Source organism: Ruegeria sp. YTSA105, assembly GCF_059610225.1.
The window spans coordinates 55,669-168,450 of record NZ_JBXWNE010000007.1 but is presented as its reverse complement, the minus strand read 5'-3'; the positions used below and the strand labels follow the sequence as shown (position 1 = coordinate 168,450).

Genomic DNA, 112,782 nt, shown 5'->3' with positions numbered 1-112,782 from the left:
ATACGAACAAGTTCGATCAGCGGCGCGCTTGCGTTGACAGGCAGCATCAACACGATCAGACGCACGGGTGAATAGGGGAAATCGACCACATTGGCGACGCCCAACCCGATCACATAAAAACCTGAGGTTAATTCTGTCGGCGAATAGGCGTTTTTGCAGATCAGCGTCAGGAAAGCGACCATCGAAACCAGCCCAACAAAGCGCAGGCGGTTCACCGGTGGTGCGTCGCGAAATTCAATAAAGCTTGGGAAGGCCGAATTATATTCGGCGAAGGTCAGGAAAAACGCGAGAATGGCGAGAAAGACGACAATCTCGGTCCCATTCGTTGATGATACGGGCAAGTACAACGCGGGTGTCAGCACCAAAAGTGCAACCAATATTCCCCGAATTGCCGCCCCTGTTGTGCGCGCAATCACTATCCGAACCCTTTCAAACTGGATTAGCCGATTCTTTGCCGACTTCATTCCAACTTGTGCCTGCCACGTTACCGTTGCAGCAGATGTCATCTCTCACCAATGTTTTGCCTTGGTGGGTGCCTGTACCCGCCGACATTGGCGATAAGCGACATTTCGCTCAAGCCAGGTGGCAGAAAACACTCAATTTTGGGCAAAATGATGGCGCAACTGGTGCGGGATTGCATCATTTTTGACGCAAATCCGACGTGTGTTTCAAGTCGAGACCTATATGTAGTGGTTTCGCCGTTCAGAACCCCAAGAAGGCGAATGGGGACGCCGTGGCGTCCCCATAAAGTTGAGTATCAACAGATTCGTTCCCAGAATCACACCCAGGGGCGTGCCTGGCCCGCATGATCCTCGAACTTCTCGATGTGATGGTCTTTTTCCATCGTCAGGCCAATATCGTCCAGACCGTTCAGCAGGCAGTGCTTACGATGAGAATCCACCTCGAATTCGATCACGACACCATCGGATGTGGTGATCTGCTGATCTTCCAGATGCACGGTCATGCGGGCGTTTTCGCCTCTATGCGCGTCTTCCATCAGAACCGCATGATGTTCTTCCTCGACCACGATGGGCAGGATGCCGTTCTTGAAGCAGTTGTTGAAGAAGATGTCGGCAAAGCTGGTCGAGATCACAACCTTGATGCCGAAATCCTTGATCGCCCAGGGCGCGTGTTCGCGCGATGAGCCGCAGCCGAAATTGTCGCCAGCCACCAGAATCTCGGTTTGCCGATAAGCGGGTTTGTTCAGAATGAACTCTTCATTCTCACCGCCGTGATCATGATAGCGCATCTCGTCAAACAGTACGACGCCAAGGCCGGATCGTTTGATCGTTTTCAGGTGCACTTTCGGAATGATCATATCGGTGTCGATATTGATCAATGGCATCGGGGCGGCCACCCCGTGGACTTTGTCAAACTTTTCCATGTCTACACTCCTGCGGGGGAGGGCCGCGCCTATGCCCCGCGTTTAAGCTTGTTTCGCTTCAGTTGTTTCGCCTTTGGGTGCGTCTTTGATGAAGAGCGCCATGAACACCAGGCCCAGACCGTTGAACACCATCTCGATCCCCAGCAGGATGCCGAGCAGTTGCAACAGCACGACAGGATCGGTTGCTGCGAACCGCCAGATGAGCATCGCCAGAACAATCGACATCACGCCCGAGATCAGTGTCGCCCAGAAATACTGCGTACCTTTCATCTGGAACGACAAAATGACCCGCGCAATACCGCCTGCCATGAACAGGATCAGGCAGACCGTCGCCAGCGTCACGGTGCCCTGCAGCGGGTGATCCAGGAAGGACCAGCCCAGAAACAGCATCACCGCACCCATAATAAGCGACAGGATTTTGTTGCCGGTGCCCTCGACGGTGAACCCACCGACCACCTGCAATGCCCCTGAAATCAGCAGCAGTACGCCGGTCACCACCGTTACGGCAATCGACGCCACTGCAGGCGCGCCCAGCACAAAAAGGCCGAACACTATGGACAGAAGCCCCATCAGGAGCCATTTGATCCAGTCACTCATGTCTTAAATCCCTCAAATATCCAGTTATGAGGGCAGCTTACATCAACTCGCGGACGTCTGTCAGCCGTCCTGTGATTGCCGCCGCGGCAGCCATTGCGGGGCTCAGCAGGTGGGTGCGCCCGCCGCGGCCCTGACGGCCTTCGAAGTTGCGGTTCGAGGTCGCGGCGCAGCGCTCGCCCGGTTGCAACTGGTCGGGGTTCATCGCGAGGCACATGGAACATCCCGCCAGACGCCATTCGAACCCGGCCTCTTTGAAGATCTCGGCCAGACCTTCTTCCTCGGCCTGCGCGCGGACAAGGCCTGAACCGGGCACAACCATCGCCCGCATCCCGTCCTTGATCTTTTTGCCCTTCAGAATCTCGGCAGCGGCGCGCAGGTCCTCGATGCGGCCGTTCGTGCAGGACCCGATAAAGACGGTGTCGATTTCGACGTCGCTGAGCTTCTGACCGGCTTCCAGACCCATATATTCGATGGACCGGCGGGCCGCATCGACTTTGCCACCTTCGAAATCCTCGGGGTGAGGCACGGATGCAGTGATCGGCAGCACGTCCTCGGGGCTGGTGCCCCAGGTGACGACCGGCGCGATGTCTTCGCCGCGCAGGGTGATGACCTTGTCGAAATGCGCGTCTTCATCGGTGAACAGCGTTTTCCACCAGTCCATCGCCGCTTCCCACTGGGCCCCTTTCGGCGCGTGTGGGCGGCCTTTGACATATTCGAACGTGGTCTCATCCGGGGCGATCAGGCCAGCGCGGGCGCCGCCTTCGATTGCCATGTTGCAGACGGTCATGCGGCCTTCCATCGACAGATTGCGGATCGCTTCGCCGCAATATTCGATGACATAGCCGGTGCCACCAGCGGTTCCGGTCTCACCAATCACAGCCAGAGTGATATCCTTGGCGGTCACACCCGGCTGCAATTTGCCGGTGATTTCCACCTTCATGTTTTTGGATTTCTTCTGGATCAGGGTCTGCGTGGCCAGAACGTGTTCAACCTCGGACGTGCCGATGCCATGGGCCAGCGCACCAAACGCTCCATGAGTCGCTGTGTGGCTGTCGCCGCAGACAACGGTCATGCCGGGCAGGGTCCAGCCCTGTTCGGGGCCAACGATGTGCACGATGCCCTGGCGAACGTCATTCACCGGGTAATAGTGAATGCCGAAATCCTTGGCGTTCTTGTCGAGTGCTTCGACCTGAATGCGCGACTCGGGGTTTTCAATGCCGTTCACGCGATCCGGCGTGGTGGGCACGTTGTGATCCGGTACCGCGATGGTCTTTTCCGGCGCGCGCACCTTGCGACCCGCCATGCGCAGGCCTTCGAATGCCTGCGGGCTGGTCACTTCGTGGACCAGATGGCGGTCGATATACAGCAGGCAGGTGCCATCATCGGCTTCGTGCGCGACATGGGCATCCCAGATCTTGTCATAGAGTGTTTTGGGGGACATCGGTCCTCTCCCGTATGTATTGAGATTTAGCTGGCGAGTGGCTGGACGCCGTTTATAGGCGGGCCAGAACCGTGCGGGCGGCCCCAAAGAACCGTTCACGCAGTCGCGTGCGGTCTTGCAACGTAGGTGCTGGGGTCAGATTGAGTCTCATGCGCATCAGATATATCGCGTCAGTCCGTCAATCAAGGCGCAATCCTGCGGCGGGCTTGCATCATGCGTCAACGCTGTCCAAGCTGGCAAGCAGGAGACGTGCATGAACCCAGACCTGATACCCAGTTCGCTGTCTGATCTGTATCAGACCATGATCGAGGCCTTTTCCCTGCAATTCGATAGACTGGTCGATCTGGTCATTACACCGGGCTGGCGTCAACATCAGCTGGTCATCATCCTGGGTCTCTGGGCGCTGGCCTATGTCTTGAAGCTGGTTACGCAGGGCCGATGGGAGGCCTGGGCCCGTGCCCGCTCTGGTTGGCCCAAATGGCGGTTGCGCACGCTGATCCAGCTGATGCAACGTCTGACGCTTGTCTATTTCGTCACGCTGTCCTGGATGCTGTATCTGGTGATGCAGCAGATCACCTGGCCATCGCGCAGCTATATCATCGGGGTGGTGGCAACTTTGGCTACCGCCTGGCTGGCGATTGCGCTAGTGGCCCGTCTGGTCCGAAACCGGACGCTGCGGCGAATTTTCAAATGGGCAATGTGGGCCTATGCGACGCTGATTGCGCTGAACTTGACCGATGACGTCGCCGGGTTTCTGGATGGGGTGGCGATCTCGATCGGGGATCTGCACCTCTCGGTGTTGGGTATCCTCAAGGCGCTTTTGCTGATTGGCGTGTTGTTGACGCTGGCCCGTCTTGGCACCGGTGCTGCTGAACGTGGCCTCAAACGCAATGACGATATCTCGCCGTCAATGCAGGTCTTGTTGGCCAAGGGATTACAGGTCGTCATCTATGGCGCCGTCTTCATGGCCGCCATTCGGACGCTGGGCTTTGACTTGACAGGTATTGCGCTGTTGTCGGGGGCCATTGGCGTCGGCATCGGCTTTGGTTTGCAGAAAGTGGTGTCGAATCTGATCTCGGGCATCATCATCCTGATGGATCGGTCGATCAAACCGGGCGATGTGATTTCGCTGGGCGACACGTTCGGCTGGATCAACGCGCTGGGCGCGCGCTATGTCTCGGTGGTCACGCGGGATGGGCGCGAATACCTGATCCCGAACGAGGATTTGATCACCAATCAGGTGGTGAACTGGTCGCATTCGGACCGGTTCGTGCGGCTGGATCTGACATTTGGCACAAGTTACACGGATGACCCCCATAATGTGCGGGCAACGGCCATCCATGCGGTTAAATCTGTCGAGCGAGTGCTCAGTGGCAGCGGACATGACGCGGTCTGCCATATCACCGGGTTCGGCGACAGCAGCGTGGATTACGTGCTGCGATTCTGGATCAGCGATCCAACCAAAGGGCTGACCAATATACGGGGCAATGTCTATCTGGCGCTGTGGGACGCATTCAAGGCTGAAGGCATCTCGATCCCATTCCCGCAGCGTGAGGTTCGCCTGCTGAACGACGACGCCGATGCGCAACAGCTTGCCACAGAGTAAGCAATCGTTGCGATCCTTTGGCCCCGTGTTCATTGAAATGTTGCAATCTCCTTGCTACCTTATTAGTACCCCGGCGCCGGGATATCATGGCGCGCAGCAAAGGAGGACTATGTCCTGTCTCTACACACTCAGGCGGGTTTGCCCGCCGAAGATGGGGCCAACATGATGGCCCACTCTCAGTCAATCAGCGATAAGCTGCTTGAACGCATCCTTTCCTCACTTTCCGATGACAAGGCCGAAGACGTCGTGCAGATCAACCTGCAGGGCAAATCGTCCGTCGCGGATCACATGGTCATTGCCTCGGGTCGGTCGACCCGTCAGGTCTCGGCCATGGCGGAAAAGCTGACGGATCGCATCAAGCAGGAATTCGGTTTCACCTCGAAGGTCGAAGGCAAGGATGCCGGCGACTGGGTGCTGATCGATACGGGCGACGTGGTCGTTCATATCTTCCGCCCCGAAGTGCGTGAATTCTATCAGCTGGAAAAGATGTGGCAGCCTGCGGGCGGCAGCGCCTCGGCCAACTGAGGCGCTATCCCGGCCTGCATTAACGGGCCGGCGGCGAGAGAGATATGCGGATCAGCATAGTTGCGGTCGGGCGATTGCGCGCCGGACCCGAGAAATCCCTGCTTGATGATTACCTGACCCGATTTGATCGGACCGGCCGCGCGCTGGGCCTTGGGCCTGCGCGGGTGATCGAGGTCGAAGACAAGAAAAACGCAGGGATGGGGGCCGAGGCCACATTGCTGCGCAAGGCGCTGCCCAAAGGCACCGTAATCTGCACGCTTGATGAACGGGGGCGGGTGATGTCCTCGCCCGATTTTGCCCAAAAGTTGGGCGGTTGGCGCGATGCGGGGCGGCAGGATCTGGCGCTGATCATTGGCGGTGCCGACGGAATAGCCCCTGATCTGCGCGCCGAAGCGGATTTCTCCATCTCTTTCGGGTCCATGGTCTGGCCCCACATGCTGGTCCGTGTGATGCTGGCCGAGCAACTTTATCGGGCCGCAACCATCCTGTCGGGCGGTCCCTATCACCGGGTCTGACATGGCGCAGCTATTGATCGTTTACCATTCACGCACCAGCGGCGCCCGGCAGATGGCCGAAGCTGCTGCCGAAGGTGCGCACGATGAGGCCGACACCGTTTTGAAGCCCGCAGAGCGGGCCGGACCCCAAGATCTGCTGGCCGCAGATGGCTATATCTTCTGCGCACCCGAAAACCTGGCGGCGATTTCGGGCGTGATGAAAGAGTTTTACGACCGCTGTTATTATCCGGTTCTTGGTCGCATCGAAGGTCGCCCCTATGCCCAGATGATCTGTGCCGGGTCAGACGGCGAAAACGCCGCGCGCCAGACGGCCCGGATCGCAACCGGTTGGCGGCTGAAAGAGGTCCAGCCCCCTCTGATCATATGCACCCACGCACAAACGCCCGAAGCAATCCTAGCCGAAAAGCGCATCCCCCAAGACGCGCTGCAGACATGCCGCGACTTGGGGCAGGCGATGGCCGCAGGGCTGGCGTTGGGCGTATTCTGAGGTCAGTTCAGCGGCACAACAATGGTTTCGTCTGCCCAGCCATCCACGCTGCAACGGGCCTGTATCTGGACCTGAGATGTACCATCAGGAATTGCCACCCCGCCCAGCGAGCGGGTAAAGGGCTGTTCCGTCTCATGCGGGTGATGCAACACACGCATCCCCAGCTCATTCCCGTCCATATCCAGCACACGCCAGCCATCGGCATAGTGATCCCATCCGGTGTCCGGATGCCGGATCGTCACGTCGAAACGCCAACTGCCACCGCTGGACGAGGCGTTGACCTGCTCGATCGTTGGCGGATCGGCTAGGGTGGGGCTGGCCAGAAAGGTGCAGAGAATCACATATCGCATGTTTCGACCCTAAACTCTTGGCGGTATAGAGCTTCGCTCTAATAGAATCAGCTCCCGGCCGAAGTCTATGGAATTGCCCACTGCAGCAAGGCTTATATTTGGAAGCATATTTTTAATGCAAGCTATGCAAGGTGAAACAGACAGTTATCGGAGCGTGTCTAGAGCACGAATTGAGCGTTCGATTCTCAAGCTACTGAGACCACTTGAACTTGCCAGTTTGTTTACCGTTCATGTCGTGAAAAGTACCCTTTCCACTGGGCTTGAACAAATAAACGACCCCGAATTCCTTGAAGACGACCTGCAGACCGTTCTTGGTCTTTGTCATCGGATTGTTTGCCGGCGAAGTATTAGTGTCTCGCAAGCACAAACCACTGTTGGATTTACAAGATACGATCTGCGGACTGTAAGGCCCTCCGTTCTTTGAGTGCCAGTCGGAAGTTACCGTAAGTCTGGACCCTGCCGCGATATCCTGAGCCAAGGCCGGTGACATCGAAGTCAACAAAGTTATTGCTATGCCTACGAACACTTTTTTCATGGAACTATCTTTCTTTAAAAAATTTGAAGCATCTTGGCAGATTTGAGTTAACTGTCAAATCTTGTCGGCAAGGATAATGCTACTCGGCTGCTCAGGACTCAGATCGGACAATCGTTGCGTGTTGACCAAAAGCTCGCTTCGACCCACATGAAAACCTGCTGGCAAAAAGTAAGAACCAAAAGCCGGGCGTCAACGCCACGGCGATGGCATGGGGTCACGACTGCGTGTTGCCAACCTGCGCCATCAAGATCGCGCGGGATTGCGAGGCGAATTCGCGTCGGTAAAGCAGGCCTGCAGTGATAACTGTGCCGACGATCAACGCGAGTGGCCCCAGAAACCATGCAAGCAAGGTCAGTGCGAAATAGGTTGAGCGCAGCCCGCGGTTAAAGCTGCGGGCGGCGGTGACACAGATCTCGGCCGATTGCGTGGCGCGGGGATAGGCGATGGGATCCTCGGGCTCATTCGGGACCGCGGCCATCAGTACCGCGCAATAGCCGAACAGACGATGCGCCCAGACATATTTCAGAAAGGCATTGGCCAGCAGCAGCACGACGGCGAGTATCTTGATCTCCCACACCAGGGCTGGAAAGCTGCCGATGGCCAGATCACTGGCGACACCGGCCAGACGCTCGGTATTGCCCAGCAGGGCCAGGCCCCCACCGATGGCAATCATCGTGGTCGAGGCAAAGAAGGTACTGCCTTGCCGCATCGTGGCCACGACCTGCGCGTCAAACATCCTTGGCTGGCGTGTGACCATCTCGCGCATCCAGTCGCGGCGATACTCATCCATCATCAAGGCCACTGACCGCTTCTTTGGCGACGGGTTTTCGATCATCCACCCAAGGCACAGCCAGGCCCCCATCATCAGCGTTATGGCGGCAAAATCCAAAGGGGCAAACAGAGCGGCGCGGTCAATCCAGGTCATGGCCGTGACAGTACTTCCGGAAGTCGGAACTTGCCATACTGACAAATTGGTAATATTATTTTACCAAACTAAGGAGCCTGCCATGGAAATGCCAAAGCCAAGCCCTGATGTCCTGCGTCGCAAAGATGCGGTGGTGGCGCGCCTGTCGGGGGTTCTGCCGGACGACGCGATCATTTATGACCCGGCCGAGACACGCGCCTATGAATGCGATGCTTTGACCGCCTATAGATGCCCGCCGATGCTGGCGGTTTTGCCTTCGACAACGCAGCAGGTCTCGGATATCTTGCGCATTTGCCATGACGAAGGCGTACCGGTGGTACCGCGCGGTGCAGGTACGTCGCTGGCCGGGGGCGCGCTGCCAACAGCTGATTGCGTCATACTGGGCGTGGCCCGGATGAACGACGTGCTGGAGGTTGATTATGACAACCGATTCATCAAGGTCCAGACTGGGCGCACCAACCTGAGCGTCACCGGCGCGGTCGAGGAAGAGGATTTCTTTTATGCCCCCGATCCGTCGTCGCAACTGGCTTGCGCGATTGCGGGCAATATCGCGATGAATTCCGGCGGGGCGCATTGCCTGAAATACGGGGTGACCACGAACAACCTGCTGGGTGTGACCCTGGTGATGATGGATGGCAGCGTAGTCGAAATCGGTGGCGCTCATCTGGACGCGCCGGGTCTTGACCTGCTGGGGGTGATCTGCGGGTCCGAAGGGCAACTGGGCGTTGTCACCGAAGCGACCCTGCGCATCCTGCGCAAGCCAGAAGGCGCACGGCCCGTCCTGATGGGGTTTGATGACAATGAAATCGCAGGCCAATGCGTTTCGGACATCATCAAGTCCGGTATCTTGCCTGTCGCGATTGAGTTCATGGATCGCCTGTGCATTCAGGCCTGCGAAAACTTTGCGCATGCCGGGTATCCGGAATGCGAAGCATTGTTGATTGTCGAGGTCGAAGGTTCGGAGGCCGAGATCGACAGCCAGCTGGCCAAGATTGTCGAGATTGCAAAACGCCACAATCCGGTCGAACTGCGCGAGAGCCAGTCGGCGGATGAAAGCGCCCGGATCTGGTTGGGCCGCAAATCGGCCTTTGGCGCCATGGGGCAGATGAACGACTATATGTGCCTGGATGGGACCATCCCGGTATCGGCGCTGCCCGCCGTATTGCGCCGGATTGGTGAGCTGAGCGATGAGTTCGGCCTGCCGGTTGGAAATGTATTCCATGCCGGCGACGGGAACATGCACCCTTTGATCCTGTTTGATGCCAACAAACCCGGCGACCTCGAAAAATGTGAGGCGTTCGGGGCGGAAATCCTGAAACTTTGTGTGGATGAGGGCGGTTGCCTGACCGGCGAGCACGGTGTGGGAATCGAAAAGCGCGATCTGATGCATCATCAATATGCCCCTGCCGATCTTGAGGCGCAGATGGCGGTTAAAGATGTGTTCGATCCAGGATGGTTGCTGAACCCGGCTAAAGTGTTCCCGCTGGACGCCTCCGAACCGCGTCGCAACCCGCAAATAGCCGAAAAATAGGCTCTAACAAAGAGATATATGATGAAACCCACGTCCGAAACTGAACTGGCCCAGATGGTTGCCGGACTTACAGGCGCCGTGTGTATCACAGGCGGCGGCACTCGTGGCATTGCGGGTTCCGGCCAAGTGATTGAAACCTGCGGGATGACAGGCATCACACTGTATGAACCCGGCGCCTTAACGCTGGTTGCGCAGGCCGGAACACCGCTAGCCGAGGTTGAGGCCGCATTGGACGCCGAGGGCCAGCAACTGGCCTTTGAGCCGATGGACCATCGCAGCCTGTTGGGCACCCAAGGCGAGCCGACCATCGGCGGTGTGGTTGCCGCCAACATCTCGGGGCCGCGCCGCATTCAGGCAGGCGCATGTCGCGATTTCTTACTGGGGGTGCGATATGTCGATGGCACCGGGCAGGTGATCAAAAATGGCGGGCGGGTGATGAAGAATGTCACTGGCTATGATCTGGTCAAGCTGATCTGTGGGTCCTGGGGAACGTTGGGCGTGCTGACCGAAGTGTCGCTGAAAGTCCTGCCCAAGCCGGAACACACAGCAACGCTGTCAGTGACCGTATCTAATGCAGAAGCAGCGATAAAAACGCTGTCCGCAGCGCTTAGATCTCCGTTCGAGGTCACTGGCGCAGCTTATGACCCGGAGTGCGAAAAAGCCTTTGTTAGGGTCGAAGGATTTGCGGACTCCGTCGCTTATAGAACCGAGAGGCTGACATCCGAACTGTCTGGGTTCGGCCAGATCGCAAATGTCGATGAACCGGCAACGCTGTGGACGGCGACCCGCGATGTTCACGCGTTCCGGGGCAAGGCTGGCGACGTGTGGCGTCTGTCTGTCACGCCCGGTGACGCCCCGATGATCGCGGCGCGGGCCGAGGCTGAACAGGTGTTCTACGACTGGGGCGGCGGTCTGATCTGGCTGCGCCTTCCTGCGGGAACCGATTTGCGGGCGCGACTTGGCACTTTTTCTGGTCATGCAACCCTTGTGCGCGGCGATGCGGAAACGGTCGAGCGGCTGGGCCGGTTCCAGCCTGAGAGTGTAGCTATACAGGCTCTAATAAAAGGCATTCGGGCGAAATTTGATCCCCGAGGGCTGTTTAACCCGGGGCTGATGGGGTAGGGCAATGCAGACAGATTTCACCGAAAAACAGCTGCAGGATCCGGCGATCCAACGCTCGAACCAGATCCTGCGCAGCTGTGTTCATTGCGGCTTTTGTACCGCCACTTGCCCGACTTATCAGGTGCTGGGGGATGAGCTCGACAGCCCGCGCGGACGGATCTACCTGATCAAGGACATGCTTGAGAATGAGCGTGTCCCGGATGAGAAAACCGTCAAACATATCGACCGCTGCCTGTCCTGTCTGGCCTGCATGACCACCTGTCCGTCGGGCGTTCACTATATGCATCTGGTCGATCACGCGCGCGAGTATATCGAGCAGAATTACAAACGCCCGCTGACCGATCGCCTTCTGCGTTGGGTTCTGGCGCAGATTCTGCCCTATCCGATGCGGTTTCGCTGGGCCCTGATCGGGGCCAAGCTGGGCCGTCCCTTCCGGTTTCTGATGCCGGATGCGCGGCTGCGGGCGATGCTGGAGATGGCACCAAAACATATCCCTCCGGTCAGCCGCAACGATGACCCGCAACGCTTTGCCCCTAAAGGAGCGCCGAAAAAGCGCGTGGCACTGATGACAGGCTGCGCCCAAAAGGCGCTGAACACGGATATCAACGACGCCACGATTCGCCTGCTGACCCGACTGGGCTGCGAAGTCGTTGTGGCCAAAGGCGCGGGATGCTGTGGTGCGCTGACCCATCACATGGGCAAGGTAGCTGACAGCCATAAAGCGGCGGCGGCCAATATACAGGCCTGGACCAGAGAGATCGATGGCCAGGGGCTGGATGCCATCGTCATCAACACCTCAGGTTGTGGTACGACCGTCAAGGATTACGGGCACATGTTCCGAAACGAGGCTTTGGCGGCAGATGCCGCGCGGGTTTCGGCGATTGCCATGGATATCAGCGAATTGCTGGTGCAGCTAGACCTGCCCGGAGGCCAGCACAAGGGCATGACCGTCGCCTATCATGCCGCTTGTTCTTTGCAGCATGGGCAAAAGATCAAAAACCATCCCAAAGACCTGTTGAAGAATGCGGGTTTCACCGTGTTAGAGCCTTCAGACAGCCATCTGTGCTGTGGCAGCGCCGGGACCTATAACCTGATGCAGCCCGAAATCTCGGGTTTGTTAAAGCAACGCAAGGTTCGGACGCTTGAGGCTAAGAACCCTGATGTTATCGCTGCAGGCAATATTGGTTGCATGATGCAGATCGGTTCGGCCACGCAGATACCTATTTTGCATACGGTCGAGCTGTTGGATTGGTCCACAGGCGGGCCGTTGCCGCGTGCGATGCAGCAGGGTCATGAGATGGGAACGGCCGTGCCGATCCTGCGTTAGCTGCCTGATGCAGGGCTGCATCAGATAGAACGGGAAACGTACCGGCCCTATTTTCGCCGTACCCGACAGCTATGAGTATGCGCTGGAAGCAACGCCGGAGAACCGCTTGAAAAACTGGATCAAGGCTTTTGCGCTGGCACTCATGCCGATGGCCGTACTGGCGCAGGATAGCGGGCTGAAAAGTCTGGACACCACCGATGCCGGGCGGGCCTGGATGGCTGTCGGGCGCTTGAATATTGACGGCGAAGCATTCTGCACTGCGACGCTGATTGCGCAGAACCAGGTGCTGACGGCAGCGCATTGTCTTTACGATAAGGCCACAGGCCAACGTATTGACCTGTCTAAGGTCGAATTTCTTGCCGCCTGGCGTCTGGGTCGGGCATCAGCCTATCGTGCGGCGCGCAGGGCGGTGATTCACCCCGATTACTTTTACGACGACGAAACTCCGACCAACCGGATCGGTAGCGATATAGCGCTGATCGAGCTATGGCAGCCAATCCGCAGTACCTCGGTCATTCCATTTGATACTGGCGATCGACCCGTTCGCGGACAGGAAGTTGGGGTTGTGTCCTATGCGAAGGACCGCGCCGAGGCGCCATCATTGCAAGAGGTCTGTTCGGTCGTGACCGGCGTTTCCGAGGTTCTTGTCCTGTCCTGTGATGTCGAGTTTGGATCCTCCGGCGCCCCGGTATTTGCGTTCGAGGGCGAAAGACCTCGGATCGTCTCGGTCGTGGCGGCCAAGGCGGAATTCAATGGCGAGCCTGTGGCCATAGGTACCGCAGTCGAGGTTTCGCTGCCTTTGCTGCGGAGTGAACTGACCGCCGGGCGCGGATTCAGCGGCTCGGAAACCGGCGATTCGGCAAGCCGTCATATTGGCGCCAGGTTCGTCCGGCCATGATGCGATTTTGGGCAAGCCTGTTTTTATGCCTGACTATGATGACAACGATGTCACAGGCGCAAAGTGCAAAACGCAAACTCACCGACCGCGATGACCTATATGGCTGGGAGGCCGTCGGCCGCCTGGATATCGGCGCCGAGGGGTTTTGTACGGGTACGTTGATCGCACAGGATCTGGTACTGACCGCGGCCCATTGCGCCTTGGACAAAAGAACCGGTCAACCCTATGGGCCAGGGCAGGTAACCTTTCGGGCAGGGCTAAGCGACGGTACTGCGTTGGCAGATCGCAAGGTGGTGCAGATCGCGGCACATCCGGATTACACACGTTTCGCTCAACTGTCGCCCGATGCCGTGCGCGTTGATGTCGCGTTGATGCGGCTGGATCAACCGATCCCCTATTCCGTGGCCGATCCCTTTGCGTTGCATAACGGGCGCGTGGCGGGGGATGAGGTCAGTCTTGCATCGTATGGTCGGGGCCGATCGAATGCGATTACGCGGGAACGGTCCTGCAAAATCCTGCAGCGCTATCAGGGCCTGATCACATTCAACTGCGACATTACCTTTGGGTCCTCGGGTTCGGCTCTGTTGGCGCGAAACGGTCCGCGCTGGCAAATACTTTCAGTAGTCTCTGCAGTTGGTACGGATGGTCGGCAGAAAGTGGGATTCGGTATGGAATTGCAGGAAATTGTGGCCGATCTGAAGGCGACCCTGCGCCGGGATGCCCCTAAACCAAAGGCGGCAATAAAGCGATTGCAGGTGGGATCAGGCAAGTCGGATACCGGTGCGAAATTCATCAGCTCCGGAGGGGGTTGAACTCGGCCAGAACGTTTCCCATGTCAAATGTATCGGGTCGCCGCAAACGGGGCCTGAGACAATCGAACGCCCGTCCGATCGGAGGGCATTACGTTCATCGCTCAAACATGAGGATACGACATATGCGTACATTTGACTTTGCACCGCTGCACCGCGCCACCGTAGGTTTTGACCAGATCGCTGACATGATGGATCGCGTTCTGACCAATGATGTGGCTCAACCCAGCTATCCGCCCTACAACATCGAAAAAACCGATGTCGACACCTATCGTATCTCGGTTGCTGTTGCCGGTTTTTCCGAGGCCGATCTTTCGGTCGAAGTGAAAGAGAATTCGTTGGTCGTCGCCGGTAAGAAAACTGCGGAAGACAAAGATCGCAGCTATCTGCACCGCGGCATCGCAACCCGCGCGTTCGAGCGCCGTTTTGCCCTTGCCGACCACGTTCGTGTTACCGGTGCCAGCCATGAGAACGGCATGCTGAATATCGATCTCAAGCGCGAGGTGCCCGAAGCCCTGAAAGCCCGCCGGATCGAGATTTCGTCCAGCAAGGCCATCGAAAAGGATGTGGTTGACGCCAAAGCCGTAAACTGAGGCAGTCAGTCACCACGCCGCGGTAATCGTTCCTCTCTGGATTACCGCACCATGCGCCCCGCGTTCCTCCAGACGCGGGGCGTTGCCTTTACGGCCATCTGTACAGCGAAGGTTTGGGCGGATCAGACCGACAGACAGATGTATTTCATCTCCAGATAGTCTTCCATGCCATGATGGCTGCCTTCGCGGCCCAAGCCGGATTGTTTGACGCCGCCGAACGGGCCCAACTCGGTTGAGATGATGCCGGTGTTCACACCAACGATCCCGTATTCCAGCGCTTCGGCCACTTTGTAAACGCGGCTGAGATCCTTGGCATAGAAATACGAGGCCAGACCAAAGATCGTGTCATTGGCCATGGCGATCACGTCGTCTTCATCCTCGAACTTGAACAGCGGTGCCAGCGGGCCAAAGGTTTCGTCCTGCGCCACCAGCATGTCCTGCGTCACACCGGTGACAATGGTCGGCTCAAAGAAGGTGCCGCCCAGATCGTGCGGCAGGCCACCGGTCAGGATTTGGCCGCCTTTGTCGGTTACATCCTTGATATGTTCCTGCACCTTTGCAACGGCGTCATCATTGATCAGCGGTCCGGTGGTGATGCCTTCGTTCAGGCCGTCGCCGACGTTCAGAGCCTCGACCGCAGCCTTCAACTTGGCAGCAAACGCGTCATAGACACCGGCCTGCACATAGATGCGGTTGGCACAGACACAGGTCTGGCCGTTATTGCGGAACTTGCACATCATCGCGCCTTCGACGGCGGCATCCAGATCGGCATCGTCAAACACGATGAACGGCGCATTGCCGCCCAGTTCCATCGAGCATTTCATCACCTGTTCCGCCGCCTGCCGCAGCAGGATGCGCCCCACCTCGGTCGAGCCGGTAAAGGTCAGCTTGCGCACGCCGGGGTTTTCGCAGAACTCCTTGCCGATTTCGCTGGCGCGCGACGAGGGCACCACGTTGAACACACCGGCGGGGATGCCTGCCTGCTGGGCCAATGCGCCCAGAACCAGCGCCGACAAGGGTGTCTCGGCGGCAGGCCGGGCGACAAAGGCGCATCCGGCTGCAAGCGCCGGTCCGGCCTTTCGCGTGATCATCGCATTGGGGAAGTTCCAGGGCGTGATCGAGGCCGCAACGCCGATGGGCTGCTTCAGCACCATGATGCGTTTGTCGCGCTGATGACCTGGAATAGTCTCGCCATAAACGCGCTTGGCCTCTTCGCCGAAAAACTCGATGAACGAGGCACCATAGCCGATCTCACCCACGGCTTCGGCCAGCGGCTTGCCCTGTTCGGCGGTCAGGATCTTGCCCAGATCCTCGGCGTTTTCCATCATCAGATCGTACCAGCGGCGCAGGATCACGGCGCGTTCCTTGCCGGTCAGCTTGGCCCATTCCTTTTGCGCGGCCTCGGCCTGTGCGATGGCACCTGCAACCTGCGCGCGGCTCAGGTCGGCGACCTCGGCGATCACGTCGCCCCGCGCAGGGTTGGTGACGGAAAACGTCCCATTGTCACCATCGACCCACTGGCCGCCGATATAGGCCTTGGTCACCAGCAGATCGGGGTTTTTCAGAATGGATTTCAGGTCGGTCGTAGTATCCAGCATGGGTCGGACTCCGGCAGAAAAGGGTTTGTGCGCACCCAAACAGGTGGCGTCGCATTTGTCTATGTCCACTCGGCGGGCAGGATCAATCCAGATTTGATCAAATTCGTCGTTGCAGAGTGCAGATATCTCGCCTGCGTGGCCTATCTTTTTCGATACGAAATTGTAAAAGTCTCGGTGATTTGAGGGCTCAAGGGGATGTAAATGAACATAACATTCCCTATCTTATTGGGTAAATAAAGAAAACAGGGGACAGCAGAGATGTCGAACCAGCAATTCGAAGCGTTGATTGAAGAAACACAGACGAAAGTGCGCGAAAGCCAGTCGCAGATCCAAGGGCTGACCTCGCGGATTGAGGCTGCGCGGGCCAAGATCGGTACGGCCGAGGCGGATATCGATATCGAGAACGCCACTTTGGAAGATGTGCACGCCCATACCGAAGTCATGAACGCCAATATCGCCGAGCTGATCATGGGTCTGGATGACGTCACCAGCGCGTTTTCCAAGGATTTTGACGAGATGCGTTCAAAATCCGGGTGGGAGACGTTTGTTGGTATCTTCTCGAAGGGCAAATCTGAATCGATGCGGCAGGAGCGGATGCGCACAGCCAGTATCGACGACAAGCTGCAGGACCTGATCGCCAAATCCGACGTGATCGTGAAACTGCTGGAAGGGCAGCTGTCGGTGCTGGAAGAGCAGCGCGTGAAGGTCGAAAACAACCTGACCGGCACGCTGGATGACCGTGAGGCCACCGTGGCCGAGTTGGAAGCGCTGCGGGCTGAGATTCAGGGCATGGACCCGACAATCATCACGCTGGAGAACAAGATCAGCGTCGAACAGGACGCCGCCGCGCGCACCCAGCTTGAGACCGAGCTGGCTGAGCTGAACAAGCAATACAACGCCAAGGTTCAGGAAGAGCAGGTCAAGCTGGCCAAAAGCCAAACGCTTGAGCGCTATATCGAAAAGGGCAAGACCTGGGTCGATTCCCTGCAGAACCAGGCGGCGACGCAGATGGTGCTGATCAACAAGCTGCAGACAGACACGCAACAGCGCGTGGTGCTGTATGACGCCCTGACCAAATCGCTGAAAACCGCGCAGCAGCAGGACGTGGCCCACCGCATCAACGAGATCGGCGTGCAGACCGACCAAGAGGCGCAAACCGCCATGGCCTCGATCGGCACCGCGACCAACCAGAAGATGGCCGACATGCTCGAGGCGCATGAGGACCACATGGTCTTTGCCCGCGACGTGCTGGAGAAAAAGGCCAAGGCAGATGAACGCTTTGCCCGCCGGTTTGCGTCGATTGTCGAGAAGCATGATAAGAATTTGTATGGGGGTTGATCTTGGAACTGCTGGAGTTTTTTACATTTCTGGTGGCTCCAGAGAACTGGTTTTGGTGGATCGTTCTCGGCAGTTTCTGGCTTGTGTTCTCAGTGATGTACGCCGTTCTAGGCGGACCGTTTGGATGGGTGGCCGTCGTTCTTGTGGTCGCCAGCCTTTCTCATTCGGCTCATCGTTTGTGGAACGGAACCGTTGACTGAACAAATTCAACAAAGACCCAAGGTCGTCGGCTTCAGAATACTCTGGTTCGGTATAGCGATGATTTTTTGGCCTATTTTGGCGGCGTTTTTGTCCGGGCTTTTGTTTGCACAGGGCAGCTTTGGAATGTTCATAGCTCGTGTATCCTACCATTTGGCGTTTTTGCTGGGCACTCCCAGTATGCTGGCGGGCGTCGTGGCTGTAATGTGGGCTCTCGTTCTATTAAGAAAACAGAAGCGTCAATCGCAGGCAAACGTGAATGAGTGACCTTAACCTCACCCAAGACCATGTCGGCCTGACCGATACCTTCGCCTCGCGTCGTTACTTTCGCAAATTCGAGGTAATCACCGTCCACCTTCTGCGCGTGGCCGCGACGATGGAGGCGGAGGGCGCGATCTCGAAACAAGAGGTGCGGATCGTGTCGCGCTATCTCTCGGGGCTGCTCTACACCTTCCGTGCGCTGTCCATGAAATACCTGCTGGTCGGGCGCGATACGGGGCGGTTCTTTGGCAGCCTCGCCATGGACAAGCGCGACAGCGGGTTTCCGGTGGCGGCCGAGCTGCTGACCATGGCCAACGATGCGCAGCAGGCGCAAGTGCATCTGGCGAATATGCCGTCCGAGGATGAGCTGAAAACCGACATGGTGCGCACCATTATCAGCGACCGGGAGATCCCGACCAAGCTGCAATTCGCGCTGTCCCAAAGGCTCTATTACGAGGAATTGCTGAAGGGTGAGCTTTTCTGGGCCCGTAACGATCCCGAATGTCACTGGATTGGCAATGAGGGCGAGCGGCGAAAATTCCTGATCCACTGGGCGGTGTACGACAGCCAGATCAACCTGCCGGTCATCTACCTGATGGAGTTGGAGGATTCGGGGCGCACGGCCCTGCCCAAAGATCAACGCCGCTGGCCCGAAGTGCAGGCGCATCTGATGGCGCAATCCTTGGGTGGGCTGAAACTGGTGACCATCGCCAAAGGCTTTGATCAGGATTTCGACGACCTGCATCCCAAACACCTGCGCCGCATTCATGTGGGGCCGATGTACTCCTCGGCCTTTACCGAGCAATCCGGCCCGCTGCGGCAGGTGCTGGAGGATGCGAAATCCCCTGCGGGTCAGGATTGGGCCTTGGCCTGGACCACTGAAGCGCTGCGAAGCGAGGATGTGATTCAAGAACGCTCAGGCTGGTTCGGGACCGTAGACCGCGAGGTTTTTGCGCTGGACCCATTCGGCGGGCAGGGGGCCGAGACGGGGGCGACGCAAACCGAGCGCTCGATCATTCTGCCACAACGCCCGTTCCAGGTACTGGCCGAGCGCAACCCGCCGGGTTTTGGTGACGTGCGCAAGTTCGTCGTCAGCAAGACCGGGCAGGTGTTGAGATATTGAAGACAGTAAAGGCTATTTTGAGATGAGTTTGACGTCAGACCAGATGGAATTGCGCGAAGACGATATTCGCAAGCACTACACTGCGGCCACCGCCTTGATGAACGGGTTCGAGCACGCGCCGCGGATTGCCAAAGCGGTTGAGGCCGCGGTTGAGAGGTCGCCGGGCGTCTCCACGGGTCGGCGGTTTCGGTCTACCACGCCGGGTCTGGTGACAAGGCGCACTGTGCGGGCCGACGGGGTGCATCTGGTGGAACGGATTGAGGCGTCTGATGATGGCGATACGCTGGTTTCACCCCCGCAGGCCACCACGCAACAGGCCATTCGCCGCGCCATCGCCATCGCTCTGGCCGTGTCTGAGGCCTATGCGGAACAGACCCCGCTGACCGATCTGAAACGCGCGAACCTGGCGGGGGATCTGCCCGCCGCGCGCAAGACCGAATTCTCGGAACTGCTGACGGCCGAGGCGCTGATCACCTCGCACAGTTTCGGCAATGCACTGGCCTATTTGATGTCCTCACATCTGGGCGAAACCACAGTTGATGTCGGGGAAATCGAAGAAGTTCTGACCGACAACGGCCAACTTGCCCTGCATGGCGCGCTGTGGGAGCTGGACCAGACCCTCGCCAAACATGCCCCCGACGATGCCCACCTGATTGCCGCCACCAGCGCCTATGCCGAGCAACTGATGGAAAAGGCCGCGCTGCGCGCGCAGTCAGCAGGCCATCTGGCCCCGTTCCAGAACGCCGCATGGCACATCGAGGCTGATGATCTGACGATCCGGGGGTTCGAACCGGCCTCCAAGGCCAAATCCACCACCCTGACCATGACGTTCAAGAAGCCGAATGAAGTGGTCGGCAACCATATCGCCAAGTATCAGGCGATGAAGCTGGCCAAGATGGTGATGGCCTATGACTTCGACCGCCGCCTGAACCCGTTTGCCGAGCTTGGTGGGTTCATCTTTACCTTCATGGGCGACGGCAAACCGGGCACCGGCAAGACCACCCTGATCCAGATGATGGCCGGGCTGATCAACGATTACTGCCAAAACGCGGGCTATCCGTTCCGCTATCAGAACCTGAGCACTGACAACATCGACAGCTACCAGGGTAAATCCGGCCAGAACGCCAAAGCCTTTATCAACACGATCATCGACCCTTCGGTCATCGGCTTCGGCACCATTGACGACATCGACCAGCTGGCGGGCAAACGCGGTGACCGGCAGTCGTCAGCCGGGCAGTTGGAAATCACCGCCGTGCTGATGGAGAGCTTTGCCGGCGCCAACACCGTCGTGCGCGGCAACTGCACCTTTGGCATGTTCTCGAACTACCCCGAGAATGTGGACGACGCCCTGCGTCAGCGGGCGGGCGCGCGGTTCCTGGTGGACGGGCCGCAAACGCGCGAGGATTACATCGACATCCTGTACCTGCTGATGGGCCGCAACCACGACATCCCGCTGGGCGAGCACGAAGCCTATGCCGCGCAAGAGATCAAGAAGGCCGTCGCTGCCAGTTTCGAAAGCCACTCCCGGCCGCATGAAGAGGCTCTCTTGCAGGTCTATGACCGGGTTTCAGGGCAGATCGGGCAGTTGGACACGATTGCCAAGATGGGCACCTACCTGAAGGCGATCCAACAGGCGGATGAACGGTTCACCGGCCGCGCGATCAAGAACATCACCGATGCGGTCAAGGTCCGCGCGATGGATTTCGAACTGCCCGACGAATGGATGGAGAACCCCGACCTGTTCCTGTTCCGCGACTACGTCACCAAGAAGGCCATGATCGAGGACCTGCGCCAGCCGATCACGGTGGAAATGGTGATGCAAGAGATCAATCGCTACGCCGACAGCGAGTTCCGCTATGCCGACAAGAGCGACGAGGTCGCCATCGACAACGCGGTGCGTGAGATGGGCCGGATGGAAGAGGCCAAGCGGCGGTTTCTGGAGGGGAAGTGACCTATCTGATCGCCATAGGTCTACCGCTACTGGTGAGTACTGCGGTTGCTATACTAATAGGTTTACGAGCCTATCGCACGGCTCGTGCGACCAAAGAGAATGGAAAGGAATGGCTTCTTCCATTGTTGGCCTATGGTGCGGCTTGCGCACCTCTAACAATTCTTGCCAGCTATGCTTTAACGGATGTTTTTGTCGACCGCTTTGCTGTGGACGCTGGCAACGCAAATCCCGCAGATGTTATGGTCTATTTTCAGCTACAGTTCTGGTTGATAGCAATACCCGTTGGATTCGCGATCATTTTTGCCTTCGCAAGAGGATTGCGCGCATGAGTTTTGAGTTAGAGAAAATCGTGGTTCTGGTTGAGCGTGATATCGCGGCGAAGCCGCGACGCGCCCGACCCGCTCCCGAGGGCGGGCGCGTTCCGCACCCACCCTCGGGCCGGGAGCATCGCTACCGTTGCGCGGGAAGGCAAACGTCATGATCCGCCTCATCGAAAAAGGCCTGATGTTCGGCAACCTCGTCCACATCTCCAGCCCGGCTCTGGTCGAGCGGTATAACCGCGCGTTGCAGCATCTGGCGGGCAGGACCACGGCGTTGACGGATTTCCATGTCGATATCTCGGGCTACTCGCCTGAGGTGGGGATTGAGCTGGAGGATGAGCTCTACCTCAACCCCAACGGGGTCAACCGGCAGTTCATCCTGCTGACGACCGAACAGAAACGTGCGCCTCTGCTGAACGTCAAATTCTCGACCTCGCGCGATATCCTGCGCGAATTCATCGAGATGAACGAGGCGCAGCTGTTCGCCCTGACCGCCACCGATGCGGTGGCCGGAGAGCTGGTGAACTCGGTCATCAAACTCAGCACCCCGCGCGATCTGTTCAACATCCAAAAGATTGAGATTGAGGCCGATACTGCTGGCGGCACACTGCGCAAGGCACAGCAACTGGCGGGCATGGTTGAGCAGTTCAAAACCGAAGAGGACGCCTGGTTCGACGATGTGTTGATCGCAAAGATGATCGAAACGGCCAAGGAAACCGGCGATATCACCCGCAACCCGGTCCACCTGCGCCACACTGCCTTTGAACAGCGTAATTTCTGGACCGCGCATTTCGGCGGGCTATATCTGTTTCCAGACATGGATCACCCGGCGGCGATCTGCATGGGCGAAAAGCCCGACGATCTGAACATCAAATACACGTTTGACCCGTCGCAGCGGAACCAGATCGCCAAGTTCCTGGACTATAACGACCTGGTCGAACCCATCGTCAAGGCGCGCGGCGTGGATGCTGCTGCGATCCTGCAGCAAAAGATGGATTTCCTGACCATTGACGCGGCCGCAGATGCCGGGGTCGATCTGACCGGTTTGAACCGCAGCGATATGCGGCGGCTGGCGCGCACCCACGCGGATCGGTTGCCCGAGGCCTATCATGGGCTGGCGCAGCTATTGCGCTGGGCGACGGATGGCGGGCGGTGGCCCCGGATCACCTCGGATCATTCGGCGTATTTCTATACGCTGCGGGCCGCCGATACGCCGAACCGTGATCTGGTGAACATGCTGCTGGCCGAATTGGCCCCACTGGACCCGCGCCAGATGTTCATCTGCCACAAAGAGCTGTTCTATAGCACCTACAAATCCTGGTCCGAGGCCAAGAAGGCCTATGTTGCTGATTTCCTCGCGCGTGAGTATCAGGTGGACAAGGCGGGTGCCCGCGCTGCCCTGTTCGGACATGAGCCGGATATGAGCGGTCGAGACAGGATCAGCGAAACTGTTATCGCCCGCGTTGGTCCCTGGGGCGCGTTAGGAAAGGATTGAAATGTTCGGAGCGATGCGCCTGTTTCTGATCCTGCTAGTCATCCAGACCGTGGCCTATTTTGCCCTGTCGCTGTATTCACGCAGTGTGCGTCGCCGCAGGCTAGAGCATTGGTGGGACGAAAAGGGCAAAACCGGAGACAAGGCAGCCTTTGTCGCACGGGGGCTGCACGTCTATGACAATTCGTTCCGGCGCAAATTGATCCTGGGTGTCTATGTTGTGCCTTGGGTAGCGATCGGGTCGCTGATCTACATTGTGAACTACATGTGAGAGGTAAAGCATGGCCTATTTTAAATGGGCATTCATTCTGATTTTCTGGGGAACGGTCGCCGTAGTCCTTCAGTATTCTCTGCCGCAACGGGATGTGGTTCGGATCGTCAACACCTATGAAGAACGGCAGGACCTGAACGACTGGACCCGGATCTTCTGGTCCGAGCCCGATGATCAGTCGGCCAGTCTGTCGAACCGGGATGTACAGTTCATTCAGGCCGTACGTGCCAATGGCAAACCGATTGTGTATCGCAACGAAGATACCAGCTGGGGTTGGCCGCCCTATTTCAAATTCGACACTGCAAATTTGTATACCGAAGCCAATGACGCGATCTCGGCCAAAAACGACCCGGACTGGGTTGCAGTGACGCATTATGGCTGGCGGAATGAGTTCATGTCGATCTTTCCCAACGCTGTCTTTATCAAACATGTCGACGGTCCGGATGCGCGTCTGATCCCTTGGTTCAACATCGTCTTCCTGACGGTCTTCTTTGCGATTGTCTGGGCAATCTGGGTGCGCTGGCGCAGGTTCCGCCAGGCGCGGATCGATCCGATGATCGAGAGTGTCGAGGATGGGTTGTATGCAACCGGCGACGCCATCGGTGAGCATCGCAACCGATTCCGCAAATGGTTGGACAGTTGGAAATCAAAGTGACGTGAATTCCCGGCGGGTCTTGGGGCTGTGCGCCTACCGCCGGGATAGCCCTTCATCGAACGATGAACTCGGCGTGTAATGCTCCGGCCGCTTTGATCGTTTTCAGGATGTCGATCATGTCGCGGGGTGAAACACCCAAAGCGTTAAGCCCTGCGACGACTTCGGACAAGGTCGTGGCCTCGGGAATTTCCGCCAGACCGGTGCCTTCCTCTTCTTCGATACCGGCTACGGTACGCGGAACCACGACGGTTTCGCCTCGGGCGAACGGGTTCGGCTGAACCGCGATAGGGGCCTCTTCGACCGTCAGTGTCAGGTTGCCCTGTGAGACTGCCACACGTGAGATACGCACTTCCTGACCCATGACAATCGTGCCCGAACGCTGATCGACTACTACTCGCGCCTTTGTTTCTGGCTCTACTAGGATATTTTCAATGCGCCCAAGCGCATGCGCGGTCGAGATCGCCTGTGTCGCTGCAATATTCAGTTCGACCGTCCCGGAATCGCGCATGATCGCTACGGCCCGGTTGAATTCGGTATTGATTGCCTGTTCGATCCGACCGGCGGTTGTAAAATCCGGTTCACGCAGGGCTAGGCGCATTTGGGTCAGATCGGAAAGCTCAAAGTCGATTTCACGTTCGACCCGAGCTCCGGATGGGATCACACCGGATGTCGGAACCCCTTGGGTGACCGAAGCCGCATCGCCTTCGGCAACGGCGCCACCTGCAAGAACTGACCCCTGTGCCACCGCATAGATCTGACCATCTGCCGCATTCAGCGGTGTCATAATAAGCGTCCCGCCCAGCAAGCTTTTGGAATCGCCGATGGCCGAAACGGTGACATCAATCTGGCCACCGACCCGCGAAAAGGGGGGTAGGCTGGCTGTCACAAGAACAGCGGCGACGTTCTTGGGGCGAAAATCCTCACCATTCACGTTCACACCAAGCCGTTCCAGAATATTGGACATGATCTCTTCGGTGAACGGAGAGTTCCTGAGCCCATCGCCGGTTCCATTCAATCCGACCACGAGACCATAACCAACCAGATCATTGCCGCGCACCCCGTCGAAATCGACAAGGTCCTTCAGCCGGATTGCCCCGGCAAAAGACAGGCTCGGAAGCAGGATCAGGAGAATAGCAAGTAATCTCATCTCAGGAAATTCACCAACGATAGGTTCGCGTTGCGAACGGTGACAGAATACAGGCTTTCCAATTGAAATTGGACAGTCTGCAGTTGCACTGCGGTTTGATACGGGTCCGCGGCGATCAGAGAGTTTCGGCTGTATTCCAGGCTTGTACGCGCCGCCGCATTGCGCGTGGCGGCTTGTTCAATTCTGGCTCCGGAGGCGCCAACATCCGCCCGCAAATTCACTGTGCCGTCCTGCGTATTGGCAAGCTCGACACCCAACTGGGTAAACAAGGATGTCCGCAGATCATTGGGAAGTCCCAGATTATCGTTCGAAACCAGAGCGGCGACGGCGATGTCCCGCAACGCGGCTTTGAGCGTCGGATCGGTCGCAGTGATCGGAATAGAGACACTTTCATTCTCCGAAATGCTCATCGGTGCCAGCGCTGTATCTGAGCCCTGATAGATAACCGCATCGAAACCCGCAGGATCATTGAACCAGTCTTCCGCCGCTTGTGTGATATCTGTGAGTGTTGTCAGCCCCGTCAACTCAGCCTCTAACGCGGTCAATAAGGCATCCGCAGACGCCAGAGGCGATACATCAGTATCCACGCCGGAAAACAGGCTTCGGCCACCAGCCCGGGTATTCAATGCTGACATGACCGTATCCAGCTCATTTCTGGCCTGAACAGAGGCGTGTTCATGCGTGACCGCCTGATTGGAGGTCCCATATGCCAGTAAGGATGACGTCAGGCGCCCCACCGCGTCGTTGACCGTTGTAAGGCTTAGCTGCATGGCGTCAGTGAACAGGCCAGCTTCGGCTGTGGCCACCTGAAAGGCATCCAGGCGCGACAGGTTGCGATCCATATCCAGAAGATAGGAATAATCCCCGTCCAGATGGCCGGAGACATCCTGCACCTTGCCTGAAGACATCTCATATGACAGGGTTTCGATCTGATTTTTGATATCAATCGCCCGCGATTTCAGGGTCAATCCGAGCGCTAGGTCGCCCATAGAGGTTACATTCATCATCACAGCCTCAACAATGTGTCCATAAGTTCATCGACGACCGAAACCAGTCTGGCATTTGCCGCATAGGCCTGTTCGATTTGCATTAGTCGCTGCAATTCCTGATCGGTATCGACGCCCTGTTCGGCCTCAATGGCCGTCATTTCCAGATTGGCGCTGTTTGCAAACACCCGCCGCCCATCGGCCACATGGGCGTCCGAGCCAACCCGTGACAACAGCGCCTCTGAGATGTCTGCGGCAGGCATGTTTCCGGCCCCGAAAACAGCGCCGGAAACAGGGCGTTCGTCGTTCAGAATTGAGCTGAAGGCGCGCAGCTGGCTGGCATCTCCGGCGCTGCCGGGTGTGGCCGCACCCAGCCCGGCGCGAAGTTTCCAGCTCTCTCCTCCGGCGTCCGGGTCGACGATTGCGTTCAAGCTGATGCGCGAGGCCAATCCCGTCACCGATGCCGGATCAAACCGGTTGCCGTCATCGGTGAACACGCCCGGATCCGTGGCCAGCGCGGTCGGATCCAGCCCCGGCGTTTCGAACCTTTCGATAAGATCGCGCGCAACAGCATCCAGATCGACCTGAGCCTCAACCGCGATTTCATCCCGAATCTGGAATTGGGCCATCAAGGCACCGCCGCGAATTTGGGCAAAATCGCCACTGGTGCGGACAGTGTTTCCGTTCATCTCAAGCCCGGACAACAACCCGTTTGCCAGGGTCATATGGGGCTTGGTGTCGCCGGTTGTCGAAAAGGAGAACTCGGCCGCAGTGTTTTCCAGCAATATCAAGCCGCCATCAGAATAAAGCGAGACCTGATCATTGTCCCTTTGAATCACATTTACAGGAACCAGTTCGTTGACCTGATCAATCAGGACCTGTCGTTGATCCAGTATCCCACCAATATCGGCGCCGGAATACTTAATGGCCGGGATCTTGGCATTCAGCTCTTCAATATCCTTGAGGGTCTGATTCAGGGTGTCGACCTGTTTGCCGATGGACCGGTCCGCGTCGGATCGCATCTGACGCAACCCTTCAGAGGCTGCGTTCAGACCGCGTGCCAGATCCTGAGCCGTGCGCGCTACCTGGTCCAGTCGTTCACTGGAATCCGGCAGGCTTGCCGCTGTTAGCAGGCTGCTGTCAAAATCAGCCAGCCGAACCGAAAGCGATGCGGGATCATCGGCGGACCCTACCAAAGATTCCAACCTTGTGTGAAAGTCTGAAATGGTGGTGTGGAAGGCCAGATCGGCATCCGTGGCCCGGCGGTTGGACGTGAGGACGGGATCCTGATGACGAATGACACCTACGGTACGCACGCCGTGACCGGAAATCGTGTTGGTTGCCAGTTCCAGTGACCTGCGCGCGTAGCCGGGCGTCAATGCGTTTGCGATATTTTCGGACACAACCGCCGCACCGCGACTGGCGGCGGTCAGGCCGCCCAACGCGTTGTTCAATGCTGTGGACATATTCATTCTGCAGGTCCCTTTCCTGAATCAAAACCCTGATCAGCGTTTGATATTGGTTGTTTCCTGAAGCATCTCATCCACCGTTTGGATAACCTTTGCGCTGGAAGAGTAAGCCCGCTGTGTCTGGATCATTGAGGTCAGCTCGGTCGCCACATCGGTAGTGGATTCTTCGCGCGCAAAAGAAACCAGGTCGCCGGTTGGCCCGTCCCCCGCATTCCACAGAAAGAACGTCCCGCTTTCCCGGGATGGTGCATAGGTCTGGCTGTCCAGCGCGGTCAGTCCATTTGGGTTCGGAACATCCGCCAATGGGATTTGGTACATGCGTCGGCTGACGCCGGTATCGTAGAACGCATAAACATACCCGTTTTCGTCAACCTGAACGCTGGTCATGGTGCCGACCGCCGAACCGTCGCGCGTGATCGAAACTGGTGCAAATGTATCGGACAGTTGCGTGATTCCGTCGGCATCCCCGATTTCCCCTATATTGATCTCCATTGGGCCGCCGGCCACGTTCACCACAACGCTGCCGGTTGCTGGGTCATATGCACCGCCGGTGACCGCAGTTACGCTGGCCAGCGTGCCACCCGCAGTTCGGCTATCGGTGAAGGTCAGGGTGTATTCACCGATAATGGTGCCGCCCGAGGCTGAATCGCGCATGATCATCGTCCATTCGTTACTGCTGCCAGTGGCCGGCACTGTAGGGACGAGTTCGATATCAACGCTTTCGGATTTTCCCAGATTGTCGAAATATTCAACGGACAAGGGTTGCATGTCGCCAGGGGAACCCGCATCCGTAGCGGTCGCGGGCAGGTTCATGCGCAGATTCATCTGCGTCGTGGGCGCGCCCGACAGTTGATTAACACTGAGCTGAATGGGTTCAAGCGCAGCTGGAGTGTCACGCGGAACCGCAGGGATGGTTCCATCCGCATTCGCACGCCAACCCAGCAGAACAAGCCCTGATTCGGTGACCAGATATCCTTCTTCATTGGTGCGGAACGACCCTGTCGTGGTCAGCAACATCTCATTCGAACCGGCCGCGATCTGAGAACTTGGTCGTACAGGCATCATGCCGCGCCCACGCACCGCAAGGTCGGTGGAGTTGTTGGTTGTCACCAGCGAACCGCGCTGGTCGATCAGGCGTTGGCTGGTGGTGCGAACGCCCCCAGCGGAATAGCTGCCGCCCTGGCCGGAGGTGACCATCGAATGGAAATCGGTTTCGACCCGTTTATACCCGAAGGTCGACGAATTCGCGATATTGTCCGAGATCGTCGCCAGCCGGTTTGCATTGGCCTTCAATGCGGCCACACCAGCGTTCAGCGAAGAGGAAATTGTCATTGGCACGCCCTTCTGTTGCGTCAAATCTTGATGCAACAGCTAACGCGCTGGGCCTTAACAGCGCGCTAACGGGTAAAATGCCGTCTATCCTTTTATTCTCAGGTGCCGCGCAGAAAGATAATCTCGATCCTGTTGTTGCGTACGGCCATCGGGTTTTCATCCGACAATTTTCGATCAGCATGACCGGTTACGCGGTCCAACCTGAGCGGCGCAACACCCTTGTCCTGCAGCATTTGGCGAACTTGCTGAGCGCGCGAGGTAGACAAATCCCAGGCCGGGTTTTTGGCCAGAACCACCGGCGAGGAACCGACATGCCCTCCGACCGCCATGTCATTTGTCACCAGATCAGAGGATCGGGCCACCAACAATGTCAGAGCACGCAGCATATTGGTTGGTTGGTTCGTCCCTGATTCGAACAGAGGTTGATCCTTGGTGGCAAAGAGTTCGATCACCAGACCCTCATCCGTCACGCGGGTGACGATATGTTTGAGGACCTTGTCGGACACCATGCTTTCGCCGGTTCGCCCCATAAGCTCTGATTCCAGTGAGGAAAAGTCTTCGACCGTTTCTGTTCCGCCGCCGTCCGAGCTGACGCCAACCGACCCACGCGCTTGTCGCGCGGGCGTCGGGCTGCGTTTGCTGGCGCCGGTCCCGTCCATGACCAGAGTTTCCTCAGAGAACATGTTATTGCCGCCAAAGGCCCCATCGCCGCCACCCGAAACCGGGTTTATGGGAATGGTCGGCGAGAAATAATCCGCAAGCCCTTTGCGTTGTTGTTCCGTTGTTGCATTCAGCAGCCACATCAACATGAAGAACGCCATCATGGCCGTGACAAAGTCGGCATATGCGACTTTCCACGCGCCACCATGGTGACCATCGCCACCTGACACACGTTTCTTCTTGATGATGATTGGCGCCACATTGGATTGCGCACCCATCTCCACCACCTTTTTATCACCCAGTTACAGGGGTAGCCGGGCAGGTCTTAAGGTGGGCTTAACACTTAAAACTGTCTTGAATTCCTCACTGCGGTAATGCTGCCCCGGCACGGCGCAGAATCAGTTGCAGGTGTTTGAAACTGTTGCTGATTCCGTCCGGCTCGGCCTTGCCGAAAAAACCATCAAGCTCATCATGAACCCGGACTGCCTGATCCAATAACAGGTCTGCCCCTTCGGCATAAAGCCCGGCTTTGATCATAACCTCGGATTGCTCGTAACTGCCAACCAGCTTGCGGGTTTCCGAGATCATCCGGTTTTCCGCAACCGAGGCAGCCGCGGGCAGGCTGCGTGAAACCGACCGGCTGAGGTCAATGGCCGGGAAACGGCCACGCTCGGCAATGTCGCGGCTCAGGATGATATGCCCGTCCAGGACACCGCGCAGAATGTCGGCAATCGGTTCATCCATGTCCGAGCCCGCGACTAGAACGCTGAATACCGCGGTGATATCACCCTGATCAGCGGTGCCCGGCCCGGTTCGTTCGCACAGACCTGCAATCAAGGGCGTGACCGAAGGTGGGAACCCGCGCAAAGAGGGGGCCTCACCCATCGCAACGGCGATTTCGCGGTGCGCCTCGGCAAAGCGGGTGACCGAATCGGCCAGAAACAGGACGTTCAGCCCCTGATCCCGCAGGAATTCCGCGACTGAAAGTGCCGACCATGCACAGCGCCTGCGGGCCAGTGCTGACTGATCCGAAGTTGCCGCCACAACCACGGATCGTGCCAACCCCTTGGCCCCAAGCGCATGTTCAACGAACTCATTAACCTCACGACCCCGCTCGCCGACCAGAGCGACCACAACCGCGTCTGCCTGCATCGACCGCGCCAGCGTGGCCAACAGGGTCGACTTGCCGACCCCAGACCCGGCGAACAGGCCGATACGCTGCCCCTGCACCACAGGTAACATGGTGTTCATAATGCTCAGCCCGGTTTCCATCCGTGCGCCCAGCGGTTTGCGGACAACGGCAGGTGGTGGATTTTGCAGGATGTCTCGTTCCTGAGTGCCCGACAGCAACGGCTTGCCGTCCAGCGGTTTGCCGAAGGGATCAATGACCCGGCCCAGCCAGTGCAGCCCGGGGGAAAATGCCGGTGTCTGATTTAGAATCACCCGATCACCCAAGCAAACCCCATCGGGTGCAGCGGCGGGTAACATGTGGATCAGATCCGATTCGACATGCAGAACTTCACCCGCCAGATCAGGGCCGCTGCGCCGCCGCAGGGTCAGGTTGTCGCCGATGCGGGCAACGTACTCCAACCCCTCTATTTCTATGACGCCGCGCCCAACACTGGCCACGCGGCCCATATGACGCATGGCGGACAGACGGTCGAATTCGCATTTCAGAAGCATCGGGTCGAGATCGGTCATCGTGGGTTCTCCAACGGGTTTCTGAAAACGGTTTCTAAAGGAATCGGGGTTAAGCCTTGATTGAAATTGATCGAGGGAGAAGCCCCGATGTTCTCTGACCTGAACGTCTTTAAGACAGCGTACGCAATGGCAGCCCATGCCGGGCAACGGCAGTCTGTCATTGCGCGAAACATGGCAAATGCGGATACGCCGGGTTATCAACCCCGCGATATCGAGACCTTTCAGATAGCTTTCGAAAATTCCGGGCGTGAGGTTGCGATGACCGCCACGCGGGCCGGGCATCTGAACGGCGCCGCCGCAGCCCAACCCTGGGCCGAGTTCGATGCCGCGCCCTCGGGCGATCCCAACGGAAATGGTGTTTCTCTTGAGGAAGAAATGCTCAAAGCGGTCGAGGTCAAGCGTCAACATGATCGCGCGCTGGCGATCTATAAATCCTCGATTGGCATGCTGCGCACCAGCCTTGGTCGCGGGTGAGGAGGGCTGAGAGATGAGCGATTTTTCCCATTCCCTTTCCGCCTCGGCCAGCGCCCTGCGCGCGCAGGCGGCCCGTTTGCGGCACGTCTCCGAAAACATCTCGAATGCGGATACGCCGGGATATCGGCGCAAAACCGTGCCGTTTGAAGCGGTCAGCAAAGACGGCGCGCAAATGGTCGAGACCGGGCGCGTTAAGCTTGATCGCCGCGACCTGGCCCGCATCTATGACCCGGGCCACGCTTTGGCCGATGAGACCGGCCATTATCGCGGGTCCAACGTTGATCTGATGATCGAAATCGCTGACGCGCGCGAAGCGCAGCGCAGCTATGAGGCCAATCTCAAGATGTTCGACCAGACACGACAAATGTCGTCGAGCCTTATGGAACTTCTCAGAAAATAAAGGACACCAGAATGGATATCCGATCCCTGACCGCCGCGCAGAATTATGCCGTAGCGCGGCCTGCAACCAAGCCTAACCCAGATCTTGCCGGAATGGCGCAGGGTCTGCGGTCAACCTTTCAGGACTTTGCCGCGACACTGAAACAGTCCGAGCAGATGTCCGGCGCGGCCATGACCGGCCAGGCCGACCCGCACGCGCTGGTTCAGGCGCTTGCGCAGACCGAACTGGCCGTGGAAACCGCCGTGATCGTGCGCAACAAAGTGGTCGAGGCCTATCAGGAAATCCTGCGGATGCCGGTCTGATCGATGCTCAGCGAAGGTCTCTATTATGACATCGTCCGTCAGGCGCTTTGGGTCGCGGTGATCACATCCGTCCCGATCCTGGCGGTGGCATTGGTCTCGGGTCTGGTTGTGGGTCTGTTCCAGGCGCTGACCTCGGTGCAGGAAATGACGCTGACCTTCGTGCCAAAGCTGATCGCCATCGTGATCGTTTTCTGGATTTCGATGGGGTTCATGACCCAGACGCTGGTGACGTTCTTCACCTCAACCCTCATCCCACTGATCGCCGGAGGCCGCTGATGGATACCTCATATACTACCTTATCCCGCCAATCGGGGCTGATGAATGAAATGCGGCTGGTGGCGAACAATATCGCCAACGCCAATACCACGGGGTACCGCCAGCAGGGCTTGGTGTTTTCCGAGTTCGTGAAAGCCTCGCCGGGCAATCCGTCCTTGTCCATGGCGCGGGCAGAGGCACGCAATACCTCGTTGCAACAAGGCGTTCTGACCGAAACCGGCGGGCAATTTGATTTCGCCATCGAAGGCGACGGGTTTTTCATGATCGAAACCCCCAGCGGCAACCGGCTGACACGGGCGGGTGCGTTTTCACCCAGTGCCGAGGGTGATCTGGTTACCATGGATGGGTACCGGGTTCTGGACAGCAACGGCGCCCCTGTTTTCATTCCGCCGGATGCCGCGTCGATTGATGTCGGCAGCGACGGCACGCTTAGTATCGAAGGGCAGGTTCTGGGACAGATCGGCGTCTACCGCGTTGCTGATCCCACGAGCCTGGTGCGCGAGGGCAGCACGCAATTTCGGTCAGATGCAGCGATTGAACCCGTGGAGGAGCCGGTCATTGTGCACCGATTCCTCGAAGGATCGAACGTGAACGCGATCGAACAGGTCACCCGGATGATCGAAATCCAGCGCGCCTATGAGTTGGGGCAGAGCTTTCTTGAAACCGAAGACGAACGTGTGCGTGGGGCGCTAAAGGCGCTGATGCGCTGATTTGATAACGGAGGAATTGATATGCGGGCACTGAAAATCGCAGCGACAGGCATGACCGCTCAGCAGATGCGGGTTGAGACGATCTCGAACAACCTGGCGAATATGAATACCACAGGCTACAACGCGCGCCGCGCTGAGTTTGCAGACCTGCACTATCAACAAATGGCGCGCGCGGGGACGGTGAATGCCAATGACGGCACCGTCTTGCCCACAGGTATACAACTGGGTCTGGGGGTGCGCCCGGCTGCGGTCACCGTGCAACTGGCACAGGGTGCGTTGGCGGCCACTGGCAGCGATTTGGATGTCGCAATCGAAGGGCGCGGCTATCTTGAGGTGACGTTGCCCAGCGGTCAGTCCGGCTTTACCCGTGACGGCAGCCTGAAACGCTCGGCCGAAGGGTTGATCGTCACTTCAGATGGCTTCGCTGTCGCGCCAGAGATCACAATCCCAGACGATGCAAGGTCGATCTCGATCAATGCATCGGGTGAGGTCTACGCCTATTTCGATGATACCGCCGAAGGACAGTTGCTCGGTGAATTCACCCTGGCCAGTTTTTCCAATGCCAAGGGGCTGGAGGCGATCGGCAGCAACCTGTTCAAAGAAACCGAAGCCTCGGGCGCGCCTGTTATCGGCACTCCGGGCGAGGGTGGGATGGGCACATTGCGTCAGGGATATCTCGAGGACAGCTCGGTAGATGCCGTGCGCGAAGTCACCGAACTGATCGAAGCCCAGCGAGGGTATGAGATGAACGCCAAGGTCATCTCGGCCGTCGATCAGATGATGGGCGCAACAACGCAGGTGCGGTGATGCGCGCCCTATTCATAGCACTGGTGACGATCAGCCCGCTTTGTGCCTTGGCTGAGATCGTGGTGCCGATCCGGACCATACGCGCCAAAGAGGTGATCTCGGCCGCCGATCTTGAGATCAAAGATCAGGTTGTCCTCGGAGCGGTTACAAACCCTGATGATTTGATCGGTCAGGAAGCACGCGTCGCGCTTTACCCCGGACGCCCGGTTCGCGCAGCAGATGTCGGGCCGCCCGCGCTGGTGGACCGCAATGATCTGGTGGTTCTGGTCTTTGACCGTCGTCCCCTTTCGATCAAGGCCGAAGGCCGTGCCCTGGGGCGCGGGGCTGTCGGCGACCGAATTCGGGTCATGAATCTGTCGTCACGTACAACTGTTGTTGGCTTTATCCGGCCTAACGGTCAAATCGAGGTAAAATGATGTTCGGAAAACTAAAACTGTTGATGATGGCATGTCTGGCTCTGACCGCCTGTGGTCGACTGGATCATTTGGGAAAACCGCCAAGTTTCACACCCGCGGACGAATCTGCTGAACATGTCGCCATGCTGTGGCCGGGTTTACCGTTGCACACGCAGCCGCAACGCAATGTGGATCGGTCATCGCTGTGGAGCGGGGGGCAGCAATCGCTTTTGGGTGATCAGCGCGCGATCAAAAAGGGCGATATCCTGACAGTTGTGATCGAGCTGGACGAGAAAGCCGAGATTTCCAACGATACGAACCGCTCGCGCAGCGGGTCCGAAAGCCTTGAGGTTCCAGAGCTGTTCGGCCTGCCGCAACGCGCATTGGAACGGCTGCCCGATGGGGCGACGCTGGACGAAGCTGTCGGGATCGACTCATCCTCGGTCAGTAAAGGCAAGGGCTCGGTCAAGCGTAAGGAAAAGCTGACCCTGCGGGTTGCGGCGACCGTCATCGACGCCTTACCGAATGGCGTGCTGGCCATATCCGGCTCGCAAGAGCTGCGCGTTAATTTCGAGCTGCGAGAGCTTTTGGTCACGGGATATGTGAGGCCACAGGACATCTCGCGGAAGAATGAAATCACCTATGACAAGATCGCCTCGGCGCGCGTGTCTTATGGTGGCCGAGGCCAGATCACGGATGTGCAGCAGCCTCGTTACGGCCAGCAGGTCCTCGATACACTTTTGCCGTTCTGAGGTCGTATAACAATGAAAAAGCTACTTCCTATATTGTTTCTGCTTGTTGGCCTGGGCGGTGGAATTGGTGCGGGAATTGCCATGTCTCCTTCTGGAAAAACCAAAGATGGTGACATGGATAAATCCGCTGCCGCCGAACCCAAGAAAGCCAAGGAGAAGGCCACTAAGACCAAGTCGGACAAAAAGGATACGGCCAGCAAGTATGAATATCTGAAGATGACGAAACAGTTTGTGATCCCGGTCGTGAAGTCCGACCGGATTGCCGCGTTGGTCACAATGTCGCTGAGCCTGGAAACCAAACCCGGCGTTGCTGAAACGATTTATGAGTTTGAGCCAAAGTTGAGAGATGGGTTTCTGCAGGTACTGTTCGATCACGCAAATACCGGTGGTTTCAACGGAAACTTTACGGAATCCGACAATCTGGATTTGGTCCGAAAGGCTTTGCTGCAGGTCGCCAAGAAGGATTTGGGTGATGACGTGCTGCAAGTCCTGATCATGAGTGTTAACCGTCAGGATACTTGAAGCCTGTTTCGGCCCGCTTATTGCCGCGATCGCTTTTTCATAAGCATGTCTCGGCGGGCCTTTTGTTGTTCTTCAATCAGCTTTCCTAGGGCCTGTTTGCGTCCGAACGCTTTCCGCAAGGCTTGCATCTTGGTTAGCTTTTGCGCTCGGACGCGCGCGAGGTCTGTATTGAGTTTTCGTCGGGTTGCCTCTTCCCATCCACGCCACAGAACATCAGTGCCGGTGACCTGATATCCATTAGCTTGGCCGCTGTTTTGTAGGGTCTGCTGAAGCTGTGCGTCCAATCGGCTCAGTTTTTGCAAAATCTCGGCCTCGGCTTCGATATATGGGCGCAAGGTCTGTTGCTCTTTTTGGAAGGCCGCGTCGGATAAACGCTTCAGATCGGCAAGTCCGGTAAACCGCATCAAATTCTGTCCTTCGCGCGTTTGCGCATGGCTTCGGCAAAGCGGATGGCGGCTGCGACAGGGCGATAGTGTTCCGGGGCGATCTCATGCCCGATTTCGACGGTCGCATGGAGAGCCCGTGCGGTGGGGGGATCCGAGTGTATCGGAACCCCGGCCTCGGCCGCCGAGGCGCGGATGGCGGCCGCAATCTGGTCGACACCTTTCGCCACGCATGTCGGTGCGGAGCCGGCCGTCCGCTGCCATTTGAGAGCTACCGCATAGTGGGTCGGGTTCACGATGATCACATCCGCAGTCGGGACATTCGCCATCATCTGATTTGCCGCAATCTCCTGTGCACGCTGGCGGCGCTGTTGTTTGACATGTGGGTCACCTTCGGCGTCTTTGGTCTCGTCCTGAATTTCTTTGCGGGACATCCGGTTCTTGCGCATATGTTCGGAATATTGCCACAGGTAGTCCACGACTCCGATGGCCAGTGCGATGGTGACAACGATGAATAGGAACCGGAATAAAAGGTTCATCATCAAGACGATCGACGATTGCGGCGGCGCGGCGCTGGCAGTCAAAATCTCGGGCAGGTTGACGCGCAGAAACATCAACAGGCAGACGCAATAAATCAGCAGCTTCGCAAAGCTTTTGGCAAATTCGAACAGACCGCCGCGCCCGAATTTGTTCTTGGCATTGGACGGAATCGAGATCCGCGACAATTTGGGCTGCAGCTTGCTGGGGGCAAAAACCAGGGCCTTTTGGGCGATCAGGCTCAGCAGAACCGCAGTGGCGGGAACAACAAATATGGTTGCCATCGAGATTGCAGCCTTGCCAAGCATCCCTCCCACCAGACCGTCAGCCGGGCCATCCGTCAACATGGTTCCGATCTTGTCGGATTGGTCGATCAGAACGACAAACAATATTCCCAGATGTTGAACACCAATCTTGCCTGCCAAAAGCAAACCTATGAGCAGCCCGACATAAGCCGCGACAACAGACAGGTCGTTTGATTTGGCGACCTCACCCTTTTCCCGTGCTTTCAGAAGCTTTTGCGGCGTCGGGTCGTATGACTTGTCGCTGTCGTTGTCCGATGCACTCATCTCGGATCTCTCAGCGGGTTCTGCATGAAGTCAAACAGGGCATCCGACCAGACCGACAGGATTAGAGGCGCGCCAGCGCACAGCAAAAACAGCCCCGCAAATGTGATGGCCGGGGCGCCGACAAATGCCACCATCAGCTGTGGCATGGCGCGGTTGATGACACCAAGCGCAAGGTTGTAGATCAGCGAGGCAATCACAAACGGCATCGCCAGTGCGAATGCCAGGCTGAAACTGTACGAGACCCGTTCCACGCCCCATTGCGACAAATCCGGCGCCGCAGGTGTGGTTCCGGTGGGAAACAGATCGTAGCTGTGGATCAAGAACTCTGCCAAACGGATGTGAAGGCCAAGTAGTACAGCAAGGGCCAACCCGGCCAGCGTCAGCAGATAACCCATGGCCGGAACTGGATCGGCGGCGGCCCCACCCAGAATTTGCGAGAGTGACGTCGCCTGTGCCGCAATGGATCCTGCCGTTTGCAGGGTCAGAACAAAGATGCGCAGCGCCATCCCCAACGCCATTCCGACAAAAACTTCGGTTCCGATCAGCTGGACCATGGACAGGAATTCGGGATCGAATTCCTTTGTCGGCACTGCTGGCGCCACGATCAACGTAAAGGCAACGGCAGTGCCAAGTTTGACACGGGTGGGGATGCTGCGTTCTCCGAATGCAGGCATCAAGGATACCATTGCCGAAACGCGCAGGAAAACACCAAAGAAATGCCAGGCCCCAGAGCCCAGGTGCGGCAAGAGTTCGGGTGGGAGGGCGATCATGCGGGTACCGTGCCTACAAGTGCGGGCCGCGCCTCGAGCCCGATTTCCTCAAATGACAGGACCGGATTGGACACGCCGCGCGCATGCATGATCGTACGCAGCAGCCTGCGGCGCCGGGTCGAGGTCACGACGGCGGGAAAGATGCCATGGTCAGCAGAATGTGAGACACTGTTCACCACGCCATCTGCAAGCTTGTTGAACAGGTTCGGTGGCAGGGCGACATCCAGCCCTGCATTGGGTGCATCGACCTGATAGGTGGCAAATGTGTCTTCCCATTCCGGTGCAAGCTGGATCAGCGGGATCGACCCGTCTTCGCGTTTCATGTCAGCCACAAGCTGGAACCCAAGTCGCTGCCGCACCAGTTCGCAAATCCCCTCGGGTTGCGTGGTGGTCAGGCGCGCCTCGGCGATGCTTTCGAGGATAAGCGCCAGATTGCGGATCGAAACCCGTTCGTCCAGCAACAGGCGCAGGACGGCGTGAAGTGTGTCGATTGGAACTTTGTCGGGGATCAGCTCGTCCAGCATTTTCCGGTTTGCCTCGGCGCGAACCGGGTCGCTGAGCCGGGTCATTTCGGACAGCAGCTTGCGTAGCGCCTTCAGCGTCAACAGACGCGAGAAGTTCTGTTTGATGATTTCCAGCAGATGCGTGGCCAGTATTTCCGGGGGCGAGACAATCGTAGCGCCGCTCATGGCTGCGGCCTCTTGATCCTTGGGCAGGATCCAACGTGCAGGCGCACCATAGACGGGTTCGGTGACATCCCTGCCCTCGGGTAAAAGATCGTGCCCGTCCTGAACCAGCGCCAGAATCAGATCGGGGTTCAGGGCACCACGGGCCTGTTCCACCCCATGTACCTTGATGACATATGTTCCCATCGGCAGCTCGGCCCGGTCGGTCAGACGGATATCGGGCAGGATCAATCCAAAGGTCGAGGCGACATAGGTCCGCATATTCGCAATGCGTGCATCCAGTCCGGTGCCCTGGTTCAGGACCATGCTGACCAGATCCGGTGCGAATTCCAGGTGAACATCATCGAGGTCGAGAATATCGCCAATCGCTTGTGATACCGCTTCGTCTGCCTCGGTCGACGCGGTTTGTGCCTGAGTTTCTCGCTGGTGCTGTTTTCGGTGCACCGCATAGGCGGCGTAGCCCAAAACGCAGGCCCCCAGAATAAAGGGCAGAAACGGCAAGCCCGGAACCAGGGCGAACAGCACCATCAGACCGGCAACAGTGCCAAGGGCGGCCGGGTGGCGCCCCAGTTGCGAGAGGATGGCGGTGTCAGTTGCGCCCTGCGTGCCGCCACGTGCCAAAAGCAAAGCGGAGGCGATCGAGATGATCACGGCCGGTATTTGCGAGACCAGACCATCGCCCACCGTCAGGATAGCGTAGGTTTCGAACGCCGATGACACCGGCATCCCGTGCACGATCACGCCCATGACAAGCCCCATGACCAGATTCAGCAGGGTGATCAAAAGCCCGGCAACTGCGTCGCCTTTGACGAATTTCGACGCCCCGTCGAGCGAGCCGAAAAAGGTGGTTTCCTGTTGTTCCCGTTCGCGCCGCTCCTTGGCCTCTTGATGGTCGATGGCGCCAGCGGACATATCACTGTCGATGGCCAGCTGTTTCCCGGGCATCCCATCCAGGGCAAATCGCGCACCAACTTCGGCCATGCGGGCCGCGCCTTTGTTGATGACCATAAAGTTCACGATCAACAGGACGCCGAACACGACAAGGCCCAGGAATATGCTGCCGCCCATGACGAAGCTTGCGAATCCCTCGATCACATCGCCGGCGGCATTGGGGCCGGTATGCCCCTGACCGATAATCAGCTTGGTCGATGAGACGTTCAACGACAGCCGGAGCATCAAAGACCCCAGAAGGATGGTCGGGAAGGAAGAGAAATCCAGCGGCCGTTCGATGAACAGGGTCAGCGTGAAAATCAGGATCGCCAGGGCGAAGGACGTGGCCAATCCGACATCCAGAACCCAGGACGGCATGGGCAGGATCATCATCACGATGACGGTCATCAACGCAAGCGCCAGCAAAACAGTCGGAGAAAACAGGGAGCGGACGTCAAGTCTGGGCACGTAATTCTCCTAGTTGAAGGCGATGAAGGCTGTTTGGGTGTCCGCGGCTGGCATCAAAGAGCCCATCGCACCCGTCGGAAACTGGGTGATTTGCACCGGGAACAGCGGTGCGGCGGGTTGTGTGAAGGGATCACGCGACATGCGGGCAGTTTGCACCGCCGTGCCCGGGTCAAGCTGAGCATGAACAATCTGGTAGCGGCTGGAATAGGTCTTGGCCAAAGCCGGGGTTCGCGAGTGATAGGCCCCCACCGCTGCCGGCCACGACCCAAGTTCGGAATATAGCTGTTTCAGAAACCGGGCCGCGTAGCTGGCGTTAGTCTCGGGGTCGAACATGGCATCGATCGACTGAAAGGCCTGCCCGTGCCAGCGATAGTTGATTTGAAAGCACCCGATATCGAAGCTGCGCTTTCCGGCTTGGAAAATATCCGCGACATAAGCTTTTGCCTCCTGCTCAGATCGGAACCAATGGCCGCGCCCTTCGACATTGATTGCCCATGGCCAAGGCTCAAGTCGGCCTTTGATCGCGCGGCCAGTTTCAACCCGCGTTATGGCGCGCAAAACATCAAGCGGTATGTCTTGGGCGAGGGCCGCGCGGCGGGCGGCCTGATCACATGTCTGAGACATCCGGGCCTCCGCGCCCGCAAAGCTCTGACGCGCTGCCAGAAGCAACGCAACACATGCTATGACAATGAATAGGCGATTTGGCATTCTGCCGGTCCGGGATTCTGATCAATCCGGGCCACGCTAGCCTTGCCTTGGTTTACAGAGGGTTATCAGTCAATCAGATTCGATCAATCCGCCGGCCAAAAACAACGCTCGTATTGGTGCGCAGAACACCGGGGATTCGTGCCAGATCATCAACGAGAATATCCAGATCCTCGATCCTTGGCGCGTCAGCGGTCAACAGCAGGTCAAAGTCACCGTTGATCGAAAGACAGAGTTTAACCTCGGGATAGGCCTCGAGCCGCTTGATGATACGGGTGGTTTCCTTCTGTTGGACCTCGAGCAGAACGACAACCTGGACGCGGGGGGCATCTTCGGGGCTGTTCAGGATCACGGAATAGCCGGCAATGATGCCGCGTTCTTCCATCCGGCTGATGCGTTCATGCACGGTTGTCCGGGCAACGCCCAGTTTTGCCGCGATTTTTGTGGTCGACTCGCGGGCATTATGTTGCAGGACTGAGATGATGCGGCGGTCAAGCTGATCCATTGGCGCTCCGGTGCGGGTCTGGTTTTTCCGGTTTAGGGCAAAACGACAGCAGGGCTCAAGGCTCACGCGGGATACGGGGGTGCAGGTCGTCTATTATGACGGGGTGAGCATGCGGTGGCGGGCCGGACATGTGCGGGTGATCACGCGGCAGGTCAGGATGGTCGTGGATCACCGAATGCAGATCAGAACGCGGCCAAAGGGTGACCGCACCTATAATACCAAGAAAGGACATCGCCGCCATAAAGCTCAGGGCGGTTGTGGCCCCAAACAGGGTCATCAGCCCGCCTGCCAGAGGATACAGTACCAGCCAACAGCAATGAGACAGCGTGAATTGGGCCGCAAAGACGGCGGGGCGGTCTTCGGGATGGGCCGAGCGGGTCAGCAGGCGGCCAGACGGCGTCAGCGTGGTGGAATAGCCAAAGCCAGCTAGGGCCCACATAACGATCAACAGACCCAAAGACAGCGGGGTTGTCGCAAATATCGCGGCGGCCCCGGCCATGGTGGTGCAGCACAGAAGGGCGCCGGCCAACATGACCTTTCGATCCTCGATCCGGTCCAGCATCCGGGGCAGGATAAAAGCGGCAAGCATAGAGCCGCCACCAAAACCGGCCAGCGCAGCGGCAACGGCGCTTTCCGACAGCCCCAGATCTGATCGCACGATGACCACAGTGTTGACGATCACCATTGAGCTGAGTGCTGCCGCGCTCCAACTCAGGGCAAGAAGGCCCCGCAGCCGGGGTGTGTTCAAATAGATGCGTATGCCACGTGTTGTCCGTTCGTATATCCCGCGCGGCTTACTTGGTTTGGGTGATGGCAAAGCCACCGACACCACCAGCAGCGCCGAAGCGACAAATCCCAGGGCGGTGCCCCAGAACAGGCTGTTGAAGCTGACCAACAACAACAGGGCTGCGGCGAATACGGGGCTTAGCAGGCTCTCCAGATCATATGCCATCCGCGATAGGGACAGGGCGCGGGTGTATTCGCGCTCATCTGTCAGTACATCGGGGATTGTAGCCTGAAATGCAGGGGTAAATCCGGCCGAGGCAGATTGCAGCACGAAAATCAGGACATAAACCTGCCAGACCTCGGTCACAAAAGGCAGACACAGCGCGACCGCCGCACGGATCAGGTCAAGCACCACCAACATCTTGCGCCGGTCCAGCCGCTCGGCAAACGCGGCCGCCAATGGCGCGACCGTGACATAGGCCACCATTTTGATGGTCATCGCGGTGCCCAACACCAGCCCGGCCGCATCCCCTGCCAGTTCAAAGGCCAACAGACCCAGCGCGACCGTGGCCAGCCCAGTGCCCGTCAGGGCTACGATCTGCGCGGCCAACAGGTGGCGATAGGTCCGATTTCTAAGAACGCTCAACATTGATTGATATCTGCCGCAGTCTAAAGGCTCTGTCACCCCAAACCTTCATTTAGGTCTTGACCAACTGCGACAGCGGCAACCGGCTGGCGTACAGGGATGGCGTTGAGTTTAGGGAATAAAGCGCCTATCTCGGTGGCGATACCGCGCAAAGGAATACTCGGGTGGCTAACTATTTGTACAAAAACGACCTGCCGGACGGGTTGGATATGGGGCCGGTGGTGGCCATTGACTGTGAAACCATGGGTCTAAACCCGCATCGCGACCGCCTCTGCGTGATCCAGATGTCGGGCGGCGATGGCAATTCGCATATCGTTCAGGTCGAAAAGGGCCAGACCGAGGCACCGAACTTGTGTGCCATGCTGGAAAACCCGGATGTGCTGAAACTGTTCCATTTTGGCCGTTTCGACATTGCCGCGATGTATCACGCCTTTGGTGCGTTAGCCGCGCCAGTCTATTGCACCAAGATCGCCAGCCGTCTGGTGCGCACCTATACCGACCGGCACGGGCTGAAAAACCTGTGCAACGAGTTGATCGGCGTCGATATCTCGAAACAGCAGCAGATGAGCGATTGGGGCGCCGAAACGTTGAGCGAGGCGCAGCTGGACTATGCCGCCTCGGATGTTCTGTATCTGCACCGCCTGCGGGAGGAGTTGAACAAGCGCCTGGCGCGAGAGAGCCGGACCGAGATGGCGCAGGCCTGTTTTGACTTCTTGCCGATGCGTGCGAAACTCGATCTCGCCGGTTGGCCAGAAACGGATATTTTTGCGCACTCATGACTGATACCGAAGCATTTCTGAGAACCGCCCGTCAGGTGGTGACAGACGAGGCCCGCGCGCTGGAGGTACTGGCCGACGGTCTGGATGAACATTTTGCCCAAGCGGTTCAGCTGATTTTGCAGGCCTCGGGCCGCATCATCATAAGCGGCATCGGCAAGTCGGGTCATATCGGGCACAAGATCGCGGCCACGCTGGCCAGCACCGGTACACCGGCCTATTTCGTGCACCCGGCCGAGGCCAGTCATGGCGATCTGGGCATGGTTTCAAAAGGCGATGTGGTTCTGGCCATCTCGAATTCGGGCGAAGCGCCAGAGCTTGCCAACCTGCTGGCTTTTACCCGCCGCTTTGGCATTCCACTGATTGGCCTGTCCAGCAAGCCGGAAAGCACTCTGATGAAACAGGCAGACGTGCATCTTTTGATCCCGTCATTGGGCGAGGCCTGCGGCTATGGCATGGTGCCTTCGATTTCCACGACGTTGACTTTGGCCATGGGCGACGCGCTAGCGATAGCGTTGATGAAGTATCGCAACTTCAAACCCGAAGATTTCCGCGCCTTTCATCCCGGTGGAAAACTAGGTGCACAGCTGAGCACGGTGCAGGATCTGATGCACAAGGGCGATGCGTTGCCGCTGGTTTCGGTCGGAACACCCATGAGCGATGCGCTGATCGAGATCAGCCGCAAGGGCTTTGGCGTTGCCGGGGTTATCGATCCGCATGGTCAGGTGGTGGGCATCATCACCGATGGCGACCTGCGGCGTCATATGGAGGGCTTGCTGGGCAAAACGGCCGAGCAGGTGATGACGCAGAACCCAACAACCATCCCGCCCGGCGCGTTGGCCGAAGAGGCGGTGGCCATCATGAATGACCGCAAGATCACCTCTTTGTTTGTGGTCGAGGAGGGTAGTGATCGCCAGGCCTTGGGCGTGCTACATATCCACGATTGCCTGCGCGTTGGTTTGGGGTAGAGGGGCGTTCGATGGACGGACATTCCCGGATGGTGCAATTTCTGAAGGTGTTGCTGCCTTTGGCAGCCATTGTGCTGCTGTCGACGGTTTTCCTGCTGTCACGCAGCATCGAAACCAGCGTGTCCGTTCCGTTTACCCAAAAAGACATAGATGAACGTCTGGCCGACCAAGTGGTGACCCAACCCCATTATCTTGGAACAACCAGAAAAGGCGAGGAAGTTCAAATTCAGGCGGCCCAAGCGACCCAGGGGCGCGAAGGGTCATTGCCCACGACTGCCGAATTTAGAGGGCGGTTGGGATTGTTGAATGGCGGCGTCATAACGATGGATTCAAATTCCGGTATGATCCGCCCGGACAAGAATTCCGCAACGTTTGTTGGGGACGTCCTGATAACGACGACAGACGGAATTCAGGTCAGAACTGATCTTCTGAATACCTCTCTGGATGAAATCCGCGGCGACACTCCGGGTCAGGTCGATGGCACCGGCATCATCGGAGATTTTTCCGCGGGACGCATGACATTTGGAACCGAAAAAAAGGATGGGCCGGTCCATATTCTTTTTACAGATGGTGTTAAGCTGGTATACGAGCCTGAAAAAACAGAAAGATAAGCCGTGATTGATTTGCGATTTGCTGTTGTTAGTTTTGCGCTGATGGTCGGTGCCTTTTCGGCGTCGGCACAGGAAACGCAGGTCGCCTTCGGGTCAGCCAAGGCGGATCCAAGCCAGCCGGTCGAGGTCACCTCGGAATCCCTAAACGTCAATCAAGAAGACGGCACGGCCGAGTTTATCGGTAACGTCCTGATCGTGCAGGGTGAGATGCGCCTGACCGCCGAGCGGGTCTTGGTCATCTACAACGCCGACAGGTCCGGAATCGAGCGGATGGAGGCGACAAATGATGTGGTTCTTGTCAGCCCGCCTGATGCAGCCGAAGGCGACTGGGCCGAATACACAATCGACTCGGGCGAAATCGTGATGCGCGGAAATGTGCTTTTGACGCAAGGCCCCAGCGTTATCAGCGGCGATCAGATGAATGCCAATCTGACGACCGGAACGGCAAAGATGACTGGCCGCGTCAAAACCATTCTGAATCCGGATAGCAACTGATGGAGCGTCCGAATTTGTCTGTGGCCGAAGGCGGTTCCGGCCTCAGGATCGAGAAACTGCGGAAATCATACCGTAAGAAGACCGTGATACGCGAAGTCTCGATGACGTTGGGCCGGTCCGAGGTGGTTGCCTTGTTGGGTCCGAACGGATCAGGCAAGACCACAACGTTCTACTCGGTCGCCGGGCTTGTCTTTCCCGAAGCTGGCACTGTGACCATTGACGGCCAAAACGTGACGACCCTGCCGATGTATAGGCGCGCGCGGCTTGGGATCGGATATCTGCCACAAGAGATGTCGATTTTCCGCGGGATGAGTGTCGAGGACAACATTGCCGCCGTTCTGGACATCACCGTGAAGCACAGCCATCGCAGGAAAGAGCGGCTGGAAGAGTTGTTGTCCGATTTTTCGATCGAACATCTGCGCCGCGCCCCGGCATTGGCATTGTCCGGTGGCGAGCGTCGCCGTGTCGAAATTGCCCGTTGTCTTGCGGCTGATCCGAAATATCTGTTGCTGGACGAGCCGTTTGCAGGCGTAGACCCGATCAGCGTCGGCGATATCCGCCATCTGGTAGCGGACCTGAAAAAGCGCGGCATCGGCGTGCTGATCACTGACCATAACGTGCGCGAAACACTGGAAATCGTGGACCGGGCCTATATCCTGCATGATGGTCAGGTACTGATGTCGGGCACGCCGGATGAAGTCGTCGAGAACGAAAATGTCCGCCGGGTCTATTTGGGCGAAAACTTCCGTATTTCATAGGCTTGCGCGGAATTGCGCCCAGCGCATGGCTGAAATCACGTATATACACGCCTGTTTTGATTGACTCTGCCGCCGTCTCTTGCCTCAATTGGGTTATGGCATTTCTTCAGTTCCAGTCGGGATCGCGGTGCACCTTTGCTAAGGGGTACGTTTCTCAGCAACTGCGGAATATGCCGATATCCCCCACCCGATAAAAACACGTGCGCTGCGTAACGCGGCGTCAAAATGGGTGTGAATTGTGAAGGAGATCACATGCGTTACCAAATTAGCGGAAAACAGATCGACATCGGCGAGGCACTGCAGACCCATGTGCAGACCGAGCTAGGGGAGGTTGTTGGAAAATATGCCCAGCGCCCGACCGACGCCAATGTCGTCTTTTCCCGTTCTGCGCATGAGTATGTTTGCGAAGCCACCGTGCATCTTTCGACCGGCCTGACTGCGCAGGCCAAGGCCCACGCTATCGAAATCTACGCAGCATTCGAGGCCTGCTGTGACAAGATGGAAACGCAGTTGCGCCGGTATAAGCGCCGCCTCAAGGACCATCACAAGGACCGATCCGAGCCGGTTGAACTCTTTGGTGCTTCCTCTTATATCCTCGCCTCTGACGAATCAGAGTCGGCTGATGAACCTGAATCGCTGCAGCCGATGATCGTGGCTGAGATGGAAACCAAGATCCCATCGTTGAGTGTTGGTGAAGCCGTAATGCAGATGGAACTAGCCGGCGCCCCGGTGCTGGTGTTCCGGAATGAAAACAAGGACGGATTGAATGTCGTGTATCGCCGTGAGGACGGCAACATCGGCTGGATTGATCCGTAACAGGCAAGAATAGCAAGGCAAGCCCCTGCGCAAGCAGGGGCAAGGCCATGGAGCGTGATCATGGAGCTTTCGAGCATACTGAAGCCCGAGGCGGTACGTGTATTGTCCGCCGCTTCCAGCAAGAAGCGGTTGTTTCAGGAAATCGGCGATGTTGCCGAGGGGGCCCTTGGTCTTGACGCGCAGGTTGTTGTGGATGGCCTGCTCGAGCGGGAGAGCCTTGGCCCAACAGGCGTTGGTCATGGAGTTGCCCTGCCACATGCGCGGCTGGGTGATCTCGCCGAAGTGGCTGGCGTTTTCGTAATGCTGGAAAAGCCGATTGATTTCGGTGCGGTAGACCGCCAGCCGGTTGATGTCGCTTTTGCGTTGTTTGCCCCGGAAGAGGCGGGCGTGGACCACCTAAAGGCGCTTGCGCTGGTGTCCAGAACGCTGCGCAATACGTCGGTTTGCGCAAAGCTGCGCGCCAATCCTGATCCGGTCAAGCTCTATGCAATTTTGACCGAGGCGCAGTCGGTCCAGGCGGCTTAACTGCCCCAAAGGCAAAAATAGCCCCCGGTTTTCGGGGGCTTTTGCGTTTTAACCACCGGTTCCCATTTCCAGGGTCCACCAGATCTTCCCGCCGTTCTCCTGGTGCCAGGCAAAGCCCATCTGGGTGGCTTTGGCATCCATGATGACATTTCGCGGTCCGGGTTCCTGCATCCAGGCGGCCAGCGTTTCGGTCTCGGTCTCATAGGTTTCCGAGATCGCCTCGCCGAGGAAGGTGCCGTAATAGCCGACGCGCGTCGCCCGATCCAACGGCGAAGATCCGTCCGAGCCAAAGTGCCAGGGCCGATTCTGTCGCGCCATATCCTTGGAATGGGTGGCGGCCGCGGCATTGAGCTGAGCATTCAGTTGTACCGGCTGAAGGCCCGATGCCTGGCGGAGGGCGTTAACCGAATCCAACATCCGGAATTGCAGCTTTTCTGGATTGCCACGGATCTTGTACACCGTTGGCAGGGGGCGCCCATCTGCCCCATAGGTTGGGGATCCACCCGGCGTACAGGCGGCCAGTGCAATAAAGCTAGCAAACAGTAATGAAATGATACGCGTCATGATCGACCTGATTATTGTGTTGCCATACGGCATAGCGTGACAGAAGGCTGTGGGCAAACGCACAATGGCTTTGTTCTGCGTGATTCTGCCGGTTTCAATTGCGACTGAAGCATTCTGGCAATAAAATGCAGGGGATTTTTAGATTTTCTGTGAAAAGGACCTGCGATCATGGTCAAGAAAAGCATTACTCATACAACCCGACGCGGATTCGTCGCGGGTGTCTCGGCTCTGGTCGCCTCGCCTGCGATTGCCCAATACACCCCCGGAGACCCGCTGCGCCCCGCACCCGAGGACGAACCCGCGGTGCGCCGTAACATCTCTGGCTTCAGGGCGCTGGACTGGCAGCCCTATTTTTCCAACACGAAAAACGGCGCTATCCTTGTCGATACAGTGTCGCGGGCGCTGCATTACTGGTCTGACGATCAATCGGTGTACAAACTATACCCGTCGTCGGTTCCCCTGACCGAAGAGCTGACGCGCCGCGGCCGGACCAGTGTGATCCGCAAGGTCGAGGGCCCAAGCTGGTCGCCAACACCTTCGATGAAGAAAAGAAATCCGGAATGGCCAGACTATATCCCGCCGGGTCCGGATAACCCTCTGGGAACACATGCTTTATATCTAAGCTGGAAATATTACCGAATTCACGGAACCCATGATACGCGCAAAATTGGGCGCCGATCTTCGAATGGGTGCATCGGTCTTTTCAACAACGATATTGCCGAACTGTTCTCAATGGCCAGGGTTGGCACGCAAGTGTTGCTAATTTGACGACATTTCCGCGCAGGTACCCGCTTGTGGCGCAACTTCCATTTGCATTCCAGTTGGATAGCTGATTAGAAAAAAACACGAGGTAAGTCTTGAGTGCATGGTTTCACTATACGGAACCGTGCGTATCCTGGAGGTTAATATGAAGAAACTCGTTCTCGCCGCTGCACTGACTGCTGCTGCTTCGACCGCTTATGCAGGCAACCTGGAAGAGCCGGTTGTTGAAGCACCTGTTGTTGTTGAAGAAACTCAGGGTTCGTCAAACGGCATCATCCTGCCGCTGATCCTGTTGGTTGTTGTTGCCGCAGCTGTTGCAGCAAGCTAATTCGACAAGCGATATCTAAAGAAAAGGCGGTGGAGCTTTCCACCGCCTTTTTTTGTGCCTAGTCGACTGGGTGGCTTAGTCCAGCCAACCCTTTAAATTATCCTCGATCACCTTGCCCAGGGCCGCTATGTGCGATTCGTCATCGTTCAGGCATGGGATATAGGTAAAGCTTTCGCCGCCCGCGTCCTCAAAACTCTCTTTGATCTCTTCGTTGATCTCTTCCAGCGTTTCGATGCAATCGGAGGAAAACGCTGGTGCGATAACGGCGATCTTCTTCTTACCCTGTTTTGCCAACTCGGCCACATGGTCGACCGTATATGGCTTGAGCCATTCTTCCGGGCCGAATCGTGACTGGAAGGTCGATACAAGCTGGTCGTCAGACCAGCCCAACCTTTCTTTCAGCAACCGAGTCGTTTTTGCGCATTGGCAGTGATAGGGGTCGCCTTGTTGCAAGTAGCGTTCCGGCATGCCGTGGTAGGAACAGACCAGTATGTCCGGTTTGTCCACCATCGCGGCATAGGCCTTTTCAACCGAGCCCGCCAATGCGTCGATATAGGCGGGTTCGTCAAAATAGGCGGGCACGGTACGGCTGGCGGGTTGCCACGTTTCATCCATCAGGGCGCGGAAAAACTGATCATTGGCCGTGGCCGTCGTGGCGCCTGCGTATTGCGGGTAAAGCGGAAAGAACAGAATCCGGTCGCAGCCCGCTGCGACCATTTCCCGGACCTTTGATTTGGTCGATGGGTTACCATAGCGCATGCAGAACTCGACCATGACCCTGTCGCCATAGCGTTCCGTCATCGCGTCCCGCATCTTGGCGGTCTGCTCTTTGGTGATCGTCATCAGCGGGCTTTCGCCCTTGTCGTGGTTCCAGATCGACTTGTACGCCTCACCCGAGCTGAAGGGCCGTTTGGTCAGGATGATCCCCTGCAGGATTGGTTGCCATTTCCACTTGGGATAGTCGATCACGCGCTGGTCCGACAGAAACTCGTTCAAATAACGGCGCATGGGCCAATAGCTGTAATCGTCGGGGGTGCCGAGATTGGCCAGCAGGATGCCGACGCGGCCCGTTTTGACTTTGGGGTGATCCGCCGGGGCATGATCGGGGCGTGTGGCGTCAAACATGTTTCACTTCCTGAGATGTCTTTGCTTCGGGCTGAGATAACCGGAATTCCGCATTCGTCAATCGGACAGTTTGCCTTCGCTTGCGCCCAGAGCATCCGCAAGCCGCATCTGGGCCGAGCCCGGACGCAGCGGTTTTGGCTGGCTTTCATCGGGCGACCAGCCAGTTAGGCAGACCAGCTCGAATGTTGCCTTGAGGCGTTTCTGATCAGTGCTGAAATGATTGGCATAGATGTCTTGCGCCCGGGCAAAGACCTGCCGGTTTGTGGGGTGTTTCATGCGGTTTTGCAGGCTGTTGGTTTCACCCATTGCCCGCAGGTCATGCATCAGGTGGGTCAGATCGCGATATTCCGCCGTCAGCCGCGCGGTATCAGCAACCGGCAGGGCCAGTCCGGCGCGTTGCAGCAACCCGCCCAGATCGCGCAGCTCGGCCATAGGCGCGATGCGGGGGCTGAGGCCGCCCGTGACCTCAACCTCGGCCTGCCCAAGTGCGGCGCGCAGTTCCTGCAGGGTTTCACCGCCCAGACAGATCACCAGCAACAGCCCATCAGGCTGCAGCGCGCGGTGACACTGGATCAACTGCCCAACCGGATCATTGGCCCAGTGCAAAGCCATGGCATGGATCACCAGATCATGGGCACCGGGGGTCAGGTCCAGCACCTCGTTATCCGGGATGATCCGCGCCATTGGCAACACATCCTGCCAGACTTGCGCAAAAGGGGTCACGATCGCCGGGTCCGTAAAGCTTTTATTAACCAAGGCGAGCCGATCCTGAACCTCGTCAACTGCGGCGCGGTGCAAGAACAAGGCATCTTCCCGTGCGCGGGACCGACGCCGTGCAAGGATTGCGCGGTCGAACAGTGAGGGTGCGTTGGAATCAGGCAGTTTCATAGGGCGCAACTATCGCATGTGGCAGCGGATTCAAACCGCTGTCCAGATGATCTATCCCCCGCGCTGTCTGGGATGCGGTGATTTGACCGAGGCGGATTTCGGCCTCTGTGGCTCCTGTTGGCGTGAAACGCCCTTTATCGGTGGCGCTGTATGTGAAAGCTGCGGCGTGCCCTTGCCGGGTGAGGCTGATGGCCACCGAATCGAATGTGATGACTGTATGAAAACGCCGCGCCCCTGGCGCGATGGGCGGTCTGCGCTTTTGTATGATGGCAAGGCGCGATCCCTGATTCTGGCTCTGAAACATGGGGACCGGCCCGAGCTTGCACGCCCTGCAGCGCGCTGGATGGCCCTGGCGGGTCGGGATTTGTTTCGCGAGAACATGCTGATCGCGCCGGTACCGCTGCATTGGTCCCGGTTGCTGAAACGCAGGTACAACCAATCCGCCCTGTTGGCGCAGCATCTGGGGCGGCAAACCGGGTTGGAGGCCTGTCCGGACCTTCTGGTCCGACGGACAAGAACGCCGGTTTTGGATGGAAAAACAGCCGCACAGCGCATGGAAACGCTGGAGAATGCGATTGCAGCGCATCCCAGGCGGCTTCGGCAGATGCAGGGGCGCGATATTCTGCTGGTCGATGATGTCATGACATCAGGCGCAACATTGACCTCATGTGCACGTGTCTGTCGTGCATCCGGGGCAAATCATATTTTTGTGTTGACCCTAGCGCGCGTTGCCAAGGATACCTAACTCGCCCAGGATTGTGCGAAACCCAAAGGTACGGAATATGAAATCGGTAGAAATATATACCTCGCCGCTCTGTGGCTTCTGTCACGCTGCAAAACGGCTGTTGAATCAGAAGGGCGTCGAGTTTCAGGAAGTCGATGTGCTGAGGAACCCAAAACGCAAACCTGAAATGATCCAGCGCGCCGGTGGCAAGCGCACCGTACCCCAGATCTTTATCGGATCGCAGCATGTGGGCGGATGCGACGACCTGTATGAGCTGGAACGTCAAGGCAAGCTGGACGGTTTGCTGGCGGCCTGATGAAGAGCGCCCTGCTTCAGATCACCTCGTCGGATGATCCGGCTGAAAACCTGAAAATGGTGCGCGCCCTGATGTCCGAAGCGGCAGGGCAGGGTGCGCGGTTCGTTCTGACGCCCGAGGTGACGAATTGCGTGTCCACCTCCTCCACACGGCAGCGGGAAATCCTGCAATACGAAGAAGACGACCTGACACTTGCGGGGCTGCGCGAGCAGGCCGCGAGCCTGGGGATCTGGTTATTGATCGGCTCGTTGGCGATCAAAACACATGATGCGGATGGTCGGTTTGCCAATCGGTCCTTCATGATTGATCCTCAGGGGCAGATCGTGGCGTGGTATGACAAGATCCATATGTTCGACGTGCAGGTGTCCGAGGCCGAGACGTTTCGCGAGTCCAAAAACTACCGTCCCGGCACACGAGCGGTCATAGCCGAGACAGATTTCGGCAAGGTGGGTCTGAGTATATGTTATGATATCCGCTTCCCCCAACTGTACGCATCTCTGGCGCAGGCTGGAGCGCGCATTCTGACGGTTCCAGCCGCTTTTTCACCGGTCACGGGTGAGGCCCATTGGAAGTCGCTGTTGCGGGCGCGGGCGATTGAAAACGGATGCTGGGTGTTGGCCCCGGCGCAGACCGGTGAACACCCTAAAACCAGGGGAAAGACCCGCAAAACCTACGGTCACAGCATGGTCGTTGCCCCATGGGGAGAGGTCGTCATCGACGCAGGGACCGATCAGGGCATTCACTTTTTCAATTTGGATGATAGTTCTGTTACAGAAGCACGAAGCCGCGTGCCTTCGCTGACACATGTCCGTCCCTTTGACGGCCCCTGATCCAGAATCTGGACTATGACAAACGATACCAATGCCCTCGCGGTCACGCTGTTCAGCGAGATCCTGACCGCAGACCAGTTATTGCGTAACCGGCTCAGCCGAGTGCTGCCCAGGGGCATGGAAATTTCGCATTTCTCGGTTTTGAACCATCTTGTCTTTGTCGGCAACGAACGCAGCCCGGCACAGCTAGCCGATACGTTTCACGTGACCCGAGGTGCCATGACCAATACCTTGGCCAAGCTGGAATGGGCCGGATATATCCACATCCGCCCCGACTGGGACGACGCCCGCCGCAAGATGGTCGCTATCAGCCCCGCTGGGCGGAGTGCTCGGGATCAGGCGATCTCCTCCATTGCGCCGCTGATCAACCGCGTGGTCGGAGAGCTGGGGCTGGAGCGGGTCCGCAGCACCCTGCCCGTACTGCGGGATTTGCGGTTGCAGTTGGAAGGGGAGTAAGGGCGGGAAACGATGTTCTGCGCCAGTACTGGAATTTTGAAGGCGCGAGACGACTTTCTCTAGTCCTTAGGCTCATAGCTGTTGCGAATAGGGCAACCCTTAACTTTCAGAAGAGAGTAAACTCCAAAGTTCCTCCATAGGAATTCGCACGCTAGGCACATCACCATAAACATTGGTTTCATCAACATGATGACAAGAAGTGCCAATACAAACTCGGTAATTGGTATCGCTATTCCGGTGATCTCTCTAATCGCAAGCATCAACACGCTAATCGCAACGAGCGCAATAAACATGCACGCTAGGCCCAACACGCTTCCAATAAACGGGTTTCGATCATAGAGCGGAAGAAACCACTTATTTGTCCAGTTACTTATTATTTTCATCGTAGTGTAGAATTTACCCCGGCTTCACGCTCGCCGTCACATAATTCACGCTCAAATCCCGGTTCGAGATCGACCAGCTCCATAGTATCGGGTTGAACACGAAACCCTTGCGGTCCACCGGGTCCAACCCGGCTTGACGCAACAGGTCGAACAACTCGTCAGGGGTGATGAACTTGTTCCACTCATGCGTGCCGCGCGGCAGCCAGCGCATGATCACCTCGGCACCAAAGATGGCCATCGCATAGGATTTCGGATTGCGGTTGATGGTCGAACAAATCTCAAGTCCGCCTGGTTTCAGCAAATCCCGCGTGGCTGTCAGAAAGCTGAGCGGGTCGGCCACATGTTCGACCACCTCCATGTTCAGAATCACATCAAACTGCTCACCTGCGGCGGCCATAGCCTCGGCAGTGGTGTGGCGATAGTCGATCCCAAGCCCCGATTGCTCGGCATGGATGCGGGCGACGGGCAGGTTGCCCTCGGCGGCATCGGCGCCCACGACCTCGGCGCCAAGGCGAGCCATGGGTTCGCTCAGCAAGCCTCCTCCACATCCGATATCCAGCAGGCGCAGGCCCTCGAACGGGCGCGGGGCCTTCAGATCACGGTCAAATTCGCCTGCGATTTGCTGTGTGATATAATCCAGACGACAGGGGTTCAGCATATGCAGGGGCTTGAATTTCCCATGCGGGTCCCACCATTCGGCGGCCATCGCCTCGAATTTTGCGATCTCGGACGGGTCTACCGTGTTCGGATGCGCTTGCATTCCTGTCTCCGTATGCTCTTTTACGTTTAAGGACTATATAGGGCCATAATGGACAAGTACCCGGACCAAAAGCGCGCAGTGCAATATCTTTACCCGCCGATCGACCCGTTCGATCAGCGAATGGTCGATGTGGGCGATGGTCACCTTATCTATATGGAACAATGCGGCAATCCGGATGGCCTGCCGGTGGTCGTGTTGCACGGAGGCCCAGGTGGCGGATGCAGCCCCGCAATGCGGCGCTATTTCGATCCGGACGTCTTTCGGGTGATTCTGTTTGATCAGAGAGGCTGTGGACGCTCGCGCCCGCACGCGTCGGTCACAGACAACACAACCTGGCATCTGGTGGCCGATATCGAACGGCTGCGCACCCTGTTGAACATCAGTGACTGGGCCGTTTTCGGTGGAAGCTGGGGCGCAACCCTGGCGTTGATCTATGCGCAGGCGCATCCCGACCGGGTGAATAGGCTGATATTGCGCGGCGTGTTTCTGGCAACGCAGGCCGAGCTGGACTGGTTCTATGGTGGTGGCGCGGGCAAGTTCTGGCCCGAGCAATGGTCCAAGTTCACCGCTCTGCTCTCCGAGACTGAGCTTTCCGACACGATTGGGGCCTATAACAAACGTCTGTTCTCAGGGGATCGGGCGACTGAGGTTCTGTACGGACGGGCCTGGTCCGCTTGGGAAAATGCGCTGGCGTCAATCCATTCGAACGGATCCACCGGAGAAAGCCCGGGTGAGTATGCGCGCGCCTTTGCCCGGCTTGAGAATCACTATTTCATCAATCGGGCTTTCCTTGATCAGGACGGGCAGATTCTGGAGCAGATGGATCGGATCGCTCATATTCCCGGCCATATCGTTCAGGGCCGCTATGACATGATCTGCCCACCGCATTCTGCCTGGAACCTGGCCGAGCGTTGGCCGAATGTCGAATTGAAGATGGTCCGTCAGGCAGGCCATGCCCTGTCTGAACCCGGCATCAGTGCCGAACTGGTCCGCATTATGAACCGCGTGGCCGAGGGGGTAGCATGACCCGCATTGACCGCCGCGCGTTGTTTGCATCAGGTGCCGCTGCGGCGCTGTTGGCGGCAACAGGCGCCTCACTGGCGAATACGCCCAAGCCGGGCGGAACCCTGCGGCTTGCGGTGCCGCGTGACGACAGTCTTGAACAGGTTGCACGGGGGGCGGTGTTTGACACGCTGACCGAAATCGCACCAGACGGTACCTTGCGAGGTGAGCTGGCAACAGGATGGCAGACCGATACGGATGCCCGGATCTGGACGTTTGATCTGCGCGATGATGCGGTGTTCCACGACGGCGTAGCATTGGATATCGCTGATGTGATGGCGGTTTTGGCCGAAGTCGGGCGCGCCGAAGCGCTGGCCCCTAACCGGCTGCACCTTGAACTGGCTAAACCTAATCCCGGCCTGCCTTTCCTGCTGGCCGAAAGTCAATTTGTCATCCCGCGGGCTGGTCATAGCGTCAAACCGCTGCAGATCGCCAATGGCACCGGATGCTACCGTGTCGAACGGGCTGAGGATGATCGCCACTTTCTGGGCCGCAAAGTCGTTGACCATTATAAGAGCACTCAGGCCGGCTGGGCGGATACTTTTGAGATTATCGTCATTCCTGATGCCCGCGTCCGGGCCGAAGCATTGCGGGATGGCTATGTGGATATTGCTGCCCTGCCATCATCCGAAGGCTTGAATGGACTGCGCGGTCAGCGCCTTCACCCCAGCGAATCGGATATTGCGCTGGCTGCTGCTGCTCATGTTGGTATGCCCCAGCAGATCGGCGGCGCGCGCGCGCTGGACGACGGACGCATCGCTGAACGGTGGTGGTTGGCGTAAATTCCGGTCAGGGTTCCTGCCGGGGGTTGCAGACTCGGGAAACCCTGCGTATATGCAGTTGCAACAGCGGCGTGTCAGACTTCTGGTCTGGGGCTCCACCGGGAATTTCGACGGGCCGCGCGCCCGTTTTTTTGTGCCCGACTGACAGGGTAGAGTAGCTGATGACAAACGAACTGATAGCCAAAGCTGCCATCGATCGGAGACTGGCCGAGATCATCACCCCAGTGATCGAAGATCTGGGGTATGAGCTGGTCCGTATCCGCCTGATGAGCGGCAAGCAGACCACCTTGCAGATCATGGCCGACAAGCCCGATGGTGGCATCGAAGTGGATGATTGCGCCGAGATATCGAACGCAGTCAGTGCCACACTGGATGTCGAAGATCCGATCCTTGACGCCTATGCGCTGGAAGTGTCCAGCCCCGGCATCGACCGGCCTCTGACACGTCTCAAGGATTTTGAGATGTTCGAGGGCTATGAGGCAAAGATTGAAACCGCCGAACTGATCGACGGCCGCCGCCGCTTCAAAGGTGAGCTGGCCGGGATCGAAGGCGATGAGGTTTTGATCAATATCTCCGAGGGAGATGAGACAATCACCATCGGCTTGCAGTTTGACTGGCTAAGCGATGCCAAGCTGGTCCTGACCGATGATCTGATCAAAGAGATGCTGCGCCAGCGCAAGGACGCCGGTGCCCTGAACGAAAACGCTTTCGACGAGATTGAGACCGAAGGGTCCGAAGAGGAGACGAACTGATGGCAATCACCTCAGCCAACCAGCTGGAGCTGCTGCAGACCGCCGAGGCCGTGGCCCGCGAAAAGATGATCGACCCCGGTCTGGTTGTCGAAGCGATGGAAGAATCGCTCGCCCGTGCCGCCAAAAGTCGCTACGGCGCCGAGATGGATATCCGCGTCAGCATCGACCGCAAGACCGGCAAGGCGACTTTTACCCGCGTCCGCACCGTGGTTGAGGATGAGGAGCTTGAGAACTACCAGGCCGAGATGACCGTTGAGCAGGCCAAGCAATACATGGAAGCGCCGGAAGTCGGTAGCGTCTATGTCGAAGAAGTGCCTCCGGTCGAAATGGGCCGGATCGCGGCGCAATCCGCCAAGCAGGTGATTCTGCAGAAGGTCCGCGAAGCCGAGCGCGATCGCCAGTACGAAGACTTCAAGGATCGTGCAGGCACCATCATCAACGGTGCGGTCAAACGCGAAGAATTTGGCAATGTCATCGTCGATCTGGGTGGTGCCGAGGCTGTTCTGCGCCGCAACGACAAGATTGGCCGAGAAAGCTATCGCCCCAATGACCGTGTGCGCGCCTATATCAAGGAAGTTCGCCGCGAGGTTCGTGGCCACCAGATCTTCCTGTCGCGCACCGCGCCTGAATTCATGGCTGAACTGTTCAAGATGGAAGTGCCGGAAATCTATGACGGCATCATCGAGGTCAAAGCTGTTGCTCGTGATCCCGGATCGCGCGCCAAGATCGCTGTCATTTCCTATGACGGCTCGATCGACCCTGTCGGTGCCTGCGTTGGTATGCGCGGCAGCCGTGTGCAGGCCGTCGTGAATGAGCTGCAGGGCGAAAAGATCGACATCATTCCATGGAATGAAGATCAGCCCACCTTCCTGGTGAACGCGCTGCAGCCTGCCGAGGTGTCCAAGGTTGTTCTGGATGAAGAAGCGGGCAAGATCGAAGTTGTGGTTCCCGAAGAACAGCTGAGCCTTGCCATTGGCCGTCGCGGTCAGAATGTGCGTTTGGCCAGCCAGCTGACCAATCTGGACATTGATATCATGACCGAGGCCGAAGAATCGGCGCGCCGTCAGAAAGAATTCGAAGCCCGCACCAGCCTGTTCATGGAAAGCCTGGATCTGGACGAGTTCTTTGCGCAACTGCTGGTCTCGGAAGGGTTTACCAACCTGGAAGAAGTCGCTTATGTCGAGCTCGACGAGCTGTTGGTCATTGACGGCGTCGACGATGGCACCGCGCAGGAACTGCAGACCCGTGCGCGTGAACACCTGGAAGCACAGGCCAAAGCGGCGCTGGATGCAGCGCGTGAGCTGGGTGTCGAGGACAGCCTTATTGAATTCGAAGGTCTGACACCCCAGATGGTAGAAGCGCTGGCCAAGGACGACGTGAAAACGTTGGAAGATTTTGCCACCTGCGCTGACTGGGAACTGGCTGGTGGTTGGACCACAGTTGATGGTGAGCGTATCAAGGATGACGGCGTTCTGGAGCCTTTTGGCATAACGCTGGAAGAGGCACAGGATCTGGTCATGACCGCACGCATCATGTTGGGCTGGGTTGATCCTGCCGAACTGGAGCAGGCTGAAGAAGACGGCGTAGCGGCCGACGAGGAAGCCGAGGCCTGATCGCAGGCTTCGGGTGGCGCACATGGGTCGCGGTGGCGTCCATAAGGATCGGTCTGACGGACCCGAACGCAAGTGCATTGCCACTGGCGAGGTTCAGCCTAGATATGGGCTGATCCGCTTTGTGGTCGGGCCAGACGGTCAGGTCTTTCCTGATGTCGCGGCAAAACTGCCGGGGCGCGGTGTTTATGTCTCGGCTGACCGCAGCGCGTTGGACAAAGCCATTGGCAAGAAATTGTTCGCGCGGGGGTTCAAGGCGCAGGTCACTGTGTCAAAGGATCTGGCCGATGAGGTTGAAAAGCAGATTGCGCGGCGCGTGATCGAGCTTTTGAGCCTCGCGCGCAAGTCCGGTGATGCGGTTGCTGGCTATGAAAAGGTCAAGGCAATGCTGGACCGGGAAGAGGCCCAGATATTGCTTCAGGCGTCCGATGGATCGGGGCGCGGCAAGTCGAAACTCAGCACGCCGCACTTTGGGAAATACATCGGCTGGTTGACCGCAGACGAACTTGGGGCGGCATTTGGGCGCCAAACCGTGATTCATGCGGCCTTGGCCTCTGGCGGACTCGCCAAACGTGTTGTAGAGGAAGCGCAGCGCCTGCATGGCTTGCGCGAAACGGATGACGGCGGCAAGGGCCGCGCGGAAGGGTAAGAAGCTTTATGAGCGATAGTGACGGCAAAAAGACATTGGGTCTTCGTGGCGGGGCGCGCCCCGGAAATGTGAAACAAAGTTTCAGCCACGGACGTACCAAGAATGTCGTGGTGGAAACCAAACGCAAGCGCGTGGTGGTCCCCAAGCCGGGTGCGGCCAAAACCGGTGGTGGAGCTACGCCATCAGGTGATCCGTCGCGTCGTCCAGCCGGGATTTCCGACGTGGAAATGGCGCGCCGGATGAAGGCGCTGCAGGCTGCCAAGGCGCGTGAGGTCGAAGAGGCCGCCGAGCGTCAGGCCGCTGAAAAAGCGCGCGAGGAAGAGCGTGCCCGTCGCCGTGCGGAACTAGAGGCCAAAGAGCGCGAACAGCGCGAGGCCGAAGAACGCGCGCGCGCCAAGGCCGAAGAGGAAGAACGCAAGCGCAAAGAGGCTGAAGATGCCGCTAAGCGTGTCGCGGCGACCCCGACTCCAGAAGAGCCAAAAGCCGCCCGCAGCCCGGCCAGCAAGCCTGCGCCTGCAGCAACGCCACGCAAGCAGGATCGCGAGCGTGAACAGCGCGGCGCGCGCACCAAGGGCCGTGACGATAACCGCCGTTCAGGCAAGCTGACTCTGGGTCAGGCGACCGGTGGTGAAGGTAATCGTCAGCGTTCGATGGCAGCCATGAAGCGTAAGCAAGAGCGCGCGCGTCAGAAAGCCATGGGCGGCGCGGTCGAGCGGGAAAAGGTTATCCGCGACGTACAGCTGCCCGAGGCGATTGTCGTGTCCGAGCTGGCCAACCGTATGGCCGAGCGTGTCGCGGACGTTGTCAAATCGCTGATGAACATGGGCATGATGGTCACGCAGAACCAGACCATTGACGCTGATACTGCGGAACTGATCATCGAAGAATTTGGCCACAAGGTCACGCGCGTCTCGGCCTCTGACGTCGAGGACGTCATCAAAGAGATCGAAGACAGCGAAGGCGATCTGCAGTCGCGTCCGCCGGTCATTACCATCATGGGTCACGTTGACCACGGTAAGACCTCGTTGCTGGACGCGATCCGCGACGCTCGCGTTGTGGCGGGTGAGGCCGGGGGTATTACCCAGCATATTGGCGCTTATCAGGTGAAAACCGATGGCGGCACAACGCTGTCTTTCCTGGATACACCGGGCCACGCGGCCTTTACCTCGATGCGTTCGCGCGGGGCACAGGTCACGGATATCGTGGTTCTGGTTGTTGCTGCGGATGACGCGGTGATGCCGCAGACGATCGAGGCGATCAACCACGCCAAAGCGGCGGGTGTCCCGATGATCGTTGCGATCAACAAGGTCGACAAGCCGGACGCAAACCCGGACAAGGTGCGCACCGATCTGCTGCAGCACGAAGTCATCGTTGAGAAAATGTCGGGTGAGGTTCAGGACGTCGAAGTGTCCGCCATCACCGGTCAGGGTCTGGACGAGCTGCTGGAAGCCATCGCGTTGCAATCCGAAATTCTTGAGCTGAAAGCCAACCCGAATCGCGCCGCCCAGGGTGCCGTGATCGAGGCGCAGCTGGATGTGGGCCGTGGACCTGTTGCTACCGTTCTGGTTCAAACCGGTACATTGCGTCAGGGCGATATCTTTGTTGTGGGTGAGCAATACGGTAAAGTCCGTGCGCTGATCAACGACAAGGGCGAACGCGTCAAAGAGGCAGGACCCTCGGTTCCGGTTGAGGTTCTGGGTCTGAATGGCACGCCCGAGGCCGGGGACGTTCTGAACGTGACCGAGACTGAAGCGCAGGCGCGTGAAATCGCAGCCTACCGTGAACAGGCCGCCAAGGACAAACGCGCCGCCGCCGGTGCCGCAACCACCCTTGAACAGCTGATGCAGAAGGCCAAGGAAGACGAAAACGTCACCGAGCTGCCAATTCTGATGAAAGCGGACGTGCAGGGTTCTGCCGAAGCCATCGTTCAGGCGATGGAGAAGATCGGCAACGACGAAGTACGCGTGCGGGTGCTGCATTCAGGCGTCGGCGCGATCACCGAAACGGATGTCGGCTTGGCGGAAGCGTCCGGAGCCCCAATCTTGGGCTTCAACGTGCGTGCCAATGCTTCAGCCCGGAACACCGCGAACCAAAAGGGCGTGGAAATCCGCTACTACTCGGTGATCTACGATCTGGTCGACGACGTGAAAGCCGCCGCATCAGGCCTGTTGAGCGCCGAGATCCGCGAAAAGTTCATCGGTTATGCCGAGATCCGCGAAGTCTTCAAGGTTACGGGCGTTGGCAAGGTTGCTGGCTGTCTGGTTACAGAAGGCGTGGCGCGTCGTTCCGCAGGTGTCCGCCTGCTGCGCGACAACGTCGTGATCCACGAAGGCACGCTGAAAACGCTGAAGCGCTTCAAGGACGAAGTGGCCGAGGTTCAGTCGGGTCAGGAATGCGGTATGGCATTCGAGAACTACGACGATATCCGCGCCGGCGACGTCATCGAAATCTTCGAGCGCGAAGAGGTCACCCGGACACTGGATTGATCCGGACAGAACTGAAATTCGGAAAACAGCGGCTCCAACGGGCCGCTGTTTTTCTTTTGGAGAGCTGACGTGAGCCTTTGACTTTTAGCGCGAGTTTTTCTGAGGTTAATCATCAAGTCGCACCGGGTAGCCTTGGTTCAAGAGGCAAAGTAAATCTAGGTTGCTGTCGGCTATGCGGACTTAGCGGCCAATAGGGTTCACCGACGCAGTGCCCGTAGCCAGGCTCAGGCTCGCGACCACGTGCTGTGTATATCTCTCTGCAAGTGAAGTACTTGTACGCCAAAAATAGGAAAGTGGAGGTTCCGATTTGAACTATTGGAAAAGCAAGTAGTGTCCGCGACCGCTTATGCATGTTTCGCGAGATTGGTTTGACGTCAAAATCTGAGCTGGATGCTGCACAGATCGTTGACCAAGAGTCGCCCTCCCAGATCACGGTCAGTCATGAGACAAGAGTTGGCAAAGTGCGAGTTGCGATCAGACATAATCAACAGAACAGCTTGAGCTTGCGCGACTGGCACACCGATCCATCGGTTGCGGGTGTTTTGGGCATTCTGCATCGCACACAGGCAAGATGGAGGGCCTGTCAGGCATCCGCGATTATCAAATCGCTCGCCTTTTCCCCGATCATGATTGCCGGTGCGTTGGTGTTGCCACTGACGATCTCGGGCATGATCGAACAATCGGCCACGCGCAGATTTTCTAGTCCGTGAACCCTTAGTTTAGGATCGACAACAGATGCCTCAGAGCTTCCCATCGCACAGGTGCCGGTTGGGTGGTAGATTGAGGTCGAATTCGACCTGGCCCAATCCAGCGTAGCGTCATAGTCATTGCAATTCAGATCTTCTGTTGGTCGAAACTCTTCCGAAATCTTCGAGGCCAAAGGGTTTTTCTTGGCAATTCGCCGCGCGATATTCACGCCATCGACTATGGTCCTGCAATCTGTTTCTGTGGACAAGTAGTTCGGTATGATCTTGACATGTTTGGACGGATCGGGGCCGTTCAGGCGCAACTCCCCCCTGCTTTCCGGGCGCAGCTGGCAGACCGACATTGTAAAGGCCGAGAACGGGTGTACGCCCTCGCCCGGGCTGTCAGCGGACCAGGGTTGGACATGAAACTGTATATCGGGTGTCTCTACATCCGGGCGCGTTTTCATAAAGCCGGTGGCAAGGCTGGCCGCCATTGTCATAGGCCCGGCACGGAACAGTGCATATTTCAGAGCGATGCGCGCCTGATTGAAGAGGCTGCGGACTTCATCATTCAGTGTTGGTTCATTGCACTTGAACACCAGGCGCGCCTGTAAATGATCCTGCAAGCCCTTACCAACGCCAGACAGGGCGTGAAGCGGTTCGATTCCGTTTTCTTTGAGGTGGTCCGGGTCTCCAATCCCCGACAACATCAGGATCTGGGGCGAATTGATCGCGCCACCAGACAGGATAATCTCGCGTCGAACCTTCAGAGTTTGCTCGACCCCTGACCTGTCACGGTAAACCAGCCCGGTCGCCTTTTTCCCGTCCAAAACCACGCGCGTCACAAATGCGTTGGTGATGATGTTAAGATTCTGACGACTTCGAATGGGTTTGAGATAAGCCACAGCCGCGCTGCAGCGACGACCGTTGCGTGTGGTCAATTGGAAATAACCTACGCCTTCTTGTTCGGCGCCATTGTAGTCGGGATTGAACGCGTAGCCTGCAACCTGTGCTGCGGCAACCCAGGCGTCGCAGATGGGGCGTTGAATGCGCATGTTCGAAACAGACAAAGGCCCGCCAATGCCGTGAAACTCATCTTCACCGCGTTCTTGATCTTCGCAACGTTTAAACAGGGGCAAGACATCGTCCCACCCCCATCCCTCATTGCCCATTTGCCGCCAGCGATCGTAGTCTTCTTTCTGGCCGCGGACATAAAGCAGCCCGTTCAGCGAGGATGAGCCGCCCAGCACCTTGCCTCGTGGCCAGTCTATGGATCGTCCATTAAGCCCCGGATCGGGTTCAGTGCGATAGCACCAGTCAACCGACGGGTTGTGCATTGTTTTGAAATAACCGACCGGAATGTGAATCCACGGGTTGGTGTCGCGACCGCCAGCCTCCAGCAATGCGACGGTCGTATTGGGATCAGCACTCAAACGGTTGGCAATGACACAGCCCGAAGATCCTGCTCCGACTACCGCATAATCGACTTCCATAACTGTCTCCTCCCGACGCGACTGAAAAAAACTCTATGCAAGATGCGAGAAATATACTAGCCTTTTTTGATACAAAACGTCTCATTAATTGCGATCAGGGAGGTAGGCAATGGAGATCGGTAAGAAACTAAGTGGCATTTCCCGGCGAGATTTTTTTCGTGTGGCCGGGCGGTATGGCATGAGTTCGACACTGCTGGCGGCAGGTGGGTTCGGTGGCGCGATGAGCCTGGCGAATCTGGCGCAGGCAGCCGAATCAACCTATGAAAAGCGCTTCTCGAAAGAGCCAAAGCACACGCTTAAATTTGGCGCATCGGGCTTTAACACCCGCAATCTGCTGATCGAACGCGCCGGCGCGATCGAGTTTGCACGCGATCTGGAAGAGCGCACGGACGGTGAAATTCGGATCGAGTTCATTGGCGATAACCAGATCTGCGGGCAGCTGAGCTGTGTTGAAAAAACTCAGCAGGGCATTGTTGATATTTACGCGGCCTCGACCCAGAACTCGGCTGGAGGCGCGCCGTATCTCAACGTGCTGGACTATGCTTACATGTTCCCCAGCCGGGCAGCGCAGTATCACTTCTTCTACAGCCCGGCGAGCCAGCGCATTCTGCGTGATCCGCTTGAGAAACGGCACGGCCTGAAGTTCCTGTTTACCCACTGTGAATTGCGCGGCCTGCAAATGGGTTCGACCTTTGCCGACAAGCCGACCGTCACCAAACTGGAAGAGCTGTTCGGTACAAAGAACCGTGTGACGGGTACGCAGCTGGGACGCATTGCGATGCAGCTGTTGAACCTGAATCCGGTACCGGTTGCATGGGAAGAAACTCTGGATGCGTTGAAGACTGGTCTGATCGACGGGGCTGAAACGTGGGCATCGGCCGTCGCATATGCCAACATGGCTCCAGTGGTGTCGCAGTCAGTTAACCTGAAATTCTTCTGCGGCACTGAACATACCTCAATGTCGGCCAAAGTGTTCGACAGTCTGGGCGGGGAGCTGCAGGATGCTGTGATGGAGTCTTCCTACTTTACGCAGGCTTTGATTCAAGGTGCCAATGAAGCGGCTTTGCTGAACACTGTCGGTTTCTCGGAACCGCAGCTGCCTGATACTATCTTCGCCGAAAATGGAGTACGTCCGGCATTCCTGCCAGATGATCAGATCAAACTGGCCGAAGAGATGTGCGCCCCGAACTACAACCCCGAACCTTGGGCGCAGTGGCGTGAGCGTTTGAACAAATGGGCCGGTGGCATCGATACCTATCAGGAAATCTACGACATCGCGCGTGAGATTCCGGCAGACACCCTGCCGGAAAACGTAGAACCGCGCCGTTGGTGGAAAGGCGAAGCCTGATACAAAAGACGAACCGGCCCCAAGCGGGCCGGTTCTAATACACACCGACTGGGAGGACGGGGTACATGTCGTTTTGGGCAGACACAGGCGCGATCTTCAGTGCCTTTCTCAGCCAGGATTCGTTCGAGATTCAATCAGCGCTGGAATCGGACGCCGCATGGGTGTTGGGCGCGGTTGTTTCAGCCATGGGCGGATTCGTGATCATGCTGATCTATCGGACAGTGCCGTTTATCGAGCGCCATCTGGAGCGGTCGGTGATGGTATATTCTTACCTCGCCATTGCGTTGATCATTTTCTGGGGCGTGATCGACCGATTCGTGTTCAACGATCAAGAACCGTGGTCCACCACTATCCCTCCCTTGTTGTTTATGGTGATGGCGTGGTTCGGGGCCACGTACAATGTTCGCCTGCGGACGCATCTGAGTTTCAATGAGTTCCGCACCGCAATGCCCCGAGGCGGGCAGTTGGCCTGTTTGATCCTTGATGCGGTGTTGTGGTTCATCTTTGCCGTGATCGTCATCGTGACGACCACGCGACTGGTTGCGTTATCGGCGTCAAATTTTCAGATCGTTCTCGGCACGGACAATATCATGCAGTGGTGGTTTTTGCTGGCCGCGCCTCTTTCGTTCTTTTTGATGATCGGGCGTGTGTTTCAGAACCTCGCCGACGATCTGCAAAACTGGAAAACAGGTGAGCCGCTGATCAAGCAGGCCGTGATCGGAGCAGACTGATGACAGACGGAACTTTGGTTACACTGATCTCACTTGGGGTTACCTTTCTGTTCATGCTGGGCGTGCCGGTGTTTTTGGTCATCGGCTATTGGGTGATCGGCTGCTCATTCGTCCTTGGCTTGACGCTGGACAATATGGGGGCCGAACTGTTGAACGTGTTCAACAAAGGCTTTGCCCTGCTCGCGATGCCGCTCTTTATCCTGACCGGAGACCTGATCAACAAGTCTGGTATTGCCCGAAGGCTCAGCGATTTCGCCTATGCCTGTCTGGGCTGGATACGTGGTGGGTTGGCGATGGCATCGCTTGGTGCCTGCGGGTTATTCGCGGCGATTTCGGGATCAAACTCGGCGACGACAGCCACAATTGGTTCGATGCTGCACCCCGAGATGGTCAAAGGTGGCTATGACGAACGGTTCAGCGCGGCGACCGCTGCGGCAGGGGGTACTGTAGGGATCATAATCCCGCCGTCCATTATCTTCATCGTCTACGGATTCCTGATGAACCTGCCGATTTCCGAGTTGTTCGTGGCGGGCATTCTTCCGGGCGCGCTCATGGTCTTTGGTATGCAATTCGCGTGCTGGATCATTTGCCGCATGAACGGGTGGGGCCATCTGATCCCTTTGCAGCTCAACCGGATACTGAAAACGGCATTTGGCGCCTGGCTTGGATTTTTCGCCATTGGGCTGGTGCTGTGGGGCATCTACACAGGCAAGTTTTCCCCGACAGAAGCCGCGGGCGTGACAGTTGGCTTCTGTGTGATCGCTGGTTTGGTCAGCTATCCGATCAACCGGATTATGGGGGCCAGAAACGACATATCGCCAACCGAGAAGAGTTACGCCGAAATGTTCGTGGTCGAAGGCTTTACGATCCCCGAGATCCCCTCGATCGTCATCCGCTCGGCCCAGATCACTGGCATCCTCGCACCGCTGATCGCGATATCAGTGGTGATGCAACAGATCTTGTCATTGCTCGGCGCGCAGCAGACAATCGGGGATTTCGTGACTTCAATGGGTGGATACTATGCGGTTCTGTTCACATCGATGGTGATCGTTTTCTTTTCTGGAATGGTTTTGGAAAGCCTACCTGTAACCATAATTCTCGCCCCAATTCTTGCGCCAATCGCGGCCTCGGTTGGGATTGATCCAATCCATTTCTCGGTGATCTTCCTTGTGGGGGCGTCCATTGGATTCATCACACCACCTTATGGGCTGAACCTCTATGTGGCTTCAGGAGTAACAGGAGTACCCTATTTCCGGTTGCTTCGGTATACGGTACCCTATTTGGTGGCGCTTCTTTCGGTTTGGATTTTAGTGTCGCTTGTGCCCGATCTGGCCTTGATACTGCTGCCAAATAGCTAGACTGTTGCAGGATGGCCGAGACGGAAACACAAGAAAAAGAAACTCAAATACCAACCAACCTCCGCCTCCTGCTGATCCTCGAGGAGGTGGCGCGGCGTGGCGTTTCCGTAAAACCATCGGATCTGATTGAGGCATTAGGTCTGGCCAAGCCAACAATTCACCGTCTGCTGCAAACCGCAGAAGCCGAAGGGTTTCTGCAGCGGGATCTCGATGGCAGATCATATGGCCCGGGACACCGGCTGCGACTGCTATCGGTCAACACCATGTCGTCCGAGCATTTGCGCACTGCGCGACTGGCGATCTTGCGCAGTGTGGCTGAAACTGTTGGCGAGACATGTAATCTCGCCATTCCAGACCGCGAGGGCATGATCTATCTCGACCGGGTGGAAACGAAGTGGCCCCTGCGAATTCAACTGCCGGTCGGGACACAGGTGCCCTTCCATTGCACGGCCAGCGGCAAGATGTACCTGTCCACACTACGGCAAAGAAAGCTGGATGGGTTTCTTTCGGCAGGACATCTACAACCACAAACCGAACGCTCGCTGACCGATCCCAAGGCATTGCGATCTGAGATCCGACGTATCTCTGAGAATAGTTATTCCACCGATGACGAGGAATTCATGACCGGAATGACTGCCCTAGCAGTACCCGTTCAGGATGGACAAGGCCGATTGGTAGGCACGCTTTCGGTTCACGCGCCGACACAACGTCATGACGTCAACAGTCTGATGTCGTTTCTGGGCATACTTCAGAAGGGAGCGAAGCAGCTTTCGGCTCTTTTGAGCCAGTGACTAATGCTTCAGATGACAGTCAAAGCGTGATTTTTTTCACCATATGCGAATTCGATCATCGACCGGTTTGGAGAATTCTGCACCAGAACGGATGAGAGCGCGATAAAAGTTCCGTGTACTCCGTACGTTCAACTTTGCAGAGTCGACATTAGCGCACCGCTGCCACTCCTAGCTAGCGCAGCATCTGTCACTCTGGGCTCAAACCGGACACTTGCGGTACCGCCACAAATGCAGGGATATGGCGACTGGCTCAGTGCATGACGCAAAGGTCAGAATATTCTTTCGCCCAACACCTATGACTACCGAGGAGCCGGCAGGAACGTGCTTGCGTGCATGATGATGTCGAAATGCTGCATCCCTTTCTGCAGATCAAAACTGACAGAATGCCCGCCTTTACGCAGCAATTCCGCATAGTCCCGGCTTTGACGAATGAATTCGGGTGTGTCGCGCTCGGCGACGGTTACATGGTAACGCGGACCGGGGGCGGGCAGGTGCAGGATGGGTGAGAGATCGTGTATCTCGACCGGGGTCAGTTGCAGCGGGTCATTCACCGGCGTCAGGCTGATCGGTTCAAGATCATAGACGCCGCTGATCAGAATCACCTCTCGTACCCGCAAGCCGGCGCGGGCTAGCGCATCGGCTGAAGTCGCCATCATCATGGCTGCCAGATGTGCCCCGGCGCTGTGCCCCGACAAGGTGATCTGCGCCTGATCGAACCCAAGGGCCGTCGCCTGTGATCCCAGCCAAAGCAGGGCATCGCGGCACTCTTTGATCATCTGATCCAGTCGGGCCTCAGGTGCGAGCTTATAGTTCAGCGTTGCAAAGGCTTGCCCGTTTTCCACCAGTGTAGGGGCCATCATCGCCGACTCACGCTGACTGAGCGCCTGCCAGTAACCTCCGTGAATAAAGACATGCAGCGGAGCGTTGGCCGTCGACGCAGGAAAGAAGTCGAGCACCTGTTCAGATGTTTCGCCGAAGGGCAGGTTTTCCCGGCATTCCATCCGGGCGCGGTTCTGCGCACTCAGCGCGGCGTAGCTTTCAAGATAGGGTGTCAGATCGCCGCCAACCATCGAACTGGGAGAATACTCCTGCTCCAGCTCTGTCTGAGTGAAACCACGATACAGCATCGCCTACTCCTGCCCGCTATACATCAATTCGGTGCGCACATCGTAGAGATCGTGAAAGAATCGCAAGTCCAGCGCTTTGCGCAGGAACGACACACCGCTAGACCCGCCTGTACCTGGCTGGTTGCCAATAACTCGCTCGACCGCGGTGACATGATCAAACCGCCAGCGCTGGAACAGGGATTCAACGTCCATCAGCTTTTCGGCCAGCGCATAGAGGTCCCAATACTGATCGGTATTGTGAAACACCTGAGCCCAGATTTTCACCACGCGCGGGTCGCCGGAATAGGGTTGTGCAAAGTCACGGTTCAGCAGGTCATCAGGCACGTCAAACCCTTGCCGGGCCAGCATGTGCAGCACTTCGTCGTAAAGCGAAGGCTTGGTCAGTGCGGCATCCAATAATTCCATGACTTCGGGATCATGCTGGTGAACCTTCAGGGTCGAGGCATCCTTGTTGCCCAGAATGAATTCAATCTGACGATAGCCATAGCTTTGAAATCCCGAGGAGCTGCCAAGTGCTTGCCGAAAGGTCATGTAATCGGCGGGGGTCATGGTCAGAAGCGTTTCCCACGCGGAAATCAACTGCCGCTGGATTGCTTTGACCCGGTCGAGATTCTTCATTGCCGGGCCAAATTCGTCCTCTTGCAGAAAGCGGCGTACTTCGACCAGCTGGTGATGCATCAGCTTCAGCCACAGCTCGCTGACCTGATGGATGATGATGAACAGCATCTCATCTGGTTGCGCGGGATCCTGAAACGTCTTTTGCAGATTCAGTAGGGTTTTGAGCTGCAGGAAGTCGCCATAGCTCTTGCGGTGGGTTTCGGCGAAATCCGTGACCAGAGTGTCCTCGATCCCGCGTTCAAGATACCGGTTGTCCTTGTCGCTCATCTGCGCCTCCAAACACCTGAGTTCCCTCCTGTTTAGGGGGTGAAGCCGTTTAACGCCAGAGGGTTAGGTCCAATCCAGAACAACCTTGCCGGATCGACCTGATTTCATCTCGCCAAAGCCCTTGGCAAATTCATCAACCTTGAAACGGTGCGTGATCACTCGGCTGACATCCAAACCGTTCTGTAACATGGCAATCATCTTATACCAGGTCTCGAACATCTCGCGCCCATAGACACCTTTGATGGTGATGGCCTTGAATACGATGCGGGACCAGTCCACGGGGGATTTTCCAGGTGGGATGCCCAGCAGAGCGATCTTGCCGCCCATCACCAGTGCCTCGACCATCTGGTCCAGTGCAATTTGTGAACCTGACATCTCTAGCCCGACGTCAAAACCTTGCTGCATGCCCAGTTCGGCGATCACGTCCTGCAAATCTTCCTTGGTCACATCGACAGGGCGCAAGGTTGGCACAACATGCGCAGCCAGCGTCAAGCGGTCCGGATTGATATCGGTGATCACCACATGCCGCGCGCCTGCATGGCGGGCCACGGCGGCGGCCATGATGCCGATGGGGCCTGCACCGGTGATCAGCACATCCTCACCCAGCAGATCAAAGCTGAGTGCAGTGTGCACAGCATTCCCCAACGGGTCGAGAATGGCTCCGATTTCGTCGGGAACGTCATCGGGCAGGGGCACCACGTTGAAGGCAGGTAGTTTCAGGTATTGCGCAAAGGCACCCTGTTCGTTGACGCCGATTCCGCGCGTGCCGGGATCCAGATGGAACTTGCCAGCGCGGCTTTGGCGGCTGTCGGTTGTGATCAGGTGCCCCTCGCCGGAGCAGCGCTGGCCGATCTCAAGCCCGGTCACGTTGCGCCCGATCTCAACGATTTCACCGGCAAATTCATGGCCGGTGATCATCGGGGTGGGCACCGTGGCGGCGGCCCAGTCGTCCCAGTTCCAGATGTGGATATCGGTGCCGCAGATGCCGGTCTTGTTGATGCGGATCAGCACTTCATCCGGGCCGATCTCGGGCACCGGGGCCTGCACCATCCACAGCCCCTCCTCGGGTTTGGATTTTTCCAGCGCTTTCATCGTATTGGGTCGCATCAGATAATCCCCAGCTCTTTGCCGACCTTGCCAAAGGCGGCCAGCGCACGGTCCAGCTCATCCTTTGTCAGCGTCGCATTCATCTGCGTTCTGATCCGTGCCTTACCGCGCGGGACGACGGGGAAGAAAAAACCCGAAACATAAACGCCTTCGTCAAACAGCTTTGCGGCCATGTCCTGCGCCAGTTGTGCTTCGCCCAGCATTACCGGGATGATCGGGTGTTCGCCCGGTAGAAGGTCAAAACCCAACTTTTCCAATCCCGCGCGCCAATACTTGGCGTTGCCGAACAGTTGCGCGCGCAGCATGTCGCCCTCTTCGACCAGACGGATGGCTTCGATCCCGGCAGCAACGATTGAAGGCGGCAGCGAATTTGAGAACAGATAGGGCCGCGCCCGCTGCCGCAGCAGGTCGATCACCGGCTGCGGCCCGGCGATATAACCGCCGATTGCCCCCCCAAGTGCCTTGCCCAAGGTTCCCGTCAGAATATCCACAGCGACACCGAACTGATCCGGTGTACCAGCCCCGTTCGGACCCATGAATCCGGTGGCATGGCAGTCATCGACCATGACAATGGCGTCATATTTGTCCGCCAGTTCGCGGATTTTCGGCAAGTTAGCCAGATAGCCATCCATCGAAAACACACCGTCTGTCGCGATCATGATGTGACGCGCGCCGTCCTCGCGTGCCTGCTTCAGCCAGGCCTCCAGATCGTTCATGTCGTTGTTCAGATAACGATAACGTTTGGCCTTGCACAACCGTACCCCGTCGATGATTGAGGCATGGTTCAGACTGTCCGAGATGATGGCGTCTTCAGGCCCTAACAAAGGCTCAAACAGCCCTCCATTGGCATCAAAACAGGCGGCAAACAGGATCGCATCGTCCTTATTCAGGAATTGTGCCAGCTTCTGTTCCAGCTCACGGTGAATGTCCTGTGTGCCACAAATAAACCGGACCGAGGCCATGCCGAACCCTTTGGGCTCCATCGCATCTTTGGCGGCGGCGATCAGTGCCGGATGATCGGCCAGACCCAGATAATTGTTGGCGCACAGATTGATGACCTGCCTGTCGCCCACAGTAATTTCGCCGCCCTGGGGCGAGGTGATCATTCGTTCACGCTTGTACAGACCCTCCGCTTCGATCTGCACGAGGGTGTCGGTGACATGGGACAGGAATGCATCTGACATGGCGATCTCCGTTCAACTGAGTCGCATGTCTAACATAACGGATGAAATTCCCAAATAGGGGAATTACAGTATGAAGGAAAAATTTCCGTAAAGGCGGAAATGCGCCGGTGTCAGGCGTTTTTGACGATCAGGAACACCCTTGCTGGCTTCTTGGCAGTAATTGAGTGCAGAACGTCGGCCGCGTATCGCGCGGTGTCGCCCTGGTTCAGTTCGCTGACGGCACTGCCCGAGGTGACGCGCACCGCACCTTCAAGTACCGTCAACTGTTCATGCGCGCCGCGGGCGTGTGGTTGGCTGTTCAGCGCGCCATCACTGTCAAAGCGGATATCGTAGACCTCGTGGCCACCGGCCTCTTCGGGCGGGGAGAGGATACGGATGCGGCAATTCTGGCCCATATTGTCGATGCTGGGCACTTCGTCGCTGCGCAGGGTTTCGATCTGATCGGCGTTATTGGCCTCTTCCAGCAGGCCAGCGAAGTCCACCTGCAGGGCGCGGGTCAGGTTCCACAGGGTCGAGATCGTCGGGCTGCTTTCACCGCGTTCGATCTGGCTGACCATGGATCGGGACACGCCGCTGAGATTGGCCACAGCTTCCAGCGACAGGCCTTTGGCGCGGCGGGCCTCTTTCAGGCGGGCGGGCAGGCGCGTCAGGATATCGTCTGAATTTTCCGTCATGACGGAATCTCATGCGCGTTTGGTGGCCTCATGTCAATTCCGCTTGTGACGGTACGTCCTATGGGACAGTTCCAATGGCTGGATGCATAGTGCCCGCAAATCCACGAGGAGAAGAGACATGAAAGATATCGTCATTCTTGATGGTGCGCGCACCGCGATTGGCACATTTGGTGGCGCTTTGGCTTCAACTGCGCCGATTGATCTGGCGACCGTTGTGACTGAAGCGGCGATGGAGCGATCTGGAGTTGCGCCCGAGCAAATCGGCAATGTGGTGTTTGGTCATGTCATTAATACCGAACCACGCGACATGTACCTGTCACGCGCCGCGGCCAAGCAGGCCGGTATCCCCGTTGAAACGCCCGCGATGAACGTAAACCGTCTGTGCGGGTCCGGTGCGCAGGCGATTGTGTCGGCGGTACAGTCCCTGATGCTGGGCGACGCTGAATTCGCTGTAGCTGGTGGCGCCGAAAGCATGTCGCGGAGTCCGTATATCGTGCCACAGGCACGCTGGGGAGCGAAGATGGGCGATGTCACCTCGATGGATATGATGCTGGGCGCGTTGAACTGCCCGTTTGGCACTGGCCACATGGGCATTACGGCGGAAAACGTTGCTGATGAGCACCAGATCACACGTGAGCAGATGGATGAATTCGCGATGGCCAGCCAAACCCGTGCGGCGGCTGCGCTGGAGGCGGGGTATTTCCAAAGCCAGATCACGCCGGTTCAGGTCAAGGTCAAGCGCGACATGGTCGATTTTGTGGTCGACGAGCATCCCAAACAGACATCCGCCGAGGCGCTGGCCGGGCTGCGTCCTGCCTTCCGCAAGGATGGTCGGGTGACGGCAGGCAACGCGTCGGGCATCAACGATGGTGCGGCCGCGATGGTACTGGCCACGGCGGAGGCGGCCGAGAAGGCGGGTCTGAAGCCGAAAGCGCGGATTTTGGGATATGGCCACGCGGGCGTACGCCCCGAGGTGATGGGCATTGGTCCGGTTCCTGCGGTGCAGAACCTGATGGCACGGACTGGTCTGACGCTGGATGATTTCGATGTGATCGAAAGCAACGAAGCTTTTGCCGCGCAAGCGTTGGCCGTGAACAAAGAGCTGGGCTTGGATGCCGCCAAGGTAAACCCGAATGGCGGGGCGATTGCGCTGGGCCATCCGGTGGGTGCAACCGGTGCGATTATAACGCTGAAAGCCCTGTATGAGCTGGAGCGCACGGGCGGGTCCAAGGGTTTGGTCACCATGTGCATCGGTGGCGGTCAGGGCATTGCCATTGCCTTTGAGCTGCTCTGAAACCAAACCAAGCAGGGGGGCTGTCTGCCCCCCATAGCACCTGTGGCGCAATTCCCCCCGAAGGTATTTTTGGCCAGATGAAGCGGGCGGGATTGGGTTTAGCTGAAGCTTGTCAGCAATAAGACGAGGGCCGCGCCGGTAGCGGCACCAATGGTGGCGGGCAAGGCAACGGACCATAGGCGCGAACGGGTCGGCTCATCCTTTTGGGTTTGGGAAATCAATGCGTTTTCGACCAGTGCTGGAAGCCGCGGACCAAACCGGGCCAGAACCATTGCTGTTTTGCCAAGATCGCGAAGTGCGGCGCGGGGGCCGATGGATTGTTTGATGTAGTCTTCGACCACGGGCCGGGCGACTTCCCAGATGTTCATTTGCGGGTCGAGTGAGCGCGCGACGCCTTCGACCACGACCATTGTACGCTGAAGCAGGATCAGCTCGGTACGGGTTTCCATGCCGAAGCGTTCAGTGACTTCGAACAGATAGCTGAGCAACCGTCCCATTGAGATATGGGTGGCGTTCATACCAAAGATCGGCTCTCCAACCGCGCGCAGGGCACGGGCAAATTCGTCGACATCCTGGTTGGCGGGGACATATCCGGCCTCGAAATGAACCTCGGCCACGCGTTTGTAGTCGCGGCGGATAAAGCCAAAGAGAATCTCGGCATAGACCCGGCGCGTGTATTCGTCGATATGGCCCATGATGCCATAGTCATAGGCAATGATATCGCTATTTGCCGCGACCTTCAGGTTACCCTGGTGCATGTCAGCGTGGAAATAGCCGTCGCGCAGAGCATGCAGCAGGAACAGGCGCAGCACGCGTTCGGCCAGATCGCGGCGGTCATGACCGGCTGCATCCAGTGCGCCATTGTCGCCCAGCGGGATGCCATCTGCCCAGCTGAGAGTCATTACCCGACGCGCCGACAGGGACCAGACCACGGGGGGCAACCAGAATCCGGCATCGTCCTTGGTGTTAGCGGCATATTCCGAGGCGGCTGAGCTTTCCAGACGCAGGTCCAGCTCACCCCGGACAACGCCGTCGAAATGTTCGATCACTTCCATCGGGCGCAGGCGGCGCGCGCTGGGGGCGAAGAGTTGCACGATGCGGGCGGCGAAATAGAATGCGTCGACATCTTTGCGGAAGGCGCGTTCGATGCCGGGGCGCAGAACTTTGACGGCCACATCCTCGCCAGTGCTGCGCAGCTTGGCCTTGTGGACCTGAGCGATTGAGGCGGCCGCAATCGGCTCGCTGAACTCATCGAATATCTCGACGACGGGTTGACCAAGCTCTTTCTCGACCTCGGCCATGGCCTCGGCCTTGGAGAACGGGGGCAGTTTGTCCTGCAGCACGCGTAGCTGTTCTGCCAGTTCGTCTCCAACCACGTCGGGCCGCGTGGACAGAACCTGACCGAATTTTATATAGGCAGGTCCCAGGGCGGTGAGGGCACGGGTGGCTGGGGGCATCGACGGATCGCCTTTGTAACCCAGCCATTGAAAGGGTTTGCCCAGGGTGTGGGCCAGAACGCGCAAGGCACGTGGTGCTTCGAACGCGTCCAGGACGACATTCATGGCACCTGTCCGTTCCAGCGTCGCGCCGGTCCGGATCAAGCGGATGATATTGTGAGGGCCGCGCATCAGATTTTCCAGCCGGAATGCAGCGCGGCAATGCCCATGGTCAGGTTACGGTATTTCGCGTTGTCGAACCCGGCGGTGCGGACCATGTTCAGGAAAGTATCCTGATCCGGGAAATTACGGATCGATTCGACCAGATACTGATAGCTGTCATAATCATTGGCGATCAGCTTCCCCATGCGCGGGATGACATTGAAACTGTAGAGGTCATAGAGTTTCTGTAGCCCGTCATTGGGCAACTGGCTGAACTCCAAAACCATCAAGCGGCCGCCGGGTTTCAATACGCGGTAGGCCTCGTTCAATGCCTCTTGCGGGCGGGTCACGTTTCGGATGCCGAAGGAGATCGTGTAGACGTCAAAGGTGTTATCCTCGAACGGTAGGGCCATCGCATCGCCCACAACCCAATTCAGACTGTCCGACATCTGATCCGCCTCGGCCCGCTGTCGACCTTCGATCAGCATCGGCTCGGTCAGGTCCAGAACGGTGGCATGGCCACGGCCTGCGCGTTTCAGGAACCGGAACGAGATATCGCCGGTGCCGCCCGCAACGTCCAGCAGGCGCTGACCGGGGCGTGGGGCCAGCCAGTCCATCATTGCGTCTTTCCAGATCCGGTGAATGCCCATCGACATGACATCGTTCATCACATCGTATTTTGAGGCGACCGAGTTGAACACGCCCTGCACACGCCCGGCCTTGTCGGCCTCGCGCACGGTTTCGAACCCGAAATGAGTGGTCTTGTCGCTGTTGTCGGACATTTGCCTTGCCGTTTGTCGAATTTCGCCTCTGTTATAGGGCGATAAGAACCGGGCACAATGCGGCCCTTTGGAATAGGAGCCAGGAAATGCCCGAATTGCCCGAGGTCGAGACAGTAAGACGCGGCCTGTCCCCGGCGATGGAAGGTATCGTGATCGAACAGGCGGATGTAAATCGCCCCGATTTGCGCTGGCCGTTTCCTGACCGGATGGCCGAACGGCTGACCGGCCAGCGGGTCGATCGGTTGCGGCGGCGGTCCAAGTACATTCTAGCTGATCTTAGCAGTGGCGAAACGTTACTGATTCATCTGGGCATGTCCGGGCGGATAACGGTCTCGGGTGATCCGCTGGGCCAATTTGCGCATACCCATCCCATGCCCGAGAAACATGACCATGTAGTGTTCCACATGGCCAATGGTGCTCGGATCACCTTCAATGACCCACGTCGGTTTGGTGCGATGGACCTGCTACCTACGGCAACCGCCGAGCATCATAAGCTGTTATCGGTCCTGGGACCGGAGCCTTTGGGCAATGATTTTCATGAACAGCATCTGATCGAAGCGTTCAAAGGCAAGAACACACCGGTCAAATCAGCGCTGTTGGATCAGGGAATCGTTGCAGGATTGGGCAATATCTACGTCTGCGAAGCGCTGTATCGGGGTCGAGTGTCGCCACGTCGCAAAGCGGGGCAGATTTCTTCTACCCGCATTGCCGCGTTGGTTCCGATCATCCGTCAAGTGCTGCAGGAGGCGATCGAGGCAGGTGGATCGTCGCTGCGGGATTTCCGGCAAGCCGATGGAGAACTTGGATATTTTCAGCACAGCTTTGATGTCTACGGGCGCGAGGGTGCGCCCTGCCGGACAGGGGGTTGCGGGGCAGAAATCAAGAGAATCACCCAGTCCGGTCGCTCATCCTTCTATTGTGTGCAATGCCAAAGATAGCTTGATCCAAGTTTTTCGCGTGGTAAGGAATCGTACCTGAACGGAACAACCGGAAGCTCTAACTCATGGCTTTTGAGACGATCATCGTCGAAATCGAAGACCACGTCGCCCTCATCAAACTCAACCGCCCCGATGCGATGAATGCGCTGAACACTCAGTTGCTGGGTGAATTGTGCACCGCGTTGGAAGAGGCGGATGGAAACGACAAGGTACGCTGCGTCGTCATCACAGGCTCGGACAAGGCCTTTGCCGCAGGTGCGGACATCAAGGAAATGTCCGAGATGAGCTTTGTTGACGTCTTCACTGTCAACCTGTTTGCCGAGGCCAACGATCGTATCTCGGCCATCCGCAAACCTATCATTGCAGCAGTTGCGGGTTATGCGCTGGGCGGTGGCTGTGAATTGGCGATGCTGTGCGATTTCATCATTGCCGCCGATACTGCCAAGTTTGGCCAGCCTGAAATCAATCTGGGCGTTATTGCAGGGCTGGGCGGCAGCCAACGTCTGACCCGGTTCGTTGGCAAGTCAAAATCGATGGACATGAATCTGACCGGTCGCTTCATGGACGCGGAAGAGGCTGAACGTTCTGGTCTTGTCAGCCGGATTGTACCGGCCAAGAAGTTGATCGAAGAAGCCATTGGCGTGGCCCAGAAAATTGCCGAGAAATCGCAACTGTCGACCATGGCGGCAAAAGAGGCGGTCAACCGCAGCTATGAAGTGCCGTTGAGCGAAGGTATGTTGTTCGAGCGCCGGGTGTTCCATTCGATGTTCGCCACCGAGGACCAGAAAGAAGGCATGGCAGCCTTTCTGGAAAAACGCTCGGCTCAGTTCCGGGACAAGTAAACCGGCCACGAAATATGTATCGAACAGGCGGGCTGAGCCCGCCTTTTTCTTGCCCGCGGTTCAGCAGTACAGAATCGGCTTGGCAAAGCCTCAAAACTTGTCTATGCACCGCCGCTATACATGCGCGTGCGGCCCGCTTGGCCCGACTCACACTCGTGATTCTGATCCGGTGCGGATATCCGCGGCGCGCATTCTACATAACCGTACCGAACAAAGGTCAGAGACACATGGCAAATTCGCCCCAGGCAAAAAAACGCGCTCGTCAGAACGAAAAGCGTTTCGCCGTTAACAAAGCGCGTCGTTCGCGTATCCGCACCTATCTGCGCAAAGTAGAAGAAGCAATCGCATCCGGTGACAAGGACGCAGCAACTGCCGCTCTGCGCGCAGCTCAGCCCGAACTGATGCGCGGCGTCACCAAAGGCGTCTTCCACAAGAACACAGCCTCCCGCAAAATGTCCCGTCTGTCGGCCCGCGTCAAAGCGCTGGGCTGAGTCTTTATGTGACCTAGGGTCACGTAAGCATGGCTGAACTATTCCGAAGGGCGTCGCATATCGCGGCGCCCTTTTGCTGTTGCCAGAATACCGCGTCTTCACGTTGCCGAGAGATTCTTTCGCACAAAGACCCGAGTCAATATCAGAGTTTCGTTGCCGCAGACGTCGGCCTCTTGTTACCACTGATACAGCGATTCACTCGCTTGGGGGGACAGGCTGTTCCTGCGATTGTACTGACGGGCATCAGAGCGGTCGAGGAACGAATGTTGGCATCCGGATAAACCGGTTTGCTGATCTGCTGAGGGTCTTGGGGTAACCGAGGATCCGAGCCCTGTCTAAAGATAAGATTGCGAAGCGCAGGCCGCTTTTCGGGATATTCAGGTGCTGGATGTCACGAGTTTGGATTGTGCTGACTTTCAGGGACAAACCCGCCAAACTTCTGCGGTTTGGCGCAGGGTATCCTTTTGCGAGTGACATCGTGATCCGGGCGACCGGGGCTTAGTAATAAGGCCGACAGGCCAATAAAGAATGGGATGCGTGAGGCGCTTAATGACACAAGAGAAATGGGGACTACTGCGTAACAAACTGCTCAAGGCGATCGGAAAGAACAACTATACCACCTGGATCGAGCCTCTTGAATTCCAAGAGCTGCAGGACGGTGTAGCGGTGTTCTCGGTTCCGACGAACTTTATGGGCAATTATGTGAGCCAGAATTTTGCGGATCTTATCCTGTATGAGATGAACACCGCTGGAGAATCTGTACAGCGCCTCGCGTTCCGAGTGGCAGCGAACTCTCCGGTACGTCCTTCGAACGACGTGGTAACTGCGCCTGCCCGCGTTCAGGAAGCGCAAACGCGGACTTTATCCGCGACCGCGAATGATGCGTTGGAATCCCTGCAGGCGGCGCCGTTGGATTCTCGTTTCACGTTTGACAGCTTTGTGGTCGGCAAGCCCAACGAGCTGGCCCATGCCGCCGCGCGTCGTGTGTCCGAAGGTGGCCCCGTGACTTTTAACCCGCTGGTTCTGTATGGCGGTGTCGGCTTGGGTAAAACCCACCTGATGCATGCCATCGCCTGGGAACTAAAGACTAAACATCCCGAATTGAATGTTCTGTACCTGTCGGCGGAACAGTTCATGTACCGCTTTGTGCAGGCGCTGCGGGAACGCCGGATGATGGACTTCAAACACCTGTTCCGTTCGGTCGATGTGCTGATGGTTGATGACGTCCAGTTTATCGCTGGAAAGGATTCGACTCAGGAAGAGTTCTTTCACACGTTCAACGCGCTGGTAGACCAGAACAAACAGATCATCATCTCGGCCGACCGCGCCCCGGGCGAGATCAAGGACCTGGAGGACCGTGTGAAATCACGCCTGCAATGTGGTCTGGTCGTCGATCTGCATCCCACTGATTACGAACTGCGTCTGGGCATCTTGCAAACCAAGGTTCAGCAATACAGCCGCACCTATCCTGACGTGACTATCGTAGATGGGGTGCTGGAATTCCTGGCCCATCGCATCTCGACCAATGTGCGTGTTTTGGAAGGGGCCTTGACCCGGCTGTTTGCCTTTGCCTCGCTTGTCGGGCGCGAGATCGACATGGAGCTGACGCAGGATTGCCTGGCGGACGTGCTGCGCGCGTCAGAACGCAAGATTACCGTCGAAGAGATTCAGCGCAAAGTGTCAGAATATTACAATATCCGCCTTAGCGACATTATAGGCCCCAAGCGTTTGCGCTCCTATGCGCGCCCGCGTCAGGTGGCGATGTATCTGTGCAAACAGCTGACCAGCCGCTCTTTGCCCGAGATTGGCCGTCGGTTTGGCGGACGCGATCACACCACGGTCATGCATGGCGTCAAACGCATCGAAGAACTGAAGACAACCGATGGCCAAATCGCCGAAGACGTGGAAATGCTGCGTCGCGCGCTGGAAGCCTGAGTATCTTCTAGGCATTAAACAGGCGCCCCGGATCCTGATGGCCGGGGCGTTTTTTTGTGCGCAATAGTCCACGGTTGGCTATGAACTGTGCCCGCAGGGTCACGCGCCTCTTGACCCTGCGGGCAAACCGACTCAGAAATCCATAAAAAATCCTTGTGCCTCGGGGCGGAGGCGCTAACGTGCCAGTCCCGCCCATTTTCGGCACGCAAGTCAGAGGAATTAAGGGTATGAAGATCAGCATCGAACGCGGCACCCTTCTCAAGGCCGTTTCCCAGGCCCAATCCGTCGTCGAACGACGCAACACGATCCCTATACTTGCTAATGTTCTGATCGAGGCCGAAGGCGATCAGGCCATGTTCCGCGCCACCGATCTGGATATCGAAGTGGTCGACAAGGCCCCTGCTCAGGTGGAAAAGGCCGGCGCCACCACGGTTGCCGCCACAACCCTGCACGAGATTGTGCGCAAACTGCCCGATGGCGCGCTGGTCACCCTGACCGCCGACAGTGCGGCAGGTCGTCTGACGGTTGAAGCCGGGCGATCGAACTTCTCTCTCGCGACTCTGCCGAAAGAAGATTTCCCAGTTATGGCCTCATCGGAATACCAGTCGAACTTTACGGCTTCGGCGGCATTGCTGCGCCGTTTGTTCGACAAATCGAAATTCGCCATCTCAACCGAAGAGACGCGGTACTATCTGAATGGCGTCTATATGCATGTTTCAGATGGCTCCGAAGGCGGCAAGGTGCTGCGCTGTGTGGCCACCGATGGTCACCGTCTGGCGCGCATTGACGCAGACCTTCCGGATGGGGCTGCGGATATGCCCGGCGTGATCGTGCCACGCAAAACCGTGGGTGAGATGCGCAAGCTGTTGGACGATGACGAGATGGATATCGCCGTTTCCGTCAGCGAAACCAAGGTGCGTTTCGCAACGCCGGATATCACGCTGACCTCGAAGGTGATCGACGGCACATTCCCCGACTACACACGGGTCATCCCGCAGGGCAACACGCGGCAACTGGAAGTGGATGCGGCTGAGTTTGCGCAGGCCGTCGACCGGGTTGCGACGGTCTCGTCTGAACGTTCGCGCGCGGTCAAGCTGCAGCTGGATACGGATAAACTGGTTCTTTCGGTCAATGCCCCGGACAGCGGTGCCGCCGAAGAAGAGCTGGCCGTCGCTTATTCAGATGAACGGCTCGAGATCGGTTTCAACGCAAAATACCTGCTGGAGATTGCCTCTCAGGTGGATCGCGAAAACGCGGTGTTCCTGTTCAACTCCGCTGGTGATCCGACCCTGATGCGCGAAGGCAATGACCTGAGCGCGGTCTATGTGGTCATGCCGATGCGTGTCTGATCGGCTTTGGGGGCTGATCGCTGAGGAAAGAGAGGGGTCATGACCTTGGCCCTGACCGAACTGACGGTCTCGCATTTTCGCTCTCACAAACTGGCGCGTCTGTCGCTGGATGGCCGCCCGGTTGCCATTCACGGACCCAACGGCGCGGGTAAGACCAATATCCTAGAAGCTGTTTCGATGTTTTCACCCGGCCGTGGCATGCGGCGGGCCAGTGCTGCCGAGATGACGCGTCGCCCCGAGGCGCTGGGCTGGAAGCTATCCGGTCTGCTGCAAGCACAGGGACAGCATTACGAGATCGAGACATGGTCCGAAGGCGGCACGGCGCGGCAGGTTCGGATTGATGGCAAATCCGCCAGTCAGATTGATCTGGGTAAACTGGCGCGGGTTGTCTGGTTGATTCCTTCGATGGATCGGCTGTGGATCGAGGGGGCTGAGGGGCGGCGGCGATTTCTCGATCGCATCGCGCTCAGCTTTGATCCTGCCCACGCCGAAGCCTCGCTGATTTATGAAAAATCCATGCGCGAACGCAACCGGCTGCTGAAAGAACAGGTGCGCGATGCCCATTGGTACGCCGCGCTCGAGGGGCAGATGGCCGAAACCGGGCATCGCATCCATGTGGCGCGCATGGCCGCTCTGGATCATCTGCGCACAGCACAGGATCAGGCCGAAACGGGTTTTCCATCGGCTGATCTTGAGCTGGTTCAAACCGAAGGTGCCATGCCGGAAACGGCGGATGATCTGCGTGAGGGGCTGAATGAAAGCCGCTTTCGCGATCTGGCGGCGGGGCGCACACTGGTCGGGCCACACCGGTCTGACCTGTACGGCGTCTTTGCCGCCAAGGGCGTTCCGGCCAAGGATTGCTCGACCGGTGAGCAAAAGGCGCTGCTGGTCTCGCTGATCCTGTCCAACGCGCGCGCTTTGGCCGGGATGATCGGGGCACCGCCGATTGTGTTGCTGGATGAGGTTGCCGCCCATCTGGATGCCGGGCGCCGCGCCGCGCTTTATGAAGAGATTTGCGCGTTGGGGGCTCAGGCCTGGATGACGGGCACCGGGCCTGAACTGTTTGCAGAATTGGGGGACCGCGCCCAGACCTTGGTTGTCACCGAAGGTGATGAGGGCTCGATCGTCGATTAGGCCGGTTCGCTGACCTTACGTTCCCACAAGAAGCCGCGCATTACTTCGTCGACTGGGGTCTGTGCCATGTGGTTGACGTAATTCGACATGGTTTTCTGCGCCAGGCCCAGCACCACGTCCAACACGGCGCGGTGCGAATAACCAGCGTCAAAGAAGGCTTGCAGCTGCGCCTCGGTGGGATTGCCACGGGTCTGCATCATCTGCAGCGTAAATGTCCGCAGCGCCTCGAGCTTGGCATTGGGCAGCGCGGTTTCGTTGCGCAGCGCTTCGGTGATGTCATCCGTCACCTTCATCATCTTGGCGATGCCGGTATGGGCCGGCACGCAATAGTGGCACTCGTTCTCGACATTGATGGTCTGCCAGACGACGGTTTTTTCGTCATTGTCGAAATCGGTCTGCATGAAGAGGCCATGTAGAACCTGGTAGCCTTCCAAATGCTGTGGGCTTTCGGCCATCACCTTATGCAGGCCGGGCAGGCGGCCAAACGCGGCCTGAGATTTTTCCAGCAAAGGTTTGGATGCTTCGGGCGCGGTGGTCAGGTCGTGGGATGGGAAATCGGCCATGTGGATGCTCCATTTTTTGATGTCTGAGTGGGAAATAGTCTTTCTTGAGTGATCACTCAAGTATATATTTGAGTGACCGTTCAAGAATTGGTGATGTCGATGCCCCGCAAACCTACCTATGACCGAGACGCGCTGATCGCCCGGGCCCGCGACATATTCTGGCGCCACGGCTGGGCCGGGACGTCGTTGAAGGATCTGGAGCGCGAGCTGAAGTTGAAACCGGGCAGCTTCTATGCGGCCTTTGGGTCGAAAGACGCGCTTTATGCGCTGGCGCTGGAACGCTACACGCAGGACGGAGTAGCGCGGCTGACAGCGCTGGCAGAAGACATCGGGCCGCTGGCCGCTTTAAAGACGCAGCCGCAGATTGTGATCGATTCCAGCCAAACGCCGGTGCAGGCCTGTATGCTCGCCAAGACCTTTGCCGAATTGCAGGCCAGGGATCACCAGCTAGCGCAGAAAGCCAGCCGGCATATGGCTGAGATGAAGCAATGTTTTGCGACGCTGTTTAGGCAGGCGCAACAGGCCCGAGAGATCGGTCCTGACCACGATCCAGAGCGGCTTGCGGCGCGCTATCAATCCGACCTGTTGGGCCTGCGATTGTCCGCTGAACGCAGCGACGTCAACGCCAAGGAAATCGCCGCAGATATCGCCGCAGACCTCGATCAGCTTTGATCGGCTGAAAATCCAAACTCTGGCACAAAATATTGGGGGATCGCGTGACATTCCCCACCAGAGAACGTATAAGTTACCAAAATAATATAGGTACTAACGGCATGTCCGAAGACGCACAGGCACCGCAGGAATACGGCGCGGATTCAATCAAGGTTCTCAAAGGCTTAGAGGCAGTTCGAAAGCGCCCCGGCATGTATATCGGTGACACCGATGACGGCTCGGGTCTGCACCATATGGTGTATGAGGTTGTCGACAACGGAATTGACGAAGCTCTGGCCGGTCATGCCGACCATGTGACAGTGAAAATTCACGCCGATTCCAGCGTCTCAGTCAGCGACAACGGTCGCGGGATTCCGGTGGATATCCATCCCGAAGAAGGCGTGTCCGCCGCCGAGGTCATCATGACCCAGCTGCATGCGGGCGGTAAGTTCGACAGCAACTCGTACAAAGTGTCTGGTGGTCTGCACGGCGTGGGCGTTTCGGTTGTGAATGCGCTGTCCAACTGGTTGGAACTGCGCGTCTGGCGCAAGGGCAAAGAACATGTTGCCCGGTTCGAAGGGGGCGAAACCGTCGAGCATCTGAAAGTGGTCGGCGAATGTGGTGACCGTACGGGGACTGAGGTGCGCTTTCTGGCCTCGACTGATACGTTCTCGAACCTCGAATACTCGTTCGAGACGCTGGAAAAGCGCCTGCGCGAGCTTGCCTTCCTGAATTCGGGTGTGCGGATCATCCTGGTCGACGAACGCCCCGCAGAACGGCTGGAAACCGAGCTGTTCTATGAGGGCGGCGTGAAGGAATTCGTCAAATACCTCGACCGATCAAAGTCGTCTGCCATGCCCGAGCCGATCTATATCAAGGGTGAGCGGGACGATATCGGTGTCGAAATCGCGATGTGGTGGAATGACAGCTATCACGAGTCGGTTCTTCCCTTTACCAACAACATCCCTCAGCGCGATGGCGGTACTCATATTGCGGGTTTCCGGGGTGCGCTGACCCGCACGATCAACAACTATGCCCAATCTAGCGGCATTGCGAAAAGGGAAAAGGTCAGCTTTACGGGCGATGACGCGCGCGAGGGCCTGACCTGCGTGTTGTCGGTCAAAGTACCGGATCCAAAGTTTTCCTCACAGACCAAAGACAAGCTGGTCAGTTCCGAGGTCCGCCCGGCGGTCGAAGGGATGGTGAACGAGAAGCTGGCTGAATGGTTTGAGGAAAACCCAAATGAAGCCAAAATCATCGTGGGCAAAATCATCGAGGCTGCTCTGGCCCGTGAAGCCGCACGAAAAGCCCGTGAACTGACCCGCCGCAAAACGGCGATGGATGTGAACTATCTGGCCGGCAAGCTGAAGGATTGTTCCGAGAAGGACCCGTCAAAGACCGAAGTTTTCCTGGTCGAGGGGGACTCGGCTGGTGGCTCGGCTCAGACGGGGCGGGATCGTTTGACACAGGCCGTGTTGCCGCTGCGTGGGAAAATCCTGAACGTGGAGCGTGCACGGTTCGACCGGATGCTGTCGAGCCAGGAAATCGGCAATCTGGTAATGGCGCTGGGCACGGGCATTGGCCGCGATGAGTTCAATATCGAAAAGCTGCGCTACCACAAGATCGTTATCATGACGGATGCGGATGTGGATGGTGCACATATCCGGACGCTGTTGTTGACCTTCTTCTTCCGGCAGATGCCAGAGCTGATCGAGGGCGGATACCTGTATATCGCGCAGCCGCCGCTTTATAAGGTCGCGCGCGGTAAGTCCGAGGTGTATCTGAAAGATCAGGCGGCATTGGATGACTACCTGATCAATCAGGGCGTCGAGGGTGCGGTGCTGAAACTGGGTTCGGGCGAGGAATTGTCCGGCCAGGACTTGGCGCGCGTGGTTGACGAAGCGCGCCAGCTGAAACGCGTTCTGGATGCATTCCCGACGCACTATCCGCGCCACATTCTGGAACAGGCCGCCGTGGCCGGTGCCTTTGTCCCCGGTGCGGTTGATGCCGATCTGCAAGGCGTGGCCGACAAGGTCGCAGCCCGTCTTGACCTGATCGCATTGGAATACGAACGTGGCTGGCAGGGTCGGATCACGCAGGATCACGGCATCCGCCTTGCTCGTATCCTGCGCGGCGTTGAAGAGGTGCGTACGCTGGACGGCCCGATGCTGCGCTCGGGCGAGGCGCGCAAGACCGGCAGTTTTACCCAAAGCCTGCAGGAGATCTATAACACATCCGCAACCCTGATCCGCCGCGACCGGTCGCAGGCCATCCACGGTCCGCTGGACCTGTTGCGTGCCATTCTGGAAGAGGGTGAAAAGGGCCTGTCCCTGCAGCGCTATAAGGGACTGGGCGAGATGAACCCAGATCAGCTGTGGGAAACCACGTTGGACCCGGATGCAAGGACGCTGTTGCAGGTACGGGTGAATGATATGCTCGAAGCTGATGACCTGTTTACTAAATTGATGGGTGATGTCGTGGAACCGCGCCGTGAATTCATACAGAAAAATGCTCTGAGCGTCGAAAACCTGGACTTCTGAATTTTTGTATGTGCGCCCAAAGATTTGCATTTCGCCCAAAGAGTTGCATTTTTAGCCCAAAACTTTGGGCGCATTAACCTTCAACTTTCTTGGTTCGAGGCTCCATATCTTCGGGTCTCATTCTTTGCTTGTTTCGCGCCATCGCCGTATTGCCGGGGAAGGTTTTCGGATGGCCGCTTCCAGCCCTAAGCGGACATACAAAACCGAACTTTGCAATTCCAGCTGTACGGTCAGGAGCCGCCCGAAGCTGGTGCATTGAGATCAATGCCAGCTGATCAGTTGAGACGCGGGACAACCTGCGGCGCTGCGGCACATCTTCCCCCGAAGCGGTGGTTGAAGTAGGACAATCGGAATGGAAGCAATAACCATTCTAATACGGGCGATTTCGCTGTCTGCCCACTAGTGCAGGAATCGGCGGCCACGTTCAAATTGCGGACATTAGAATTCGGGCCAAGTCTTCAGGCCTATCGATCATCACGTAGTGCCCGAATGGCACCGAAATCGCTGTCCACCCCGACTGATGCTGGTATCGCTCAAAAAACGGTTGGCCAAGCCCTGGGACCCAGCCGGTGGCATAGATGTAGGTCCGCTTTAACACCTTGGCTCCGCCGCTCACCAGTTGAATCGGTTGCTCAAATGTCTTGAGTGGTTGCGCGACATTTCGGCGGCCCACCCACGCACAGTCTGCTCCATTCACCGAAAAAGCCTCCGCTGGGCCCGGCGCGACTTTGCCATCGACAGCACTATCACGAAGCCCTGCCGCGATATCCGCAGGCAACACATCCAAGGCGGCCTGCCCATCGCCCGGCACGAGCGCATCGAGGTACACAAGTGAGCGAATGTGGTTGGGCGCTCTATCTGCGACTCCGGTGACGACCATGCCGCCATAGCTATGACCGCACAAAACAATGTCAGAAAGTTCCTCGCACTTGATTACCCCTAGGACATCTTCGATATGCATGGCCAGATCGGTTTCGTCACTCACGAGGTGAGCACGTTCACCCAACCCTGTCAGTGTCGGAGTGAAAACGTCGTGGCCGTCCCTGCGCAGAAGGGCGGCTACGCGAGCCCAGCACCATCCCCCTTGCCACGCTCCATGGACCAATACAAATGTCGCCATAACCCGCCCAACTCCGTCGATACTGCAATGACAGTAGATTCAACAGGGCCGGCTCGTCCACAGGATCGTTTGGACGTTCAGCGTCAATCCCCTGCATATACACACAGCTCTCGAACCCTCCAATCAAATGGCCATACTAAAATCATAAATTACGATTTGATTATACATTATGTATGAGTATCCTCCCACATAGAGACAGCATATCGCGCGAAGCCGCAGGAGGTATTGGTGGGTCACGTTAAGTCGTTAGTCGCGATTTCGCTAACTGCATTGGTAACAATATTCCCCAACTCAAGCGTCGCAAACGAGATCTCAGAGCAGATTGCTGCTCTACTCGGTGCCAAGTTGGACGTGAGTAGCACGCTACCTGACAACAAGAGCTTGGATGCTGAAATCCTAGTGCCGCGTTTTTACGAAGAGAGGGACTTCACTCCTGCGTGGACACGCGATGTATTGTCGGACGAACTCTTTGATGAGTTGGATAGTGCAATAGAACAGGGTTTCAGACCGGAGGATTTTGACTTAGCGGAGCTTCAAGCCGCATTTAAGACCGCCCAAACTGGCGATGTTTCTAATCAAGCATTGTTCGATATTCTGGCAACGGACGCTGCGGTGAAACTGGTTCATCATTTGGTGTTTGGGAAAGTCGACCCAAATGCACTGGACGACGATTGGAACTTCTCAAAACCGGTAATTCAACAAGACCCAGCTGTTGTCCTAAATCAGTTTCTTCAAGGTGAAGGTTTCAGCGCGTTAATCGAACGCATCGATATCGACAATGCGCAGTATATGATGCTTGTCGAAGCACTGAGTAAGTATAGGGCCATTGCTTTACAGGGCGGTTGGACCAATGTTCCGGATGAAACCGTTCTTAAACCAGAGATGGTGGACCCTGCTGTCGCCAAGCTGCGCGAAAGGCTGGCGGCAGAAGGCTTCGTTGAAACAAGCGGTTCTTCTGAAGATGGCGAAAACGGCATAAACACAGCTTGGGTTTACGACGATAACTTGGTGAAATTAGTCAAATCTTTTCAGAGTCGGCATGGATTAGAAGCCGATGGGGTCATTGGCGGTAAGACGTTCGCATCGCTAAACAAACCGGTGGAAGATCGCATTAACAAGCTGCGTCTCAGCTTGGAACGTGGCCGCTGGCTTATGCGGGAAGTCGACGACGAATTCGTGCTGGTGAACATTGCAGGGGCCCGCACATATTTGGCCAAGTCGGATGGCACGCTTTGGACCACTAGATCAATCACAGGGTCAGCCTATCGAAAGACCCCAGTGTTCCGAGACGAAATCAAGTACATGGAATTCAATCCCACCTGGACCGTTCCCGCCTCTATTTTTCGTAAAGACAAACTTTCGCGCATCCGCAAGGATCCAGCCTATCTGACACGCAACAACTATGTCGTTCGGAACAAGGATGGCCAGACAATCCCCGCAAACGCTGTAAACTGGGGGGCGAAGAACCCCGGCGTGACCCTGGTTCAGCAGCCGGGCCCAGACAATGCGCTGGGTTTGGTTAAGTTCATGTTTCCAAACAAATACGCTGTATACTTGCACGACACAAACGACAAAACCCTTTTTGACCGAAACGAGAGAAATCTCAGTTCCGGCTGCGTTCGCCTTGAGTATCCGTTCGAGTTCGCGAGCCTTCTGATGGAGGGAGAGCCAGATTGGAGCCGACAGAAGATGCAGTCCATTTTGGATAGCGGAAAGACGACGCGCGTTGATCTACCTGAGCCAATGCCAGTTCTTTTGACATATTGGACAGCGTGGGTCGAAGACGGGGTCGTTCATTTCCGCGAGGACCCATACGAGCGGGATGCTCGTATCCTGGCGGCTTTGGACCGATGAGCACGAAATGCGCGGCGCGCGCGATCCGAATTATGTGCCCATCTAGTCCAGCGGATTGGCGAACGCCGAATTGAAGATAGACAAAACGGCGTAGGCGACGACAGGGGGATGCATGAGGACTTGGCTGTTTAGAACAATTGGGATTGTCGTACTACTTGTGTTTGCAACAATCACACTTGTTTGGTTGCTACTTGCTGCGCCGCTATTCTCGGAGATGCGACGTGACCTGGTCGAAAAAGTCCTTTCTGAACAAATCGGACAACCGATTGTAGTCAACGACGATGTAAGTGTCGCGCTTGGACGCATCACCCACATTTACGTCGGTGGTGTGGTTATCCCGAGCCAATCAATGCCGGAAACATCTCTTGCAGAATTGAACCTTCTGGAACTGGAATTGGATGTTGCCGCTTTGGCCAATCGTCGTCTGCACTTTGACAACCTCGTCGTTGACGGTCTCCAGGCGAATTTCTTTACAGCTGCTGACGGCACTACAAGTTGGCGAAAAGGCCGACCGACGCCAAAACCTGAACCCGAAAACGCCACGGAAGAGGACAATCAAGAGGCTATAGCTGAGACAGGCGGGTCCAATGAGGGCGACCCAGAAGGTGGCGGGATCCTCTCATTCCTGAGCGACAAGAATGTAGCTTTCACATCCATTGGGTTGAACATTGATGATCAAACTTCTGGCTTCTCGTTCGTGTTTGACCTCCAGTCTCTCGCTCTGGAACAGGTAGACGAAGGGCAAAGAACAAAGGTCTCGGGGACCGGCTCCGTCAACAGTCAAAGTTTCGAAATCGAGGGTGACTATCCTCATAGCGCACCGTTTACGACGCGCGCCAATTTTGGCGAAATGACGGTAAGCTACGACGGCGAACCATTTTCGGAAAACGAGGGAGGCGGCTATCGTGCTGTCTTGCAGATGGACACTGGTGAATTCGGTGACTTTCTTGAAGTCATTGGGCTGGAGCGAGTTCTGGAAGGGAATGGCCAGTTGCAAGCAGAGCTTGTTTCTCAGGATGCTCTGAAAATCGAGACCTTTACGACCACCGTAAACCTTGAGGACGGACAGCAACTTACAGCAGAAGGATCGATAGAAGACTTCTACACAGCTCGGGGCGTTGATCTGTTATTCGACGCGCGGCTTTATCCTGAGGGGCAGCCGCCGAACGCAGCAAAGAGTTTCCAGGAGCTGAAGTTCACAGCCTTTGAAATGCACATGGTGGGCTCACTTGCATCTTTCGAGTTCGAGAAACTTCTGTTCCAAACTAACGCATTTGACCAAGGCCTGGACGTAATCGGGCCAGCCTCTATTGAACGCATTCGCCGCATGCCCGATGGTCGGCTTGCGATGCTGGGCATCGCCTTACAGGCTGGACCCATTGAGGACCCAATTCTAAAGGCCGACGGCGAAATTCTCGACCTGCTTCAGCTTCAGGACGTGACCTTCGATGGCACACTCAACGGGCCGGCCAAATTGATTTTGCCAAATATGGATGAAGATTTTGTCGATCAGCTCGGTGGCATAATTGCCGACTTCAGCTTGTCCAATGAAGGAGGGCCTGTTTCGCTTAACAGGTTTAACGCAACCACCTATGGCACAAATCTTTGGGCGCTTGACCTCGCGCTATCGGTCAGCGAATTGAAAGGGCTGTCAGGCCTTGATTTTGACGTGGAACTGGAAGTCAGCGACGGAGCTAGTTTTCTGACTGCGCTCAAATTGCAACCTGTCGAGATTGGCGCACTTGCCGTCGATGCAGTGACGTCGAAGCAGGGCGAGGACTTCACCGCCTCAATCGAGTTTGAAGCCGGTTCGTCACACCTTCTGGCCGCTTTGGATGCAAAATTTCCCGAGGGCGCTTCTGTAATTCGCGGAAACGTTGCGAGTAAAAGGCTCGATTTGAATGATCTAAAAAACCTGACCGCCACGTTGGACCAGCTTAAAAGCTTGGTAGGCGACGCTTCAAAAGATCCTGAAGCCGACGTACAGCCCTTGGTTCTACCGAAGGAAACCAACGTACAGCCCCTGGTTTTACCAAAGGAGAAAGGAAAGCCAGCCGATCTTCTGGATGTGCAGCGCGTACTGAGAGAGGCTGACGTCGAGGTACAAATCGACTTTAAAGAGATTGTTGGCCAACAAGGCGTAACTTCTGTTTCCAGCCAATTGTCTGCAAAAGAAGGGACCGTAGATTTTGGGCCGCTCCAATTGGCATATGGCGGTGGAAACTTCAGCCTACGGGCAGTGATGGATCTGATTGACTCACCTGATTGGCTCTCCTTGTCGGGGTCAACCTCAGGATGGGAATTCGGAGAGATTCTCGATGAACTGGGTATCGGGATAGATGCATATGGGCGGTTGAGTGGTGAGTTCAACGTTTCAGGCAGCACTGCGTCTGGCAATGCGTTTGTGAATTCCATGCGCGGCACTGCTTCTTTATCGATGTCACAAGGCTATGTCAGCACCAGCCTTCTGGAGTTGGCAGGGCTTGGTATTTTCCCATGGCTGTTTTCAGAGGAACTCCGTCAAGGTTACACGGACATAACATGCGTTGTGGCACCAATTAACATCGAAGCCGGCCGGGTAAGCTCAGACTCCATCGTGGTTGAAACGGGTTCTGTTCAATTGGTGGCCAAGGGCCAAGTGGATTGGGTCAAAGATACTATTGCGATCAGGGCAGAACCTCGTCGAGTTGGCAAACCGCTATCCCGTAGCGCGTGGCCGTTTGACGTGACTGGCCAACTTTCGTCACCGAAGTTCAAGTTGGATGTGGGTGGATCCAGAAACAAGGCTCCGGAAGGTGCTGATGCGATGCCAGCAGACAGGCAACCGTGCGTGCCAGACATGAATCAGCTTCAATAGTCGGTCACGACCTAGTTCTTGAGTGGTTCAGGCTGTTCTGCCTGACATGCCAAAACGGCCTCGATGGCTTTTGAGGACCCACTTAGATCAAGTTCCACTTCGGCCCCACTTTCACCAATTATCGTGACGCTTTGGCGTTTCCCGAATTCGGTTACAAACGCAGGGTTGTCGAAAAAGGCATACCCCCCGGGGACGCCATTTTTAAAAACACCTACGGCTTCGCCTTCAAACTTTGCGTCACCAAAATCGAATTTCACGATACCGGTTGAACCGTCCTCAATCTGAACCCAGGTCGGATTGTAAGCGGCGAAGAAACCGCCAGCCTGATTGGGTGCGACGCCAATCTCAACTGTCATGTCGTCTTCGAAGGGCTTCCACGCGAGGCAGCCATTTCCTTTCTCGGGGTCGATCAAAATTTTCCAGTCGCCGGACTCACCCCACGGCTCCATACCAGCGGCATGAGCGCCACTCGCGAGAAGCGTTACTATTGCGGTAAATGCCCAATTGATCATCTGGAACCCCAAAACGTTCTGAAAACTATTGCATTAATCCTACCCATTGCTCTGGATCAATCAAACTAATCCGACAACCTGCAAGGGCGGGGTTTAGTAGACCCAGAGTGGACTTGGTATTCTTTTACTCCGCTATATGAGCAAGCTTTCCATCCCATTCCTCAGTGGGAATCTTAGGACTTGGCGGGTCAGCCATGTAGGACGGTGTCATAATTTGCGTACCGTTCTCGTTGAACACTTCCACGATGTTTTGGTGTAGATCAGACAGAATCTTAGGCAAACTCGATCCTCGAGATGTGTATGCGTTAATTTCGTAATTGATGGCATAGTCAGCCAACTGTGTCCAAAGCACAAAAGGTTCCGGGCTTTTTCTCAATCCCTGTGTGCGATGAGCCGCCTCTATCAACATTGCCGTGATTTTTTTTGGCGGCTCCTCGTACCCGATCCCGACAGTTGTGTAAACGACAAGGCCTCGACCATCGACTTTTCGCGAATAGTTCACGACCTCTGAGTTCAACAACTGAGCATTTGGAATACTGATCATTTCGTTTTTGATAGACTTGATAAGTGTTTCCATGAGTTTGATTTCGGTCACGTCCCCTATCTTGTCTCCGACCATTATTCGATCACCAACATTCGTACTACGTCGATAGATGACAAACAGACCTGCCATCATGTTTGACACAACCGTGTTGGACCCTAACGAGACCATGATGCCGGCGAGAATTGTCAAACCCTGAAACGCCCGGGAACCTGAGCCCGGAATGTATGGGTAAGCGAACACCAGCGCGATCACGATAACCAAAGCCCTGAACAGCATGTTTGTTGGCGCGATCCAGTGCGCCTCGAAACCTTTGATTTCAAACGCCCCGTTCTCCAGGTTGTCAAAGAACAGATCGAGGCCACGGATCGCAAACCGGCTTACAGCTGCTATAATTACCAGCATGATCAGATTTGGGATGTACCCAATGACAGCCAGCACAACGGTAATCAATGGCTCACTGACGTACTTAAGAAGAACTTGAGCAATGGCCCGGGTTTCCGCGAACGACAGCAATACCAAGGACAGGTAGTAGTAGAGAAAAAACAGAAACAGCACCCACATCAAAGCATGAATTGAATAAACGATGATAGACGCGATTGCCCTGCTTCGTAGGATTGACTTTGTAGCTTCCTCGACGCTTTCCGCTCTCTTTTCCAAGTTGTTTCTGACGTAGCCCAGAAACTTCTTCCGTTTGGCAAAGAAGAAGTATGACACCAGTGCAAACAACGCCGTCCAAGCAACAGCGGCCAAGGTGCTGTCAACGCGGCCTTCGCTGGATCGCGCTTCCCGGTACTTTAAAATGGCATTTTCGATGGCCTCTGCTTGCAGCCCGGCCAGAACTTCAATGTCCATCTGTTCGTGGTCGGCGTCAGCCTGAGTGGTAATAGTGACCATATGGCCGTCGACGCGTACGAGTTGTCCAAATTCAGCCCGGGAGATTTGGATGTCGACCGTTTTGCTCTCTGATCTATCCGCGACTTGAGTAATTCTTTCTTCAATCTTTGCGGCCCTGTCCGTTGCAGGCAATGCGCTGGATCCGCGGACGACAAAAAGTTCATCCCCATCGACAACAACAGGTGCTATGAATTCGGGATCTTCTCGTTCCTGCTGTGGCAGCAGTATTTCTTCTGACTGAGCCGAGGCGACACTGCAAAGAAGCAGAAAGGACATCATCCATATTACTAATGCTCTCATGTCTTTGCTCCTTCCACTGGGATCAGGTGAACATCGCGCTGCGGGAACGGTATTGATATTCCCTCTTGGTCAAACCGTTCCTTGGCTTGTCCTGTGAGGTCCCAATAGACAGTCCAATAGTCGTCAGACTTAGACCACGGTCGACAAAAGATATTGACTGAATTGTCGCCAAGCTCACCAACAAATATTTCTGGATCAGGCGATTTCAGGCATAGTTCATGCCTTCCGACCAATTCTTTCAGCACATTGATTGCGTGGGCAGCATTGTCTGAATACGCGATACCAAAAACCAGATCGACGCGACGCTCATCAGATGCGCTGACATTTGTGATTACGTCACCCCAGATCTTACTATTCGGCACAATGATGATCTGATTGTCGAAGGTTCGGATTTTTGTCGAAACGACCGACATCTCGTCAACAAAACCAGATGACCCGCCAACCTGAATATAGTCTCCGGTATCGAATGGCTTTAAAACCATGATCATCAGACCGCTGGCGAGATTGCCTAGCGTTTCCTGAAGCGCAAAGCCAAGAATGAAAGACAAACCACCAAATATTGCAAACAAAGGAGTGACATTCACACCAAACAGGGCAAGTACAACCAGAATGCCGAGAATAAAGACCGCCCAAAACACTGCGGTCGCAATGAATTTCTTAAGCATCCGCGAAATTGTAGGTATCTTTTCAAGGCCGCGCTCAGATAGACGACGCACCACTTTCGCGACAAACATCATAACCCAAACAGCCGCCAAAACACCCAGCCCAGCCAATAAAAGACCAGCACCTCCCTCCCAGGAAACCAACCATTGGAGAGCGTTGTGAAATAACGTCTGCAAATCCGTTGTTTTAAGCACGCCAGTTTTGAGCGCTAAGACATAATCGGTATGCGGTTTCAGGTCTTCTTCGGCGGCACCCTTTAAGGCCCACTCGTTCAAGACCAGAGTGTAATTATCCAAAATTACAGTGCCAGTATCGTTTATCAAAGAAAGCTGTGATCTCAGGTCATCTTCTTGCGCTTCGTTTCCGGCCTGAAGGCTAAGATTAATACGGGCAATTTCTTCAAGTTGGTTGCGAACATGGTCTTGCCAGGCAACAGCAATTTCTGAAAGCTCATCAGTCGTCAGCGGAACAAGCAGTATCTCCAGGTCACCGGCAGAAATTGATTTGTCGGCAACCTCAGTTAAGAGATCTTCTTGCTGTACCGCAGCAGGTTCCTGTTCAGTTGCAGCATTCTGTGCGTACGCTGGAACAGCGTTTGACGTCGATACCGCCGCAGCAAAGAGCAAAATAACCAAACCGTAGATGTATCGCGCCATGACACTAAAGCTCCCACATAAAGACTGAAGAGATCGTAAGGAGACCGGAAAGGTCTGCCATCAAAAATAGTTGGGGGCGACCCACTCACTTGCCGCCCCCGCCCGTTCCGGCAAAAATGCAGCCCGAACGGAAACTACTAACCGGCATGCATCAAAGATTGACCCTCAGTCTCAGTCCTAAGACCAGCGGGTCGTTCGAGTTTGATCCGGGATTTTTCAGGTATTGCACGTCTGCCGTCAGTGCCAGATTGTCGGCCAGGTCCAAACGGTAGAAAACTTCAAGTGTCGTTTGACTGGGCAATCCTGGTGTCGTCAGGTCGGCAACAGTGGCCGCTATGCCAAGGAGATCATCGTAGGTGCCAGGTCGCCACATCAAGCCTGCGTTGACTGCACGCCTGGCCAGCGCACCCCCGCCATTGGACCATCCCAGCCGTCCGAAAATCATCAGTTGGCTGTCGAATGTATGGTTGGCAGAAAGTGTGGCTCCATATGTTTCCGGTACGCCAACTTGTCGGCGCGCATCTGTGTGAAACATCCCCAGATGAACGTTTGTCAGAAATCGTTTTGATTTTTCGGGCGTCCAGCCGATCTCGGCGTATTTGTAGAATTCGCTACCCCCGGAAAACCACTCAATGTCTGTGAGAGACCCATTGGCATCGCTAACTACCCCTAACGCGTAAATCTGGTCCGTTAGATAGCCGCCGACGGTGACGCCAAAACCTGGATCGGGGATTGGCAGCACCGGGCTAAACAGGATCGAATAGTTCGAAAAGGTCGTTCGTGGGTTCACGTAACCCAGAATGTCAGAGTAGTCGCCCGGATCGATCCGACCCGCCACCACTCCTCCGCGGCCGTTTGCGAAGGCTTGTTGCCAGTAAGCTACCGACAAGGTCGTGTTTGTGTCCCCAAACGTGACCGCGGTTGCCCCTTGATACCCAATTTGCGCAGGCAGCGCTGAAGGTGCAATGGACTGGCCCAACCGGTGTCGGTTCTCCAGAATAAAGACAAGGCTACCCGGGTTTTCACCACCCCGGTTTGCCAATTCCCACGTCCCGATCATCCTGAGCTGACCGGATGCAGATTCGTCTTGCCCGGTCAGGCTGTGAGAACTGCGCTGGTATAGCGCCTGATAGTCGAAGCTGAGGGCTAATCCGGTGTTTTCCCGAAATCGACCCAAAGCGTTCTCGGCTGGATCAATGGCACGGTCCAAACCGGGCCAACGCGAATCTTCCAGCCGGCGCAACCTGTCTTGCTCCTGCTGCGCGCTGGCTGATCCCGGACCACCCAACGATACCTGGGCTGCGGCCTCCAGTTTGGCCTGACCAGCGTTTTCCTGTGCGCCAGCAGCACCGGCAAATAGTGCAAAGGCGCTCAATAACGCGGTGGAAAGGGTCGGTCGTGATGGAAGGTACGATCTCTGGTGCGACAAAACTCCAATCACTTTACATCATCCACAGCTTTTATTTCGGAAACACGTTCCAGCGCCGCAGCCATGTCGGCGCTGCTCATCAACTCGATCATCTGGTAATCATCAAGCAGGCCATCGCCGAGGCGGCTAACATAGAAGGCTTGGATAAAGGTAGGGTCATCTGGCAGGGAGACGGTGATGTAGTTCTTCCCGTTCCCAAGTCCCCAGTAATAGCTCAAAAGCTCTCCACCGAGCGCTTCGATCCCGCCCTTCACCGAGGCTGCGCGATCCCCCGGATTGGCGATCTGCATTTCCCAAGCGGTGCTATTGGACGTGCCAATGAACAAAAACGTACGCATGCTTTCGGCGTCTTCAGCTGCGGCAATTGAACCACAGATCGCCATAAAGACGCCAAGGCTGAGATGTTTCACAGTCTTTCCTTTCAGGGAAGGTTTCTTGGCTGAAGTGTGGGGTTATCAAAGATAGACCACCCCACTTTCCTTTCATTCCAGCGTATTCTTGTAGAATTTTCCGTCCTTCATGATGACACGGATGGTGTCGAAACCTTCTTCACGCGGTTCCGCGTCAAACCATTTCGGTTGGGCGCCCAAGACAGAAAGATCTTCCAGCGGGTTGCCATCGACGATCAGGATATCGGCGTAGGCTCCTTCTTGGATCACCCCCAACTGCTCCGGATAAGGATTACGTTGGCCAGTCAGCTGCGCAAGTTCGCCCGCGGTCGACGTAGCGGAGACCAGCATGGCATGATTGCCGAACCAATCAGCAAACTGGTACTTTTCGAAATCGCGATGGGCACGACCCTGATCGAGCGTTGACAGTACTGTATCAACGTTGTGCACGACCTTGGGTTTGTATTTCTTGACAAGTGTGATGAGATCCTTGCTTTGGTCATGTGCAACCGCAAGCTTGATGCCTGCCGGCGTACCCGGTGCAAAGTTGGGGTGCTCAAACAGGATCGGTGAGAATCCGGCGGTGTTGAGCGACCAAAATATCTCTTCATCAGCCATGCGCTTCACGGTTTCTTCTGTGACCATCTGGCCGTGTTCAATGACCTTGACGCCCGCATCCAGTGCCATTTGGACAGTTTCGTCCGTGTATGCATGCGTAAAGGCGTAAGTATCAAAAAAGGCTGCGACCTCTACGGCCGCTCTGATCTCTTCCACGCCGTATCCCACAGACCAAAGCGGGTCCAATTCCGAGGAAACACCGCCACCGACGGTTAGCTTGATTTGCGTGGCCCCATAGCTGAGGTTCCGGCGCGCGGCCGTTCTGATTTCGTCTACGCCGTCTGCAACGACCGCGAGATTTAGTTCTTCCACCTGTGCGACGGGGCCACCTTCTGCCCGGGCACGAGGGCTGCGCCAGTCCGTGTGACCAGATTGTGGGCCGATGCACGCACCGCTCGGGTAAATCCGTGGCCCGACAAGGATATCCTGATCGATCAGCTTTTTCATCGCATCACCTTGGCCACAGGCATCGCGAACCGTTGTGTACCCATCCATAAGGTAATCACGCGCGTTTGCGACCGCCATCGCGCCGACGCCGTCCCAATTCGCATATTCCGCGCCACCAAAGCTTGTGAACAGACCGGTCAGGTTCAGATGGACGTGGCTGTCGATCAGCCCGGGCATCAATGTGCGACCACCTCCATCCACAACCGTCGCGCCAGGCGCGTCGATAGCCTCGGTGGACACTTCTTTGATCAAGTTGCCTTCAACCAGAACGCTGGCGTTCTCGATCCGCGCCTCGTTCACACCGTCAAAGACATGGACGTTAGTGAACAGGGTTTGCGGCTGGGTATCCTGTGCAAACACGGCAGTGGCCGTGATAGCGATTAGGCTCGCGGCAGCGGCTATCTTTGTTGAAATACTCATGTCTTTCTTCTCCCTTAAAATTTAGTGCGCGGGGTGCCGAGGTAAGTTCACCCCACGCGACACTCAGTCGAGTGTGTTCTTGTAGATCACGCCATCTTTCATGATGATCTTTAGATTGGTGTCGGGATCGGACAGCAGCAGGATGTCCTCCAGCGGGTTCCCATCGACCAATAGAAGATCGGCGTATGCACCCTCTTCGACCACACCCAGCGGGCCGTCCTGATAAGGATTGTTCAAACCTGTAAGACGGTTCATGCGCGCGCCGTTGGACGTTGCGATGCGCAAAATGTCGAAGGGTGTGAAATTCGCTTCAAGCAGGTATTTGAACTCGTCGTTCATCTTCTTGTCCTGCTCTAGCGTTTGGTCCCAGTTGTTGATGAGGTCAGTGCCCAGGGTGTAGAGATCGATCATGCCTGGCGTGGTTTGAATTACTTCAATCATGTTGGCCGCGGCATCCCGCACCGTCTTCCACTTCGCAAACGACGCGGGTGTGTAAAATGCTTCGGCCTGCTCGGTGGAGACCGAGTAGACCGGAGCCACGGCGGTCGCAAACATGATCTGTTTTTGAACCATGACCTCGGCCACTTCCGGAGTCAGAAACGGGATGTGTTCGACGGTTTTCGCGCCATTGTCTATACAGTTTCGGATCGCCTGTTCAGTGAACACATGGCAGGTCACATAAGTGCCCCACTGTTCGGCGGTTTTGACTGCCATCTGGATTTCATCGGCTTGGTACTGAAGCGAATGCAGGGGGTCGAACTCGGACGTAACACCGCCGCTGACCATAATTTTGATCTGGGTTGCCCCGCGGCGCAGGTTCTCGCGTACAGCCATCCGGATCTGATCCGGCCCATCGGCTATAAAGCTCATTTCACTTTCGACCCAATGTGATGGTCCTTGCCCAGACAGTGTGGGATGCCGGTCGTTCAATTTACGGAAGTCCGCGTGCCCGGATGTCTGGGTGATGAAGGCTTCAGACGAGTAAATGCGCGGCCCGGGAAACATGCCGGAATCTATAATGCGAGCGATGGATTTTGCTGGTCCGCCTAGGTCCCGGACAGTGGTGAACCCATTCATCAGGATGCGTTCAGACCGAATTGTCGCGACGCCGCCAAGGTGAAAGGGTGTTATATTCTGGCGCAACCCATCGCTGAGAGGGTTGAACACCGTAAGATGCACGTGTTGATCATGCATTCCGGGCATCAGTGTGCGCCCACCACCGTCGATGATTTGCGCATTGGCGACGGCAAGCGGCTCAGTTGAGACCTCGGCGATCAGGTTATCAACGACCAAAACATTTGCGTTCTCGATCCGCGCTTCGTTCACCCCATCAAAGACATGAACATTTGTGAAAAGGATCGGGAAACTTTTTTCCTGTGCAGCGGCATGAGTTGGAAACAGATGGCTCGCAGCTAGTACTGCGGGCACAATTATGCGCATCAGACATCCGTTCATCAGGGCTCCTATCAACAAGAATCGCAAAAGGCGCATTTAGGAGTCATTATAGAATTCGAATAACTTGATGCCTGACAATTTGCCGGTTCGTGAAAAATAGTTTTGGAAAACTGCAAGATTTCATAATTTTATTGTGGGAAATTCCTACACTCGGGCATATTGCGAATTTCTGGAGAAGAGATGACAAGAAGACTTGGTAATAACACGGATCAGTCGCTGCCACTCGTCAGGGCTTCAGTTGCGGGTCCGGTTGTCGCAGCGCTTCGCAGCGTAGGGGTCGAACCCGCGTTTGTTCTTGATCCTCTGGGGTTGAACGAAGCGCAGGTAATGGACCCGAAGAATTTCCTGCGCCACGATACCGTCTACCAGATCTATCAGGCCGTGGCAGAAGCCACTTCACCGGATTTTTGCGCACGGGTCGGGCAATCCGTCGATCTTGTCAAATTTCTCCCGCTTGGCGATATGCTGGCAGAAGCCCTTACGTTGGGAGACTTCTTTACCAGGTTCACACAAGCGGTTTCCAAGGAATCCAATGCCGTTACGCAATCCCTCTTTGTTGAAGGAGAGCACGCGTATTTCAGTGCCAAAAGGAACTTCCAAATTTCGGTTTCTCCCAGCCAAACCGACGCGTTTCTGACGAGTATATGGATATCCCTGTTGCACCGTGTCCTGGATTTCAGGTGGGACCCCAACCAGGTCATTCTTCGCGTCAGTGACCCGGATGCGCTGCCCGGTCAGTTTCACGGCGTTCGGGCAATCAAGTGCAATCCTCAAGGTTTTTCGATCAGGTTTCCCTCCAGCTGGTTAAGTTACAGACTGCGACCAGAGGCACTGGAAAACCCCCCAGACTACAGGGTGATGGATGAGGACCTGGCCGCCCCGCAGGATTTCCTTGCAGGATTGGAAGGCCTGATCAGGGTCCATCTTGCGGATTCAGGATTTGGTGTGGATGAGCTTGCGGACCTTTGCGGATTTCATCAGGAAACACTGAACAACCGATTGGAACCCTACGGTCAAACGGCGTCCCAAGTGATCGCGCGCATTAAGCAGGAAGAAGCCGAACGCCTGCTAGCAAATGACAACAAATCCGTCGGCGAGACAGCGCAACGGCTCGGCTATGCCGACCCAACAGCTTTCTCTAGAGCTTTCCGTAAATGGACGGGCCTATCTCCAGCAGCCTACAAGAAATCAAACCGGAAGGACTAGCATTGCTCCTGAACATCGCCATCGGTCTTCTATCTGCATTTTTTCTCTTTGCTTCATCCATCAAGATTTTTGGGTGGCAAAAGAAGGTCTTTGAAATCCAGTTGGGCATGTTCGAAAGCTACGGCCTCAACAGGCAGATCATGTTCCTCGTCGGATGCGGAGAACTTTTCGGGGCATTCGCCATCTGGTTTCAATCGTCGTGGATAGGGCCACTAGGAGCACTTGCGTTGCTCTGCACATCTTTCGGAGCGATATTCTGCCATTTAGTGTTCGATACTTGGAAGCAGGGCATACCAGCGATGATAACAGGGACGCTTGCGGCTTTTGTTTTAAACGCTGGGTATTCAAAGCTTCTAAACGTACTGTAACAACAGTCACCCGACCGATACCGGGTAACCTCAGGACAGCGATGGAACGTCCACGACGGGCCTTTATTCTCGACTTTGCAAAGTCCGCTTTCTGCGCATTTCTGTCATTGGGGCATCGATCAGCATCGGTCAGGCGCGAGATTTCGGCAGAGCAGCAGATTAGATCAAAAGCATATCCAGCTAGTTCCCAATAGCGGTTGTTCCAAAAGGTCTCGGCAAACGTTCGCAATGATCGTTCTTCGAATTTTGCAAAGTCCGCGTTCTGCGCATCACCGACCTTAGTATGCAGAGAAGCAATTTGTACATTGGGCGTAGGGCCGGTGCTGACGAATTGTTTGCGACTGACCGTGGTTCTTGTGTGGCGGGCGATTGGCCGGAGCGGCCGCAAACGCTCCATAATTGCGACTTATGTTAAATCTCGAAATCCCGGCTTTCTGCCACAAAACCGGTGCGAATTTCCGACAGTTTCAGGAAAACGAATGTTTCTTCCGGTGACGTCTTGAAGGACGATGCCCGCAGTATCACTATTAGACTAAGTGTCCTTAAACCAAGACTTGTTCATTGTTTTCACTCCCTGATTGGCTGCGTTCCAAGCCAAAGCAGCTCACCGAAGCAAAACAAAAGCCCGCAAGCGAGCTTGATGCCGAACCAGTTGCGAAGGTCGGCACCAATATCGACCGGCCGGTCATCAATCTTTATCGACCCCATATCACCTCCGGGGATTGTCTGATTGTCACCGGGTATCAGGACTTCTTGTCTTCGCTGTCGATTCTGATGAAGGAATTACCAGAGCTGAGGGATCCCGAAAACGACAGTGATATCCGGATCCGGATATCGTTCGGGATCGACACAGCGAATACCAAAAGGCTGACAAACCCCAAGCCAGTCACCGAAGAAATGAAACTCTACTGGCTGGAGCGCTCCGGGCTTCAAGTGGAGGAGGATCACGATCTCATCGCAGTGCTGGCAAAACACGCCATCAAAACCGGGAAAATTGATCTGCGTGTCTTCGATCCGGAGCTCGCCAAACGCAAGTTGGGGATATCTGGGGATCGGCGGCTACACTCAAAAATCGTCAGCTCACCAAAAGGTGCCGTCGCCGGGTCCGCAAACTTTTCCTACTCAGGGCTCTACAAAAACATCGAGTATGCCGATGACCTGGATGCGGGCACTCATGAACTTCAGGTCGAACGCACAGAAGCCGCTGAGCAGGCTTGGGATGTGTCTGTCGATTGGAATACCGAAGCGCTGGAGATACTCGAAAAGCTTATCAAACCGGTGACCGCTGAAGACGCGATGGCGCGAACTATCTCGGAGCAAAAGGGGTTCGAACCCTGGCTCACCGGAGACCGAAAAGATATCACGAGCCACACGCTGTTTGGGTATCAACAGGAGCTGACCTATGAGGCGTGTTCCATCGTCTATGACCATGGGATCGCCTTCGTAGAAGCGCCCACCGGTTCGGGAAAGACAGAGATCGGCTGTCACCTGGCTGAAGCATTGTCAGAAACATTCTCAGAAGTCGTGCCCCGCTCCCCGGTCCATGGCGTTGCGCGAAAAAATGCAGCTGTAATTGCCCCGCCCAAAGTTATTCCCAGTTGGCGCAAGTACTCGACAAACTCGCTCCAACCTGTCGCAAATAGCAAACTTGCCAAACAACACCTCCGCGGCGCTGGCGATGAAGAAAAATCTGGGCTCAGGCTCGATCAGTTTGGCATTCTGATAATCGATGAAAGCCACACAGTTACTCCGGGCTTTGAACAAGCATCTCAAATGGCCTCAGCCATCGAACTTGCCCCGCCAAGCTGGAATGTCTGTCTGTCGGCAACGCTGCTCGGGAACCGGGATGTCGACTGGTTGACCCATATGCAGGAGAAGCGGGCGTCCATTTTCATGACCCCAACCTTCATTCAGGCCATGGGTGAGTTGTTCGAACGCGAAACCCACGTTCCCAAGGATATCTTCAACCAGGATGCACAACTGGCCGTTTTGTCAGAACCTGACACGACGCTCACGCGAGAGGCTCGCACCGAACTCGCTCAACTTGTTTCACCGTTTTTGACACGCAGACAAAGGCGATGCATCGGCGAGGACGAAGATCCCAAGAAGCACAGTTACCCGAAACTTGAAAACCACGGGCGCCCGAAGAAACTTAAGGTGACAAGGCCTCAGCAAACGCGCCTGGATGAGATTGTGGCACTCTGTAAAGAGCTTGCGCCTGGCGGTCGGGTGACCGCTGTCGAGAAAAGCCGGTTCGGGCACGTCAGCACGCAACAAAGCACGCAGGACCAACTCTACATCCGCAACCTTTTGAACATTCTGCGCGTGAGCGCCGCCCAGGCCCATTGGGAGATGTCTCATGGAGCCATTGGCAAATCGCTTCGCGACTTCGAGCGTGGTGGGAAATCGAAGAAAAAGATATCCCACCGCGACCAGTCCGACATGTTCGAAGCATTAGGAATAGAAGCGCCTGAACCCACAAAGAAATGCGACGCTCTAAACCGAAAACTGGGTCTCAGTGTTCTCAAGGAGCTTGATGAGAAGCGGTATGAGGCGTGCCTGAGAATACAAAATGAAAAAGACAGGGTCGTCTTTCTCGCGGAACGGACGGACACACTCGAGATTTTTGCAGAAGCACTGTCGCGCAGAGGCCACCACACCAACTATGTCGTGGGAAACCAAACCAAGGGTGAAGATCGTGCCGTGAAAGCAATCTTTGGAGATGGCCCCGACAGCTTCAAGCGTATCAAACAGGGCAAGTCCGTGGAGTCTTACTTCCGACCAGGAGGAAAGAACGAACCAAAAGGATCTGCGTCGGTTTTTCTGACTTACAAGATGGCTGAAGGTATCAACCTTCAGTCGTCAGACACGCTGGTGTTGCTTGGCCTGACCTCGAACCTGAAAGAGCTCATCCAAGGTCTGGGTAGGATCGACAGGATCGACAGTGAGTTCGGGGTCGTCAATTACCACCTTGTTGATGTGCCAGTAGGTCAGTTTGCATCTGACGAAAAAATCGCCCAGCGCATAGAGAACTATAAAACTTTGGCTGGGGAGGCGCTAATCGACGCCGTCTTAGAAGAAAGCACCGAAGACGCAGAACTGATCCTCAATAGTGTTGTTGAATATCTGCGATCCCCACGGCGGCTTCGCGACAATAACTTTCACGACGTGCTGGAACGCACCAAGCAAACAATCTCCGAAGACCGATACAAACTCATCGACAAGGCCAAAATCCAGGGCACCTGGGGTGCAGAGTTGGCGCTCCTATCGGCCCGTGAGAAATTCACGGCGCTACATCTCAAAGGACTTAGCAAGAGCAATAGCTTCTTTCCGCCTCGCCTGCTGCTTCTTAAGGATACTGCGCCAGGCCTTATACTGGAACGCGACCAGCTAGCCTGCGCCCAATCGCTGGAGACTGCATACGAACGGACCAGAAGCCTTGGCATGGAGCACGCCCACATGTCACTGGAAGATCTCTCTGAAGCGCTAGAGACGATTTCAGTGCAGATCGGCAAGCTGACCGAGTGGGACTTACGCCCGGCGCGCGTTGAAAGCCTCATGAAAGCCTGCGCCGAATTCATGGGACGCAAAGGTGGCATCGAACTCAGTGATCAAGAATGGTTTGGCCATCTGTCACTGCCGGCCGTGGAAATGTTGTGTGAGGCATGGAGCCGTGAGCTTGATCCCTTCTGGGAATAAGCAAAACACGAAGTGCGTGACAGCTTCGCCTATGAGGATCTCCCCAAGGGGTACATCGCGCTTCAGGTTATCTTGGAAAAGCTCGAAAGCGATCATCAGGCGTCCGTTGAGATCCATGAAAAGATGGTCCGGGTCATCGAAGAAGCTGATCAGGTTTCACGCGGCCACGAACCCGCAATTGGACAGCGCATTTCAGTGGTGTTCTTTTCGGATGGCGCAGGCGAGCACTAGGCAGCCTCAGACAGCAGCGAAGCCAGATCACTCAGTTTTACCAAGTGTCCTCGCGTCGTCTTACCTTCCATTTGCGCACCATGGGTCTCAATCCCTTTGCTCTCAAAATCAGACAGGAGTTTTCGGGACGTAGTTCCTCTTGACCTAGCCAGTGTACCTACCGGCAAGTACTCGCTTTGAAAGATCGCAAGCTGCTGCGGTCTGACCAAGAAAGACTCGCTTGGGCCATGCGGAACTTTGCGTGATCCGAGCAGGCCCAGCTTGCACCAATGTGTCACCGCCTGAGCCTTCCAACCCGTCAACTTTGCGACATCATTTGCGGTCCAGTCTTTTGACAACCGCTGCGTCCCAAGTTCGCGGTCGATGTCGGAAACTGAAAAATGAAACTCACCAAGTCGCATGTTTTCTTCCGCAACAACAGGTTTGATAACGCCTGTGGAGATTTTCTGAAGAACATGCATCAAAGCAGCTCGATCAGTTGTCCGCCTCAGGTTGAGCTGATTGAACGGAATAGTTTCTCCCGCTTGAACTTTAGTGCAGTTTCGAATGTTTGTTGTGAGCTCTTTTAGGCTTTCACCGTCAATGCAGCCATCAACAAGTGGAGGACGGTATTCAGCAGCAACCTCGTGGATCAATTCTGACGCGCGAAGCAGATCAAATTGCTTTCTTGTAACACCAAGGTAGTCTCTGGCCTGCAACCCATCCCAATACCGCTTCCTATCCAGATAGATGTTCGAAATTTCGAAGCGTGGAATCATCGTATGCCGGTGCCCATACCCGCTACGGGCTTGCTTTCCGGCAATTTGACCTGACTGAACCTCAGCCACCAAGCGCTGTGCAGAAATTCCCAGTTCCTTGGCCGCTTGTTTAGCCGAGACCCATTCCCGAGCTTGCAACGGCGTTAGCTTTCCCAGGTAGGTTCCCTTGAACTCGGTTGAAGCAGCACGCGACACTGCATCTCTGAAAGGCTGGTACGCATCATCTTCGAACTTCATAAGTCTTTGATACCAGCTTCCGAGCATGGACGGCACAGAGTTGGATTCTGAATTTCCTGCCAGTATCAACCCTCGAACGTGTTCTTCGAACCCATTTGGCCAATGGTCAAATACAGTTGCCAACGGCTCAATCAGTTCCAACGAATCTGCAACGCTTTTGGGTGTTTGTGTTTTCCCAGACTTGCCCGTGCGGTTCTGAGCGAAACCACTCGCTAGGAAATTAATAAAAGCGCCAATGTCTTTTGGGACCTGACGCCCTCCTGCAAGGTCAAGAAACCGCTTGCCAACCGTTGAATCTCCCGCAATCAAGGCGGAGATGATCACTTCGTGGTCCTTTGCTGCCACCCGTGGGAAATTGGAGTAGCTAAAGCCACATCTGCATTTATCAAAGCCGCCGGACGTCGGACGCAATGTGGTTTTGCAGACAGGGCAAACATCTTGAAGACGCGTTTTGTGATGGTGACAGGCTGTCACCAAGTAATGACGCCAAGTTTGTTGAAAGGGTAAGCCATCGGCAAGACATGAAGGGCAAATCGGATCGCTATGATGCCGCTCGAAACGCCAGTTTAAGCTGGGTGACTCAGGTTTGGCAGAAGGGGAGATAGTAACCAACAAACCTTTCTCTAAGCCCATCTCTTGCTCAAAGTGCTCGATGTTCTCGACTAGAATTCGCCCATACTTCCGCCGGAACCGTGTCAAAAATTCAGAGACATCTCTGTATCCATTTACATGGGCTAGACGACGCAAGTATCCGATAAGGCTCTCGCCTTTCAATGGTGGTACTGCAAACAAACCCGGCACCTCATACACCTCGCATAATCGCAAGCTCATGCGACGTCATAGGCTCTACTTCGAGACCAGCATCTGCCATGACTCTGATGTATGACCTGATCAGCTCAGTATCCGATGGTGGTTCTTCTTGAAAAAACGACTGATACGGATCTCGCTCCAGGCCTGAATCCGTCGCTGCCCTGGCAATCGTTTTGGTGCTGTATTGTGAATTTTGGGCACCCAATGCCAGGGGCGCGCGCAGCACTTCCAACGCCACTGGCACACGTCCGCCGGAAACACCGTACAATCGCCGTACCATATCGTCTTGGTCAAACTCCAAAAGGATGCCGGACTCCTCAAGACAATAGAAGGCAGCAAAGATTGCATCGCAGAACGCGATACGATCAGCCTCAACGCTCCACCAATAGGGGTTCATTCGAATGGTGTTCAAACAGCGTCCCGCAAACTGCTCGTTGCTGTCCATAACCGCTTCGAACATTGGCAACCCAGCTAAAATCAGAGCGACTGAGGTTTCATCAACAATAGTCTTGAAGTGATCAGCGGCTTGTCGACGCGAGTGCCTAGTCAGAGTTTCGGCGCAATGGTTCACTTCGTCGATAATGATTGTTTGAATGCCGTGCTCAGCTACGAGCCGAAAGAGACGTTCTCGAATTTGGGCAGGTCGCTCTCGTTCTACGAAGTCAAAGCCCATGCTTCGCAAGCAGGAACCGTAATAATCCCGCTCGGAAGGCCGTGGCGCAAGTCGGCCCAGAATGACATCTGAAGATACCAGAATAGCACTTGGGCCGTGGCGGTCATTTTCAACTTGTGCCTTCAAGTCCTTTGTCAGTTCTGTCTTTCCACATCTCGTCGGCCCCAAGATTGGTATGATCCGTCCACCCTCGGTTGCTGCAATATTCAAAAGACGTTTTATCTCCGAGACAGCCCATTCGTGGCGGCTATGTCGGATGAATGCACCTTGCAGAGCTCTACTAGTTGTTTGGTCCAGCATCTTTTCTTTCGACCCTTGGCAAGTTCTTTGATCTCGTAACTGCGAGCTTGTTGTGACCAACCTCTGACCGTATTTGGTCAATTAGTTGTGGTTCTTTCAAACTTCTGTTCTGCATATCAGCGGCCCGCAACTTGTCGATTTCCGCAGAGCGGTTCCTTTGCAGTTTAGTTTTTTTGCCCTGCTTATACGTCCTGCGCGCTTGGATATCTTTGTGGATCTCCAAAGCCGTTTTGATTGGTCCGTTGTGTTTCGCCTTGGGTGACCGGCATTCTCTTAGCTCACGATAAGAAAGTGCTGCCAAGTCTTTTGCTTTGTTGGACGCGCGCACCAACTCGCCTGTATGCGGATCCACGACCAAAATTTCCCTAGCATCAAGTGGAGCATAGCGTATTTCAACACGCTGGCGCGGGCCTAGTCGTCGGTACAGCCTTGCCAAGTCTTCAGAGTTGTATTGCATACTCTCGAATTCGATACCGTAGTGCCACAGAGTTCGAGATTCGGATTGGATCATCAGCGCTGCGTGATGCTCGTCCAAAGACGGGGGTTCTGGCACTATGTGTTCATCTGCCAATCTGTCCCAAGCGGCGCTAGGTGTTTCACCCCGTTTAAAGATGTCTTGGACTTTTCTCCTCGGAGTTCTTCCATATTCGTCGTAGCGCCAGCGTTGCATTATTGAATTGAACACTCTTAGCGTCAGACGGGCTTCATCCATTGCTTTTTTGGTTCGATCCCGGTCGGGATATGCCTTTGACTTAGTCGCACCCGGAAGCTGGCTGACTTTGCTTCGAACTGCCCCGAACAAGTTTTCGATAAACGGCTTTTCCTGGGGTTTTCGAGGTTGCGCCCAATGGCCATGGACACCAGCAACTTCGATAAAAGCATCGATGGGTTCGCCCACGTTCTCTGAACCCTGATCCATTACAACCACTTTCGGCAGTGCGGCGATTTTTTTCCTGTTTACAATTTCGTGCTGTTCGAAAAAGTCTTCCTCTGGGTAGCTAATCATCTCCTTTAGAGCTTTGGCCACATGTTCTGATGATGGATCTGGTAGGAAGACCTGAAATGCGACAATCCAACTAGTAGCACAGTCAATCGCTGCACAAATCCACGGCCGACCTATTACCTCCCCGCTATCATCAACCAGCATTATGTCAGCTTTTGTGCAGTCCAATTCTATTTGATCGTAAGGTGCTGTTATATCATAGTATTTTTGGGCAATTCGCATGTGTTGGCGCGCCTCGTTACTGCCCAGTTGCCACTTTAGAACGTCAAAATGAGGGATTGTGTGCACAATCGCTTCGACTGCCTTGCGTCCGCAGCACCCAGGTTTTATGCCATTCTCATGGCAAACCAACTGGTATTGATTATAAGCGTCGCTAGACAGACTTGTTAGATTTTGTCTGTCCGACGACGTATATTGCATTTCCAATAGATCGAGCACTATCTCGTGGAAAACGCTGTCAAACCTTGGCATACGATTTCCTGAATTGCTGTGCTTGGGCAAAAGCGCTTCCGGCCCGCCGCGCCGATACAATTTGACCCAATTCTGAACAGTCGATTGCCTCGGAAAACGGTTACCCTTGATTTTGCAGGTGGGTTCTTCGGCGAACTCGCGTTGAAGTATCGGTATGCGTTTTGCCCAATGAACGCCTTCCTCCCCAAGCTTTAGTGCATTTTCCACAATGCGTAGTCTGAGCTGAGCTTCACGTGCATCTTTAGCGGTTACATTACGAGGACGTTTGTCGAAGCCTTCTTCCTTCACTAGCCCATCGTGCACATGATCTCGATATTCTTGTCCAGATATCTCAAAAGGATCAACTTGGGAGTTCGATATCTGATATGCATCCCGCCCAGCTATCGCTCCATCGACAGCATAGGTTTCTCCCCTATATTTGATGGTTCTCTGGTGCCGCCTTTTGACAATCTGCTTCAAAATTCGATTACCTCCAGATGTCTTCGGTCGCGGTTCGCAGTATTCAGGTTCGTGGATGGCCCAAGAGCTTCACATGAAAAATCGAACACCAGATAGCCATCAAGAATAAGGCGAAGAATCTTCGCTTGGGGGATGCCAATGTTCTCTCTTAGTTCTTTGAACGTCACACGTTGCTGTTTGAGACACGCTATTTTGCTTGCAAGTTTAGGGGCGGTCTCTTCGGCTTGTCCTTGCAATAGCAGCCAAGCATTTCGATCAATCGGCCCCTGCAATAAGGACTCAGTTACAATGACAAGCGAGAGTCCGACTTCGGCAAGAAGTGAAGGATAGTCCAGGTACTCAGGTTTCTTATCTATGTGAGCGCTGTGCTTGGCGTCCAAGTAGAACAAACGGCCGTCGACAAGTGTGACTTCTAGGTCTGGTGTATAAAGCTTAGGCCTGTACCGACGCCCTTCATAAGCCTCTAGCGCCGCTTCTTTGTTTGCAAATGCTCTTCCGGTTCCCATGTCGATTGTGCAAGGCTGTGGCTTAAGCGAGACCACACGAGGGTCGACCTGCATGCAACGAACCAGTGCTGCTTCCATTTGGCTTTCGAGCTGAATGACGCCTGGGAACTTGACGCCAGACATTTTGCCAGCGCGTTTTTTCATTCCGCGCTTGTGAACGCGTCGGGCCGTCGGGGGTGCGTGTCGATCTATCCTCATACGGGCTCTATACATGCATCCATTCGCATTGGCAATGGGCTCGATGCGAATAAAATGATTGCGACCGA

General features: G+C 56.4%; 114 protein-coding genes (2 of these 114 cut by a window edge). 67 read left to right on the top strand and 47 right to left on the bottom strand.

Features of this window, described 5'->3' with window-relative positions; all coding sequences use genetic code 11:
- The 5 genes from AC2FH2_RS11320 to AC2FH2_RS11300 form a co-directional block, all read right to left on the bottom strand.
- Positions 1-416, bottom strand: partial view of a hypothetical protein gene (locus AC2FH2_RS11320; RefSeq protein WP_142638388.1) — the 5' portion only. 415 nt of this gene lie to the left of the window's left edge; 416 of the gene's 831 nt are visible here — the first part of the coding sequence; its start codon is at positions 414-416; the stop codon falls past the left edge of the window.
- Positions 417-778: 362 nt separating this feature from the next.
- Positions 779-1,384, bottom strand: a complete 606-nt coding sequence (gene leuD, locus AC2FH2_RS11315) for a 3-isopropylmalate dehydratase small subunit (RefSeq protein WP_142638386.1) — start codon at positions 1,382-1,384, stop codon at positions 779-781.
- Positions 1,385-1,426: 42 nt separating this feature from the next.
- On the bottom strand, positions 1,427-1,981 hold the full coding sequence (locus AC2FH2_RS11310) for an HdeD family acid-resistance protein (protein ID WP_271950915.1): 555 nt from the start codon (positions 1,979-1,981) through the stop codon (positions 1,427-1,429).
- A 37-nt stretch (positions 1,982-2,018) separates the two neighbouring features.
- Complete coding sequence (leuC, locus tag AC2FH2_RS11305) at positions 2,019-3,422, bottom strand: 3-isopropylmalate dehydratase large subunit (RefSeq protein WP_496713894.1); 1,404 nt, start codon at positions 3,420-3,422, stop codon at positions 2,019-2,021.
- A 52-nt stretch (positions 3,423-3,474) separates the two neighbouring features.
- Complete coding sequence (locus tag AC2FH2_RS11300; RefSeq protein WP_271950909.1) at positions 3,475-3,573, bottom strand: isopropylmalate isomerase; 99 nt, start codon at positions 3,571-3,573, stop codon at positions 3,475-3,477.
- Positions 3,574-3,675: 102 nt separating this feature from the next.
- Between AC2FH2_RS11300 and AC2FH2_RS11295 the strand changes: the two genes are divergently transcribed.
- From AC2FH2_RS11295 to AC2FH2_RS11280, 4 genes are all read left to right on the top strand, one after another.
- Positions 3,676-5,028, top strand: coding sequence for a mechanosensitive ion channel family protein (locus tag AC2FH2_RS11295; protein WP_496823597.1), 1,353 nt, complete (start codon positions 3,676-3,678; stop codon positions 5,026-5,028).
- Positions 5,029-5,190: 162 nt separating this feature from the next.
- Positions 5,191-5,553, top strand: coding sequence for a ribosome silencing factor (gene rsfS, locus AC2FH2_RS11290; protein ID WP_142638376.1), 363 nt, complete (start codon positions 5,191-5,193; stop codon positions 5,551-5,553).
- Between the two features lie 44 nt (positions 5,554-5,597).
- Positions 5,598-6,068, top strand: coding sequence for a 23S rRNA (pseudouridine(1915)-N(3))-methyltransferase RlmH (gene rlmH, locus AC2FH2_RS11285; RefSeq protein ID WP_496823595.1), 471 nt, complete (start codon positions 5,598-5,600; stop codon positions 6,066-6,068).
- Between the two features lies 1 nt (position 6,069).
- Positions 6,070-6,555 (top strand): flavodoxin family protein, encoded by a 486-nt coding sequence (locus AC2FH2_RS11280; RefSeq protein ID WP_271950897.1) that lies wholly within the window; start codon positions 6,070-6,072, stop codon positions 6,553-6,555.
- A 2-nt stretch (positions 6,556-6,557) separates the two neighbouring features.
- Here the strand turns inward: AC2FH2_RS11280 and AC2FH2_RS11275 are convergent, their stop codons facing one another.
- The 3 genes from AC2FH2_RS11275 to AC2FH2_RS11265 form a co-directional block, all read right to left on the bottom strand.
- Positions 6,558-6,905, bottom strand: coding sequence for a hypothetical protein (locus AC2FH2_RS11275; protein WP_142638371.1), 348 nt, complete (start codon positions 6,903-6,905; stop codon positions 6,558-6,560).
- A 190-nt stretch (positions 6,906-7,095) separates the two neighbouring features.
- Positions 7,096-7,230, bottom strand: coding sequence for a hypothetical protein (locus tag AC2FH2_RS11270; protein WP_271950893.1), 135 nt, complete (start codon positions 7,228-7,230; stop codon positions 7,096-7,098).
- Between the two features lie 424 nt (positions 7,231-7,654).
- Positions 7,655-8,365 carry a DUF599 domain-containing protein gene (locus AC2FH2_RS11265; RefSeq protein ID WP_496823593.1) on the bottom strand — a complete coding sequence of 237 codons (711 nt, stop codon included), beginning with the start codon at positions 8,363-8,365 and terminating at the stop codon, positions 7,655-7,657.
- A gap of 82 nt (positions 8,366-8,447) precedes the next feature.
- Here AC2FH2_RS11265 and AC2FH2_RS11260 point away from each other — a divergent pair, with 82 nt between their 5' ends.
- The 6 genes from AC2FH2_RS11260 to AC2FH2_RS11235 all read left to right on the top strand — a co-directional run bounded on the left by AC2FH2_RS11260 (position 8,448) and on the right by AC2FH2_RS11235 (position 14,645).
- Positions 8,448-9,896, top strand: a complete 1,449-nt coding sequence (locus AC2FH2_RS11260; RefSeq protein WP_496823591.1) for an FAD-linked oxidase C-terminal domain-containing protein — start codon at positions 8,448-8,450, stop codon at positions 9,894-9,896.
- Between the two features lie 21 nt (positions 9,897-9,917).
- Entirely contained in the window at positions 9,918-11,018 is a 1,101-nt protein-coding gene (locus AC2FH2_RS11255; RefSeq protein WP_496823589.1) for an FAD-binding protein, read from the top strand.
- A gap of 4 nt (positions 11,019-11,022) precedes the next feature.
- Positions 11,023-12,345: a glycolate oxidase subunit GlcF gene (glcF, locus tag AC2FH2_RS11250; protein ID WP_281973551.1), complete on the top strand. Its 1,323-nt coding sequence runs from the start codon at positions 11,023-11,025 to the stop codon at positions 12,343-12,345.
- Between the two features lie 106 nt (positions 12,346-12,451).
- A complete protein-coding gene (locus AC2FH2_RS11245; RefSeq protein WP_496823587.1) occupies positions 12,452-13,243 on the top strand; it encodes a trypsin-like serine peptidase in 792 nt (263 codons plus the stop codon).
- Between the two features lie 38 nt (positions 13,244-13,281).
- On the top strand, positions 13,282-14,055 hold the full coding sequence (locus AC2FH2_RS11240) for a trypsin-like serine peptidase (protein WP_496823585.1): 774 nt from the start codon (positions 13,282-13,284) through the stop codon (positions 14,053-14,055).
- Between the two features lie 122 nt (positions 14,056-14,177).
- Positions 14,178-14,645, top strand: a complete 468-nt coding sequence (locus tag AC2FH2_RS11235; RefSeq protein ID WP_142638359.1) for an Hsp20 family protein — start codon at positions 14,178-14,180, stop codon at positions 14,643-14,645.
- A gap of 122 nt (positions 14,646-14,767) precedes the next feature.
- Here AC2FH2_RS11235 and AC2FH2_RS11230 read toward each other — a convergent pair whose 3' ends face one another.
- The gene (locus AC2FH2_RS11230) at positions 14,768-16,243 is read right to left on the bottom strand and encodes an NAD-dependent succinate-semialdehyde dehydrogenase (protein ID WP_142638358.1); all 1,476 of its coding nucleotides are present in this window, start codon (positions 16,241-16,243) and stop codon (positions 14,768-14,770) included.
- Positions 16,244-16,501: 258 nt separating this feature from the next.
- Here AC2FH2_RS11230 and AC2FH2_RS11225 point away from each other — a divergent pair, with 258 nt between their 5' ends.
- The 9 genes from AC2FH2_RS11225 to AC2FH2_RS11185 all read left to right on the top strand — a co-directional run bounded on the left by AC2FH2_RS11225 (position 16,502) and on the right by AC2FH2_RS11185 (position 23,852).
- Positions 16,502-17,581 (top strand): coiled-coil domain-containing protein, encoded by a 1,080-nt coding sequence (locus AC2FH2_RS11225; protein WP_271950875.1) that lies wholly within the window; start codon positions 16,502-16,504, stop codon positions 17,579-17,581.
- A gap of 2 nt (positions 17,582-17,583) precedes the next feature.
- Positions 17,584-17,781 (top strand): hypothetical protein, encoded by a 198-nt coding sequence (locus tag AC2FH2_RS11220; RefSeq protein ID WP_281973554.1) that lies wholly within the window; start codon positions 17,584-17,586, stop codon positions 17,779-17,781.
- Positions 17,774-18,046 (top strand): hypothetical protein, encoded by a 273-nt coding sequence (locus tag AC2FH2_RS11215; RefSeq protein ID WP_282022195.1) that lies wholly within the window; start codon positions 17,774-17,776, stop codon positions 18,044-18,046. The genes AC2FH2_RS11220 and AC2FH2_RS11215 overlap by 8 nt, the downstream gene beginning before the upstream one ends.
- Positions 18,039-19,163, top strand: a complete 1,125-nt coding sequence (locus tag AC2FH2_RS11210; RefSeq protein WP_496694084.1) for a hypothetical protein — start codon at positions 18,039-18,041, stop codon at positions 19,161-19,163. Before AC2FH2_RS11215 ends, AC2FH2_RS11210 begins: the two co-directional genes overlap by 8 nt.
- Before the next feature lie 22 nt (positions 19,164-19,185).
- A complete protein-coding gene (locus AC2FH2_RS11205; protein ID WP_496823583.1) occupies positions 19,186-21,114 on the top strand; it encodes an AAA family ATPase in 1,929 nt (642 codons plus the stop codon).
- Positions 21,111-21,443 carry a hypothetical protein gene (locus AC2FH2_RS11200; protein WP_496823581.1) on the top strand — a complete coding sequence of 111 codons (333 nt, stop codon included), beginning with the start codon at positions 21,111-21,113 and terminating at the stop codon, positions 21,441-21,443. Before AC2FH2_RS11205 ends, AC2FH2_RS11200 begins: the two co-directional genes overlap by 4 nt.
- A 148-nt stretch (positions 21,444-21,591) precedes the next feature.
- Positions 21,592-22,929: a DUF6638 family protein gene (locus tag AC2FH2_RS11195; protein ID WP_496823579.1), complete on the top strand. Its 1,338-nt coding sequence runs from the start codon at positions 21,592-21,594 to the stop codon at positions 22,927-22,929.
- Position 22,930: 1 nt separating this feature from the next.
- The gene (locus AC2FH2_RS11190) at positions 22,931-23,197 is read left to right on the top strand and encodes a hypothetical protein (RefSeq protein WP_142638342.1); all 267 of its coding nucleotides are present in this window, start codon (positions 22,931-22,933) and stop codon (positions 23,195-23,197) included.
- 10 nt (positions 23,198-23,207) lie between these two features.
- The gene (locus AC2FH2_RS11185; RefSeq protein ID WP_496823577.1) at positions 23,208-23,852 is read left to right on the top strand and encodes a DUF1523 family protein; all 645 of its coding nucleotides are present in this window, start codon (positions 23,208-23,210) and stop codon (positions 23,850-23,852) included.
- A 52-nt stretch (positions 23,853-23,904) separates the two neighbouring features.
- Here AC2FH2_RS11185 and AC2FH2_RS11180 read toward each other — a convergent pair whose 3' ends face one another.
- The 6 genes from AC2FH2_RS11180 to AC2FH2_RS11155 form a co-directional block, all read right to left on the bottom strand.
- Positions 23,905-24,999 carry a flagellar basal body P-ring protein FlgI gene (locus AC2FH2_RS11180; RefSeq protein WP_496703064.1) on the bottom strand — a complete coding sequence of 365 codons (1,095 nt, stop codon included), beginning with the start codon at positions 24,997-24,999 and terminating at the stop codon, positions 23,905-23,907.
- Positions 24,996-26,003, bottom strand: a complete 1,008-nt coding sequence (locus AC2FH2_RS11175; RefSeq protein WP_496823575.1) for a flagellin — start codon at positions 26,001-26,003, stop codon at positions 24,996-24,998. The genes AC2FH2_RS11180 and AC2FH2_RS11175 overlap by 4 nt, the downstream gene beginning before the upstream one ends.
- A 2-nt stretch (positions 26,004-26,005) precedes the next feature.
- Positions 26,006-27,457 (bottom strand): flagellar hook-associated protein FlgK, encoded by a 1,452-nt coding sequence (gene flgK / locus AC2FH2_RS11170; RefSeq protein ID WP_496823573.1) that lies wholly within the window; start codon positions 27,455-27,457, stop codon positions 26,006-26,008.
- A 33-nt stretch (positions 27,458-27,490) separates the two neighbouring features.
- Positions 27,491-28,786: a flagellar hook protein FlgE gene (locus AC2FH2_RS11165; RefSeq protein WP_271950842.1), complete on the bottom strand. Its 1,296-nt coding sequence runs from the start codon at positions 28,784-28,786 to the stop codon at positions 27,491-27,493.
- Positions 28,787-28,884: 98 nt separating this feature from the next.
- The gene (locus AC2FH2_RS11160; RefSeq protein WP_496823571.1) at positions 28,885-29,724 is read right to left on the bottom strand and encodes a flagellar motor protein MotB; all 840 of its coding nucleotides are present in this window, start codon (positions 29,722-29,724) and stop codon (positions 28,885-28,887) included.
- Between the two features lie 85 nt (positions 29,725-29,809).
- On the bottom strand, positions 29,810-31,147 hold the full coding sequence (locus AC2FH2_RS11155; protein WP_496823569.1) for a FliI/YscN family ATPase: 1,338 nt from the start codon (positions 31,145-31,147) through the stop codon (positions 29,810-29,812).
- 87 nt (positions 31,148-31,234) lie between these two features.
- Here AC2FH2_RS11155 and AC2FH2_RS11150 point away from each other — a divergent pair, with 87 nt between their 5' ends.
- From AC2FH2_RS11150 to AC2FH2_RS11110, 9 genes are read left to right on the top strand one after another with little or no spacing between them, the layout of a single operon-like run.
- Positions 31,235-31,621 (top strand): FlgB family protein, encoded by a 387-nt coding sequence (locus AC2FH2_RS11150; protein WP_496703074.1) that lies wholly within the window; start codon positions 31,235-31,237, stop codon positions 31,619-31,621.
- 13 nt (positions 31,622-31,634) lie between these two features.
- Positions 31,635-32,021 carry a flagellar basal body rod protein FlgC gene (gene flgC / locus AC2FH2_RS11145; protein WP_496697353.1) on the top strand — a complete coding sequence of 129 codons (387 nt, stop codon included), beginning with the start codon at positions 31,635-31,637 and terminating at the stop codon, positions 32,019-32,021.
- Positions 32,022-32,032: 11 nt separating this feature from the next.
- Complete coding sequence (gene fliE / locus AC2FH2_RS11140) at positions 32,033-32,323, top strand: flagellar hook-basal body complex protein FliE (protein ID WP_496823566.1); 291 nt, start codon at positions 32,033-32,035, stop codon at positions 32,321-32,323.
- A gap of 3 nt (positions 32,324-32,326) precedes the next feature.
- Complete coding sequence (locus AC2FH2_RS11135) at positions 32,327-32,599, top strand: flagellar biosynthetic protein FliQ (RefSeq protein ID WP_142638323.1); 273 nt, start codon at positions 32,327-32,329, stop codon at positions 32,597-32,599.
- The gene (locus tag AC2FH2_RS11130) at positions 32,599-33,309 is read left to right on the top strand and encodes a flagellar hook-basal body complex protein (RefSeq protein WP_271950829.1); all 711 of its coding nucleotides are present in this window, start codon (positions 32,599-32,601) and stop codon (positions 33,307-33,309) included. The genes AC2FH2_RS11135 and AC2FH2_RS11130 overlap by 1 nt, the downstream gene beginning before the upstream one ends.
- Before the next feature lie 21 nt (positions 33,310-33,330).
- On the top strand, positions 33,331-34,116 hold the full coding sequence (flgG, locus tag AC2FH2_RS11125; protein WP_142638319.1) for a flagellar basal-body rod protein FlgG: 786 nt from the start codon (positions 33,331-33,333) through the stop codon (positions 34,114-34,116).
- Entirely contained in the window at positions 34,116-34,532 is a 417-nt protein-coding gene (gene flgA, locus AC2FH2_RS11120; RefSeq protein WP_281995580.1) for a flagellar basal body P-ring formation chaperone FlgA, read from the top strand. The genes flgG and flgA overlap by 1 nt, the downstream gene beginning before the upstream one ends.
- Entirely contained in the window at positions 34,532-35,263 is a 732-nt protein-coding gene (flgH, locus tag AC2FH2_RS11115) for a flagellar basal body L-ring protein FlgH (RefSeq protein ID WP_425596250.1), read from the top strand. The genes flgA and flgH overlap by 1 nt, the downstream gene beginning before the upstream one ends.
- A gap of 12 nt (positions 35,264-35,275) precedes the next feature.
- A complete protein-coding gene (locus tag AC2FH2_RS11110) occupies positions 35,276-35,785 on the top strand; it encodes a flagellar basal body-associated FliL family protein (protein ID WP_142638313.1) in 510 nt (169 codons plus the stop codon).
- A gap of 17 nt (positions 35,786-35,802) precedes the next feature.
- On the opposite strand, the gene AC2FH2_RS11105 is transcribed toward AC2FH2_RS11110, so the two are convergent.
- The 7 genes from AC2FH2_RS11105 to AC2FH2_RS11075 form a co-directional block, all read right to left on the bottom strand.
- Positions 35,803-36,189, bottom strand: a complete 387-nt coding sequence (locus AC2FH2_RS11105) for a hypothetical protein (protein ID WP_496823562.1) — start codon at positions 36,187-36,189, stop codon at positions 35,803-35,805.
- Positions 36,189-37,274: a flagellar type III secretion system protein FlhB gene (flhB, locus tag AC2FH2_RS11100; protein WP_496823560.1), complete on the bottom strand. Its 1,086-nt coding sequence runs from the start codon at positions 37,272-37,274 to the stop codon at positions 36,189-36,191. Before flhB ends, AC2FH2_RS11105 begins: the two co-directional genes overlap by 1 nt.
- A complete protein-coding gene (locus tag AC2FH2_RS11095) occupies positions 37,271-38,044 on the bottom strand; it encodes a flagellar biosynthetic protein FliR (protein ID WP_496823558.1) in 774 nt (257 codons plus the stop codon). The genes flhB and AC2FH2_RS11095 overlap by 4 nt, the downstream gene beginning before the upstream one ends.
- Positions 38,041-40,068 carry a flagellar biosynthesis protein FlhA gene (gene flhA / locus AC2FH2_RS11090; protein WP_496689896.1) on the bottom strand — a complete coding sequence of 676 codons (2,028 nt, stop codon included), beginning with the start codon at positions 40,066-40,068 and terminating at the stop codon, positions 38,041-38,043. The genes AC2FH2_RS11095 and flhA overlap by 4 nt, the downstream gene beginning before the upstream one ends.
- A 69-nt stretch (positions 40,069-40,137) precedes the next feature.
- Complete coding sequence (locus AC2FH2_RS11085) at positions 40,138-40,836, bottom strand: lytic transglycosylase domain-containing protein (RefSeq protein WP_142638303.1); 699 nt, start codon at positions 40,834-40,836, stop codon at positions 40,138-40,140.
- A 73-nt stretch (positions 40,837-40,909) separates the two neighbouring features.
- A complete protein-coding gene (locus tag AC2FH2_RS11080; RefSeq protein WP_142638301.1) occupies positions 40,910-41,338 on the bottom strand; it encodes an Lrp/AsnC family transcriptional regulator in 429 nt (142 codons plus the stop codon).
- Between the two features lie 55 nt (positions 41,339-41,393).
- The gene (locus AC2FH2_RS11075) at positions 41,394-42,713 is read right to left on the bottom strand and encodes an MFS transporter (protein WP_496823556.1); all 1,320 of its coding nucleotides are present in this window, start codon (positions 42,711-42,713) and stop codon (positions 41,394-41,396) included.
- 161 nt (positions 42,714-42,874) lie between these two features.
- Here AC2FH2_RS11075 and AC2FH2_RS11070 point away from each other — a divergent pair, with 161 nt between their 5' ends.
- The 7 genes from AC2FH2_RS11070 (at position 42,875) to AC2FH2_RS11040 (ending at position 47,659) form a co-directional block, all read left to right on the top strand.
- Positions 42,875-43,489: a ribonuclease D gene (locus tag AC2FH2_RS11070; protein ID WP_271950800.1), complete on the top strand. Its 615-nt coding sequence runs from the start codon at positions 42,875-42,877 to the stop codon at positions 43,487-43,489.
- Positions 43,486-44,454, top strand: a complete 969-nt coding sequence (locus tag AC2FH2_RS11065; protein WP_496713916.1) for a KpsF/GutQ family sugar-phosphate isomerase — start codon at positions 43,486-43,488, stop codon at positions 44,452-44,454. Before AC2FH2_RS11070 ends, AC2FH2_RS11065 begins: the two co-directional genes overlap by 4 nt.
- Positions 44,455-44,465: 11 nt before the next feature.
- Positions 44,466-45,065, top strand: a complete 600-nt coding sequence (locus AC2FH2_RS11060) for an LPS export ABC transporter periplasmic protein LptC (RefSeq protein WP_142638293.1) — start codon at positions 44,466-44,468, stop codon at positions 45,063-45,065.
- Positions 45,066-45,107: 42 nt separating this feature from the next.
- The gene (locus AC2FH2_RS11055; RefSeq protein ID WP_142638458.1) at positions 45,108-45,560 is read left to right on the top strand and encodes an LptA/OstA family protein; all 453 of its coding nucleotides are present in this window, start codon (positions 45,108-45,110) and stop codon (positions 45,558-45,560) included.
- A complete protein-coding gene (gene lptB, locus AC2FH2_RS11050; protein ID WP_142638291.1) occupies positions 45,560-46,318 on the top strand; it encodes an LPS export ABC transporter ATP-binding protein in 759 nt (252 codons plus the stop codon). Before AC2FH2_RS11055 ends, lptB begins: the two co-directional genes overlap by 1 nt.
- Before the next feature lie 252 nt (positions 46,319-46,570).
- The gene (hpf, locus tag AC2FH2_RS11045) at positions 46,571-47,134 is read left to right on the top strand and encodes a ribosome hibernation-promoting factor, HPF/YfiA family (protein WP_142638289.1); all 564 of its coding nucleotides are present in this window, start codon (positions 46,571-46,573) and stop codon (positions 47,132-47,134) included.
- A 60-nt stretch (positions 47,135-47,194) separates the two neighbouring features.
- The gene (locus AC2FH2_RS11040) at positions 47,195-47,659 is read left to right on the top strand and encodes a PTS sugar transporter subunit IIA (RefSeq protein ID WP_142638287.1); all 465 of its coding nucleotides are present in this window, start codon (positions 47,195-47,197) and stop codon (positions 47,657-47,659) included.
- A 48-nt stretch (positions 47,660-47,707) separates the two neighbouring features.
- Here AC2FH2_RS11040 and dalA read toward each other — a convergent pair whose 3' ends face one another.
- Positions 47,708-48,223 carry a divisome-associated lipoprotein DalA gene (gene dalA, locus AC2FH2_RS11035; RefSeq protein ID WP_142638285.1) on the bottom strand — a complete coding sequence of 172 codons (516 nt, stop codon included), beginning with the start codon at positions 48,221-48,223 and terminating at the stop codon, positions 47,708-47,710.
- 168 nt (positions 48,224-48,391) lie between these two features.
- On the opposite strand from dalA, the gene AC2FH2_RS11030 reads away from it, so the two are divergent.
- Positions 48,392-48,991: a L,D-transpeptidase gene (locus AC2FH2_RS11030; protein WP_142638283.1), complete on the top strand. Its 600-nt coding sequence runs from the start codon at positions 48,392-48,394 to the stop codon at positions 48,989-48,991.
- Between the two features lie 139 nt (positions 48,992-49,130).
- Positions 49,131-49,313 (top strand): hypothetical protein, encoded by a 183-nt coding sequence (locus AC2FH2_RS11025; protein WP_142638281.1) that lies wholly within the window; start codon positions 49,131-49,133, stop codon positions 49,311-49,313.
- Between the two features lie 75 nt (positions 49,314-49,388).
- On the opposite strand, the gene hemH is transcribed toward AC2FH2_RS11025, so the two are convergent.
- Both hemH and AC2FH2_RS11015 read right to left on the bottom strand, forming a co-directional pair.
- Positions 49,389-50,438, bottom strand: a complete 1,050-nt coding sequence (gene hemH / locus AC2FH2_RS11020) for a ferrochelatase (RefSeq protein ID WP_281995589.1) — start codon at positions 50,436-50,438, stop codon at positions 49,389-49,391.
- 57 nt (positions 50,439-50,495) lie between these two features.
- Positions 50,496-51,326, bottom strand: a complete 831-nt coding sequence (locus tag AC2FH2_RS11015; RefSeq protein ID WP_271950789.1) for a methyltransferase domain-containing protein — start codon at positions 51,324-51,326, stop codon at positions 50,496-50,498.
- A gap of 16 nt (positions 51,327-51,342) precedes the next feature.
- Between AC2FH2_RS11015 and AC2FH2_RS11010 the strand changes: the two genes are divergently transcribed.
- From AC2FH2_RS11010 to AC2FH2_RS10995, 4 genes are read left to right on the top strand one after another with little or no spacing between them, the layout of a single operon-like run.
- Positions 51,343-52,071 carry a ComF family protein gene (locus AC2FH2_RS11010; RefSeq protein ID WP_496743309.1) on the top strand — a complete coding sequence of 243 codons (729 nt, stop codon included), beginning with the start codon at positions 51,343-51,345 and terminating at the stop codon, positions 52,069-52,071.
- A 37-nt stretch (positions 52,072-52,108) separates the two neighbouring features.
- Complete coding sequence (grxC, locus tag AC2FH2_RS11005) at positions 52,109-52,366, top strand: glutaredoxin 3 (protein ID WP_142638273.1); 258 nt, start codon at positions 52,109-52,111, stop codon at positions 52,364-52,366.
- A complete protein-coding gene (locus tag AC2FH2_RS11000; RefSeq protein WP_496689855.1) occupies positions 52,366-53,196 on the top strand; it encodes a carbon-nitrogen hydrolase family protein in 831 nt (276 codons plus the stop codon). The genes grxC and AC2FH2_RS11000 overlap by 1 nt, the downstream gene beginning before the upstream one ends.
- Positions 53,197-53,211: 15 nt before the next feature.
- The gene (locus AC2FH2_RS10995; protein WP_142638269.1) at positions 53,212-53,652 is read left to right on the top strand and encodes a MarR family winged helix-turn-helix transcriptional regulator; all 441 of its coding nucleotides are present in this window, start codon (positions 53,212-53,214) and stop codon (positions 53,650-53,652) included.
- A gap of 396 nt (positions 53,653-54,048) precedes the next feature.
- Here AC2FH2_RS10995 and ubiG read toward each other — a convergent pair whose 3' ends face one another.
- The gene (gene ubiG / locus AC2FH2_RS10990; protein ID WP_281995591.1) at positions 54,049-54,795 is read right to left on the bottom strand and encodes a bifunctional 2-polyprenyl-6-hydroxyphenol methylase/3-demethylubiquinol 3-O-methyltransferase UbiG; all 747 of its coding nucleotides are present in this window, start codon (positions 54,793-54,795) and stop codon (positions 54,049-54,051) included.
- A gap of 48 nt (positions 54,796-54,843) precedes the next feature.
- Between ubiG and pip the strand changes: the two genes are divergently transcribed.
- The 6 genes from pip to infB all read left to right on the top strand — a co-directional run bounded on the left by pip (position 54,844) and on the right by infB (position 62,136).
- Positions 54,844-55,821 carry a prolyl aminopeptidase gene (pip, locus tag AC2FH2_RS10985; protein ID WP_142638265.1) on the top strand — a complete coding sequence of 326 codons (978 nt, stop codon included), beginning with the start codon at positions 54,844-54,846 and terminating at the stop codon, positions 55,819-55,821.
- Complete coding sequence (locus tag AC2FH2_RS10980) at positions 55,818-56,639, top strand: ABC transporter substrate-binding protein (RefSeq protein ID WP_496823552.1); 822 nt, start codon at positions 55,818-55,820, stop codon at positions 56,637-56,639. The genes pip and AC2FH2_RS10980 overlap by 4 nt, the downstream gene beginning before the upstream one ends.
- Positions 56,640-56,800: 161 nt before the next feature.
- A complete protein-coding gene (gene rimP / locus AC2FH2_RS10975) occupies positions 56,801-57,391 on the top strand; it encodes a ribosome maturation factor RimP (protein ID WP_142638261.1) in 591 nt (196 codons plus the stop codon).
- Complete coding sequence (gene nusA / locus AC2FH2_RS10970) at positions 57,391-59,004, top strand: transcription termination factor NusA (RefSeq protein WP_271950779.1); 1,614 nt, start codon at positions 57,391-57,393, stop codon at positions 59,002-59,004. The genes rimP and nusA overlap by 1 nt, the downstream gene beginning before the upstream one ends.
- Positions 59,005-59,026: 22 nt before the next feature.
- The gene (locus AC2FH2_RS10965) at positions 59,027-59,650 is read left to right on the top strand and encodes an RNA-binding protein (RefSeq protein WP_142638257.1); all 624 of its coding nucleotides are present in this window, start codon (positions 59,027-59,029) and stop codon (positions 59,648-59,650) included.
- A gap of 8 nt (positions 59,651-59,658) precedes the next feature.
- Positions 59,659-62,136, top strand: coding sequence for a translation initiation factor IF-2 (gene infB, locus AC2FH2_RS10960; RefSeq protein ID WP_496713918.1), 2,478 nt, complete (start codon positions 59,659-59,661; stop codon positions 62,134-62,136).
- Positions 62,137-62,719: 583 nt separating this feature from the next.
- Here the strand turns inward: infB and AC2FH2_RS10955 are convergent.
- Entirely contained in the window at positions 62,720-64,315 is a 1,596-nt protein-coding gene (locus AC2FH2_RS10955; RefSeq protein ID WP_271950774.1) for a GMC family oxidoreductase, read from the bottom strand.
- Between the two features lie 109 nt (positions 64,316-64,424).
- Between AC2FH2_RS10955 and AC2FH2_RS10950 the strand changes: the two genes are divergently transcribed.
- From AC2FH2_RS10950 to AC2FH2_RS10935, 4 genes are all read left to right on the top strand, one after another.
- Positions 64,425-65,663 (top strand): TRAP transporter substrate-binding protein, encoded by a 1,239-nt coding sequence (locus AC2FH2_RS10950; protein ID WP_142638251.1) that lies wholly within the window; start codon positions 64,425-64,427, stop codon positions 65,661-65,663.
- 65 nt (positions 65,664-65,728) lie between these two features.
- On the top strand, positions 65,729-66,394 hold the full coding sequence (locus AC2FH2_RS10945; protein WP_142638249.1) for a TRAP transporter small permease: 666 nt from the start codon (positions 65,729-65,731) through the stop codon (positions 66,392-66,394).
- Entirely contained in the window at positions 66,394-67,752 is a 1,359-nt protein-coding gene (locus tag AC2FH2_RS10940; protein WP_142638247.1) for a TRAP transporter large permease, read from the top strand. Before AC2FH2_RS10945 ends, AC2FH2_RS10940 begins: the two co-directional genes overlap by 1 nt.
- Positions 67,753-67,763: 11 nt before the next feature.
- Complete coding sequence (locus AC2FH2_RS10935) at positions 67,764-68,543, top strand: IclR family transcriptional regulator (RefSeq protein ID WP_142638245.1); 780 nt, start codon at positions 67,764-67,766, stop codon at positions 68,541-68,543.
- A gap of 299 nt (positions 68,544-68,842) precedes the next feature.
- On the opposite strand, the gene AC2FH2_RS10930 is transcribed toward AC2FH2_RS10935, so the two are convergent.
- From AC2FH2_RS10930 to AC2FH2_RS10910, 5 genes are all read right to left on the bottom strand, one after another.
- Positions 68,843-69,670: an alpha/beta hydrolase gene (locus AC2FH2_RS10930; protein ID WP_496823550.1), complete on the bottom strand. Its 828-nt coding sequence runs from the start codon at positions 69,668-69,670 to the stop codon at positions 68,843-68,845.
- Between the two features lie 3 nt (positions 69,671-69,673).
- Entirely contained in the window at positions 69,674-70,555 is an 882-nt protein-coding gene (locus AC2FH2_RS10925; protein WP_142638241.1) for a tryptophan 2,3-dioxygenase, read from the bottom strand.
- A 63-nt stretch (positions 70,556-70,618) separates the two neighbouring features.
- Entirely contained in the window at positions 70,619-71,647 is a 1,029-nt protein-coding gene (gene tdh, locus AC2FH2_RS10920) for an L-threonine 3-dehydrogenase (RefSeq protein ID WP_142638456.1), read from the bottom strand.
- 14 nt (positions 71,648-71,661) lie between these two features.
- Positions 71,662-72,846: a glycine C-acetyltransferase gene (locus AC2FH2_RS10915; RefSeq protein ID WP_496823548.1), complete on the bottom strand. Its 1,185-nt coding sequence runs from the start codon at positions 72,844-72,846 to the stop codon at positions 71,662-71,664.
- A 110-nt stretch (positions 72,847-72,956) separates the two neighbouring features.
- Positions 72,957-73,520, bottom strand: coding sequence for a helix-turn-helix domain-containing protein (locus AC2FH2_RS10910; protein WP_271950762.1), 564 nt, complete (start codon positions 73,518-73,520; stop codon positions 72,957-72,959).
- Positions 73,521-73,638: 118 nt separating this feature from the next.
- Here AC2FH2_RS10910 and AC2FH2_RS10905 point away from each other — a divergent pair, with 118 nt between their 5' ends.
- Positions 73,639-74,814 (top strand): acetyl-CoA C-acyltransferase family protein, encoded by a 1,176-nt coding sequence (locus tag AC2FH2_RS10905; protein WP_496823546.1) that lies wholly within the window; start codon positions 73,639-73,641, stop codon positions 74,812-74,814.
- 98 nt (positions 74,815-74,912) lie between these two features.
- Here the strand turns inward: AC2FH2_RS10905 and ubiB are convergent, their stop codons facing one another.
- A complete protein-coding gene (gene ubiB / locus AC2FH2_RS10900) occupies positions 74,913-76,442 on the bottom strand; it encodes a 2-polyprenylphenol 6-hydroxylase (RefSeq protein WP_496823544.1) in 1,530 nt (509 codons plus the stop codon).
- Positions 76,442-77,194: a bifunctional demethylmenaquinone methyltransferase/2-methoxy-6-polyprenyl-1,4-benzoquinol methylase UbiE gene (gene ubiE / locus AC2FH2_RS10895; RefSeq protein ID WP_142638232.1), complete on the bottom strand. Its 753-nt coding sequence runs from the start codon at positions 77,192-77,194 to the stop codon at positions 76,442-76,444. The genes ubiB and ubiE overlap by 1 nt, the downstream gene beginning before the upstream one ends.
- Positions 77,195-77,280: 86 nt before the next feature.
- On the opposite strand from ubiE, the gene mutM reads away from it, so the two are divergent.
- From mutM to recF, 6 genes are all read left to right on the top strand, one after another.
- Positions 77,281-78,132 (top strand): bifunctional DNA-formamidopyrimidine glycosylase/DNA-(apurinic or apyrimidinic site) lyase, encoded by an 852-nt coding sequence (gene mutM / locus AC2FH2_RS10890; protein WP_142638230.1) that lies wholly within the window; start codon positions 77,281-77,283, stop codon positions 78,130-78,132.
- 65 nt (positions 78,133-78,197) lie between these two features.
- Positions 78,198-78,974 (top strand): acryloyl-CoA hydratase, encoded by a 777-nt coding sequence (acuK, locus tag AC2FH2_RS10885; RefSeq protein WP_142638228.1) that lies wholly within the window; start codon positions 78,198-78,200, stop codon positions 78,972-78,974.
- Between the two features lie 227 nt (positions 78,975-79,201).
- Complete coding sequence (gene rpsT / locus AC2FH2_RS10880) at positions 79,202-79,465, top strand: 30S ribosomal protein S20 (protein WP_142638226.1); 264 nt, start codon at positions 79,202-79,204, stop codon at positions 79,463-79,465.
- Between the two features lie 549 nt (positions 79,466-80,014).
- A complete protein-coding gene (gene dnaA / locus AC2FH2_RS10875; protein WP_496823542.1) occupies positions 80,015-81,400 on the top strand; it encodes a chromosomal replication initiator protein DnaA in 1,386 nt (461 codons plus the stop codon).
- A 227-nt stretch (positions 81,401-81,627) separates the two neighbouring features.
- Positions 81,628-82,749: a DNA polymerase III subunit beta gene (gene dnaN / locus AC2FH2_RS10870; protein ID WP_271950744.1), complete on the top strand. Its 1,122-nt coding sequence runs from the start codon at positions 81,628-81,630 to the stop codon at positions 82,747-82,749.
- A 39-nt stretch (positions 82,750-82,788) separates the two neighbouring features.
- Positions 82,789-83,883, top strand: a complete 1,095-nt coding sequence (gene recF / locus AC2FH2_RS10865) for a DNA replication/repair protein RecF (RefSeq protein WP_496689843.1) — start codon at positions 82,789-82,791, stop codon at positions 83,881-83,883.
- On the opposite strand, the gene AC2FH2_RS10860 is transcribed toward recF, so the two are convergent.
- Positions 83,880-84,446 (bottom strand): carboxymuconolactone decarboxylase family protein, encoded by a 567-nt coding sequence (locus AC2FH2_RS10860; RefSeq protein ID WP_496823540.1) that lies wholly within the window; start codon positions 84,444-84,446, stop codon positions 83,880-83,882. The genes recF and AC2FH2_RS10860 overlap by 4 nt on opposite strands.
- A 99-nt stretch (positions 84,447-84,545) precedes the next feature.
- On the opposite strand from AC2FH2_RS10860, the gene AC2FH2_RS10855 reads away from it, so the two are divergent.
- Entirely contained in the window at positions 84,546-85,118 is a 573-nt protein-coding gene (locus AC2FH2_RS10855) for a TetR/AcrR family transcriptional regulator (protein WP_496678621.1), read from the top strand.
- Between the two features lie 101 nt (positions 85,119-85,219).
- Positions 85,220-87,637, top strand: coding sequence for a DNA topoisomerase (ATP-hydrolyzing) subunit B (gene gyrB / locus AC2FH2_RS10850; RefSeq protein ID WP_496689842.1), 2,418 nt, complete (start codon positions 85,220-85,222; stop codon positions 87,635-87,637).
- Between the two features lie 424 nt (positions 87,638-88,061).
- Here the strand turns inward: gyrB and AC2FH2_RS10845 are convergent, their stop codons facing one another.
- Positions 88,062-88,757 carry an alpha/beta fold hydrolase gene (locus tag AC2FH2_RS10845; RefSeq protein WP_480608055.1) on the bottom strand — a complete coding sequence of 232 codons (696 nt, stop codon included), beginning with the start codon at positions 88,755-88,757 and terminating at the stop codon, positions 88,062-88,064.
- 228 nt (positions 88,758-88,985) lie between these two features.
- Here AC2FH2_RS10845 and AC2FH2_RS10840 point away from each other — a divergent pair, with 228 nt between their 5' ends.
- On the top strand, positions 88,986-90,611 hold the full coding sequence (locus AC2FH2_RS10840; protein WP_480608058.1) for a L,D-transpeptidase family protein: 1,626 nt from the start codon (positions 88,986-88,988) through the stop codon (positions 90,609-90,611).
- 112 nt (positions 90,612-90,723) lie between these two features.
- On the top strand, positions 90,724-93,468 hold the full coding sequence (locus AC2FH2_RS10835; protein ID WP_496823537.1) for an AsmA family protein: 2,745 nt from the start codon (positions 90,724-90,726) through the stop codon (positions 93,466-93,468).
- Between the two features lie 11 nt (positions 93,469-93,479).
- Here AC2FH2_RS10835 and AC2FH2_RS10830 read toward each other — a convergent pair whose 3' ends face one another.
- The 7 genes from AC2FH2_RS10830 to AC2FH2_RS10800 all read right to left on the bottom strand — a co-directional run bounded on the left by AC2FH2_RS10830 (position 93,480) and on the right by AC2FH2_RS10800 (position 101,795).
- Positions 93,480-93,980, bottom strand: coding sequence for a hypothetical protein (locus tag AC2FH2_RS10830; RefSeq protein ID WP_260023741.1), 501 nt, complete (start codon positions 93,978-93,980; stop codon positions 93,480-93,482).
- Between the two features lie 124 nt (positions 93,981-94,104).
- Positions 94,105-95,718, bottom strand: coding sequence for a mechanosensitive ion channel family protein (locus tag AC2FH2_RS10825; RefSeq protein ID WP_260023742.1), 1,614 nt, complete (start codon positions 95,716-95,718; stop codon positions 94,105-94,107).
- The gene (locus AC2FH2_RS10820) at positions 95,715-97,037 is read right to left on the bottom strand and encodes a mechanosensitive ion channel family protein (protein ID WP_260023743.1); all 1,323 of its coding nucleotides are present in this window, start codon (positions 97,035-97,037) and stop codon (positions 95,715-95,717) included. The genes AC2FH2_RS10825 and AC2FH2_RS10820 overlap by 4 nt, the downstream gene beginning before the upstream one ends.
- A gap of 151 nt (positions 97,038-97,188) precedes the next feature.
- Positions 97,189-98,412 carry a carbohydrate porin gene (locus AC2FH2_RS10815; RefSeq protein WP_029621684.1) on the bottom strand — a complete coding sequence of 408 codons (1,224 nt, stop codon included), beginning with the start codon at positions 98,410-98,412 and terminating at the stop codon, positions 97,189-97,191.
- A gap of 62 nt (positions 98,413-98,474) precedes the next feature.
- Positions 98,475-98,876, bottom strand: coding sequence for a hypothetical protein (locus tag AC2FH2_RS10810; protein ID WP_010438197.1), 402 nt, complete (start codon positions 98,874-98,876; stop codon positions 98,475-98,477).
- A gap of 72 nt (positions 98,877-98,948) precedes the next feature.
- Entirely contained in the window at positions 98,949-100,340 is a 1,392-nt protein-coding gene (locus AC2FH2_RS10805) for a metal-dependent hydrolase family protein (protein ID WP_496823534.1), read from the bottom strand.
- 63 nt (positions 100,341-100,403) lie between these two features.
- Positions 100,404-101,795, bottom strand: a complete 1,392-nt coding sequence (locus AC2FH2_RS10800; protein WP_496823532.1) for a metal-dependent hydrolase family protein — start codon at positions 101,793-101,795, stop codon at positions 100,404-100,406.
- Positions 101,796-101,975: 180 nt separating this feature from the next.
- Here AC2FH2_RS10800 and AC2FH2_RS10795 point away from each other — a divergent pair, with 180 nt between their 5' ends.
- The 4 genes from AC2FH2_RS10795 (at position 101,976) to AC2FH2_RS10780 (ending at position 107,299) form a co-directional block, all read left to right on the top strand.
- Positions 101,976-103,001 (top strand): helix-turn-helix domain-containing protein, encoded by a 1,026-nt coding sequence (locus AC2FH2_RS10795; protein ID WP_480608076.1) that lies wholly within the window; start codon positions 101,976-101,978, stop codon positions 102,999-103,001.
- On the top strand, positions 102,950-103,369 hold the full coding sequence (locus tag AC2FH2_RS10790; protein WP_260023749.1) for a DoxX family protein: 420 nt from the start codon (positions 102,950-102,952) through the stop codon (positions 103,367-103,369). The genes AC2FH2_RS10795 and AC2FH2_RS10790 overlap by 52 nt, the downstream gene beginning before the upstream one ends.
- Before the next feature lie 561 nt (positions 103,370-103,930).
- Entirely contained in the window at positions 103,931-107,068 is a 3,138-nt protein-coding gene (locus AC2FH2_RS10785) for a DEAD/DEAH box helicase family protein (RefSeq protein WP_496823530.1), read from the top strand.
- Between the two features lie 12 nt (positions 107,069-107,080).
- Complete coding sequence (locus tag AC2FH2_RS10780) at positions 107,081-107,299, top strand: hypothetical protein (protein WP_496823528.1); 219 nt, start codon at positions 107,081-107,083, stop codon at positions 107,297-107,299.
- On the opposite strand, the gene AC2FH2_RS10775 is transcribed toward AC2FH2_RS10780, so the two are convergent.
- The 4 genes from AC2FH2_RS10775 to AC2FH2_RS10760 are packed head-to-tail and all read right to left on the bottom strand — an operon-like array spanning position 107,296 to position 112,660.
- Positions 107,296-109,125 carry a TniQ family protein gene (locus AC2FH2_RS10775; RefSeq protein ID WP_496705834.1) on the bottom strand — a complete coding sequence of 610 codons (1,830 nt, stop codon included), beginning with the start codon at positions 109,123-109,125 and terminating at the stop codon, positions 107,296-107,298. The two genes, AC2FH2_RS10780 and AC2FH2_RS10775, sit on opposite strands and share 4 nt — an antisense overlap.
- Entirely contained in the window at positions 109,097-110,077 is a 981-nt protein-coding gene (locus AC2FH2_RS10770) for a TniB family NTP-binding protein (protein WP_496726652.1), read from the bottom strand. Before AC2FH2_RS10770 ends, AC2FH2_RS10775 begins: the two co-directional genes overlap by 29 nt.
- A complete protein-coding gene (locus AC2FH2_RS10765; RefSeq protein ID WP_496705836.1) occupies positions 110,058-112,010 on the bottom strand; it encodes a transposase family protein in 1,953 nt (650 codons plus the stop codon). The genes AC2FH2_RS10770 and AC2FH2_RS10765 overlap by 20 nt, the downstream gene beginning before the upstream one ends.
- The gene (locus AC2FH2_RS10760; RefSeq protein ID WP_496726653.1) at positions 112,007-112,660 is read right to left on the bottom strand and encodes a hypothetical protein; all 654 of its coding nucleotides are present in this window, start codon (positions 112,658-112,660) and stop codon (positions 112,007-112,009) included. The genes AC2FH2_RS10765 and AC2FH2_RS10760 overlap by 4 nt, the downstream gene beginning before the upstream one ends.
- A 121-nt stretch (positions 112,661-112,781) precedes the next feature.
- Here AC2FH2_RS10760 and AC2FH2_RS10755 point away from each other — a divergent pair, with 121 nt between their 5' ends.
- Position 112,782, top strand: a 1-nt sliver of a protein-coding gene (locus tag AC2FH2_RS10755; RefSeq protein WP_170408651.1) for a hypothetical protein. It continues 824 nt past the right edge of the window; just 1 of its 825 coding nucleotides falls inside the window; its start codon straddles the right edge of the window (only 1 of its three bases is visible, at position 112,782); its stop codon lies off the right edge, out of view.

Coding starts and splice junctions, on each gene's coding strand:
- rsfS (WP_142638376.1), top strand. CDS start 5,191: ATGATGGCCCACTCTCAGTCAATCAGCGATAAGCTGCTTGAACGCATC.
- ubiB (WP_496823544.1), bottom strand. CDS start 76,442: ATGCGCGGCCCTCACAATATCATCCGCTTGATCCGGACCGGCGCGACG.
- AC2FH2_RS11000 (WP_496689855.1), top strand. CDS start 52,366: ATGAAGAGCGCCCTGCTTCAGATCACCTCGTCGGATGATCCGGCTGAA.
- AC2FH2_RS10820 (WP_260023743.1), bottom strand. CDS start 97,037: ATGGCGCGATACATCTACGGTTTGGTTATTTTGCTCTTTGCTGCGGCG.
- mutM (WP_142638230.1), top strand. CDS start 77,281: ATGCCCGAATTGCCCGAGGTCGAGACAGTAAGACGCGGCCTGTCCCCG.
- AC2FH2_RS10805 (WP_496823534.1), bottom strand. CDS start 100,340: ATGAGTATTTCAACAAAGATAGCCGCTGCCGCGAGCCTAATCGCTATC.
- AC2FH2_RS11065 (WP_496713916.1), top strand. CDS start 43,486: ATGACTGATACCGAAGCATTTCTGAGAACCGCCCGTCAGGTGGTGACA.
- AC2FH2_RS11230 (WP_142638358.1), bottom strand. CDS start 16,243: ATGCTGGATACTACGACCGACCTGAAATCCATTCTGAAAAACCCCGAT.
- acuK (WP_142638228.1), top strand. CDS start 78,198: ATGGCTTTTGAGACGATCATCGTCGAAATCGAAGACCACGTCGCCCTC.
- AC2FH2_RS10915 (WP_496823548.1), bottom strand. CDS start 72,846: ATGTCAGATGCATTCCTGTCCCATGTCACCGACACCCTCGTGCAGATC.
- flhA (WP_496689896.1), bottom strand. CDS start 40,068: ATGACCGTCATCGTGATGATGATCCTGCCCATGCCGTCCTGGGTTCTG.
- infB (WP_496713918.1), top strand. CDS start 59,659: ATGAGCGATAGTGACGGCAAAAAGACATTGGGTCTTCGTGGCGGGGCG.
- leuC (WP_496713894.1), bottom strand. CDS start 3,422: ATGTCCCCCAAAACACTCTATGACAAGATCTGGGATGCCCATGTCGCG.
- AC2FH2_RS10830 (WP_260023741.1), bottom strand. CDS start 93,980: ATGATCAATTGGGCATTTACCGCAATAGTAACGCTTCTCGCGAGTGGC.
- AC2FH2_RS11165 (WP_271950842.1), bottom strand. CDS start 28,786: ATGACAATTTCCTCTTCGCTGAACGCTGGTGTGGCCGCATTGAAGGCC.
- AC2FH2_RS11210 (WP_496694084.1), top strand. CDS start 18,039: ATGAGTGACCTTAACCTCACCCAAGACCATGTCGGCCTGACCGATACC.
- hemH (WP_281995589.1), bottom strand. CDS start 50,438: ATGTTTGACGCCACACGCCCCGATCATGCCCCGGCGGATCACCCCAAA.
- AC2FH2_RS11010 (WP_496743309.1), top strand. CDS start 51,343: ATGTGGCAGCGGATTCAAACCGCTGTCCAGATGATCTATCCCCCGCGC.
- lptB (WP_142638291.1), top strand. CDS start 45,560: ATGGAGCGTCCGAATTTGTCTGTGGCCGAAGGCGGTTCCGGCCTCAGG.
- rlmH (WP_496823595.1), top strand. CDS start 5,598: ATGCGGATCAGCATAGTTGCGGTCGGGCGATTGCGCGCCGGACCCGAG.
- AC2FH2_RS10950 (WP_142638251.1), top strand. CDS start 64,425: ATGGAGATCGGTAAGAAACTAAGTGGCATTTCCCGGCGAGATTTTTTT.
- AC2FH2_RS11260 (WP_496823591.1), top strand. CDS start 8,448: ATGGAAATGCCAAAGCCAAGCCCTGATGTCCTGCGTCGCAAAGATGCG.
- flgC (WP_496697353.1), top strand. CDS start 31,635: ATGAGCGATTTTTCCCATTCCCTTTCCGCCTCGGCCAGCGCCCTGCGC.
- grxC (WP_142638273.1), top strand. CDS start 52,109: ATGAAATCGGTAGAAATATATACCTCGCCGCTCTGTGGCTTCTGTCAC.
- flgK (WP_496823573.1), bottom strand. CDS start 27,457: ATGAATATGTCCACAGCATTGAACAACGCGTTGGGCGGCCTGACCGCC.
- glcF (WP_281973551.1), top strand. CDS start 11,023: ATGCAGACAGATTTCACCGAAAAACAGCTGCAGGATCCGGCGATCCAA.
- AC2FH2_RS11205 (WP_496823583.1), top strand. CDS start 19,186: ATGAGTTTGACGTCAGACCAGATGGAATTGCGCGAAGACGATATTCGC.
- AC2FH2_RS10845 (WP_480608055.1), bottom strand. CDS start 88,757: ATGGCGACATTTGTATTGGTCCATGGAGCGTGGCAAGGGGGATGGTGC.
- AC2FH2_RS11095 (WP_496823558.1), bottom strand. CDS start 38,044: ATGATCGCCCTCCCACCCGAACTCTTGCCGCACCTGGGCTCTGGGGCC.
- AC2FH2_RS10965 (WP_142638257.1), top strand. CDS start 59,027: ATGGGTCGCGGTGGCGTCCATAAGGATCGGTCTGACGGACCCGAACGC.
- AC2FH2_RS11225 (WP_271950875.1), top strand. CDS start 16,502: ATGTCGAACCAGCAATTCGAAGCGTTGATTGAAGAAACACAGACGAAA.
- AC2FH2_RS11080 (WP_142638301.1), bottom strand. CDS start 41,338: ATGGATCAGCTTGACCGCCGCATCATCTCAGTCCTGCAACATAATGCC.
- AC2FH2_RS10955 (WP_271950774.1), bottom strand. CDS start 64,315: ATGGAAGTCGATTATGCGGTAGTCGGAGCAGGATCTTCGGGCTGTGTC.
- AC2FH2_RS10825 (WP_260023742.1), bottom strand. CDS start 95,718: ATGAGAGCATTAGTAATATGGATGATGTCCTTTCTGCTTCTTTGCAGT.
- flgG (WP_142638319.1), top strand. CDS start 33,331: ATGCGGGCACTGAAAATCGCAGCGACAGGCATGACCGCTCAGCAGATG.
- AC2FH2_RS11015 (WP_271950789.1), bottom strand. CDS start 51,326: ATGAAACTGCCTGATTCCAACGCACCCTCACTGTTCGACCGCGCAATC.
- AC2FH2_RS10800 (WP_496823532.1), bottom strand. CDS start 101,795: ATGAACGGATGTCTGATGCGCATAATTGTGCCCGCAGTACTAGCTGCG.
- AC2FH2_RS11295 (WP_496823597.1), top strand. CDS start 3,676: ATGAACCCAGACCTGATACCCAGTTCGCTGTCTGATCTGTATCAGACC.
- AC2FH2_RS10905 (WP_496823546.1), top strand. CDS start 73,639: ATGAAAGATATCGTCATTCTTGATGGTGCGCGCACCGCGATTGGCACA.
- dnaA (WP_496823542.1), top strand. CDS start 80,015: ATGACACAAGAGAAATGGGGACTACTGCGTAACAAACTGCTCAAGGCG.
- AC2FH2_RS11235 (WP_142638359.1), top strand. CDS start 14,178: ATGCGTACATTTGACTTTGCACCGCTGCACCGCGCCACCGTAGGTTTT.
- AC2FH2_RS10760 (WP_496726653.1), bottom strand. CDS start 112,660: ATGAAAAAACGCGCTGGCAAAATGTCTGGCGTCAAGTTCCCAGGCGTC.
- AC2FH2_RS11255 (WP_496823589.1), top strand. CDS start 9,918: ATGAAACCCACGTCCGAAACTGAACTGGCCCAGATGGTTGCCGGACTT.
- AC2FH2_RS11270 (WP_271950893.1), bottom strand. CDS start 7,230: ATGACAAAGACCAAGAACGGTCTGCAGGTCGTCTTCAAGGAATTCGGG.
- AC2FH2_RS11240 (WP_496823585.1), top strand. CDS start 13,282: ATGACAACGATGTCACAGGCGCAAAGTGCAAAACGCAAACTCACCGAC.
- AC2FH2_RS11075 (WP_496823556.1), bottom strand. CDS start 42,713: ATGTTGAGCGTTCTTAGAAATCGGACCTATCGCCACCTGTTGGCCGCG.
- AC2FH2_RS11155 (WP_496823569.1), bottom strand. CDS start 31,147: ATGACCGATCTCGACCCGATGCTTCTGAAATGCGAATTCGACCGTCTG.
- recF (WP_496689843.1), top strand. CDS start 82,789: ATGACCTTGGCCCTGACCGAACTGACGGTCTCGCATTTTCGCTCTCAC.
- AC2FH2_RS10925 (WP_142638241.1), bottom strand. CDS start 70,555: ATGAGCGACAAGGACAACCGGTATCTTGAACGCGGGATCGAGGACACT.
- AC2FH2_RS11060 (WP_142638293.1), top strand. CDS start 44,466: ATGGACGGACATTCCCGGATGGTGCAATTTCTGAAGGTGTTGCTGCCT.
- fliE (WP_496823566.1), top strand. CDS start 32,033: ATGGATATCCGATCCCTGACCGCCGCGCAGAATTATGCCGTAGCGCGG.
- AC2FH2_RS10860 (WP_496823540.1), bottom strand. CDS start 84,446: ATGGCCGATTTCCCATCCCACGACCTGACCACCGCGCCCGAAGCATCC.
- flhB (WP_496823560.1), bottom strand. CDS start 37,274: ATGAGTGCATCGGACAACGACAGCGACAAGTCATACGACCCGACGCCG.
- leuD (WP_142638386.1), bottom strand. CDS start 1,384: ATGGAAAAGTTTGACAAAGTCCACGGGGTGGCCGCCCCGATGCCATTG.
- AC2FH2_RS10940 (WP_142638247.1), top strand. CDS start 66,394: ATGACAGACGGAACTTTGGTTACACTGATCTCACTTGGGGTTACCTTT.
- ubiE (WP_142638232.1), bottom strand. CDS start 77,194: ATGTCCGACAACAGCGACAAGACCACTCATTTCGGGTTCGAAACCGTG.
- AC2FH2_RS10775 (WP_496705834.1), bottom strand. CDS start 109,125: ATGAGCTTGCGATTATGCGAGGTGTATGAGGTGCCGGGTTTGTTTGCA.
- ubiG (WP_281995591.1), bottom strand. CDS start 54,795: ATGCAAGCGCATCCGAACACGGTAGACCCGTCCGAGATCGCAAAATTC.
- AC2FH2_RS11280 (WP_271950897.1), top strand. CDS start 6,070: ATGGCGCAGCTATTGATCGTTTACCATTCACGCACCAGCGGCGCCCGG.
- AC2FH2_RS11195 (WP_496823579.1), top strand. CDS start 21,592: ATGATCCGCCTCATCGAAAAAGGCCTGATGTTCGGCAACCTCGTCCAC.
- AC2FH2_RS11135 (WP_142638323.1), top strand. CDS start 32,327: ATGCTCAGCGAAGGTCTCTATTATGACATCGTCCGTCAGGCGCTTTGG.
- AC2FH2_RS11025 (WP_142638281.1), top strand. CDS start 49,131: ATGAAGAAACTCGTTCTCGCCGCTGCACTGACTGCTGCTGCTTCGACC.
- flgA (WP_281995580.1), top strand. CDS start 34,116: ATGCGCGCCCTATTCATAGCACTGGTGACGATCAGCCCGCTTTGTGCC.
- AC2FH2_RS10930 (WP_496823550.1), bottom strand. CDS start 69,670: ATGCTGTATCGTGGTTTCACTCAGACAGAGCTGGAGCAGGAGTATTCT.
- AC2FH2_RS11160 (WP_496823571.1), bottom strand. CDS start 29,724: ATGGGTGCGCAATCCAATGTGGCGCCAATCATCATCAAGAAGAAACGT.
- AC2FH2_RS10855 (WP_496678621.1), top strand. CDS start 84,546: ATGCCCCGCAAACCTACCTATGACCGAGACGCGCTGATCGCCCGGGCC.
- AC2FH2_RS11085 (WP_142638303.1), bottom strand. CDS start 40,836: ATGCCAAATCGCCTATTCATTGTCATAGCATGTGTTGCGTTGCTTCTG.
- dnaN (WP_271950744.1), top strand. CDS start 81,628: ATGAAGATCAGCATCGAACGCGGCACCCTTCTCAAGGCCGTTTCCCAG.
- AC2FH2_RS11110 (WP_142638313.1), top strand. CDS start 35,276: ATGAAAAAGCTACTTCCTATATTGTTTCTGCTTGTTGGCCTGGGCGGT.
- nusA (WP_271950779.1), top strand. CDS start 57,391: ATGGCAATCACCTCAGCCAACCAGCTGGAGCTGCTGCAGACCGCCGAG.
- AC2FH2_RS11275 (WP_142638371.1), bottom strand. CDS start 6,905: ATGCGATATGTGATTCTCTGCACCTTTCTGGCCAGCCCCACCCTAGCC.
- flgH (WP_425596250.1), top strand. CDS start 34,532: ATGTTCGGAAAACTAAAACTGTTGATGATGGCATGTCTGGCTCTGACC.
- AC2FH2_RS11185 (WP_496823577.1), top strand. CDS start 23,208: ATGGCCTATTTTAAATGGGCATTCATTCTGATTTTCTGGGGAACGGTC.
- AC2FH2_RS11300 (WP_271950909.1), bottom strand. CDS start 3,573: ATGAGACTCAATCTGACCCCAGCACCTACGTTGCAAGACCGCACGCGA.
- gyrB (WP_496689842.1), top strand. CDS start 85,220: ATGTCCGAAGACGCACAGGCACCGCAGGAATACGGCGCGGATTCAATC.
- hpf (WP_142638289.1), top strand. CDS start 46,571: ATGCGTTACCAAATTAGCGGAAAACAGATCGACATCGGCGAGGCACTG.
- rpsT (WP_142638226.1), top strand. CDS start 79,202: ATGGCAAATTCGCCCCAGGCAAAAAAACGCGCTCGTCAGAACGAAAAG.
- AC2FH2_RS11150 (WP_496703074.1), top strand. CDS start 31,235: ATGTTCTCTGACCTGAACGTCTTTAAGACAGCGTACGCAATGGCAGCC.
- AC2FH2_RS11265 (WP_496823593.1), bottom strand. CDS start 8,365: ATGACCTGGATTGACCGCGCCGCTCTGTTTGCCCCTTTGGATTTTGCC.
- AC2FH2_RS10995 (WP_142638269.1), top strand. CDS start 53,212: ATGACAAACGATACCAATGCCCTCGCGGTCACGCTGTTCAGCGAGATC.
- AC2FH2_RS11105 (WP_496823562.1), bottom strand. CDS start 36,189: ATGCGGTTTACCGGACTTGCCGATCTGAAGCGTTTATCCGACGCGGCC.
- AC2FH2_RS11175 (WP_496823575.1), bottom strand. CDS start 26,003: ATGAATGTAACCTCTATGGGCGACCTAGCGCTCGGATTGACCCTGAAA.
- AC2FH2_RS11310 (WP_271950915.1), bottom strand. CDS start 1,981: ATGAGTGACTGGATCAAATGGCTCCTGATGGGGCTTCTGTCCATAGTG.
- AC2FH2_RS10935 (WP_142638245.1), top strand. CDS start 67,764: ATGGCCGAGACGGAAACACAAGAAAAAGAAACTCAAATACCAACCAAC.
- tdh (WP_142638456.1), bottom strand. CDS start 71,647: ATGAAAGCGCTGGAAAAATCCAAACCCGAGGAGGGGCTGTGGATGGTG.
- AC2FH2_RS11180 (WP_496703064.1), bottom strand. CDS start 24,999: ATGAGATTACTTGCTATTCTCCTGATCCTGCTTCCGAGCCTGTCTTTT.
- pip (WP_142638265.1), top strand. CDS start 54,844: ATGGACAAGTACCCGGACCAAAAGCGCGCAGTGCAATATCTTTACCCG.
- AC2FH2_RS10835 (WP_496823537.1), top strand. CDS start 90,724: ATGAGGACTTGGCTGTTTAGAACAATTGGGATTGTCGTACTACTTGTG.
- rimP (WP_142638261.1), top strand. CDS start 56,801: ATGACAAACGAACTGATAGCCAAAGCTGCCATCGATCGGAGACTGGCC.
- AC2FH2_RS10790 (WP_260023749.1), top strand. CDS start 102,950: ATGGACGGGCCTATCTCCAGCAGCCTACAAGAAATCAAACCGGAAGGA.
- AC2FH2_RS11055 (WP_142638458.1), top strand. CDS start 45,108: ATGGTCGGTGCCTTTTCGGCGTCGGCACAGGAAACGCAGGTCGCCTTC.
- AC2FH2_RS11030 (WP_142638283.1), top strand. CDS start 48,392: ATGGTCAAGAAAAGCATTACTCATACAACCCGACGCGGATTCGTCGCG.
- AC2FH2_RS10980 (WP_496823552.1), top strand. CDS start 55,818: ATGACCCGCATTGACCGCCGCGCGTTGTTTGCATCAGGTGCCGCTGCG.
- AC2FH2_RS10910 (WP_271950762.1), bottom strand. CDS start 73,520: ATGACGGAAAATTCAGACGATATCCTGACGCGCCTGCCCGCCCGCCTG.
- dalA (WP_142638285.1), bottom strand. CDS start 48,223: ATGACGCGTATCATTTCATTACTGTTTGCTAGCTTTATTGCACTGGCC.
- AC2FH2_RS11040 (WP_142638287.1), top strand. CDS start 47,195: ATGGAGCTTTCGAGCATACTGAAGCCCGAGGCGGTACGTGTATTGTCC.
- AC2FH2_RS11190 (WP_142638342.1), top strand. CDS start 22,931: ATGTTCGGAGCGATGCGCCTGTTTCTGATCCTGCTAGTCATCCAGACC.
- AC2FH2_RS11130 (WP_271950829.1), top strand. CDS start 32,599: ATGGATACCTCATATACTACCTTATCCCGCCAATCGGGGCTGATGAAT.
- AC2FH2_RS10945 (WP_142638249.1), top strand. CDS start 65,729: ATGTCGTTTTGGGCAGACACAGGCGCGATCTTCAGTGCCTTTCTCAGC.
- AC2FH2_RS10795 (WP_480608076.1), top strand. CDS start 101,976: ATGACAAGAAGACTTGGTAATAACACGGATCAGTCGCTGCCACTCGTC.
- AC2FH2_RS10770 (WP_496726652.1), bottom strand. CDS start 110,077: ATGCTGGACCAAACAACTAGTAGAGCTCTGCAAGGTGCATTCATCCGA.